Source organism: Paraburkholderia sp. BR14320, from assembly GCF_040948665.1.
Lineage (GTDB): Bacteria > Pseudomonadota > Gammaproteobacteria > Burkholderiales > Burkholderiaceae > Paraburkholderia > Paraburkholderia youngii.
Window position 1 is genome coordinate 170,995 of sequence record NZ_JBFPKG010000004.1, and the last position, 107,071, is coordinate 278,065.

Consider the following 107,071-nt stretch of genomic DNA (forward strand, 5'->3'; position numbering starts at 1 on the left):
GATGCGCGCAAGCTGGCGGAACCTCGTCGGCCGCAACGTTGCGTCGCGGCTGCTACTGCCACATCAACGCAAGCGGGGCGCGGCCGTCGATGCGCGCACGACCAGTTTGGGCTCGGACGAAATCCGCATCGGCACGTGCACCGGCACATCCCCTACGGCGCGTCCGGCTTGTCCGTACGACGTCTCGATCAGTTCGCGCAGCAGTTCCACTGCAAGTCCTGCGACCTCGACCGTCGGTACCGCCACCGTCGTCAGCGCGGGACGCGACTCGCGCGCGAGCTGGATGTCGGTGATGCCGATCACCGACAGATCGTGCGGCACGCGCAGGCCGAGGTCCGCCGCCGCGTGCATTGCGCCGAGCGCGGGCAGGTCGTTGGTCACGAAGATCGCGCTTAGTTGCGGATCGGCTTCGAGCAGCGCGCGCGCCGCAATGTAGCCGCCGTGGATCGTGTCGAGGCCGTGCCGCACGCGGTTCTTCGTCACGCCGGCTGCGCGCAATGCGTCGACGAAACCTTCGTAGCGCGTCGCGTGAATACCCGAGGCCTTGCTGCCGACGATCGCACCAATGCGCCGATGCCCGAGTTCGAGCAGGTGCTCGGCGGCTAGTTTGCCGGCCAGCCGGAAATCGACCGCGACGCACGGCAACCCGGGCGGCTCGCTGGGCCGCTCCCACATGCACAGCACGACCGGCGTGCCGCGCGCTTCGGTCTTGTGCAGATCGGCGAAATCGAGGTTCGCGTTGGTCACGAGCACACCTTCGGACAAGGTGCCGGCGATCTGGTCGAGATACGCGCGGCCAGTCAGCGGATCCTCGTTCGTATTGCAGATGATCACGAAGTGGCCGCTCGCGCGCGCGGCGCGTTCGACCGCGAGCGCGAACTCCGGATAGAACGGATTCGCGATGCTCGACACCATCAGCGCAAGCGTCGGCGCGCGGCCTTCGGCAAGCGCGCGCGCGGCAAGATGCGGGCGATAGCCGAGCGTCGCGACTGCATCGAGCACGCGTTGCCGAGTCGTTTCGCCGACGCGGCCGCGATTGCGCAGCACGTTGGACACCGTGGCTGGCGTAACGCCGGCATGACGCGCGACTTCGCTGAGTGTAGGCATGGTAAGGTCAGTATTTGGGATGGCTGTCCGGCATTTGCATCGCGCCGCGAGGCGCGGCAACATCTGCCCTCGAACCAAGTACAAAACGATATCGGAGACAGACCCAACGATCGCCTTGCGATCGATTTTTCGGTCGCGCTGATTAAGCGCTTAATCTCCGACTTCGCGCCGATTAAATCACGGAGTCGATGCAATGGCGAGCATTTCGTTACGAGGCGTGCAGAAGGCGTATGGCGACGGTGCGCCAGTGATTCGCAACGTCGATCTGGACATCGGCGAAAACGAGTTCTGCGTGTTTCTCGGCCCGTCGGGCTGTGGCAAGTCCACGCTGCTGCGCATGATCGCGGGCCTCGAGGATGTAACCGACGGCGACCTGTCGATCGGCGGGAAGATCGTCAACGACGTGCCGGCCGCGCAACGCGGCGTCGCGATGGTGTTCCAGAGCTATGCGCTGTTTCCGCACATGAGCGTGTTCGAGAACATGGCGTTCGGCCTGAAACTCGCGAAGACCCCGAAGGATGAAATCGAGCGCAAGGTGCGTGAAGCCGCGCGCATCCTGCAACTCGAGGCACTGCTCGAGCGCAAGCCGAAGGCGCTGTCGGGCGGGCAGCGGCAGCGCGTCGCGATCGGCCGCGCGATCGTGCGCGAGCCCGGCGTGTTTCTGTTCGACGAACCGCTGTCCAATCTCGATGCAACCTTGCGCGGACAAACGCGCGTCGAGATCGCACGCCTGCATAAGCAGTTCGCGAAGGCGAGCGTGGTCTACGTGACGCACGATCAGATCGAAGCGATGACGCTCGCCGACAAGATCGTGCTGCTGCATTCGGGCAAAGACACCGAGCGCTACGGCAGCATCGCGCAGATCGGCGCGCCGCTCGAGTTGTATCACCGCCCGAAAAGCCGCTTCGTGGCCGGCTTTATCGGCTCCCCGCGAATGAATTTCCTGTCGGGCAGGGTGGCCTCGCTCGATGCGCAAGGCGTGCTCGTCACGCTCGATCACACCGGCGAGAACGTGCGCGTGCCGGTCAGCAGCGCGGGCTTGCAGTCAGCGCAGCCGGTCACGCTCGGCGCGCGTCCCGAGCATCTGGAGTTCGTCGATGCATCGGCCGCGTCGCAAGACGGCGTGCTCGCGCGCACCGTATCGCTCGTCGAGCAGCTTGGCGAACACAGCTACGTGCACCTCGATCAACCCGGCGGGGCCGTGCTGATCGCCAAGGCGCCGGGCAACACGCGCCTCGCTCCGGGCGATCGCGCGAACCTGCGGATGCCGCGTACCGCCTGTCATCTGTTTACCGAGGACGGCTTCGCGGCCGCGTCGCTCGAATCCGTCGAACACTACGCTTGAAGAACATTGGGGACACAGGGATGCGTTTAGGAGTCTGTTATTACCCGGAGCACTGGCCCGAGTCGATGTGGAAAGACGACGCGCGCCGGATGAAAGCGCTCGGCATCGAGCAGGTGCGAATTGCCGAATTCGCGTGGAGCCGGATCGAGCCGGCGCCCGGCGAATACGATTGGGGCTGGCTCGATCGCGCCGTCGACGTGCTCGGCGCGGCTGGCCTGAAGGTCGTCATGTGTACGCCGACGGCGACGCCGCCGAAGTGGCTGATCGATCGTCATCCGGATATCCTGCCGGTCGGCGCCGATGGACGCCCACGCGCGTTTGGCTCGCGGCGTCATTACGACTTCTCGTCACCCGTGTATTTCGACGCGTCGCGCCGTATCTGCACGGCGGTGGCCGAGCGCTACGGCAAGCATCCGGCGGTCGCTTTCTGGCAGACCGATAACGAATTCGGCTGTCATTACACGGTGGTCAGCTATTCGCCGGCCGCGGTCACGCGCTTTCGCGAGTGGCTGAAGGCGCGTTATCGCACGATCCAGGCGTTGAACGAAGCATGGGGCACGGTGTTCTGGAGCATGGAGTACCGCAGCTTCGAGGAAATCGACGCACCGGTCGGCACCGTGACCGAGGCGCATCCTTCGCATCGGCTCGACTACCGGCGCTTCGCATCCGACGAAGTGGCGCGCTACAACCGCATGCAGGTCGAGATCATTCGCTCGCATTCGCCGGGGCGGCCGGTCGCGCACAACTTCATGCAGCTTTTCACCGAGTTCGATCACTACAAGGTCGCGGCCGATCTCGACGTCGCGACGTGGGACAGCTATCCGCTCGGCGCGCTTGAAGAGCAGTGGTTCGCGCCGGAGATCAAGGCGCGCTGGTTGCGCACCGGTCATCCGGATTTCGCGTCGTTCAATCACGACGTGTATCGCGGCATGTCGAAGCTGCCGCAGTGGGTGATGGAGCAGCAGCCGGGACCGGTGAACTGGGCGCAGTGGAATCCGGCGCCGCTGCCGGGCATGGTGCGGCTGTGGAGCTGGGAAGCTTTCGCGCACGGCGCGGGCTGCGTGTCGTATTTCCGCTGGCGGCAGGCGCCGTTCGCGCAGGAGCAGATGCATGCGGGGCTCAATACGCCCGATAACCGGCTCGACGTCGGCGGCAATGAAGCCTCGCAGGTGGCGTCGGAAATCCAGACGGTGCTCGCCGCGACTGCCGATGCGAATGCGTCGATCCGCTCGAAAGTCGCGCTTGTCTACGACTACGAAGCGAAGTGGCTGTTCGAGATTCATCCGCAGGGCGCGGATTTTCACTATCCGCGCTTCGCATTCGAGTACTACTCGGCTCTGCGCGCGCTCGGGCTCGACGTCGATGTCGTGCCGGCCGATGCATCGTTCGATGGCTATAGCCTCGTCGTCGTGCCGCCGCTGCCGGTCGTGCCCGACGATTTCGCCGAACGTCTCGCACGCTCGGGCGCGCAAGTCGTGCTCGGCCCACGCACCGGCTCGAAGACGCGCGACCTGCGGATTCCATCGAATCTGCCGCCGGGCGCATTGACGTCGGTGTTGCCGCTGCGCGTATGGCGCGTCGAATCGATGCGGCCGAACGTGACCGAAGCGGTGATGCTGGACCAGCAGGGCAGTACGGCCGATGGCTTCGCGCGACACTGGCGCGATTTCATCGACAGCGATGCATCATCCTCATTCGACGTGCGCACGCGTTTCGCGGACGGTCATCCCGCGTACGTGCGAAGCGGCGCGTTCCACTACCTCGCGAGCCTGTTCGACGACGCGTTGACCGTGCGCCTGTTCGCGCGGATCGCGCAGGAAGCGGGCCTCGAAACGCAGGCGCTCGGCGACAGCGTGCGCTTCAGCCGTCGCGGCGCACTGACCTATGTGTTCAACTACGGCGATCGAACCCACACGCTCGACGATATTTCCGACGACGCATTCGTGATCGGCTCCCGGGAGGTGGCGCCGCAAGGGGTAGCGGTCTACCGCTCGTAATTGAAGTCTGGCCCAGGCAATTCCACGCAGTCATTCGAAACAGAAGCGACAACGACGTAAAAACCATGGAATGAAGGAGACAGTCAGGATGAAACTGAAACCACGCAAGATTCTGGTGGCGCTCGCGCTGGCCGCGGTTGCCGCGGGGACCACGGTCGTCAGCACCGCTCAGGCGAGCACGCTCGCGATGAACATCGCGTTCAAGGGCGCGAGCCAGCGCGCGGTGTGGCAGCAGGTGGTCGACGAGTTCAAGAAGGCGCATCCCGGGATCGACGTGAAGGTGTCGTTCATCGACGAAGAGGCTTACAAGGTCCAGTTGCCGGGTTGGCTTTCGACTGTCGCGCCCGATATCGTCAACTGGCACGACGGCGAGCGTATGGCGTATTACGCGCAGCGCGGCCTGTTCGAGGATCTGACCGGCGACTGGCAGAAGAACGGCTGGAACGACATGTATGCGTCGACGAAGGAAGCATCGTCGTACAAGGGCAAGCAGTATGCCGCGCCGACCGTGTACTACTCGTGGGGGATGTTCTATCGCAAGGACCTGTTCGACAAGGCCGGCATCAAGGGCGAGCCGAAAACTTGGGACGAGTTTCTCGACGCCGCGAAAAAGCTGAAGGCTGCCGGCATTACGCCGATCGCAGTGGCGGGCCGCGATGCGTGGACGCTGGCCGGCTGGTTCGATTACCTCGATCTGCGTCTGAACGGCAATGCGTTTCATCAGAAGCTGATGGCCGGCGAGATTCCGTACACCGATCCGCGCGTGAAGAAGGTCTATACGACGTGGAAGCAGCTGATCGACGACGGCTACTTCATCAACAATTCACTCTCCTACGATCTCGATTCGGTGCAGCCGTTCCTGTTCCAGGGCAAGGCCGCCATGATGCTGATGGGGACGTTCATTGCGGCGGGTTTCCCGGACAACGTGAAGCCGCAAATGGGCTACTTCCAGTTCCCGATCATCGACTCCAAGGTGCCGACCGCCGAGGATGGACCGGTCGAATCGTTGCATATTCCGTCGAAAGCGAAGAATAAGGCCGATGCGCACACGTTCCTTGCATTCGTCGAGACGCCCGAAATCGGCGCGCAACTCGCAAAGGGACTCGGCTCGTTGTCGGCGAACAGCAAGTCGCCGGAGCCGGAAGATCCGATTTCGAAGATCGGCTTCCAGATCCTGTCGAATACGAAGGGCGGTATTGCGCAGTTCTACGATCGTGACATGACAAAGGAAATGGCCGACGAAGGGATGAAGGGGATGCAGCAGTTCGTCTCCGATCCGTCGAAACTCGACGACATCCTCGCGCAGCTCGAGCAGACGCGTCAGCGTATCTACAAGAAGTGAGCGGCGGCGGCCGCAAGGCCGCTGTCCGATGCATCGCGTTGTATCAGCGGATCGGGAGATTGATCGTGTCGCATTCCGTCAGCCGTCATAGCGTCGACGGTTCTGTTGAACCCGGTGGGCCGAGCTTGCCGGCACCGGGCGGTGCGCTGGGCGGCGCACCAGTCGCGTCGCGCCGGCGCGGCCCGACGCCGACCGCGCGGCGGCAGCGGCGCGCCGCATTCCTGTTTCTCGCGCCGGCCTGCTTCATGGTGGCCGTGTACGTGGTGTGGCCGATTCTCTCGACGATCCGCCTGAGCTTCTTCAACTGGGACGGGATGACCGAGCCGACCTTCATCGGCCTCGCGAACTATATCGAGCTGGTCCATACGCCGACGTTCTATACGGCGCTGAGGAACAACCTGATCTGGCTCGTGCTGTTCCTGCTCGCACCGCCAATGGGGCTCGCCGTCGCGCTGTATCTGAACCAGGCGGTGGCCGGCATCCGGATCGTCAAGTCGCTATTTTTCGCGCCGTTCGTGTTGTCGGGCGTCGTGGTCGGACTGATCTTTTCATGGTTCTACGATCCGACCTTCGGCCTGCTCGCGATGATGCTCGGCCACGGCGTACCGGTGCTCGGCGATCCGCGCTATGCGACGTTCGGCATCGTGTTCGCCGCACTGTGGCCGCAAACCGCGTACTGCATGATTCTTTATCTGACCGGCTTGACCACGTTGAACGCCGAGCAGATCGAAGCCGCGCGAATGGAAGGCGCGCAGGGCTGGTCGATGCTGTGGCACGTGATCCTGCCGCAGTTGCGGCCCACCACGTTCATGGCGATCGTCGTGACGATCATCGGCGCGCTGCGCAGCTTCGATCTGATTTCGGTGATGACGGGCGGCGGTCCGTTCGAAAGCTCGACGGTGCTCGCCTATTTCATGTACGACCAGGCAATCAAGTATTACCGCATCGGCTATTCGGCGGCGATCGCGGTGGTGCTGTTCGGCATCATGCTCGTGTACATCGTCTATCACCTGCGGCGGATGCTGCGCGCCGAGCAATAAGGAGCCGCTGATGTTTCCGATTCCGATCGACAAATGGAAGCCGGCCACGCGCCGTGCATACAAACTGACGTTACCGATTGCACTCGTGATCTGGCTGCTACCGATGATCGCGGTGCTGATCACGTCCGTGCGTTCGACCGAAGAACTGAGCGAGGGCAACTACTGGGGATGGCCGAAGCACTTCGCGATGTTCGACAACTATCGCGAGGCGTTGACGACGTCGCCGATGCTGCATTACTTCTGGAACAGCGTGCTGATCACGGTGCCTTCGGTCGTGGGCTCGATCGCACTCGCGGCGATGGCGGGCTTTGCGTTGGCGATCTATCGCTTTCGCGGTAATTCGACGTTGTTTGCGACCTTCGTCGCGGGCAACTTCGTGCCGATCCAGGTGTTGATGATCCCGGTGCGCGATCTGTCGTTGCAACTCGGACTGTTCAATACCGTAAGCGCGCTGATTCTGTTTCATGTGTCGTTCCAGACTGGCTTTTGCGCGCTGTTTCTGCGTAACTTCATCAAGCAGCTGCCGTTCGAACTGGTCGAGGCGGCGCGTATCGAAGGGGCGAACGAGTGGACCGTGTTCTTCAGGATCGTGCTGCCGCTGATTCGACCCGCGCTCGCTGCGTTGGCGATCCTCGTGTTCACGTTCGTGTGGAACGACTATTTCTGGGCCCTGTGTCTGACGCAAGGCGATGACGCCGCGCCGATTACGGTCGGTGTAGCCGCGCTGAAAGGGCAGTGGACGACCGCGTGGAATCTCGTTTCGGCAGGATCGATTCTGGCGGCGCTGCCATCGGTGATGATGTTCTCTGCGATGCAGAAGCATTTTGTCGCGGGCTTGACGTTTGGCGCGACGAAGGGATGAAGATGTTGGCGCGTGGCGATGCTGCGTAGAGAAGGGTTGCCCGCGTAAGCGGGCTTTTTTTCGGCGTCTATCGAGGGGCCGCTTGTCTTCGCTCGCCTGGCTCGCGAGGTCCGCGGCCCGAGCCATCCACGGATGAGCAAACGCGACGACGCTCGCGCCTGCCGCATGCGCATCTTTCGTCGCCGATGCGTTCGCCGCAAAGCATGCATCCATTTCACCGCTGCGAAACAGTGTCCAGACTTGCGGCACGTGAATGATGTCCACTGACGCGGAACGTTCTACCGCATATTGCGCGAAGAGTTTCCGATTGGATTCGAGCGCGGATTCGGCCGCGCACAATACCGCAATCTTTCCGCCGCCTTGCGCGGCTTCAGCGGCCGTGGCGGCCAGCGCGGCATTGGCCCGGATAAGAGGCACAGGCGCATCCTCCGTCTCGCTGGGAAAACCAGGCCGCGACCGCCGATTCACCCGCTCGCCGCCCATCGGATAAGATACGGCCCGCCATGCATTTTTAGAACGGAAGGAGTGGTTTCAATGATCGAACCGAGCAACGTTTTCAAGGAAAATCTCGCCAGAATGCCGGCAATCGACGGCATCGCGCGCATCGATCTGGTCAACGGCAGCGGTGCCGTGGTCGCCAGCATCGAGAACAAACCGGGCAAGCAGGGCTCGCTCGCGGTGTACAACTACCTGCGCGGCGCGTTCGGCGCGCTCGACGCGAAGGCGGCCGAACACGGCCTCGCGCTGTTCGCCGAGCATACGGCCGACGCGCGCAACCGTCCGGGCGCCCATCCGAACGTCGATCACCTGCTGGCGATTGCCGCCGGCGGCGAGGCATTGCGCATCGACGTTGTTCCGGCAGCTTAAGGCCGCTCGAGTCTTTTCCGCGTCCACAAGTTAGACGTTTTCCTACCGCTACCGCAAATTCCGACGCCCCGGCGATGGGATTTGCGGCCCGCCAGCGCTGATTGCTCGGTAAAACCCTCGTTTTTCTCGAAGCCCCCGGATTAGCTTCAGATTCGGCTTCTGTTCGGCGAATTGAAACGCCGGGGGCCGGCGCACACTGAGTTCGTCCCGTCGCGTATATCGCGCTTTTCCGTCAGGAGCCCCGGATGTCTTCCCGTCACAACAAACCCCGCCGGTTCGACGCCGACCTGCCGGAACTCACCACCTCGGAATGGGATCAACCGGCGCAGCGTCCTGACGACATCGCAATGCGCGAATTGCAACGCGGCTCCGAAGCCATTCTGCGTCTCGCCACCCAGGCACACGCGGCCGTCGCCCGAAGCGACGAAGCGGGCGCGCAAGCCGCACGCCAATCGCTCGAAACGCAGCTGACGTTCACCACCGCCCTGATCGATGAATTGCTGTTCGGTGCGCCCGAGCGCTCCACGCTGCATTGACCGCGAACGCGGCAGCAAACCGTACTAACCCGTAGTCCCGACTTTCCGAAAGCTGACATGAGCGCGTTGACCGTCTTTCTTTGCATCTGGGCCATGGTCGCGTTTTGCGCGGTCCTGTTCATCCGCGGCGCGAGTCCGCGCGTCGAGCGTCAGGTAGGAGAGCCGCGCGCCCGTCGGTCACGCTATTCGATCGCCGAGTAACCCGCACGTCCAACGACGCGGAATCAACGGGGTAACATGAGGAGCGCCGGCGCCACTGCCGGCCGGCACCGACGATGTTCCTCAGGAGGTTCTCGTATGGACACACATTCGATTCTCGGCATGCTGCATGCCGAAGAGGCTTTGCTGGTCTCCATCGTGCGGTCGCTGCCTGACGACATCAAGCGCAGAATCGCCAACGACTTTCACGAGCAGGCGCAACTCGCCGAAAGCTCGCATCTGAATCCCACCACGAACCGCGAAACGAGCGATGCATTCAAGGCCCATGTCCGGCGTCTGTCGAACATGCTTGCGTCGTTGTCTTGACCCGGCCGACCTCCGCACGACCGGGCCGAATATTCCGGCTCGTTCTCTCGCCGCATCGCAGGCTCATTTGGGGGCAGCTTAAGGCTGGCCTAAGAAAGCGACCCTAGGCTGCCCCGAGCCTCATGCAGCGTCTTACGCAGTGCCAGCAGACGCTGATTCAACGAAACCACCTCGTCGTGCGTGCCTTTTGCGCATGCGACGGTCGACAGTCGTTCCTGAACATGCCTCTATCTGTAGCTCGTCTTTTGCCGGGGCGCGCCAGCAAAATCATTGTCGTATGTGCAATGAGCTCGGTATGCGCTGCCTATCTCGTCAATCATGAACGCGCCGGGCGCAACGACGAACCGGATGTGTCGCTTCTGAGCAAGGACTCGACGGCGGCCGTTGCCCGCGCGCCGAGATCGGCGTCGGCATCCGCACCGGCGCTGCCGGCTGCGCAAGCCCCTACATTCACCGTGAGGGAAGCGCCGGTCGAGCGCACCTTCGCGGCGGCCGCGCAGAACCTTGGCATCGATGCGGGCACCACAGCGATTCTGTCAAACGCGTTTCGCGACGAGATCGATCTGTCGCGCGATCTGCAAGCCGGCGACCGCGTGAGCGCCATATTCGAAACCAGTAGCGACAGCGGCAAAGACGCAGCGCACGAACCGTTAGCGGTGCGCATCGTACGAGGCTCGACCGCGCACGACCTGTTCCTTCACAAGAATCCGCAAGGTCAACCGCATTACTACTCGAAAGACGGCGTCAGCACGGGGCCTACGTTCGAGCGCTATCCGCTCGACTTCACGCGCGTGTCGTCGGCTTTCTCGTTGCGCCGCTTCGATCCGGTAGTGCATCGTTGGCAAAGTCATGACGGTGTCGACCTTGCTGCGCCGGCCGGCACACCCGTGCGTGCGACCGCGCGCGGCGTGATCCGCTTTATCGGCCGTCAGACCGGTTATGGCAACGTGGTCGTGATTCAGAACCCCGCATCGTTTTCGACGACGTTCGCGCATCTGTCGCACTTCGCGGAAGGACTGCGCGCCGGCAGCCGCGTGATGCGCGATCAGGTGATCGGCTATGTCGGCAAGACCGGTTGGACGACCGGGCCGCATCTGCACTTCGAGGTTCACGTCAACGATGTGCCGCAGGATCCGCTCAAGGTCGATCTGCCGCAGAAGAAGTCGCTTGCCGCCGATGAATTGCGGCAATTCGAACTGCGGGTCGCGCAATTGACCGCGCTGCTGTAAGCCATTTGTCGTCTCAACTTTGCGACACGTCGGTCCGCATGACCCAGGCACTCGTTCGGCGCATCGCGCGCCGGCGATTCCGCCCGGTACGTGTCGCAAACCTCGGCGTGTCAATCCGCATTCGGGTATTCCCCCGCGCGTCGAACGATGTGTCCGAACCAGCACGAACTCGTCGGAGCATTCACGCAGCGTCTCATTTCCGATGCATCGCGTGCGATCAGGCCTGCTTCGAAGTGCATCGGCACGCATCCGTCCATACGTGGCAACGCTTCGTCCCAGCATGGCATAGCCGTTGCAATAAGTCCGGCACAAGAACTACACATGTTGCAGCCGGAATTTCACGCAGTGAATAAATGCCGACGGCAGCAAACGTCTTCGCGATTCGCGCTCGGGGAGCTTGGCGCAACACGCGAAGTACGGCGGGGCCACCACCAAACGGATGTCGACAAACAACGACGACGCGAGCGGACGATACGGCAGTATCTATCGTCCGCTCGCGATCGTGACGGCGTGAAGCGATGACCCCGCCATTTTTTCCGTGCTTGCGGGCGCAGCCGAATTCGCGGCGGCCCCGGGCTAAGGGGCGCTTGCGCGCAGACCGGCGGACTGCGAAGATCATGCTAACGCTCATCTACACGGTATGCAGCCGCTGCATCAGGGGATGCCATGCTAGCGTCGAGCCCGTTTCCGGCATTGCTGCACCACGCGAGCCTGTGGCTGCAAGGCTACGCGCTCGCGCTGGTCATGATGGGACTCGGCGCGTTGCTCGAGCGCCGCTGGCCAGCCGCATTGCTGCAATCGCGCGCGGGGCAGCGTCTGAACATGGCGTATGCGGGCGTGTATCTGGCGTTGGTGGAAGCCACGAAGCCGCTGACCGCGGCCGCAAGCGTCGCGATCGTGAATGCGCTCGGCGGCGGCATGGTGGTGCTGGTGTCGCGCGGGTGGGGCGCGCTCGCTTCGTTCGTGATCGTACTGCTGACGATCGATTGCCTCGAATACGCGTTTCATCGCTTGCAGCACACGTGGCCCATCCTGTGGAAGCTGCATTCGCTGCACCATAGCGCGATGGATTTCAACGTGACGATCACGTTGCGGCATCACTGGATCGAAGTGTTCATCAAGGGCTGCCTGCTCTATCCGCTCGTCGGCGTATTGTTCAAGGTCGAGCCGTGGATCGTCGGTGCGACGTCGATCGTGTTCATGTTCGGCAACTACTTCGCGCATCTGAACTTGCGCGTGGACCTCGGCCGCTACGTCGCGTGGGTCAACAATCCGCAATATCACCGCTTGCATCACTCGATTCGCGCCGAGCATCTCAACCACAACTTCGCGCAGCTATTGCCGATGTGGGATCACGTGTTCGGCACGCGCTGGGTGCCCGCGAAACACGAGTGGCCCGCCACCGGTCTCGACGATGGCACGCAGCCGAGCTCTCTGCTCGGCGCGTTCGGCTGGCCATTGGGTCAGCATGCGGGGCGCGATGCGTTACCCGTTCGCAAGCCGCTTGCCGTGCTCGACAAGAAAGCGAAATAGCGCTGGCTAAGCGGGTTGCGCGCCGCGCACCGCCTTGCCGCCCAGCAGCGACACGATTAGCGTGGCCATCACCAGCACACCCAACGCCGCGCGCAAGCCGAGCACGCCGGCGCCGAAACCGATCAGCGGCGGCCCGACCAGAAAGCCCGCATAGCCGAAGGTGGCCGCCATCGACACACCGATCGCCGGCGTCGCGCTCGAACGGCCCGCCGCGCTGAAAATCACCGGAACGATATTCGCGAGACCGATGCCGACCATCGCGAAGCCGACGCACGCGGTCAGCACCGTCGGCAGGCTCAGCACAAGCGCGAGTCCGGCGAACGCGATCAGACCGCCAAGCGCGACGACCTTGCTCGAGCCGAAGCGTCGCACCGACGCATCGCCTGCGATGCGGCAGGCCGCCATCGAAAACGCGAACGCGGAGTAGCCGATCGCGGCAATGCTCGCTTCCTGGTTCAACGTGGAGCGCAGGTACACCGCGCTCCAGTCGGCCACCGCACCTTCCACGAGCATGCACATGAACGCGAGCAGCGCCAGTTTCATCACGGCGCTGTCGGGCCATGCGAAGCCGCTCGACGCGGCGGCCGCGCGCGGACCGATATCGCGCAACGCAAACCATGCAGCAAAAATGATCAGGGCCGCGATGAACAGATCGGGAACGAGCAGCCCGCCCATGACGCCGACGCCGCCTTTCTGCAGCATCGCGCCGCTCGCCGCGCCAAGCAGGCCGCCCGCGCTCCACGCGGCATGAAACGACGACATGATCGGCGCGCGCCAGCGTGTTTCGATCGCGCTCGCATGTCCGTTCATCGACACGTCGAGCGCGCCGTTCGACGCGCCGAGCGCAAACAGCACCACGCCCAACGTCAGCATGCCGGGCGCGATCGCGGGCAACGGCAGCGCGATCGCGAATGCCGCGCCGAGCAGCGCGGTGGCGCGGCCGCTGCCGACGCGCGGCGCGAGTTGTCCCGCGAGCGGCATCGCGACGATGGCGCCGAGCGCGAAGCAGAACAGCGCAATGCCGAGCGAGGTGTCGCTGAGCGCGAGGCTTTCCTTGATGCGCGGCACCTCGACCGCCCATGCGCCGATGCCGAAACCGTTGGCGAGAAAGACGGCGAGCGTCGCGATGCGTTCCCTGACGAGTGAGTTCATGGGCGTGCCACCATCACGTTATCGCAGACGGCCTCGAGGCGCGCGATACGCGCGCCCGGTACGTCCGCTTCGACGAACAGATGATCGACCGACGAGGCAGGCGCTACCGCGAACGGCGCCGCCGTGATCAGCTTTTCCGAGGTCAGCGCGATGGCGATCTGGCCGCTCGCTTTGACCATTGCGCGTTTTAGTTCTGCATCCTCTGCGTCGAATGCGGCGACGCCTTCGTCGGGATCGAACGCGCAGGCGCCGAGAAAACACAGGTCCGCGCGGATCTGCTGGACCTGCAGCAGCGCGGTCGCGCCGAGTGAGCCCGCCGCGCCCCCGGCGATGCGGCCGCCGATCAATATCACGTCGATCCCCGGCCGGTTCAGCAGCCGCGCGCAGGCCTCGGGCGAATTCGTGACGACGGTCAGGCCGGCGTTGTCGGGCAGCGACGCCGCGATCGCGACGTTCGTCGAGCCCGCGTCGAGCAGCACGATCTGCTTCGGACGAACGATCGATACGGCCGCCGCGGCAAGGCGTGCCTTGCGATCGACGGCCTCGTGCATCCGGAGCGCCGCGGGTTTGTCGGCGGGCGACATCAGCAGCGCACCGCCATACACCCGCTTGCAGTAGCCCTGATCCGCGAGATCGCGCAGATGGCGGCGCACCGTGTGCTCGGAGATCTGCAGCTCAGCGGCAAGCTCAGCCGCGAGCACGCGACCATGCGTGCGCAACCGCTCCAGAATCAGCGCTTCGCGCTGCTCGGGCAGTAGCCCGTTGATCGCTTCTTCCCGGGTTCGCTGCATAGGTCTCGTCTCCGTTTCGGCGCAAACCGATCATAAACGAGCAAAATGTAGCGCAAACGCTCGTGAAGTGCAAGCGGGGGCGAGCGCGGCTTGCCGTGGTCTCAGGCGACTCCGGTCAATTCCGGTCGCGAGTCGCGGCCGAAAACCAGCCGGTCGAGCAGCCACACCGCGGCGAGCGTTGCGCCCATCAGCGGGAACACGACGCCGAGCAGCACGAGGCCGGTTTTCCAGCCCCGCATCGGCGGCGCGGCGCGCTCGCGCGACGGCGCGCCGAGCGAGCGTTGCGGCCGGCGTTTCCACCACATCACGCAGCCGGTCACCGCGAGCGCGGCAAGGCCGAGCGAAATGGCCGCGCACAGTAGCTGATTCGCGACGCCGAAGTAGCGACCCATATGCAACGACGTGCCGTACGACACGGCCTTCGCGATCGCGCCGTAATCGCTGTAGCGGATGTCCTTCAGGATCGCGCCGCTGTATTGATCGACGTACAGCGTGCGTTCGTCTCGCGGATTCGCGGGGAACCAGGAAAGCGTGTAGACGCCGGTTGCGGAGTTCGGCAGCACGATGCTGTAGCCGTCCGTGATGCCGAGCGATGCGGCGAGCGCGACGGAATGGCCGAGCGACAGAGGCTGTGCCGCGTCGCTGGCCGACGAAGAGGGCACGCTGGAGTTGCCTGCGGCCCACGGCGTGAGCGGCAACGGCAGGTCATCCATCACCATGCCGGGCATCGAGTCCATGTCGGTATGCGTGGCATGCTCGCTCATACCTCTCGCGTGGTCGGCGTGATCCGGCTGCGCTCCCGGCACGATGGAGCGCAATGGCAGACCGCCCCACGCACCCGGCGGCGCGCCCAGCTTCGTCGCGGTCGCAAACGCCTTGAACTGCTTGCCCCACGAGCCGGTCCACGGCAGACCGGTCAACACGAACGCCAGCGCGCCCAGCGCGAGCCAGATGCCCATCACCGCGTGAAGACTTTTCCATAGCGGACGTCCCTTCAGCGCGAGCCGCGGCAGCAGCACAGCGCGCGCGGTCGTTCTGCCGCGCGGCCACCATAGCGCGATGCCGGTGCCGATCATCACGAGCGTCCAGCATGCGGCCAGTTCCATCAGTAGCTCGCCGGGCTTGCCGAGCAGCAGCTTGCGATGAATCATGCGATCCACCTGCATCAAGCGACGCTCGACGCTCAGCGTGCCCAGCACCTCGCCGTTGTACGGATTCAGGTAGACGCTCTGCTGCGTGCCGTCCGCGAGCCGAAACACGAATTCGGCGCTGCGTTGCGGATCGCGTGTGATCGCTGCGGTCGTCGCGACCGAACTGGGCGGCATCGCCGCGCGCGCTCGCGCGAGCAGCACGTTGTCGGGCAGTCTCGGCACCGCTTGCGGTGCGACGACCATCTGCTGCCGATACAGCAGCGGCTCGATCTGTGGCTGGAAGCAATACACGGTGCCGGTGATGGCGAGCACGAGCAGAAACGGCATCACGAAGAGGCCCGCGTAAAAATGCCAGCGCCACAGTGTTCTATAGCCTGGATGAGCGGGGCCGCTGGTGGCGGCAGCGGTCGTACCGTTCTGCGCACGTCCGGGTTCGGCGGTTGGAGTCGTGGACATGAAATCCTCGTCGGGCAATGGGGCGATGGGTTACTCAGAGACGCAGCTTCGCTTCGACATAGAGCGTGCGGCCCGGATACGGGTGGTAGACGAAGTAGCGCGCGTCGAACAGGTTGTCGACGCCGATGCCGAGTTCGCTGAGCTTCGTCGGCTTGAACGTGAACTTCGCGTCGGCGACCGTGTAAGTGCTGGTGCCGCCGAACACGTTGGGGTTCGTGTCGGTATTCGTCAGCGTGTTGTACTGACGGCCCGAGTAGCGCGCGGCGAGCGTCAGCGCCGCTCGCGCGTCGAAGTGATACGTCGCGGCGAGATTCGCGCGCCACAGCGGAATGCGGTAAAAGTACTTGCCGACCGAGGCCGGATTCTGAGCGTTCTCGAGGATCTTCGACTGCGTGTACGCGACGCTCGCGAGCAGATCGAGTGCGCGCACGAATACGTCCTCGCCCGAATAGCTCGTTTCGACGCCGCGCGAGCGAACCTTGCCGATGTTCTGGAAGTTCGTCACGTTCGGGATCACGGTGGTGTCGGTCTGACTGAAGATCGTGTTCTTTACGTCGTCCTGAAACAGCGACAAGCGGAACACGCCATTCCAGTGCGCCCATTCGGCGCTCAATTCTGTCGAGAGATCGTCTTCAGGCTGCAGATGCGGATTGTTGTTGACGATCGCAGAGCCATTGAATTGCCCCTGGAACAGTTCGCTCGCGGTCGGAAAGCGATAGGCGCGCCCGATCGACGCGCGCAAAGTCAGATCGTCGCTGACATCGAACGATAGCGACGCCTTCGGCGAAAAGTGATGCTGGCTGGCGTCGCTGTACGGAATCGTCGTGCCGGGCAGCGACTGTGCGCCGTCGTAGGCTTGCCAGTCTTCATAGCGCACGCCGTAGACGAGCTTCCAGCGCGGCAGAAAGCGCCATGCGTCCTGCGCGTAAAGAGCTTGCGTCTGCGTCTTGCCGGTGAACGCGTTGGCGAACGAGGCCGCGTCGCCGTCGCGCCAAGCCAGCGTGTGGTAGGTCTGGTTGTCGACGAAGTAGTTGTCGTAGTGGTAGCCGAAGCTCAGTGCGTGATTGGCTAGCCCCGGCTGGTTCGTCGCGGGCGTGTAGGTGCCGCGCAGGTCCAGCGTCTTCCAGCCGGTGCCGTCGCCGAACTGCACAGTGCCGGGCCCATTGCCCGGGCCGCCGGCATTCGCGGTCCGTGCGACGCTATTGCCGATGTCGTAATACGACGCGATCGCCTCGCCGTTCCAACCGGTCGCGTTGCGCGTTTTCAGCGACACGCCGTAGAGCCAGTTCTCGCTGTGCCCGAGACTCGGTGCAAACGCGGCCGCCGGAATCGTGTAGTGGTAGCCGTTGATCGACACGTTGCCGCTGTAGACCGGGTTGCCGTCCGGGTCGCGCAGGAAGGTCGAGGTTTCGCTGTTGTACGTCTGGTGCCAGTAGCCGAGCGTGAAGCCGCCCTGCAGCGTCGGCGTGAAGTCGTACTGCATCTTCAGCTTGAACTGGTCCTGCACCGTGTGCTCGATGCCTTCGCCGTTCACGCCGAGCACGGCCGTCGGCGTATTGGTCTGGTTGTCGTAGAAATGGGCGCCGGTGACGGGCGTGTCGCCGGCCTTCGCGGGCGTGGTCGATTGCGCGAGCGTCGCGAATTGCAGCGGCTGACTCGTGTTCTCGAGATGATTGACGCCGAGCAGGTATGAGAACTTGCCGATCCGATCGCCGAGCGACGCGCTCGCTTCGCTGCCGTTGAAACTCTGGTTCACGCCGAACAGGCTGAAGTGCTGCGTGAATGCCTTGACGTCGGCGCTGGCCTCGAACTGCTTCGGCATGCGCGTGCTGATCAGCACGGTCGCGCCTAAAGAGTTGCCGGGGTACAGCGCGGAAAACGGCCCGTAGATTACGTCGACCTGCTGGATCTGGTCGGGATACACCATCGACCAGCGCGGCGGAAACGAATAGCTATTGCCGAGCAGGTTGCTGAGCAGCAAACCGTCCGCATAGACGAGGCCGCGCGCGCTCTGCGTATTGCTGGTGCCGCGCACCGCGATGATCGAATTCAGATCGCCGATGAAGCGCTTGCGTACCGCGAGGTTCGGCATGTACTTGAGCACGTCCTCGGTGTTGACGACGTTCCAGTTCGCGAACTGATCGCGCGTGACGGTTTCGACGGTGGCGGGCAGGTTCGGGTCGACGGCGCGTGGTGTAGCGCTTGCACTTGCGCTCGCATTGACGCTGACGGCGGGCAACGTCGCATCGGCGTCGGCGGCATGCGCGGGTGTTGCGACCAAAGCAGGCACGAAAGCAGGCACGAGCGCGGGCCAATGAACGGAACGACGAACCGCGCGATGAGCGGAACAGACAGCGTCACGACGGACGCAAAAAGACAGCCTTCGCAGCGCGAAGTTGAACATGAACGTTTCCTCGATGCATTGAACAGGCAATCGCAGGCTTCGTCGACGTGAACGACGAAGGCGCGATCAGAACCGGCAGCGATCAGGAAACGACAGGTGGCGCGCGCGGACGTCCCGACGGGAACGCGCCCAGCGGCGTGAAGCGGATGGACAGCGTGGGCGGCGCGGTGCCGGCCAGCGGTAGCGCTGCCGGCGGCTCGGCGGCAGCGAGCGTCGGCGTCGCGACGTGATGTTCGAGCAGATGACAGTAGCCGCACGCGCCGAATGCATCGTCGTGGCTTAGATGCACGGTGGCGGGACTGGTTTGAGCGACGACGCTCGCATTGCTGATATCGCTCGCGCCGCTCGGATGAAGCGCCGAACACAGCGCGGCAATCGGCTCGTGAGTGCGGCCCGATTCGAGCAACTGACTGATGAGCGGCGCGAACACGACGAGCCACATGGCGACGAGGCCAAGCCATGCGGTCAGGTGGTTGCGGGAGCGTCGAGTCATGAGCGTCGAGGAAAAGACGGGGGCGATTCTAGCATCACCGCGCGACCCTTTCATTCGTAATGTCAGGTATAGCGGGGGATTAGACCGGCTCGCTATTCGGTTCGCTCGGCCGCCTGTCGGCCGCTAAATCGACATATCAGCGATTGGTGGCGCTGCGCCCGCTCGACGCGAACGCGCATTATCAACTCGGCAACGTGCTTTACGGGCTCGGTTATCGTGCCGAAGCGGAGGCGGCGTTTCGGCAGGCGGTCACGATTCACCCCGACCACGCCGAGGCGCACTACAACCATGGCATCGTGCTGCGCGACCTCGGTGCTGCTGTGGCAGGAAGACGGCCTCGGCGACATGCTGCAATTCAGCCGCTATGTTCCGCTGTTGAAGGCGCTGGGGGCCGCGCATATCGCGTTTGCGTGTGCGCCGGCGTTGCATCGGCTGATCGCGAAGGTGGATGGCGTCGATGCGGTGCTCGACCACCACGGAGCGCTCACGCGCGTCGCGACCTACGATTGCTGGACCAGTCCGCTGAGCGTGCCGCTGCATCTACGCACGACGCTGGATACGCTTCCGCGCCCCACGCGACTGAGCGCGGAACCCGCGCTCATCGAACACTGGCGCTCCACGCTCGACGCGCTGCCGCCCGCCCACCGGGTCGGTCTGGTCTGGAAGGGCAACGCGAAGCATCATAACGACGCAAATCGCTCGCTGCCGTCGCTCGCTGCCGTCGCTCGCCACGCTCGCGCCGCTGTGGAGCGTGCCGGGCCTGAACTTCGTGAGCTTGCAGAAGGGGCAGGGGGAGGACGAAGCGCGCACCCCGCCGCTCGCGCAGCCGCTGCTCGATCTCGGCGCGCGCGTGACGGACTTCGCGGACAGCGCGGCGGTCGTCGCGCAACTCGATCTGGTGATCTGCGTCGATACGTCGATCGCGCATCTGGCCGCATCGCTCGGCAAACCGTGCTGGGTGATGTTGCCCGAAAGAGATGTGGACTGGCGCTGGATGCATGAGCGCGACGATTCGCCGTGGTATCCGCACACGCTGCGTCTATTCCGGCGCGCGCCAGGGGAAGACTGGGCTAGCTCGGTCGAGCGCGTGCGGCAGGCGTGCGTCGAGCGATTCGGCGGCGCGCTATGACGCCTCGGTGAGCTGCATGTGATACAGGCCCCACGGCGACAATTCGAAGCGGTCCTTCAGCGGCCTGGCCGCGAGTTCGGGAATCTGATCCGCGTCGTAGATCGCCCATAACGGCCCCACGCCACCGAGCGCGAGCGGCTTGCCGTCCATTTGCGTCGCGACGATGAAGTGATACTCGCGCACCTTGTCGAGCGTCGTCTGCACCGCGTAGCCGTCGACCGCGTGCATGACGATTTGCGTGCTGCCTGCATCCGGCGCGCCGATATGCGCGAGCACGTCGGTCAGCAGCGGGCCGCTGAACGTATGCAGGTGCGCATCGTATTCGATCGTCGGATGGATCGTCACGGACTTCATGCTCGCGAGCAAGGGCAGATCGACCCCATACGCTTGCGAAAACTTCACCTGGTGCTTCGCCAGCAGTTGATCGAAAGCCGGATTGAGCGCGCCGCGATTGCTGTTCCTGATCGCACCGGAGATCGTCAGGAGAACTGGAGACGGCGCGCATTCGGCATGCTCACGCTTTGCGCCGAATGCGGGCGCGACCGCCGCGCCCAACACCGTGGCGCTGGTCAGGAACTGGCGTTTGTTCATTACGTTTTCTCCGGCTGTCGATGAGGCTTCGCGTGGTGATGAGCGCGCTCTTCTATTGTCGGAGAATTGCCGCCGAAGATGATACGGCGATGCTTCATTTGCGCGTCATTCGCTATGCTATTTCCGCATGCGATTCACCGCGGAACTGGCACGCTTTTCGCGGACGCTGCGTGACGCGGGACTACGGCACGCTGCCGGCGCCGTTCGACTGGCGCGCGTTTTCCGACAGCCTGCGAGATCGATGGAAACGCTCAGGTCGCGTCGATACTGACCGTGCGCGTCACATCGACGACCGACAGCCGGATCGCGTCGATCAAAGCGCGCGCGGCCGGCGACGGCGTACCCGCCGCGCGCATCGTCAGGCCGATCTCGCGCCGCGTGTTGTGCAGCGGTACGTCGAGCGCCACCAGTTGGCCGGATTGAATCTCGTGATGCAGCTGCTGCGCCGACAACGCCGCCGCCATGTCGGTGCCGAGCAGCAGCCCGCGAATCACCGCGAGGTCGGCGGTCTCGACGGTCGGCAGAGGCGGCTTTACCTTCATCCGCTTGAATTGCGTTTCGAACAGCGCACGCGCCGGCGCGTTGCTGCGCGGCAGAATCCATTGCGCGTCGCGCAGACCCATGATGGTCAGATTGTGCGCTTGAGTCAGCGGATGACCGCGGCGCACCAGCACCACCATGTTTTCCGACATCAGCCGCTCGTTTTTCAGGCCGCTCGTCGCGTCGTTCTCGCGCAGTGCGCCGAGAATGAAGTCGATGTCGCCGGCGCGCAGACCGGCCACCAGCGTCTCGTACGCGCTCTCGTCGGTGACCACGCGCACGCCCGGATTCTCCGAGGTCATTCGCGCGATCGCCTTCGGCAGGATCAGCGTGCGTCCGAGCGGCAACGCGCCGACCGTCACCGAGCCCTGAATCTTGCCGTGCAATGCGGCGATATCGTCGGGGATGTGTCGCAGTTCGTTCAATGCGCGGCGTACGTGCAGCAGGAACGTTTCGCCTTCGGCCGTCAGCAGGATGCCGCGCGGGCTGCGATGGAACAGGCTCAGTCCCGAGCCGCTTTCGAGTACGCGGATCGCGGCGCTCACCGCGGGCTGGCTGATGCCGAAGGTTTTTGCCGCGCTCGGCATATGCCGATGCCGCGCGAGCGCGGCGAACAGTTGCAGGCGCCGCGTGTTGAGCAGGTACGCGGGCAATGCGCCCTCCGATACGGACCGGCGGCGCGTCTGTCGCGCGGCGCACCATTGCGCGAGCTCTTCGAGTTCAGCGAAGATCCGCTCGCAGCGATGCAGCACCGCGCGGCCGACCGGCGTGGGCAGCATGCCCGAAGGACCGCGATCGAACAGCGGCACGCCGAGCGCCGACTCGAGCTCCTGCACGGAGCGCGTGACCGCCGACTGCGCGCGAAACAGCGCAGCCGCCGCACGCGTTGCGCTACCCATGTCAGCGACGAGCCGGAAGGCGCGCAATTGCGCGAGATTGAGCAGGTCCTTGCTGCTGACCGACAGCGGCGCTTTGGCGGCCGCCTGGCTGGTTTCGGCGGAAAGTGCGTCGTTGCTCATGCCGCGCCCGCGATCAGATGCAACGATGGCAGCGACAGATTCAGACTCTCCTTCGAGATGTGCGTGTGCTCCTTCATCAACGCATCGACGCGCGCGCCTTCGCGTTGCTTCAGCGCGTCGACGATCGCGTGATGCTGGCGATGCGCGTACATCAGCATCATGAACTGACGCTCGCGTGCGGCTTCGTCGAACGCGATCGTGAACGGCGACACGAACGGCACTTTGTCGTTCAGGCTGAGCGCGGCCGTGATCGCCTGGTTCTGCGCCGCTTCGACGATCAGCGCATGAAAGCGGCCGTTCATCTGTGCGTAGCGCACGTCGTCTCCTGGCTTCAGGTGCTTTTGCTCGAAGATTTCGTCGCCTTCGCGCAGGCATTCGTCGAGCGCGGCGGCGAGCGCCGCGCTCATGCCGTTTTCGGCCACCGAGCGCGCGGCGAGTCCTTCGAGCACGCCGCGCACGTCGATCGCATCGAGGACGTCACGCACGCTGAAGCGGCGCACCACATAGCCGCGCGAGCCCGAACGATCGAGCAGGCCTTCGGACGACAGCACGCTCAACGCATAACGCAGCGGCGTGCGCGACACGCCGAGCCATTGCGCGAGCTGTGCTTCGACGAGCCGCTGCCCGGGCGACAATTCGCCCGACAGGATCTTCTCGCGTAGGGTCTGCACAATCGCTTGCTGGGTCGTCTCGTTCATCGTTTCGTCGGTCGTCGGAAGCACCGCAGTATAGCCACGCGCGCAGCACCGCTCCAAGCGTTGAAAAAGTGCGTTGCGAGTTGTTTTCGAGGTCATCTGTTTTATTTATCGCGTGCCGAGGCGCGAGGAGGCCGCGAAAGGCTCGCCACACGGGCTTGGGATACCGAGGGAGCCCCTGCGCGGCGTGGGTCGCGGCGGGGTTCATCGGCTCGCCGGGCGCCAGAATACCGGGTTTTTACCCATCATCCCAGTGCAGCCTGAGGTATACCCGTGCTTCACGTATCGAGGCACAATTTCTATCTTTGTATCCCAAGACGGTCGCGGTGACTAGCGCGGTACGCCAGGCGACCTATCCGATTGGCAGCAGCACGAAGTGACGGAAGAGAACGAATATGGCAAGGATCATTGGTGGTATCGGCACGTCCCATGTACCCACGATCGGGTTGGCGTACGACAAGGGCAAGCAGAATGAACCGGCATGGGCGCCGATGTTCAAGGGTTATGAACCGGTGGCGCAGTGGCTGGCCGAGCAGAAGCCCGACGTGATGGTGATGTTCTACAACGACCACGCGAACAGCTTCTTCTTCGATTGCTATCCGACTTTCGCGCTGGGTGTGTCGCCCAACCACGAATTCGCCGATGAAGGCGCGGGCAAGCGTCCGCTGCCGGACATCGCCGGCCACCCGGATCTGGCGATCCATATCGTCGAGCAACTGGTCGCCGACGAGTTCGATCTGACCGTCTTCCAGGAGCGGCCGCTCGATCACGGCGTCAATTCGCCGCTGTCGCTGATGCTGCCGCATCAGGGCGGCTGGCCGCTGTCACTGGTGCCGCTCGAAGTCAACGTGCTGCAGTATCCGCTGCCCACCGCGAATCGCTGCTACCGGCTCGGCCAGGCGCTGCGTCGTGCGATCGAATCGTTCGAACAGGATCTTAAGGTCGTGGTGGTCGGCACGGGCGGGCTGTCGCACCAGGTGCATGGCGAGCGCAGCGGCTTCAACAACACCGAATGGGACATGGAGTTCCTCGACCTGATCGTCAACGATCCGGAGCGTCTTGCCAGGATGAAGCACGTCGACTACGTGCGCCTGGGCGGCGCGGAAAGCGTCGAGACGATCATGTGGCTCGCGATGCGCGGCGCGCTCGGCCAGAAGGTCCGCGAGTTGCATCGCAGCTACTACCTTGCGACCAGCACCGCGATGGCCGTGACGATCTACGAAGGAGAGGTGGCGTAATGAATCCGCAACTGGTTGGCGTCGAAGAATTGACCGGCACGTATCCGTTCGATATCCGCCAGAGCATGAAGGCGATGCGCCTGAACCGCTTTTTCTGGCAGATGCGCGAAGCGTCGGCGCGGGCGCTGTGGCTCGAAAATCGCACCGCCGCTTACGATGCGGCCGGCCTGACGCCGGAAGAGCGCGCGCTGGTCGACAACACCGACTGGATCGGTCTGATCCGTTATGGGGTGTCTTTCTTCGTGCTCGAGAAGTTCGCGCGCGTGGTGAAGATCACCAATCTCGGCGTGTACGCAAGCATGCGCGGTGAGACGCTCGAAGAGTTTCTGAAGACCCGCCAGGTACCCGACGCCGTTTAAAGGCCAGGCATCGAAGGCGCGCAACGAAGAAGCAAGCCGGGTTCGTTCGAACCCGGCTTTTTTCATCTCGATGCCGCGTTGCAACGATCCCGACTGCAATTTGGCGTTTGCTTAAGTTGCGGGCCGCAACTATATTGATTGCGCAGCGCAACGGATATGCGAGCGTCATCATGGATCTGATCGAAGCCCCCGCCAAGCCTCGCGATACGACGATTCTCGAACTGCGGGAGTTTTCCCGCCGCCTGGTTCGCGAGCTTGGTTTCATGCGCACGACGCTCGCCGATAGCGATCTGGCGCCCTCGGCTGTGCATGCGGTGATCGAGATCGGCATGTCGCCGGGCATCAGCGCCAAGGATCTGGCGACCATCCTGCGGCTCGACAAATCGAATACGAGCCGGCAGATCGCAAAGCTCGAAGCGAGCGGACTGGTCGAGCGTACGGTCTGCGCCGACGATGCCCGTTCTTCCGAGTTGTACCTGACGGCCGAAGGTCAGAAGCTGCGCAAGAAGATCGACCGGTTCGCGACCGATCGCGTGTCCGGCGCGCTGCGGCGCATGGTTCCCGCCGACCAGCAGGCGCTGGTCCGTTCTCTCGCGCTTTATGCAGACGCTCTTGCGCATGGTGAGGTCAGCAAGCTTCCTGCAACGGAAGCGGGGTCCGCAGGCATCGTGGAAGGCTACCAACCCGGCTGCATCGGCGATATCGCGAGTCTGCACGGGCGCTATTACGCGCAGCACTGGGGTTTCGGCGCCTTCTTCGAGAAGAAGGTCGCGACGGAACTGGCGGAGTTCGCGGGCGCATTGCCGGCCGAAGGGAAAGGGCTTTGGCTTTACGTCGAAAACGGCCGCACGCTCGCGTCTGTCGTGATCGATGGGGATAACGACACCGGTGTCGCGCATTTGCGCTGGTTCATCGTCGACGATTCGTTGCGCGGCTCCGGGATCGGACGGCAATTGCTGGCGCATGCGATGCGTTTCGTCGACGAGCGCTTTGACGAAACCTATCTATGGACTTTCCAGGGGCTCGACGCGGCGCGTCATCTGTACGAGTCATTCGGTTTTCGGCTGAGCGAAGAATCGGAAGGGGAGCAATGGGGAACACGCGTCGTCGAGCAGCGTTTCGACCGGCCTTCCGCAAAGAAGGGCGGTAGCGGCATCGCGTGATCGGCGCAGCGGCGAGCTCGAATCCTTCGGTCAATGCGCGACGACCGATGCCGCGATCCGGTCGGCCAGGTCGGCGAGAATGCGGCTCAACGCGGCCGCCTGCGCGAACGCATCGTGTCCGTCGATCGCGGAGTCGAGCGTCACCTGCTGCCGCAGTGGCACCTGATCCGAATGCCCATTCAACAGGGTCCATTCCGCCTGCAAGGTCAGCGTGCCGCTCGCGTTGGCCGCCGCGTTCAGCACCGTGACGACCAGCCTGCGCGTACCGGGTGGCGCGGGCGCGTCCGGCACGACGAACGACCCGGCGGGCAGCCGCGTGAGCAAGTCCTGGGCAAGCGTTTTGCGCATCATCTGAGCGAGCGGTGCGCCCCACCGGTCGCTGTCGTCGATCGTCAGGCGGTTTTGCGAAGCCAGCGTGACGACTTCCAGCCGATCGAGCACCGCCGGAATGTGCACGGCGGTCAGCTGAATCGGTTGCATCGGCGCCGTGGCTGGCGGCGCGTCGGCGGGCATCGGGTTCAACGTCACATAGCGCGTCGGTATGCTGTGCCCGCATCCGGTGAGCGTCATCGCCGCGACGCAGACGACAAACGCCGCCGTCCAGACGCGCGTCGTGAGCGATGCCTCGCCGGCGCGTCCGATGCGAAGCGTGGACCTCGTCATCATTGAGTCTCCTGCTGCCTGCCATGGATCAGCGCCTCGGGATGGCGGTCCAGATAGTCGGCCAGTGCCCGAATCGAGCGCGCGGTGTCGGTCAGCTCCTGCATCGCGGCAGGCAGATCATTCTGGCTCGACGCATCGCCGCCTAACGTACGGTTCGCCGCGGCAACGGTGCGATCGGCCGCGCTCGCCGTGTCGCGCAGTTGCGCGACGAGCGGACCGATTTGCGGCGAGACCTGCTGCAACGTGTGATCGATCTGCGCGACGGAGTGGTCGATGTGCGTCAGGCTGTCCTTGATTTGCGGCGAGGAACTGAGCGCGTTGATATGCGCGGCGATACTGCGCACCTGTTCGCCGGTTTGCCGGATCGGAAGATCGTCGATTTTCTGGATCACCTCGTTGGCCTTGGCCATCGTCGTGTCGAGATTCGCGGCGGCGACACTCGGAATGACGGGCAGGTCGCCCTCGCTGGCGAGCGTCGCGACCGGCGCGCCTTGCACGAAGTCGAGGGTGATCTTGTCCGCGCCGACGACCGGCGGATCTTGCGACAAGCGCGCGCGCAAGCCCGTGGCGACGAGGCGGGCGAGCATGCCGTCGACGAGCGGGCGCCAGTCGCCGTTGGCCGGCGGCGGCGCCCCGACGATGCCGAGCTGCGACGGATTCAGCGCGATCTGCACCGGGGTGCTTAGCGCGCCCGTGCGTGCGTCGTAGTTCAGCCGTACGCTGGTGACGGTGCCTACATCGAAACCGCGCAATTGCACATCCGCACCGCTTTTCAGGTCGCCGACCGCACCGTCGAAGCGCACCAGATAAGTGACGACCGGGCCGTGCCCCGGTGCGAGCGCGGGGCGGCGATCGACTCCGTCGAAACGCGAAGCCGGTTTGCCGGGTCCGGGCTCCATCACGATCTCGGGGCCGGACAACATGCCTTTGAGCGACGCTGGGTCGTTGAGGTCCACGTGGGCTCCGCGCAGAAAAAACTTCGTCTCGCTGCGCAGATACTTTTTCTCGGCGCGATCTATCTTGAGCTCGGCTTGCACGTGCTGGCCATCGGGCGCGAGCGTGATCTCCGAGACCGCGCCGACCTTCACGCCGCGCAGCGTGACGATCGTATCGTCGGGCTTCATGCCGTACGCGTTGTCGAAGATGACCGTGACCGTCTCGCCCTGATGCGTCAGCGCGCGAACGCCGAGCCATCCGGCCATCGCGAAGGCGGCGATCGGCACCGCCCAGATCCAGCCGGGCCATGGGCTGCGCCGCACCTGAGCTTGCGAACGACGGGGACGCGTGCCGCTCATCGCTTGCTCCGCGGGTGGACGTCCCACATCAGGCGCGGGTCGAATGCGCGCGAAGCGGCCATCGTCAGGAACACGACCAGCGCGAACGCGGTGGCGCCGATGGCCGGTCTCGCCGACGCGATGCCGTCGAACTGGATCAGCGGCACGAACGCGGCGATCGTGAACACGTCGACGAACGACCATCGTCCGAGTTCGTCGATCAGGCGATACAGATGCGCCTTGACCCGCAGATGCCGACGCGAACGGCGCCGCACGGAGACGATGAACCAGCCCATGCCGACGATCTTCGCCACCGGAATGACGATGCTCGTGCAGATGATCAGGATGCCGAGCGGCCACAGGCCCACGTGGAACAGCTCGTAGACGCCGTCGATGACCCTGGTTGACTGGATCTGTCCGAGTTGCATCGAACTGGTCATCGGAAAGACGTTGGCCGGGATCGTCAGTACGAGCGCGGCGAGCGACAGCGCAGCCGCGCGCACGACGGCGTCGGTTTTGCGAGCGCGCAATTTGAGTCCGCAGCGAGGACAGGGACGGCCCTCCTGCGACATCGGCACGACCAGATCGCAAACCGTGCAGGAGAGCGGCGCTTCGTGTTCAGGCAGCTCGTTGTCCGTGGCGATCGCGCGCCACACGGTTCTGCGGTCGAGCGATGCGCGCGTGAGCATCGACAGCAGCGCTGCGGCGATGAAACAGTAGCCGCCCGGGGCGATCGTGCCGGTCAGATTCTGCGTCACGCGCGCGTAGCCGACGAAGCAGCCGACCAGATAGACGTCGGGCATGGCCCAGATATCGAGCGAGGTGGTCCAGCGAAACAGCGCGCCGATTGCCCTGGTACGCCAGCCGAGCCGTAGCGCGACGAGAACGGCCACGAGGCCGCCAAAGCGGACGAAGGGCAGCACGATGCCGAAGGTGCCGAGCAGCACCGCGAGAATGAACCAGCCGTCGTTCCACATCTGCACGATGCCCGACGACAGCACTGACGAGTGCTCGACGCCGAGCATGTGCACGTACATCAGCGGCGCGAGATTGGCCGGAAACAGCAGTACGAAGGTTGCGCTCGCGCAGGCGAGCGCAGCGGCCTGGCTTCGGCCGTTACGCCGCTCGAGCGGAAAGTGGCAGGCGCGGCAACGCGCGTAGGTATCTGCGGCGAGCGGCGGGATGTCTTCGAGCGCGCCGCATTCGGGGCAGCCGATCGTCATGCGACGTTCTCCATCGGCTGTCCGTGTTCAGGCGGGCAGTGCGTTGCGAATGAGGTTTCGCCGATCATCCCTCGACCCCCGGCGCCAGTTGGCGCGTGAATGCACGGCAGGCGCGCTGGCACGCGCCAGCTCCATTTCCTCCACTAGCATTGCGCGTGCCCGGTTTGGCGTCCGCCTACGCTGAGGGAGCGGCGTCGGCGATGATCAGCAATCTCGAAGGCAGGGCGTCCGGATGGCCCGGCTTGAACCAGTTCATCTCGGGAATGCGCGAATCGGTCAGGTAGATCGTGCCGTCCGGCCCCTCGGCGAACGTATCCGGCCAGCGCAGGCCGCGCTCGTGCAGCAGCGTCGTCAAGCTCGTGCCGTCCCATACCTTCACCGCGTGTTCTTCCACCGCGGTGATCAGCAAACGTCCCGCGCGGTCGATATGCAGCCCGTCGGCGGAGAGCGCGGTATCACGAAGCGCTTCGGTGGGCACGCGATAAAGCGTTTTGCCCTTCAAGGCCTGCCAGTACAGATACAGTCCATCGCGAGTCAGCGCGATGCCGTCGGCCGAGAATTCGACGCCGCGTCCATCGGGACGCCGCAATGGTGCGCCGCCTGCATGCACGGTGACGCTCGGGTCCATCTGCGTCGAAGGATGCCCGTCGAGCACGCGGCGCGCTTGACCGGTGCCGAGATCGACCACCACGATCGCGCCGCGTGTTCCCGAGTCCGTGATATAGGCGAACCGGCCGTCGGGACTGATGCGCAGGTCATTCAGATAACTGCCCTGCGGCGCGATCTCGAGCGTGAACGCAATGCAGCCGACGACGCTATCGGTCGCAAGATCGATGCGGACCAGTTTGGGGGCGCCCGGCACGACGAAGGACTGGGCCGGCGCGCCCGGGTCGAGTACCCACAGGTTGTTTTGCGAATCGCACAGCATGGCCTGCACGCAGACCCAGCGATCCTGCGGGTTCAACTCGTCACGCCTGGCGTTGCGCCAGCCGTTCCAGCGATCGTCGGGGTAAGGACGAACGTCGCCATCGGGCGTGAGTACGCCGACGGAGATCGGCGCGTCTTCTGTCCAGCGCGGGAAGTTGACGAAAATGCGTCCGTCCGCAGCGACGGCTACGCCGGTCACCTGATGCGCGAACGATGCGATCTCGCGCAGATGCAGCCGCGAGCCGTCTTCACCGGCGCTCGATGCAGGCGCGGCGGTCAGCGGAACCCGATCCGCGGCGGGTGGCGTGACGGAGTCTTTCATGGGCTGCCTCCGGGGCAGAGTGGAAATGTCCGTACTCAGCAAAGCGAATGCCGCGTGCAACGATAAAGTAGATCGTAATCCGCGAATCTTTCGGAAGGTATTCAACTTGAATTTGCTGATCGTCCTTTATGCATATTGTTTGAATTTCGCGCGAGCAGAGAACGGCATGTCGCGCAATAGGGAAAGCCGAGTTGTCGCACAGTGCCCGGTGCGGGCCGGCGCGCTAAGAGGCCGTGTAGGTGCCACGTCATTCATGGCAAAAATAATTGCTTCGCGGCGGCGTGCGGAGTCGCCGTAGCAGGCGGTCCATTTCGGCAACTTTGACTCTCAGGGTTTCTCCTGCCTCGCATTGGGACCCACCGTGTCAGTCGTGCGCTACACCGCTCATTTGCAAAGAAAAAATAATGCCGGCGTCAAAGGAATGTGCTAGAAAATAACAATTGCACGCGCAGAGAAATAGCCACGCCTGCAAGTAAAAAATTCGGCTTTCAATACACTCTTAATCGGCCGCGAGGTGGATCATGAGAACAAGTGCGCTTTGGGGGCTCGGGGTGACGACGGTCGCTTCGGTGCTAACGCTGCTGTGTTATCCAGCGTGGGCCGACGGACCCGAAGCGGCCTATGCGTCCGGCGACGAAGTGCCGGCCGGCTCGCTTAGTCCGAACGAGTACAAGGTCAATGCGGACGGCATGAAAGAAGATCCGAACGCGAAGATGTCGGACGTGGCCCGCGCATACCGCAACGGCTATATCAATCGCGGCAAGCAGGATCAGGCCGATTACCAGGCAATGATCGACTCGCACAATCACGGTCAGCGGCAACCCGCGAAGACCGACGTCGCGCGGGTCGACGTGCCGCCGCTGCCGCCGGGCGTCCCCGAAGACGACAACTCGAAGTACACGAGCATTCCGCCGCAGCCTCAAAAGCCGCAGCCGGTGCAGTACGCGCAGCGTCAGATGCCGCAAGCGCCGCCGCCGCAACAGCAATATCAGCAGATGTACCAGCAGCCGCAATACGCGCCGCCGCCAATGCAATACCAGCAGGCGCCGGCCTACGCGCAGATGCAACCGGTCTACGACAACCAGCCGGTGTACGTGCGTCAGGACTATCCGCAGCCACCCGTGCAGTACGTGCCGGTTTATCCGCAAGCGCAATACGAAGAAATGCCGCAGGTCGTGGAAACGGTGATTCAACCGGTCGCGCCTGTCGCTTATCAGGTTTATCATCCGCCGGTCTATTGGGCGCAGCCGCGCGTTTATGCGTATCGCGCGCCGCCGGTGTATGGTTACCGTATGTGGCGTTGAGGGATTGCGACGAACTCTCGCGCATCGATTGAAAGTACTCAGCCCGGCGCATTCGTGCCGGGCTGAGTACTTTCTTTTGTTCGATTTGCGCTAATGGCCGCTCGCTCCTCTCGTGCGCACGTTCAGATGGTTAATCACCTGCCGGACTCCGCGCACCGATCTCGCGACACTGCCCGCGCGTTGCACCTGGGCGCGCTGCGGCACCCAACCGGTCAGCGTGACGACACCACGGCGCGCCTGCACGTGAATCGCCGTTGAATGCAGGTTCGGTGTGCGTGCGAGAGCGCGCCGCACGTCGCGCGCGAGCTCGCTATCGGGTCTGTTGCGAGCCGGCGACGCCGCGATGGACTGGCTTTGCGCGGAAGCATCGTTCGGCATGCCGCCACTAGTCTGTGCATTCGCACAGGTCGCAGTGCCGAGCGCAATCGTTACCGCGGCAATTGCGCCCACTATGCTGTTCACGCTGACTTTACTCACATGCCCTCCTGTACCGGGAATTGGCCGTAGATGGGTTCCGGCTAATGCGGTCGTGGTGACGACCGTGCAGTACTCGAGATTCGCCAGCGATATCGCATGGACGTCGCCGGCACTGTGTCGATATGCTTGAGGCAGACTTTACCGTATTGGCGCCGTCAATAGCCTGTATGATGGCGGGCTCGCGCCCGGACCGGAACGCCGCGCGGGCGGCTTGCGCGGATCGCGCGCCGTCTGCCGCGCCCATCGGGCCGCAACGCATCCATTCACGATGACCCAGAGGAAGACCGCCATGACGGCTGCAACGCAATTCGACCAGGTTTCTGTTGTCAAACGAGCCAATGTGTACTTCGACGGCAAGTGCGTGTCGCACACCGTGCTGTTCGCCGACGGCACGCGCAAGACGCTCGGCGTGATCCTGCCCGGCACGCTGAACTTCGGCACCGACGCGCCGGAGCTGATGGAAGTGCAGGCGGGCAAATGCCGTATCCGTCTCGACGGCAGCGACGAGTGGAAGACCTATGGCGCGGGCGAATCGTTTTCGGTACCGGGCAAGAGCCGCTTCGATATCGATGTGGTCGAAACGCTCGACTACGTTTGCAGCTATCTGTAAGCGGTTTTAAGTTGAGTGCGATGGCTTGGCCAATGGGCCTGAGCCATCCTTGCTCAAATGTGTTGAAGCGACAACACGCAAGCATTCGCGAGTGCATGCGTGAGCCAGGTGCTCAGAACGGGTCGTCCCTTACGCTTCGCTTCGACGATGAATACCGCCGCCAGCACCACCGCGCCCAACAGCATCGACACGACCGCACGATCGACGTAACCGTGCATCAGCGTGAACAACGCAATCGACCCCACCGCGGCAACCCGCCACGACAAACGAAAAACGCCGTTAATTGGCCGTATGGGCAGCCATTGTCCGACGATCGTCTCAAGCAACGGCATCAGAATCACGATAAAGAACAGCTGAACCAGGATCGGCTTATCGGCGAGCGGGATTTTATGCGGCGCCGGGGGTCCCCACAGCGCGTATTGAGCGAATATCAGCGCGATCTGCCCGAAAAACATGATTGCGGCGCCGCCGATTATCAGCCCCCATCGGGGCACCTCGTTCCAGCTTCTTTTTGTTAAAACCGTCAGCGCGAGCAATGTGGGCTCCGTTCGCAATTGGCAGGATCTCAGGCCGTCTCTTTTGCCAGAATCTCCTCGATCACCTGCACGAATTGCTCGACCGGCTGGCCGCCCGTCACCAGATAGCGGCGGTTGAAAATGATCGATGGCACCGATTGAATGCCCATTTCCTGATTGTTCTTTTCCGCTTCGCGAACTTCGCTGGGATACGCGTCGCTCGTCAGCACTTCGCGCGCTTCACTGGCGGCCAGTCCGACCGACTGTGCCGCCTCGACCAGCACGTCATGATTGCTCGGATTCTTGCCGTCGGCGTGATACGCGCGCAATAGCGCGAGCTTCAGCGGCAACTGTTGGCCCTTCAGGCCGGCCCAATGGAGCAGGCGGTGCGCGTCGAACGTGTTGTAGGTGCGGGTGCGCGGACCGAAATCGAAGCCGACGCTCGCGCCGCGTTCGCGGATCATCGCTTGCGTTTCGGCGATCTGCGCGGCCGTGCGGCCGTATTTCTTGCCGAGATACTCGACGATGTCTTCGCCGTCCGGTCCCATCTGCGGATTCAGTTCGAACGGATGCACGACGATGCGCGCATCGATCTTGTCCTGCAGCCGCGCGAGCGCGAGCTGCAGCGACGACAGGCCGATCGCGCACCACGGGCAGGCGATGTCGGAAACAAAATCGATGGTGAGCTGCTGTTTCATGGTTGTCCCTGGCGAAATGAAGTGCGACGCGACCGGCAAATGCGGCCGCAACGATACCGACAGCGTAGCGTGAATCGTCCGCCCGTGCAGTGCTGCCGAATTTGACCGCAAGACCCGGAGTGTTTTCCCGCCGCCACGCTCGTACACTAAGCTCATCGACTATCTATTTTCATGGCGCGGGCAAAGAGCCCGGCTGCCCACTCATCGACGATGAACGCAATCGCTCCTACCCAAACCATCGACCAACGCGTCGACGCCCTCGACTGGCCGCGCATCGAACACGATCTGGATCAATACGGCTGCGCCGCCGTGCCGCAACTGTTGACGCCGCGCGAATGCGACGCGCTGAGCGCGCTCTATCCACGCGATGCGCTGTATCGCAGCCGCATCGTAATGGCGCGCCACGGCTTCGGCCGCGGCGAATACAAGTACTTCGCGTATCCGCTGCCGCCGCTCGTCGACGGCTTGCGCGGCGCGCTGTATCCGCACCTCGTGCCGGTCGCGAACCGCTGGAACAGGGCGATGGGCATCGACGTGCGCTATCCGCCGAAGCACGCGGAATTCATTCGACGCTGCCATGACGCCGGCCAGGTGCGGCCGACGCCACTGATCCTTCAATACGGCGAAGGCGATTACAACTGCCTGCATCAGGATCTGTACGGCGAACACGTATTCCCGCTGCAGGTCGCGGTGCTGCTGTCGGAGCCGGGGCGCGACTTCACCGGCGGCGAGTTCGTGATGACCGAACAGCGTCCGCGCATGCAATCGCGCGCCGAAGTCGTGCCGCTCGCGAAGGGCGACGCGGTCGTGTTCACCGTGAACAGCCGGCCGGTGCAGGGCACGCGTGGACCGTATCGCGTGAATCTGCGGCATGGCGTGAGCCGTCTGCGTTCGGGGCATCGGCATACGGTCGGCATCATCTTTCATGATGCGTTGTGAGGTCCGCGGTCGGTACCATGGCGCAACCCTGCGTGCCGTGAGACGATAACGGCCACGATTCCAGCGATCCGCCGCCATTGTCGTCAGACCCGCCGCCTCGTCCCATGGAAAACCTGCTCAAGAAACTCGATCTCACTTCGCTGCGTCTGTTCGTCGCGGTTTGCCAGGAGCGCAATATCGCGCGCGCGGCGGAGCGCGAGTTCATCGCGTCGTCGGCGGTGAGCCGGCGCATCGCCGAGATCGAGGCGATGATCGGCCTGCCGGTGATTCAGCGGCAGTCGCGCGGCATTACCGTGACGCCGGTCGGCGAAACCGTGCTGCGCTACGCGCTCGCGATCATCGGCAATATCGAGCAGATGAGCGCGGAGTTGTCGCGCTTTTCGACGGGCGTCAAAGGGCGCGTGCGGGTGGTCGCGAATCTGTCGTCGATCGTGCAGTTTCTGCCTGAAGACGTGGCCGCGTTCGGCCGCGCGTTCCCGGATGTATCGATCGAGCTTGAAGAAGAAAACAGCGCGGACGTGCTGCGTATCGTCGACGAACACGGCGCGGACTTCGGCATCTGCAATCCGGTCGCGGGAAGCGAGGCGTTCGAGCAGGTGCCGTACCGGCAGGACCGGCTCGCGGTGCTGGTGCCGGGCGGGCATCGGCTCGCCAGCGCGGCACGGGTGAGCTTCGACGATCTGTTGCACGACAGCTTCGTCGGCCTGCGCAGCGAAAGCGCGCTCACGCGTCTGCTCGCGCAGCAGGCGGCGAGCGCGGGCCGGCAACTCGACGTGCGGATGCGCGTGAGCAGTCTCGATGCACTGTGCCGGATGGTGCATGCGGGGCTGGGCATCGCGATCGTGCCCGAGCCAGTCGGCCTGCTCTATGTGAACACGCTCGACGTGCGGCTGCTGCCGCTTGCCGATGCGTGGGCGGAGCGCCATCTGATCATCATCTTCAAGGCGCGCGAGCAGTTGAGCGCGAGCGCGGCCGCGCTGGTGTCGTTCCTCGGCAATCAGCCTTAGACAGTCCGTCACACGCACGCCGCGACGCGGCTCCGAAATCGAGCATTCGCGAAACGAGACGGCAGAGTTGCCGCACCGGCACTTCGGCATCGGCCTTGCGCGCCGTATAGTGGGCGCAAGGAGAACGCAGTGATGAGCGATACGATTCGTTTGGACGGCCGCGTGCTGTACCTGTCGCAAGACCCGGCCGTGATCGAGGCGCAACTGGCCGGCGAAAACTTCACGCGCGAGACGGCGGGGCCGTTGCGCGACAACGTGTCGACCGACGAGATCACGCCGGTCACCGTGATGCTCACCTACGACGAGCGCCTCGGCCAGTATCCGTACGTCGGCTTCAAGGCGGGCGAATGTCTGCCGATCGGCCGCAATGCGGTGAAGGACGGCGGCTTTCGCGTGACCGTGGCGGGCAAGCGCTACGGCAAGGGCTCATCGCGAGAATCGAGCCCGCTCGCGGAGTTGTCGGCGGGCATCCGGCTGATCGTTGCGGAGAGCTTCGAGCGCATCTATCAGCAGAACTGCGACAACATCGGCATTCTGACCACGACGGATTTTTCCGTGCTCGATTGTCTGCTCGCGGGTGAAGCGGTGCCGATCGACGAGTTCCTGAAAGGCCGCGACGCACTCACCCAGCAGATCATCCGCAGCGGCGGGTTGCTCGCGTATAGCAAGTTCGCGGACTGGCCCGCGCCGCGAGAGCGCACGAGCGTTGCCCCGAACGACGCGCCGGGCGCCGAGCCGAAAACGCTGGTCGAGAAAATCATCGACCGTCATCTGCATCCCGGCACCGCGAGCGCGCAGCGCGGCGACGGCGTGTTCATCGCCGCCGACTGGCGCTTCAGCCACGACTATTTCACCGGCATGTGCGCGCATCTGATGCATCGCGCGTTCGGCAAGCCTGCGCCGCTGCATGCGCCCGATCACATCATCGCTTTCCAGGACCATCTGGTGCTCGCGCCGCAAAGCATCCCGCACGTGCGCGACGGTCTGCTGCTGGGCGTCGCGAACCTGATGGAAGGCCATACATCGTTTTCGCGCGACTACCCGGTGCGCTCGCACGGCGCGCTCGATGGCGTGCCCGGCTCCGAGGGCATCTGTCATGCGTTGATGGCCGAGCAATACGCGCTGCCGGGGCAGGTTGCGTGCGGCACCGATTCGCATACGCCGCATTCGGGCGCGCTCGGCTGCCTCGCGTTCGGTGCGGGCGCGACCGAAATCGCCAATAGCTGGGTCACGGGCTACGTGCGCTGCAAAGTGCCGGAGACGCTGCGCATCGAGATCGACGGCCAGTTGCGCGGCGGCGTGACCGCGAAAGACGTCGTGCTGCATCTGCTGCGGATAGAAGCGATCCGCTCGGGCGGCGCGATCGGCCTAGTGTTCGAATACGGCGGCGCGGCGGTCCGCGCGATGTCGATCGACGAACGCGCGACGCTGACCAACATGGTCGCGGAGCTCGGCGGTTTCACCGGCATCGTCGAGCCGGACGAGCGTACGGTCGCGTTCCTGAAGGAGCGGCGCGGCGTCGATTTCGTGCTGGAAGGCTGGATGAAAAGCGATGCGGGCGCGACCTATCGCGACACGATTCATATCGATGCGAACGCGATCGAACCGATGCTCGCGCGGCCGGGCGATCCCGGCAACGGCGTGGCGGCGCCGCGGCTCGAACAGGACGTCGCGATCGATATCGCGTACGGCGGGTCGTGCACCGCGGGCAAGCGCGAGGACTTCGATTTCTATCATGAGGTGCTGCGCTGGGGCGTCGAGCACGGCTTGCGCGTGCCCGAGCGCACGCGTCTGTATCTGCAATTCGGCACGATGGCGGTGCGCGCGTATTGCGAGGAGCAGGGCTATCTGCCGGTGTTCGAGCGCGCGGGCGTGACGCTCGTGATGCCTGGCTGCGGCTCGTGTGCGAACTGCGGACCGGGACAATCGGCCAACCCGGACGAGGTGACGATCAGCGCGATCAACCGCAATTTCCCCGGCCGTTCGGGGCCGGGCGACGTGTGGCTCGCGAGCCCGTACACGGTCGCGGCGAGCGCGCTGGCCGGGAAAATCACCACGTTCGAACAATTGCAGCGCGCGCACGGCTAGAATGCTGGCCGAACTCAGGCCGGGGCAACGTGGCGCGTGCGACGCGCGACCAAACGCAAGGCCGGCATCGGACTGGCCGCGGCGAGCGATCAGCGCCGCCGTAAAAGCAGTCGCAACAGAAGGAGACAGACAACATGGCATCCCCCGATCACGCGGAGTCCGTCGCGCGCAGCGGCGGCAACGCGGCGCATTCCACCGACGCGGCCGGCAGCGCCCGCAGCACTGCCGCTCAGGCGGCGGGCCATGCAGCGCTCGACGCCGGCAGCATTTCGGCACGCCTCGACCGCTTGCCCGCCACGCGCTCCATCTGGAAGCTCGTGGTGCTGCTGAGCCTCGGCTTCTTCTTCGAACTCTACGATCTGCTGTATTCCGGCTATGTCGCGCCGGGCCTCGTGAAAAGCGGTCTGCTGACCGCGACCACGCGCGGCCTGTTCGGCTCGACCGGCGTCGCGAGTTTCATCGCCGCGCTGTTCAGCGGCCTGTTTATCGGCACGATTGCATGCGGTTTCCTCGCGGATCGCTTCGGGCGGCGCGCGGTATTCACGTGGTCGCTGCTTTGGTATACCGCGGCGAACGTGGTGATGGCGTTCCAGGAGACCGCGACGGGCCTCAATTTCTGGCGCTTCATCGCAGGTGTCGGCATCGGCGTCGAGCTGGTGACGATCGGCACTTACATCTCTGAGCTGGTGCCCAAGCAGATTCGCGGCCGCGCGTTCGCGTGCGAGCAGGCGGTCGGTTTCACGGCGGTGCCGGTGGTCGCGTTTCTGTCGTTTCTGCTGGTGCCGCGAACGCCGTTCGGTCTGGACGGCTGGCGTTGGGTCGTGCTGATCGGCGCGCACGGCGCGCTATTCGTCTGGTGGATTCGCCGCGCGCTGCCGGAAAGCCCGCGTTGGCTCGCGCAGCAAGGACGTCTCGCCGAAGCCGACCGTGTGATGACCGCGCTCGAGGCGAAGGTACGCCACGAATACGGCCGCGAGTTGCCACCGCCGGCGCCGCCGGTGGCGGTCGCACCGCGCGGCAGCTTCCGCGACATGTGGGTGCCGCCGTATCGCAGCCGCACGCTGATGATGACGATCTTCAATGTCTTCCAGACGGTCGGTTTCTATGGCTTCGCGAACTGGGTGCCGACGCTGCTGATCAAGCAGCGTAGTACGGGGTATCGTACTTATCCATAGGTAATCGCGTTTATCCAAAGTATCCCAGCGAAAGCCGCGCCAGATAAGGATTTCGGCCATTTTGCAAATCACGATTTTTGTTTAGCACGCCTATCTGCGGTGCTCTGCTTTCGGAACAAGAGGGTAGGATAGAGGGTAGATTTTCAAAGTACATATTTTCCAACGTGCTTTTACCCCCGGACCCTTGCCATGATTTCAGACTCAGATTTCAAGCGCCAAGCGAAGCAGCTTGCACCGAATTCTCACCTTCTCATCGAGGGCTGCTCCGGCCTGCGTATTGAAGCGGGTAACAACCCCGCTATACGATCGTGGGTCTATCGCTATAACTCGCCCGTAGATAATCGTAAGCGCCAGATCAAGTTTGGCGAGTGGCCCGCGATGCCGATTGCCGAAGCAATCGGCGTGTGGGCCAAGCTGCGCAACGAGCGCAAGTCCGGCAGCGATGTTGCCGTTGAGAAGCGTGCCGCGAAGCCTAAAAATGTGGCCCCGCGTAGCAGTGGGGAATATACCGTCAGACGCGTATGCGACGAGTATCTTGCCGAGTGCATCGAGCCGCACCGCAAATCAAAGGAAGCGAACGAGATTGCCCGCATGTTCGACACGATGCTGGGGCCGATGGCGAACATGAGAGCCTGCGATATCACGCGGGAGCAGGCAGCGAAACTTATCGCGGATCACGGCAAGCGCGCGCCGGTCGTAGCGGGGAAGCTGCGGACCGCCCTTAGTGGCGCATGGGCGCATGCGCTTGATGAAGGACGCCTAAAGAGCGGCGTCGAAGGTGCGCAGCCCCCGAATAACTGGTGGGCGGTGGTCATGCGCCGCAAGCTGAAAAGCAACGGCAAGAAAATTCAAGGCAAGCGCGTGGAACCCGAACGCTGCCTTTCGAGCGCGAAGGGCAGAGGCACCAACGAAATCGGCCAGGTGATTAACTGGCTGCCGAATTTGAGTCAGGTGCAGCAGGACCTGCTGACGCTGTATCTCTGGACTGTTACGCGCGGCGCGGAAACCGTAGGCATGCGGGTGAGCGAGATCAAAAGAGAGGAAGACGGCATCCTGTGGTGGGAGGTGCCGAAGCAAAGAACCAAGAACCTTAACCGGAGTCGTGCGAGCGATCTGCGTGTACCGCTGTTCGGCCGCGCAGAAGAAATCGTTCTGCGGCGCATGGAAACCGCAGTAGACGGTTTCCTGTTTCCATCGTCAAGGGTCAAGGGGCAGCACATTCAGCAGAAGGCGATACAAAGCGATGTGCACTACTTCATGCCGTATTCGAAGAAACGCCCGGAGTCGAAGCGCCCGCGCTGGCCGGTAACGCACTGGGCTCCCCATGATCTGCGGCGGTCGAGCAACACGCTGCTCACCGAGATTGGTTGTCCGCCGCATATCTCGGACGCGATCATGGGGCACCTGCCGCCCGGCGTTCGCAAGCGCTACGACAAGGCTGAATTCAACGCCCAGCGTGTTGAGTGGCTACAAAAGCTGGACGTCGAACTTGAAAGACTCGCGGCGCTGGCAGCGCAGTCGGTGTTCTCCGCTTCCAAAATCTCGCGAGCGGTGTTCAGGGACTCTCAGTCGTTGCAGCTTGCTGCGCGCGGTCTGGGCGGTTAACTATTGATGCAAACAGTCGTCAGCGAAAAACCCGGCTACGCACACGCCAGCTGCTGCCTCATTTCCGAGTATTGACGATCCGACAGCTCCGATGGTCCAAAGTCCACAGCGCCATACCTTTTTCATATGGCTCGTAACCGGCGGGGGTCTTCCGCTGCGGAGGGCTTGGGCCCACGCCTGGTGATTCGCGCGCTGGACTGCCGCCATCTGCGGAACCTGTTCAATCTCTAAGCGAGTCGCATTAGCAATTCCTCCTCTTTCCCGAAGGTAGGCCAGAAATTGCTGTTTCTCCTCTACCGGGACAGTCGAATTATTAATCGCATTATTTATAGCCTGTTCCGCGCCGATTTTTGTAAGCAGTGGTTCTATAGATTTCGCCTTGTCCGCGACACCCGCAAGCTGAGCGCCGAGTTCATCGCTGAGTCGGATTGTCGCATAAGTATTAGCCGGATCATCGTCGCTCGGCGGTGGCACCGGCGGCCGCGTCTCACCAGGACGTGTAATATCCGACCTAGGGGGACGGTGTTCAGGAGCCGAGCTTTGCGCTAACGTATTGTCGGTCCGGATAGCCGTTTGCACCGCGTCTACAACCTCGCTGGCCTTCGCTTGATCGGCACTTGTGAAAACAGGCGCCTGCGCATTTGCTGTCACTTGCGTCATGGAAACGACCAAACAGAACCCTGCTGTCAAAACGGCGTTACTTTTTGTCATCTTCTCCTCCCATTCTTGACGCGGTGCCCGAAGGGGCCTGTTGCGCGACGCCTTAATGCGGCCAAATTCCGCTCCAGACGGATTGGAAGGGGAGAGAGCAATTCACGTCTTCGTCGCAGTTAAATAACGGAACCACGTAATTCTGACGGCGAGTAGTGGCACCCGGCTTGGAAGTGCACCCACAATCCAGCGAGAGATTGACCGAAGTATTGTCATCAATTACCCACTCCGGCGGAATAGCCTGTGCCGACAGCATCTGAAAGAGCCGCGGTTTATCCGGCCGGTTCAAGTCGCCTACGATGCCAAAGAGTTGAAGTGACGGGAGTTTTTTGCCGTTGTTAATTAAGGTCGCATATACGTGACCGGAAACATAACATTGAGGCTTGATTTGCAGGAAGCTTACTTTGAGGCGACGTGAACCCTTGTCCTCCACAACTTCAAGCGAAGGCCGATTGATAACGATCTTGACGAGGTCCAACTCTTTGTCCCACGCGGCCGAATTATTTGAAAACTTCGGGTACGGCGGATCGCCGTCATATCCCGGGCATCGCTCAGATACACTTTGGGCACGTGGCTGACAGGCAAGAAACATCAGTCCAACAATGAACAATGCTGTACGGAGCCATGGAAGCGCTTTCACTTTGACCTCCATCGTTTGCATTGCCACGCCAATAAAAGCTTTCGGAGAACTTACGATAACGTCCGGTAGGGCGAGCAATGCACTAATACTAGGTCCGGTCGTCCTGTGTGTTCGGACAGATTCCATGTTCGAAGTGCACGCTACTGAAAGCAGGTTATGAATAGTCATTTGTGGCAGCGAATAATAGGACATCAGAGCGACCGATTTCGCCCGGCGACAACGGATGTCGCCGCCATTTCGTTCGCCTGATGCTCGGAGATCGCCTGTCCGATCAAGCACAGATTTCTACACCTTCGCCTTCCTGTTGCGACCACTTCCCCCGCCACTCGGCGGGGGCAACAGGCTAGCCACCGGGCGCTCCCTTGCCCATTCCTCCACTTCCGAAATCAGCCACGCGACACGATGCGCGGAAATCAACCGCGGCTGCGGAAACTTCTTTTCCCGAACCAGCTTTTGCACGGACGGCTCGCTCAGCGAGACAAACCGCGCGACCGCTTCACGATCCAAATACACCGGCTTCACGTCCTGTTTCATGGTTGCTCTCCTGTCACTTCGCCTGAATGGGTGGTCGCTGCCGTATGCTCGCTACTGCCCGGCAATTAAAAAGAAACAAGAATCTTCACGGGCGCCCTCGCGGGCATCTGCGCGACGCTTACGTTTTCGGGCTTGCCTGGCTGTCGGCTGCTGATTTCGACATAGCCGCCTTCACGGCCCACCGGCGTCACGGCGAAAACCTCATGCTGCTGGATTCCGGCGAGCAGCAGCACATCGCCAACCCGCACATCCTTCGCTTCCTTCGTTATCGCCTTCATAGCTGTGTCCCCTCGTTTCCCCAGGTAAAAAAGAGTCCTGATTATGCAGCAGCGGTCATCACCTCGCCGTTGACCCATGAAGTAAGCCAGCGCTTCAGTTCGCTCGGGCCACCATTGCGGTAGACGACATTCCCGCTCGCCCGCTTTACCGCGTCCTGATGGCTGTGCGAAATGAACTTCGTCATCAGGACCGTCAGGTCAGCATGCCGGGCCTTTTCTTCGAGGTGCGCGGGTGCGCCATTGCTCGATGGCTTGATGAAATCCAGATGCAACATTCCCGCAAGGGCGTGCTCGACATCATTCGCCTGCTGGTTCAGCAGCCCGACCACCAGCACGCGCGGCTTGCGCTCGCGCGGGGCGGCGTGTAGCCGCGTCACGCCCTCGGGTACGGCGGCGGCGAGGGGAACGGGAATGGGCGCACTGCGTATCCCTTCGTCAATGCGTTGCATGATCGCTTCCTGTATATGCTCACCAATGGCGCTGACGACCTGCTGGCCGATCTTCGCGCCGATGGTCCTGATGAGTGTTTCGAAGCTCAGGGAAAGCGGATCGAACGCGGTTCGCTTCGCTTTGGCTGCGGCTTCGGCCTCGGCCTGTTGCGCCTGTTCCCGTGCTGCTTCGGCTTCCCGCTCGGCCTTTGCCGCGCGTTCTTCCGTATCGATCTGCTGCCACAGATCGGTGATCCAGACGACGTCGGCCATCGTGCGAATCTCGCGCTGGCGATCAGCGGGCATCGCATAGACGGTGGCCTTGCGGATGCTTTCGAGCGGTGACATATCGGGAAAGTCGTTTCGCAATCGTTTGCTCTCGCGGGCAATCAATAGCTGTTCATCGCGGTCCCAGCGAACGAGCGTCTTGCGTGTCTGCTTTTTTGCCTCGGCCACTTCTGCCTGGGGTAGCTCGCCACTCGGGTCTGCCTCGCCGGATACTGGTGCTTCTTTAGCCTCGGCAGCGGGTGCTGCTGGTTGCGCGGCGCGCGCTGCCTCCAGTTCCTTCCAGATCGGCACAATGGTTTTGTCGAAGTCCTTCTCCTGCTTTATCGCCCGGTGCCGCTCGGACGGCAGCACGTCCGACTGTCCACGTAGTACCGCCTGGACAGGGGTCAGGGCAGGGTCATTTCGGTGTAGTTCGAACGATGCGCGTGCGACTTTCTCAATCTCCTCGGGCGTCCATTTGATGCGCCGAATGGGCTCGGAGGCGGCACCGTTGATACGATGGTTCGGTGTGCTTTGCGTAGTCGCGTAGTCGGCCTGTAGCATGGTCACTCATCCTTTCAGAATGCGCCCGGATGGCGCGGGAAAGATTCAAACAAACGGTTACGGCAACAAATTCGATACGACGACATCGATGGCTTGCTCTAGCTGGGCGCTTGTCCCTTCCGCCTGCGCAATTTCGCGCAGTAGTGGCAGGCCCGCTTCAATCGCCGTCATCACTTCTGCGCGGCTCGCGCGGCGACCCTGCGTGTACCACAGGACTTCGGATGGCTCGCCCATGTTGAATAGCACGCCGTCATCCACGCGACGGACCCCGTAGTCCTTCGTGATCCAGATTGCGCAGACGCCTGGGTTGTGCTTCACGAACACGCCCGCCGGATCGGCTCGTTCCTCCGGCAGCTTCGCGTCGCGCCGTACCGCTTTGGGCAGCACGAGAAACGGGCATGTGGTGGCCGCGAAGGTTGCGCAATCCAGATGCGAAGGCGGCTCTGCCGATGCGCGGTTGATCGTGCACATCGGGCCGCTCACGAACGCGAGGTATTTGCCGAGCGGCTGGCCGCATATCCAGCAGCGGTTGAACCGCACAGCGGTAGTCATCTTGTCCGGATCGGCCAGGCGGAAATCGGGTTTGCCGTCGATCCATGCGACGAAGAACGGGACGGGGAATCCTTTGCCATCCACCGGCAGATTCGCCATGTGAGCGGGCAGGGGCGGCAGACCATCGCGCAGCGAGTTGGGTGCGCCCGTCATGGCCGGAATCCTTTCATCGTGTCTTTCGCAGCATGCGGGTCGATACTGATCCCCGCGTCGGTCGCCCGCATGCCGGGAAACTTGCGCTCATACGCCTGCGAAAGCCACTCGGCCTCATCGGCGATCTGGGCGTTGAACTCATCGACCGTAAACACGCGTTTCTGCATCAGCAGCGCGGCGAGCGCGCTGACTTCGGCGCGCATGACCATCGACAATTCCCGGTGATCGCGTACCGCCTCGCTTTCCGGGTCGCCCGTCACGCGAGTACCGAGCTGCCAGCCAGCGAACACGCTGCGCCACTTTGCAAGCCGGTTGAGCGTGCGGTGCAAGCGGTTTGAGATTGCTTCGTTCGGCATCTGCTGTTCATGCTCATCGTGATTGATCATGTCCGTCTATTCCCTTACCAGTTCGCCGGGTTGATCGCTTCGGCTTCGCCCCATACACACATGCCGCACATGCTTGCGGCATACACGACCTTGCCGTTTGCATTGACGCCGAGGACGGTAGGCGAGCCGCCGCAGTTCATGCAGCGCGATTGATAGTCCGGCTCGTACCGGTCAATCGGCGTGACTTCTTCAGGCGCGAACGTTTCGCGCGCCTGCCTGCTGTTCTTGCTCAAGGTCTTGCTCCTGAATAAAAAGGATCGCGTCAGCGGCGGTAACGGGGGGAACCGCCTAATGAGGACCTTCATTCGACGCGATCGTGTAAACGGGTTTATTGAAACGGGTCCTGCGCGCCCTTGTCGGACGGCGGCTTGCGCTTCGAGCGGCGACGGGCCTGCTCGACGATCTGCGCGCCAGGCGAGCTATCGACGCCATCGACGCCCGGCAGCGTCTGCTGATCGGGGTCGCCCTTCACGTCATCGAGCCCGCCCATATGCGCAGCGGCGTCGGTGACAACAATCAGGCATGCCTGACCGCGACACTGCGCCAGATCGAGCCGCGCCGGGTCACGCTCCGCGATTGAAAAGACCGCTTCGACGTGATCGCCAAAGACGATTTTCTTCAGGCTCGCGCTGACGCTCACGCGCTGTTCGCTCGCGATGGCGCGCACCGCCTCGCGCACGGAGTCGGCTACCTTCTTGCGCAGCCGCTCGATGACGCCGTTCTGTTCGCTCTCGTTAAGCTGCGGCCAGATATCCGGCAGCAGGCGGACCTCGGCCAGCAGCGCGGCAAGCAGGTTGCCTGCAACACCATCGCTCGCCATCGCGATCACTTCATCTTTCTTCGACATTGCGCTCGTCCTCCTTGTTGAGCTTCGCAACGATCGCGGCGGCGAGGGCGTTGCTCGGCAGGTCCAACTCGCCAAACAGCAGGCGGTGTGCGTCGAGCACCGCCACCGCGCAGTCGGGCATTTCACTGCCTGCGAGGTATCCGGCAGCAAGCATCAGGCGGTCGCTCAAGGCGATGTCGGGCGTATTCATGACTTCTCCAGTGCCTGCCGCCGCGAGTGATAGAGCGTCGTCAGTTCGTCGCGATGCTCGGGGTCGGCTACCGCGCGGATCAGGTCCGCTGCCTCATCGAGTTCTTCAACGCCCTCTGAGCCCTGCAAGCGGTCGGCCACTGCCGCATAGGTGTACGCGCCGGTTTCCGGCTCAGCTTCGGCCGTGGCGCGCTCTTTCTCCGACTTCAGCTTCAGCGCGTAGGCTTCGCGTGCGCGCACCTTGTCTGCCTCGCTGGCGAGGCGCGTAACGGGTTCAATCGCCATCGTCAGTTCGTGCGCAGTGGTCGCGGCTTCGATATTGCGGATGATCGCGTCGATAGACGGGGCTGCCGCAGGCTTGGCGTTGCGCTGGCTGGCGAGCTTCGCGCGCACGGAGTCGGTGCGGCTGCCTGCCCTGGCTGCGGGCTTCCTGATTTCCTCGGCGCGACCCATGTCGCGCATAGCCAACGGCGCATCGAGTTCTTCGGCCGTGTAGACGCCGAGCAGTACGTCAGGCGTATAGCGCCGCGCCCACTTGCGAACGGCGACGTAGCAGATTTGCTGCTGCGGATCGGTTGCCCATTGCGTCGAGAAGCGCGGGTAGCACTGGCTAAGCATGACGGTAATTTCACGCGGCGCAGCTTCGCCGCGCAGCGTCGCGCGGATGATGACGCCAAGCCCGTCTTCATCGTTCCTCGTATAGGTGGCGCTGTAGTATTTGCCGCCTTTCTCCGAGCGTTCCTCCTTGACCTTGCCGAGCACTTTCGACCAGTCGCCAATGAATTCATAGTCCGGGCGGCCCTCGATGGGCGCAAGGTTGCAGACCACCGCGTTGATCAGTTGCGCCTCGTAGCCGAGCTGGCCGCTCTGCGAAAGGTGCGTTTTCTGCGCGACCGAAAACGGGTTCATGCCTCCCCACTGGCAGGACTGCATCACGATGGCGAAGCAGTCGCCCTTCTTGCCGCGAAGATGCTGCGGGATCGATACGCTACCCGACGCCATGATGGCGGCCATGCGGTCCATCGCGTCGAACGATTCCGTGTCGAACAGTACCGAGGCGGGGGATACGGACGCCGGTACACCGCTGACGCCGCTGTCATTCCATTGCGCGATACTGCTCATGATTTGATCCTCGAGTTTTCGTCAGCGAACAGCGCGCCCTGAACCGGGCCGCTTTTAAGCCGGATAACGAGCCGGGCGCGCTTCGACTTGCCGACGCGTCGCTCGCCATTGCGATACACCAGCCCCTTGGCTTCGAGTGGCTTGATGCGCGGCGTGACGGTCTGAAGGCTCAGGTGCGCCGCCTCCGCGATTTCTTCCGTGGTCCCGCCTCTGGACTCGCCAAAACGATGCAACGCCTCCAGAACCAGCGCTTCGGCATGCGAAACGTTGACTGAGCGAAACGCATCCTTTGACGTCGATGGATCAGCCTGGCGATAGACACTCATGGTGAGCACTCCTTTTAGGCGCCGTCAGCTTTCGCGCGCACATGGCGGCAGTCGATGTATTGATGCGCTTCGACGGTGTACGCCTTCTTTTCGATCAGCTTGCGGCGGTACGCGCTGCCGTCCGCAAGACGACCAATCGCCGCCTCGCCCATCGTCCACAGAATGTGATTCTTCGCGGCTTCGCTCGCGGCGCTGTATTCCTTGACGCGCGCATCGGCGTCCATCTTGATGGCGTGCCAATGTTCGATGTCTGCGCCGAACTGGATTTCGCGTCCATCCGTTGCGGGGTAGAGCTTTTTCAGCAGTCCTGCGGTGCTCGCGTGCCGGAAATCCGGCTCGGGGGCGTGGCCGCTTTCGACGCACTGCCAGAATGCGTGCTCGCCTTCGATCAGCATTTCATCGAGGCTGGCATCGCGCCGGATCACGTACACGACCAGCCGGTTGCCGCCGACGCAGGCGGCCAGATGCCATTCGTCGAAACCGGTCACGATCATGTAGTGCCTGCATTGCAGCAGGTAATGCTCGGGGACTTCATCGGTGCCGGGTTCGCCCCAGTCGCCCAGCCGGTACGCCATGCCATCGACGTTCTTGCACTCCAGGCCGCAGCGCCGCCCCTCGATGACGCGATCAACGTTCGCGATCATCCACGGATAGGCCGCATTCCTGAGAATCTGGTTGCGGCGCCGAACCTTGACGCCGTAGCGGCGCGCATACTCGTCCGCGATGGGCGCCTCCATGATGTTGCCGAACCTCACGCGCTCGACTTCATCGAGGTCTTCCGCTTCGACCTGTCCGGTCTTCTGGAGGAATACATCGAGCGCCGTCTTCCAGGGGTCCAGCCCGACCGTTGCAGCGGCATCGCTGCCGCCAATTCCCGACCTGCGTTCTGCCAACCACGACTCGCGATCACGGTTCATCGTCATTGTCCTTTGCCTGAAACCCGGGAAAACACTTTTAATTGTCGGAGTTATTAATGCTGCGTTAATTCAATATAAATAACTCAGATAATTCGATTCAGCGATTGACGTACGCGTACGAGCGCTTAACCACCGGACTGACATAGCCGCTGCCGATCCTGACCTTCGGGCGCGCATATTTCCACTGCTCGAACCATTTGCGGCGCTGAGCTTTGGACAAATGACGCAAGTAGGGGCGATGGACCCAGAGGTTCATAGTGGCAAATAAGCGGGGATGAGTAGGCATTGAATGCGACCGCAAAGAAAAAAGCAAGCGATACTTTCCGAAGGGCAGAAAGAAGCGTAGCGTTATAACTCCCCAGTGCAACTCTCACCCACCGGGTTATCCACCATGCAAGTCCAGCCTATCATCACCGCTATGGGCGGTCGTCAGGCCGTTATGGTCATGACTGGAATCAATTCGCCTGCATTCTCGCAGATGAAAAGTCGCGAGCGGATTCCTGACCATCATCTTCGATTGTTTATTGCGATTGAACCGCATCTGAACTGGGAAACTCTGCTTGAATCCGATTATCCACGCTTTTCTACGTTTTTCGCCAGTGTAATGACTCGCCGCAAGCGGAGAACTAAACGACCGGTCGATTAATACCCGATTAAATCGTTTTCAGTTGCCGGAATGAAATCCGAAGTGCGGTGCCGCGCCGGGTGTTAAAGCCGTTCAGAAATAAATCCGACAATTGCGCACTGCACTTATCCACCCACAATTGTGCGGTTAATTGCATGAGGATTGCCATGAAAGCGAGAACGGCACCGGCGACGCGGTCATTCGGCCAGCGGGCGCGATCATGACGCGGCCCGCATTCCTGTTCTATCCCGGCGACTGGCTAAGGAACAAAAACCTGGCCCGCTGCACGCTCGAAGAAAAAGCCGTGTGGCTCCACGTCATGTGCCTGATGCACGACTCCGAGGAATATGGCGTCCTGCGCTGGACGCTGAAGGAACTCGCGACCGCCGTGCACTGCAAGGTCTCCCATCTGAAAGCGCTGCTCGACAAGGGCGTGATGAAAGGCGCGGCAGCCGCAGGCGAAGTCTGTCGCGCGTACGTCTACACGCCGCGCTCCGGCCGTAGGAACGGGCCGCCCGTCACGCTCGTCGCGGAACAGCCCGGCCCGATCTGGTACTCGTCGCGCATGGTGAGGGATGCGTATGTGCGACGGACCTCCGGTGCAGCCACCCGTTTCGGTGCGGGCAAATCCGACACCCCTCCCGACACCTTGCCGGATGACTTTGAATCACCCGAGGCTTCACCAACCCGTCGGCATGGTGAACGGCAGGATGATTCACCAACCCGGCGGCATGGTGAACGGCAAGGTGAGGGTCAAGGTGACGGCCTTGCAGTTGCAGTTGCATTTGCAGTAAACCAAAACCTTAAAACCAACCCCCATAGCGGCGGCAGCGGTACACCTCGCGTGCGCGCGTGCGAGACGCCGCAGCCGCCGCCGCAGGCAAACGAGACGAAAAATCCCGCCAACCCACCGACAGCGCCGCCGCCCCATGTCGTCGATGGATGCCTGACGCCTGTCGGCGTGTCGGTCGCGCTCGTGGGCTGGGAGCGCGAGCGCGGCAAGCCGCCGCGCGGCGTGACCGCAAGCAGCCCGCACGTGATCGACCTCGCCGCGATGCGGGTCAGCGCGGACGAACTGCGGCGCGCGTATGACCTCGCGGTTGCAGACCGGCAGGCGAGCGGCGACGCCTCGCCGATCAGCGCCGGTTTCCTGCGCGTGTTCATCGACAAGGTGCGCGCCCCGCCCAGGCCGAAGGCTGACGACTGGCACAGGACCGACGCGGGGATCGACCGCAAGGCGAATGAACTGGGCGTGCGGCCACGGCCCGGCGAGACGTATGCCGCGCTGAAGGACCGCGTTTTCGAAGCGGTGCGCCGCCGTGATCAACCGGGAGCGGCAGCATGAGCGGCGTCATGCAAAGCGGCAGCAACGGCCAGTGCGCGATCTACGGTTGCCCACTGGCCGGGTCGCTCGGCCGCGGTGACGAGTGGGTCTGCTACTGCCACTACGGCGCGGCTGCCGATGACCTTCAGGCGATCACGCAAGTGCTGCGGCAGAACCGGGCTATCGGCGAATCGACCGTCGATATCCGGCTTTTTTACGGAACCGATCACTGGCCGTCTGCCTATCGCGGCATCCAGCGTCGGCTGCTCGACGCGGGGTTACCCGACATGCTGCCGGGCGAGGCGGACAGGGCGCCAGATCGGCCCGGCGGCCCGGTCGTGAAGCAGTGGCTCGCGCGGCTCGAAGGCTACCTGCTGCATGCGTGCGATGCGGTCAGGTCGGCGCGCAACTCGCGCCATGCGCCCCGCCTCGTGCCGACCGCGCCGGTCATCGGGCCGACGCACATCGCCGGATCGCTGCCGTACACGGACACCCAACCCGCTTTACGTGAGGAATGAACATGGAGACTGCATTGACCAAGGCCGAGCTGATCGACCTGCTTCGGATGAGCGGCGACATTCCCGACGATGCGCTGGTGTGCGCCTGCGATGCGGAGACGGGCCGCATGGCTCGCGTGATCGACTTCACGTACGACGCGCGGACCAACGCACTGCGGATTCAGACGGACGAGTAGGCCATGCCGATCACGCCTGAAAAGCGCAAGCGCTATCCGCCGGACTGGCCGCAGATTCGTGCGGCGATCCTGGCCCGCGCGGGCAACCGCTGCGAGCAATGCGGCGTGCTCAACGGCGTGATCGGATACCGCGACGCGCACGGCGCTTTCTGTCCGCTGGCGCGTCATGGTTTTCGCGTCAGCTACATCCAATCGCTGCACCCGGAAGTCCGCGTGTTCCAGGTCGTGCTCACGGTCGCGCATCTCGATCACGTACCGGAGAACTGCAAGCCGAAGAACCTGAAGGCGCTTTGCCAGCGGTGCCATTTGCGGCATGACGCCGTACAGCATGCACGCAGCGCGTGGCTCACGCGCCGTGCGCAGAAAAACAACCTCGAACTGTTCGGAGAACCGGCGTGATCAAGGTCTACAACCGCTACAACGGCCGCGTGCTTTGCCATGTTGCCGATACGCATGACCCGATCAAGGCGGCCGAAGCCGTCGCGTGGAGATTCAACGAGATCGAGCGGCTGCACAGTGGTTGCTCGGCATCGATGAACATGCGTCTGAGTGCTACTCGCTGGTCGCTGGGGCCGTTCCTGGCGGTGGTGGCGAAATGACCGTCCTGAGCGCGATCCGCTTCGTGGTGCCCGGCGAGCCCGTTCCCAAGGGCAGGGCGCGCGCGCGGCTGCAACGGCTGCGCAGCGGGAAGGAATTCATCCAGCAGTACACGCCCGCGGACACGCGCAACTACGAGCGCAGCGTGGCCTTCGAGGCGAAGGTGGCGATGGCCGGGCGCGCGCCGTTGACGGGTGGGCTTGTCCTGCTCGTTCACGCATGGTTCGGCATTCCGAAGTCGTGGCCCAAGTGGAAGCAGCGCGACGCGCGCGCCGGGCTGATCGTGCCGACCGGGCGGCCCGACTGGGACAACGTTGGAAAAATCTGCTCGGACGCCATGAACGGCGTCGTCTACGCGGACGACAGCGCCATCGTTGATGCCTGCGTGCGCAAGCGCTTTTCGCTCGATCCCTGCGTCGTCATCGAAGTGCGAATGCTCAATCCGCTGCGCAGCGCTGAGCCCGAACTACTTGAACCTATGGAGAGTGCTGAATGACATACGCCGCCGTGTTTGCGCAGCGCGTTCTTCAAATCCGGCGGGCGCATGCCAGCGCCCGGCCGAAAGATGAAAACCCCGCCTGGAAGAACTCGCACCACGATTGCGGCGTGCTGCTTGACGCCATCGACATGCTGGTCGCGGAACAGGCGGCGCTTGCGAGCATGCTGCGTCAGATCGAATGCCAGGCGCAGGCGCTGGCTACCCGCATTGACGCACTCGTCGCGCTTCTCGATGCGAGGGCAGCATGAACGGCCTGTTCGCCTCCGTGCCGTGCGCGCTTTACATCGCGTTCAAGATGCCCGCCTATGAAGCGTCGCCCGAATCGACGTGCCTGAAAATCCTGCGCTCGCACATCAAGGAACATGACGTTTGGGGCCATTTCCGTTTCGCGCCGAAGGTCTGCTGCTTCGACCAGCTCACGAATCTGGAGATCCACGCGCAGTGCGCGCAGATCGTCAGGAGCGTGAGCAAACATCTGCCTGCATCCGAAGCGGCGACGATCCGCGCGCGCTACGGGCTGACGGAATTCGAGGACGTAGACGGGCGTCGCCGCTATGCCTTCAGCGAGGATCGCGCGGACGCGATCAAGTCGCTTAGTCGGTACTTCCGCACGGTCTACGACGCGCTCTCCGAGGCTGAATGCGATCTGCTGGTCGCTCGCGTATTCGCGGATGAGAGGAGTACGACGCCCATTACGCTGCGCAGTATCGCGGCGGCCTGCGGGCGCTCGCACGTCCACTACCACAACTACTACCACGCGATCGACGACCGGATTTACCAGTTCGAGGTCCGGGCGCTCGACATCCTGACGGATGTCTTTGCGAACCGCGGCGCAAGCAATGGCGTGCCGGTCGTCGATGCTGCGGACGAAAATTATCAACAGGGTTAAAGAGCGTGACGGTTTACCGAAAGCCTGCGGAGACGTGCGGAGTACCGTTGATGGGCGAACGCGCGTCGGCGCGGTGCCGCAGGCGAGTAGGTTTGTTTTCAGGCGCCGCCGTTGATGAGGAACTTCGTACGGTCCTGCGCGCCAGCGATCCAGGCAGGTGCCCGGCCGCGCCCGCTCCACGTCGCGCCGGATGCACGGTCGCGGTACTTCGGTGGGACGCCGCCGCGTTGGACGATCCGGCGCTTGCGTTTCGGATTCGGCTCGGCGGGTGCGGCTGGTCGCTTTCTCGCGCCGCGTGTCACTGGTGCGGCGCCCTTCAGCAGATCGGGCGTCTGATGATCGGCCAGCGCCAATTCGACCAGCGTCAGCCCGTACTCGGCCAGAACCTCCGCGACGTAGCCCGCAACGGTGGTCTTGAACTTCGCATGCTCGGCGGCGATCTTCGCGTTGAGCTGTTCGATTTGCGACTCCATCGTCCGTTTCTTCGACATCGTTTTTCCCTCGTCGTTGATCGGCGCAAAAGCGCCGCTTTTGTTAATGGGTGAACAACCATGAAACTGAAGCCGACCTACGTCCTGCATCCGGGCATCGTCACGAGTCGCCAAGGTGGGGTGTCGCATTTCATCAATGCGGCCCGTCTTGCAGAGTTGTACGGCGTGCCGATGGACGCCTGCGCCATCGCGCCCGAGCCGAGAGCGTTCGATCGTGCTGCAAGCTGGCGTACCGACCCGTACGCGGGACTGATCCACCTCTATCCGCGCCCCGATGGCGTCTATGTACTGCCGTCGGTATCGTCGCGGTGAAAGCGTTCCTTGGCACCGGTAATCAGAAACTCGTCGGCGTTCCCCTCGATCCAGCGCGGCGGCCTGCCTCGGCCGCTCCAGGTCGCCCCGCTCGCCGGATCGCGATAGAGCGGCGGGCGGGTAGGGGCTTTAGCTTTCGGGCCGAATGTGCGTTCTTCTTTCGCGTGCCGCTCGATATGCTGCGTCTTGACCAGACCGAGTTCATACGCAGTGAATCCGAACTCCGCAATCAGCGCTTTGGCCTCGGCAAGTTTCTCGTCGCGCATTGCATCGCGCATGGCGGCAAGCTGCGCATCAACCGCGTCGCGCATCTCGATTAACTGGCGAAGCGTCGGCGGACGCTGCAAGAACTCTGATGGCTTCATGGCTGACGGCTTCTTGGCGACGGGAAGTCCTTCCATGCGGCGACAACCGAGCAGTCAAATGATTTGGTGGACAGCGCAGGCGCGGCCGGGTCCTTCAGTCGCGCATGCCACGCAATCACTTCGGGATTGAAGCGGTGCCATTCCGAGGGCGGCATGATCTTCGTGCCGCTCCTTGGTTGGCACAGCACGATATTGAATCCTTCGAGCTTGCTGATGGCTTCGCGCAAGGTAGAACGGCCTATGCCCAACGCCAGGGCGAGCGCGTCCTGCGGCGGCAATTTGTCGCTGTACTCACCAGAAATGATGCGCTCCATGATCCGGTTCATGATGCCTGTCAGGTGTTTCGTCATCGCTCGTCGTCTCTCTCTGTCTCGTTATTTTTTTCCGCCCGCGTTTTACCCTATATGCGCCTCGATATCGTCAGCCACGGCGCGCAACATGCCCGGCAGCGTGGGCATGACCTGCGGCGGTAGGTCCACGGATAATCCGTGCCCATGCGGGCCGTCGAATACGATCAGTACGACGCCTGTGGCGCCGATCGATTCGCGTACAAGGGTGCACGCATCTTCATACGCGCCGGGGCCATTCGTTCTCATGTCCTTATTTTTCTTTGATCGCATCGACGGCTGCCAGAAGGTGTGGCACGTACTCGGCCGGGAATGTGTCGTTCATCTCTTCAAGAATTTTGACCGTAAGGTAAGGCAGCAGACGCGAGCGGCCGTTCGCGTCGTGTTCGTCCAGCGGAGGGCGGGGAAGTTCCAGGATTGTCATTCGGTGCTCCTTGGAAATGTACCGCGCGGTCCAATTGTAGGACCGAACCTTTAAAGTTGAATTAATCTGACGAAACCTGTTACTCGTAATGCTGCGCAATTGGCCCGCTGCCACGCGCAGATCGTCAAGCGTTGCAATCGCGCCAGTCGCCTTGCGCCTTCTGTTTAGCGAGATGATTGCGTCGGCCAGTGGTCGTGGCTTTTTTGGCGGTCATAAGGTCTCCTGATCGGTTAGCGCATTCTGTTACGAGGGGCCAGACATGCCGGTTTGCGCGTTTGCGCATTCTGGCAATTTCAGTGGTGCTGGGCCGCCCCGCCTTCCCATATCGCCACGAAGTCGGGCGAGCCATTGACGGCGCGCGAATATAGCCAGCGCGGATTTTCATGCAGCATCGGCTTGCGTTGCCACAGTGCCGACTTCGCGTGTACCTGCGTGTTGCCGATCAGCACGTAGCGCTTGCAGTGCTTCAGCACGTCCAGTTCATCGACGCCGAGAGCGTTTCCGCCTGCGGCGTGCTCGCGCTCGTCGTACTTGCGCGTCACCCAGCTCGCGATCACGACATCGGGCCGATACTTGCGCACGGCTTCATAGGCGGCCAGCTTCTCGACGTGCGCGCCATAGCGCACGGTCGGCTGGGCGTGCACGCGGTAGTACGCCGCGATAGCAGGGTGCTCCTGCATCCAGCTGTCGGTGGCCGGGATACCCAGCGCCGCCGCGATGACGCCATTGCCCGCTCCGATCTCGATGGCGCTCTGCCCGCTGATGACGTCCCGCAGCCAGTCAACCAGTTCGGTCGTTGGCAGGCAGTACAGGCCATTACGCACCGCAAACACGGCGCGCTCGTTCAGGGAGGTGACTGCGTAGAACCCGGCAGGCATCACCTTCACATGACCATCCTCGCCCAGCGCTTCGGGCGCGATATCGCGCACGCCAGCGAGGCTTATCTGATGCACCCCAATCAACATCGTCTCCTTTGAAACCGGCACCGGTGCGCGCGCCACCTTTCAAACCGGCAACTCGAACCAGGTATTCGTAATGACCGACCCGTTTCCTTGCGGCAACTTTTACGTTCGCGAGGTGCGAATCTTCATACTTCCGAAGGTATGTTTGAAGTGTTTTTTACAAATACTTACGACTGATAAATGTCTGATTTATCGTCCAATCTTCAGGCAATTAACGTCATCATCGTGCAAAAGCACGACCGTTAGCGGTCACGCACTGCACGACCCTTTGTAACTTGACAGCCGTTAACAAAGCGTCTATCAATATGGCAAATTTGGAAAAGTACGCTCCGATCCGGCCCGCACGCAGTGTGGGCTTTTCTTTTTGGCCGCCAGCTAAGGAAGAATCTTTCACATATGGCAACTGTTGCCGCATCTTCGGCGGAAGTTCGACGGTGGCCCGCCGATCAGGTCGAGCGTTGGCCGCTTGAAAGGATCATTCCCGATGCGCGAAATTCGCGGACGCACTCAGATGCGCAGATCGCGCAGATCGCCGCATCGATGCGCGAGTGGGGCTGGACGAATCCACTGCTGGTGGACGAAGCCGGGACGCTTATCGCCGGTCACGGCCGGGTTCTCGCGGCGCGGCAGCTTCAGCTGTCAGAAGCGCCGGTTATGGTCGCGCGTGGCTGGACCGAGGCGCAAAAGCGGGCATATCTGATCGCGGACAACAAGCTGGCGCTCAACGCGGGCTGGGACGAGGATTTGCTGGCGTTGGAGCTGGCCGGGCTCGCCAGCATGGACTTCGATCTGTCATTGCTCGGATTCAGCGATGAGGAAATGCGCGGCCTGCTCGACGGGCTGGAGGAAGACCTCTCGGGCAAGGGCGACGCCGACGCAGAAAGCGCGGGGAGCCTGGCCGACCGCTTCGTCGTTCCGCCGTTCACTGTGCTTAATGCGCGCGGCGGCTGGTGGCAGGATCGCAAGCGCGCGTGGCTCGCGCTCGGCATCCGCTCCGAGATTGGGCGCGGTAATGGCGCGGTGCCCGGTGGCTCGAAGCGGGTTGCGCGCTACGTCGATGGCGTGCGCGAAACCGGCCTTGTCACGGATAGCGATACGAGCGTCTTCGATCCCGTGCTTTGCGAGATTGCCTACCGCTGGTTCTCGCCGTCCGATGGCGTCGTGCTCGATCCCTTCGCGGGCGGCAGCGTGCGCGGCATCGTCGCGGGCAGGTTGGGGCGGCGCTATGTCGGCGTCGATCTGAACGCCGCGCAGATCGCAGCGAACCGCGAGCAGGCAACGCGCATCCTCGGCCCTGATGACGCGATGCCGGAATGGATCGAAGGCGACTCACGCGAGATTGGCTCGCTGTGCAGCGGCGTGCGGGCGGACCTGATTCTGACGTGCCCGCCGTATGCCGAACTCGAGAAGTACAGCGACGACCCGCGCGACCTGTCGAACGCGAGCAGCTACGCCGCGTTCCGCAAGGCGTATCACGCAATCATTGGCAGCGCCTGCGAGCGGCTGAAGGATGACCGCTTCGCGTGCGTGGTGGTGGGCGAGGTCCGCGACAAGGCGGGCAATTACTACGATTTCGTAGGTGACACCGTTCAGGCGTTCCGTGATGCGGGGCTGGCGTATTACAACGAGGCGATACTGGTTACCGCAGTGGGCTCGCTGCCGCTGCGCACGGCCGCTCAGTTCAAGGCGAGCCGCAAGCTGGGCAAGACGCACCAGAACGTGCTGGTGTTCTTGAAGGGCAACGCGAAGCGCGCGGTGGAATCGTGCGGCCCCGTCGAGGTCGATGAATCGATGTTCGAAGGTTAAATATTACCTTACTAAATAACACGAGCTTATGCGTATTTTTCACGCATGCAAGTTTATCTGACACTGTTACTCTTTCCCTGGATAGACTAGGCTTTTTCCCACCCACGCTTCGCAGGAGATAGTTCTCCAGCGGACAACAAGTTATGCAACATGAAAATGAAGTAAGCGCGAAGGCTTCCGATAAATGGCAGGGGCGGCAATGAACGATCCGTTTTTTTTCGCGATAGTTGCATTAATTGTTGCATTACTTGTCCTGTGGCTCGGACTCTACCTTGTAAGGCGCGTGAGCCGCCGCAAGCGGTTCTTTCGTCTAATTGGGAAGGATTTCCCGCGAAGCAACGTGTACGTCAGGGGGTGGGGCGGCCTCGCTGTCGACATGAAGAATGAGAGATTCGCTGTGAGCAAAAATAATTGCCTTGAATGGTTTGATGCCTCTCAGATACTCGAGGTCAAGGTCGAGCACACAAAGTCATCGCAGCTTGAAATTCCGTATATTACGATAGACCTCTTAATCAGATCAGAGCACCTGCCAGCCTTGCGTATACAAGCTATGGAAGTAGACGATTCTCTAAACATCGCATCGTTGATGAAGATTTTGGCAGAAAAGAAGGAATTAGCCAATGAAACAAAAGCTGCCGAAATCGAGGGGGCTACTCAGATTGCTGATTTAATTAATGCGGTAACCCGACTGACAGCCGCGGTCACCTCTCTTACGAACATTATGAGCAACTCGACGATAACGCTGTCATCACATTCCGCCGCTCTTGACGGCCAATCTGATCCCGGCTCGCAAAGCTCAGTTGTTATCACGACGCAGACGACGAGTGGGCAGGGCTCCGCATCCGCGCCCAGTCAGCCCTAACGTTAGCGCGTGTTCGTCAGCAAATTTGCTCGCCCGCAAATCACTGACGTCCGCAGCTAGAAAGTTCTTTTTGTCAACGATTTAGTCGAAGCGAACGGGTGCTTCTGGCCGAACTGACCAGACGATCCGACATCGTCTGTCCGGTCAAGTCCATTCACAGCTAGAAGCTGATTAGTTTTCGCGTCTTCGGCTCAGGCTCCGGCAGCGGAATGAGCTGCGTCTTCAGCAGGAACAGTTCCCAGAACGCCGGGTGCATCGGCCGCTCGCCGCGCTCCCATTTCACCCAGCTACCGTTGGCCGCGTGAATGAGTGCGGCGGCTTCCGCAATCGTCAGATTGGTCCGTCTGCGGGCCTCGCGGACTTCTTCGGGAGTGGGTGATTCGGCTTTCATCGGCTGGGTTTTCTGGCTGGTCTTGGGATGCGCCATTATATCCCATTGGGGATACCCAAAAGGGCGCCGGGGCTTGATGGAAACGGGTGCGTCTGGAAAACCTACCCCCCTACCTTGATGGAAAAAAACGCGTCTGAAAAACGTACCCCCTACCTCGGTCAGACCGGAATGGGGTAACGCGTTCGCACAGACGCGGCAGCGATCCCACGGAAGAAGTGTCGAGCCGGGAGCCCCGACGCCTGCTGCGCGTCGCCGCACCGCATTTCGTTGCGGGGGCGGTCTGGGCGCGGCGCGGCCACGCATGGCATTGCGTCAGCGCCGCGCCAATCCTGCGATGGATGCGCGGGATGACGCCGCAGGCGACGCTCGATGTGCTGCTTCGCAAGGGATACAGGTGGGAGTGGATCAGGGAATAGCGGGGCGGCGGTGGCCGGTGTCGGCCCGGTTGTTTTCCGGCGCGCGGCGGTGATCGTGACCGGGGCTGGGAATTTCGTGCGTGCCGGGGGCGATTAAACGTCTGCTTACATCGTTTTAAGCGTCCTGTTACTCCGTTCCATGTAGGCACGCACTACGCAAATGTAGGCACGTACTTAACCGATGAAGTGCGTGCTTCATTCGCGCGGTTTGTAACAGGCACATACTCCACCGGGCGTGTAACAGGCACTTACTGCACGCGGCGGGTGCCCCGCATGTGCGGGTTACTGCGTGGGGGTTTGTACCAAGCCCGCAGGCCGTAATGTAATCGCCCGCCCGCTGGGTCGCAATTGGCGACTACCCTTTAAACGGGATTTAAGGGGGCTGTCAGCGGTTGGCAGGAAAAGTAAGTAGGGATGGGCGACTCTAGATGGCGGCCTGCTGTGAGGGCTTTAACCGAGGCGCGCGGCCCGCGGCCCAGCGGCCGGGGCGGCGCTGGGATCGAGGCGCGCGGCCTGCGGCCCAGCGGCCGTGGCGGCGCTGGGGATCGAGGCGCGGCCTGCGGCCCAGCGGCCGGGGCGGCGCTGGGATCGAGGCGCGCGGCCTGCGGCCCAGCGGCCGTGGCGGCGCTGGGGATCGAGGCGCGGCCTGCGAGCGGCAAAAAAAAGCCCGCGCGATGGCGGGCTTACAGGCAAGGGGGACGGGCGGCGCATGGCGGCGCTTATCTGCGATGGCGCGCGCCGCTCGCAAGTTCGCAGCGTATACGCGCCTCTAGCTCGTCGAGGGCCGCGCGCGCGGCGTTACGCATACTGGCACGCGGGCTTTGCGTGTCCGCACGCATGATGCGGCGCGCGCGGAAATAGCGCCGCAGGTCGGCGCGACTGGCGTTGATTGGGGTTTTCATGATGACCGGCGAAAAAAAAGCGCCGCAGGGCGGCGCATAGGGGAGGACGCGCGCCGCGCGGGATCGCGCGGCGCGTGGGGGCTTACGCACGCTTGCCATTGGCGGACTTGCCGTTGCCATTGGCCAGGGCCGCAGGGATGAGGCGTTCCGCGCGCGCCATCGATACCGAATAGCCTTTGGCGCGGATTGCGTTCACCAGCTTTTGGACGCGCCCCTGTTCGCAGGCTTCGCGCAGGCCGCGCATGATGTCCACCAGCACGGCGTCATCGGCTGCGGCGCGATCATACGAGGCGCGCGGTTCTTTCGGCGCTGCGGGCGGCGCTGCGGGCGTGGCGGCCTGCTTCGCTGCGGGCTTCGCTGCTGCTGCCGCGTTGATGGCGGCCTGGTGCGCGGCGCGCGCGGTGTCGGCCGCTTGCTTGGCTGCTACCGGGGCGGTCTTCTTTGCTGCGGCCGGAGCGGGCTTCGCTGCTGCGGTCTTATTTGCTGCTACCGGAGCGGGCTTCGCTGCGGTCTTCTTTGCTGCTACCGGAGCGGTCTTCTTTGCGGCTGCCGGGGCGGTCTTCTTTGCTGCTGCTGCGTTCTTGATTGCGGACATGATGTTTCCTTTTGAAAAGTAAGAGAGAGAACTTCGTTTTACCCGCTGGGGGGTTCCCGCTGGGGATGTCCGAACGTTAAAGATGGACCGCGCGGGTTGCAAGATTTTTTTTCAATTCAAAACCCTGACGTGGTGAACCCCGACTGCCGCGCGGCCTGCGGGCGGCCCTGTATAGGCGCGGCGCTGCGCATCGATCAGGAAGGGCGCGCGGGCTCCTGTATAGGGCGGCGCTGCGGGATCGATCAGGAGGGGCGCGCGGGCTCCTGTATAGGGGCGGCGCTGGGGATCGCAGGGCGGCCCAGCGGCCCGCCTATGGCGCGCGGCCTGCGCATCGATCGGGAGCGGCCCTGCGGCCCTGCTGCGGCCCTGCTGCGGCCCTCATAAGGGCGCGGCCCAGTGGCGCGCGCCTGGGGCGGCCTGCGGCGCGCGGCCCAGCGGCGCGCCCCGTCTGAAGTAGGCGCTGCATACAGGCCATGTAGTAGGCGCTTCATTCGGTCGGTCTGATTTATGCACCCCCTACATTGGCTATGTAGAAGGTACTTACTACAGCCCAAAACCGCGCGGGGCATTGCGCGCGCGCGTTTTCTGCCCAGCCACGAAAGACAAAAGCTGTTTGCCTTTGCCCGATTCGAGAACAGACTCACCGCCCAACGACCATGCAGAAGAAACCTCTTGCTGTTGCCAGCGCGTCGAACGGTAAGAATGTTCTCCGCGACTTCATTCCCGACCCGCGTCCGCTCTCGCTGCTCGGCCGCCCTGCGCTCGTGCGGCACCGCGCGCTCGGGCGACGGACTCACCCGGTCGCCGCGATGATCGTCGGCACCTACGCGGTGGATGAGCGCTACGTGATCGTTCAGGCGTTTCCCATCGGCGGCCCGCCGGTGCAGTTCGCTGACGTACAACTGCTGGACGACGATCCCGGCGACACGAACGATGCGGTCGCCTGGCTGGTGACCTGATGCTTTCGGTGCGCGTCAGTACGAACCTGCTGCGGTTCAGGTTCAACGCGCAGACGCAAAAACAGATTCCCTTCGCCGCGTCCATCGCGATCAATGCCACCGCCAAGCTGGTGCAGGCTGGCGAGCGCGAGAACATGAAAGCGAAGCTCGACAATCCAACGCCTTTCACGCTCAACTCGCTCAGCATCCAGCGCTCGTCCAAAAAGTCGTTGAGCGCGACGGTGTTCGTGAAGGATCGCGCTGCCTGGTATCTGGAACCATACGAGGCGGGCGGCGTGAACCGGTTGAACCCATACCCTGACGGCGGCACCACGCTCCTGAAGCCTGCCGCTCAGAGGGTCAACCAGTACGGCAACTTGCCACGCGGCACGACGCAAAGCCTGAAGGCGAGGCGCAACACCTTCGTTGGAGAGGTCTTCGGCGTGCGTGGCATCTGGAAACGCTTTCCGTACCTGAAGGCATCAACCCGCAGGCTGTCGAAGAAGAACGCCGCACTGCTCGGACGCAAGACCCGCAAGCAGCGGCCGCCGCAACTGCTGATCCAGTTTGCCGACGCGCACCCGGCAACGCAGCAGTTGAACTACCGTGCGCTCGCCAAACAGATCGTCAACCGGAACTTCACCCGCGAATTCAGGCGCGCAATGGCACAGGCCATCGCGACCGCGAAACCGTAGGTGCATCGATGGAGTGCGTCATGATTAATCTGCTCGTCACCATACTGGTCGCCGCGATTGTGCTGGGCCTGGTTTTCTACGTCATCACCCTGTTGCCGCTGCCTGCCCCTTTCGGTCTTATCGCTCGCGTCGCATTCCTGATTATCGTCATCCTCGTGTTCGCCTACATGCTCGTGCCGGTACTCGCGCACGGGCCGCACGTATAGCGCGCCGCACATGGCAACCCAAATTAAGACCGCGAACCGGCAGGGTATTGCGATCAAGGATTTTGCGCGCCGTGAAGGCGTGTCCGACACGCTCGTGCATCAGGCGATCAAGAACGGACGACTGAAGGCTTACCCCGACCGCTCGCTCGACCCGGCGCTCGTCGGCACGCCTTGGCGCATGCGTAACGCGACGGCGACGGGCGAGGGCAGCGCGGCCACGGCGACGGATCGCAAGGGCGGCCTCGCTTACTCGGAGGCGTTGCGCGTCAAGGAAAACTATCTGGCGATGTTGCGTCGCCTCGAATACGAGGAAAAGTCCGGCGCCGTGATCGAACTCACGGTGGCTGAAGCCGTGCTATTCGAGCGCGCCCGAAGCCAGCGCGACTCATGGCTGAACTGGCCGACGCGTATTGGGCCGTTGCTCGCGGCTGACCTGAACGTCGAAATCGATCTCGTCACCAATGCGCTCACCGCCTATGTCCACCAGCACATCGCCGAACTCGGGGAGCCGGAAGCTGACTTTAACCGGTCCCAAGGTTGAGCGGCTTCGCGCAGCGGACAGCCGCGGATGGACGCCGCCGCCGCGCATCAGCGTGCCCGAGTGGGCCGACCGCTACCGGAAGCTCGCAGCCGAGGCGGGGAGCACTTCCGGCAAGTGGAGCACGGCCAAGGTAGAGGTCGCGCGCGGCCCGATGCTGGCGGTAACGGAACCCGGCGTGCATGTGATTACCGGGATGATGAGCACGCAGTTACTGAAGACGGAATTCCTGCTGAACGTCTTCGGCTACTTCGCGCACCTCGATCCCTGCCCGCTGCTGCTGCTGCAACCGAAGGACGACGCCGCCGAGCAGTTCTCGAAAGAACGGTTCAGCCCGCTTATCCGCGTAACGCCTGTTCTGCGCGAAATCATCGGCACGACGAAAACGCGCAACGCAGAGGAAACGCTGCTGTACAAGGCGTTCCCCGGTGGCTTTCTCGCGATTGCGGGCGCAGGCAGCCCGGATAACCTCGCGCGCCGTCCGGTGCGCGTGATTCTGGCCGACGAAATCGACAAGTACCCCGTCACCCGCGAGGGCGATCCGATTGCGCTGGCCGAAGAACGCACGACGACATTCGATACCAACTGGCTGTCGATCCGCGTGTGCTCGCCCACCATCGAGGGCGAGAGCCGCATCGAGGCGAGCTATGCGGAATCGGACCAGCGACGCGCATCGCTTGCGTGCATGCACTGCGGCCACCGGATGTTTCCCGCGTTCTTCACGCACGTCGAATGGGACAAGGAAGGCGAGCGGCACCTGACGAAGACCGCGCGCCTGTACTGCGAGGCGTGCGGCGTGGGCTGGTCGGAGGGCGACCGGCTGCGCTCGCTACAGACCGCGCGCTGGCATCAGACGCGGCCCTTTGAATGCTGCGGCAACCGACACGCGCCGCTCGATCTGTATGAGCGCGCATGGCGCACTGGCGGCGATCATGACGCCGCCGTGGATGCCGTATGGGACTGGTGGGAATCGGACCGCCATGCGGTCTATCGCGCGAAGTGTCCCGACTGCGGCAAGTGGGGCGTCGATAACCGGCACGCCGGATTCCAGGCGTCGAAGCTGTACAGCCCGTGGCAGAAGGACAAGCCCGCCGACATCGCCGAGAAGTATCTGCATGCGAAGGACGATTTCGACCGCTTGCAGGCGTGGTGGAACACGCAGATGGGGCTGCCGTACAAGCCGCACGTGGGCAAGGAAGTCAGCCTCGAAGCGCTCGCATCGCGCGCCGAGCACTGGGACTACGTTCCTGATGGTGTCGCCGTCATCACCGCAGGGCTCGACGTGCAGGCAGACCGCATTGAATGCGAGGTCGTCGGCTGGGGGCGCAACGAGGAAAGCTGGTCCCTCGCGTACGAGATTTTTGAGGGCGACCCCGACTCGACGGAACTGTGGGAGCGCGTCGATGCGTACCTGCTACAACTGTGGTTCCGCGAGGACGGTCGGCACTTCCCGATCATGTCGGCCTGCATCGATTCGGGCGGCCTGAGTACGCAGTCGGTCTACACGTTCTGCAAGGCGCGGCTCGGCCGCAAGGTCTTCGCCATCAAAGGCGAATCGGCGCGCGCCGGGGCGCGTAACCCGGTGTGGCCGGTGAAGCGCCCCACGCGCCGCAAGCAGCAGGCATTCCGGCCCGTGATCATCGGCGTGAACGCCGCCAAGGACCGCATCCGCTCGAGTTTGCACGTTCAGGAGCCCGGCGCGAATTACATGCACTTCCCAACCGGGCGCGATCTGGCCTGGTACGCACAACTGACCGCCGAGCACATCGAGATAAAGAAGATGGGCGGCCAGACCTACCGCGAGTGGGTCTGCCCGCGCCAGGCGCGTAACGAGGCGACGGACTGCCGCGTCTATGCGTACGCGGCGCTGTGCGGGCTGCTGCACTTCGGGCTGAAGCTGAATAAGCGCGCCGACGATCTGGCGCGGCTGCCGCCGCTGGACGGCGAGACGGAAGCACCCGCAGCGCGGACGATGCCGCCCGCGCCTCCCTCGCTGCTTGCACCACCGCCGCCGACGCTGGCGGGGGGCATGAAATCAATCGTTAGCCGTCTTGCCTGAAGGGCACCGGAGAAACGTCATGGCGTACTTCAACCAAGCACGCACTGTGCTGGGCAACTGGTCGCAGGAAGACTTGCAGGCCGCGCTGCTGTCCGCGCAGCAGGCGCTCGTTGCACTTCAGAGCGGCCAGCGCGTGGTTACCGCCTCGTATGGGCAGGGCGATGGCGCGCAGTCCGTGACCTACACGCAGGTTTCGCGCGGCTCGCTTGAGCAGTGGATTCTCTATCTGCAAGGGATGACCGATCCGGTCAACTTCGCGCATCCGCGCCGCGCCCGCCTGGCGATCTTCTGATGAACTCACTGCTGGTTGACCAGTCGGGCAAGCCGCTGCCGCTTCCCGTCAGTCAGCGCGCGCGCGCCGACGCCGATTGGGGCGGCCCCGGCATCACGTACCCGATGTCGTCGAGCCTGTTCCCGTATCAGGCGGCGAACTGGCAAACGCAGGAAATGGGCGACTGGCTGCCGTGGATTCGCTCGCCTGATTCGGAAATCAACTTTTACCGCGACCGCATGGTCGCCCGTTCGCGCGATCTTGCGCGCAATGATGGGTGGGCCAGCGGTGGCATCACGCGGATTCTCGACAACACCGTTGGCGCGCATCTGCGGCTATCGGCCAACCCCGACTACCGCGCGCTCGCGATGCTGTCCAAGGCGAAGTTCGACGCCACCTTTGCGGACGAATTCCGCCGCGCCGTCGAAGCGCTGTGGCGCAGCTATTCGGATGACCTGAACCACTACAACGATGTGTCGCGGCAGTTGACCACTTCGCAGCAGCTTCGCCTCGGGCTGCGACACAAGCTGATCGACGGCGACAACCTGTTTGTCGCGTACTGGATGCCCGAGCGCATCGGTCGCGGTGCGGCTCGGTACGCGACCGCGTTCCTGCTGGTTGACACCGACCGCCTTTCCAACCCGTACGAAATGCCTGACTCGCAGTATCTGCGCGGTGGCGTCGAGATCGACGACGACGGCGTACCGCTTGCGTATCACATCCGCAAGGCGCACCAGAACGACTGGTACAACGCCGCGGAGTCGATGATATGGGAGCGCGTCGAGCGCGAGGATGAGGACGGCTGGCGGCGGGTGATTCACGACTTCGAGCGGGACCGCGCGGGGCAGAACCGGGGCGTCGGTGTTTTCACGCCGGTACTGAACCACGCGAAGATGCTGGCCCGCTACTACGGCGTCGAATTGCAGGCCGCAGCGGTCGCCTCGATCTTCGGCCTGCATGTCGTCAGCCCGTACGACCCGCAGATGATCGAACAGGCGATGGACACGGACGGGGCCGAGCTGGGCTTTTACCAGAACATGCGCGCCGACTGGGCGCGCGACCGGCCCGCGATGCTCAACGGCGTACGCATCCCGACGCTGGCACCGGGCGAAAGCATCAACACGATTTCCGGCACGCATCCGCACACGGGATTTATCGACTTCGCGCATGAAATGCTGCGCTCGATTGCGTCGTGCCTCGGCGTGTCGTGTGAGCAGATTACGCAGGACTGGTCCAAGACCAACTATTCGAGCGCGCGCGCCGCGCTGCTGGAAAGCTGGAAAACGCTCACGCGCCGCGCGACCGAATACAAGACCGGCACAGCGACGCCGTACTACGCGTGCTGGCTGCATGAGGTCATGGAAAGCGGCGAACTCGATGATGTGCTGCCGCGCGGCGCGCCGGATTTCATCGACGCGGCGACCGCCTATTCGCGCTGCGAATGGCTCGGCGTCGGGCGCGGTTGGGTCGATCCGGTCAAGGAAAAGCAGGGTGCCATCCTCGGCCTCGATGGCGGCTTTTCGACGCTCAAACGCGAGTGCGCGGAGCAGGGGCTCGACTGGGAAGAAGTGCTCGCCCAGCGCTCTATCGAGGTCAAGATGTTCCACGAAAACGGGCTGCCGCTCCCCGACTGGTCCGGCGGCGGGCTGGCGGCAGGCGACGGGCCTGGCGGCGGCAACGGCGAATCGCCGCAGATGCCCCGGCCGCGCAACGAGCAGAGCAATGGCTAATTCCCTCCCGTTTCTTGCACAGCGCATGTTCAACACGCCGCTGGCGATTGCGCCGGATAAGGTCGAAGTCATCGTCGCGGCGCTCGCCGAACGCTTCGGCATTTCCACGATGTTTCGCGTGAACGGGCAGGCTTTGGCGCCGGGCGAACTCGACTGGTATTCCGAGGAACGGCAGGACGAGCGGCCCTATAGCGTGGTCGAAGGCGTCGCCATCGTGCCGATCCTCGGAACGCTGGTGCAGAAGTCGGGCTACCTGCACCCCTTTAGCGGCCTGACGGGCTATGACGGCATCCGGGCCAACCTGTCGCTCGCGCTCGATGACGATTCGGTGCGCGGCATCCTGCTCGATATCGACAGCAATGGCGGAGAAGTCTCGGGCCTGTTCGATCTGGTCGATGCGATCTATCACGCGCGCGGCCGCAAGCCCATTGTCGCGTCGCTCTCGGAGGTCGCCTACAGCGCGGCGTACGCACTTGCGAGCGCGGCCGACTTCATTGCCGTTCCCCGTACAGGCGGAACCGGCTCGGTCGGCGTCGTCTGCGCGCATGTGGATTTTTCAAAGGCGCTCAGCAACGAGGGCGTTGCGGTCACGCTGATTCATTACGGCGCGCGCAAGGTAGACGGCAACGAGTTCAATCCGCTCAGCAAAGAGGCGCGCACGCGCATCCAGGCGTCGGTAGACGAAATGGGCGAACTCTTTGTCAACACCGTCGCGCGCAACCGAAACATGACGCCCGCTGCGGTGCGCGATACCGAAGCTGGTCTTTTCTGCGGTGCCGCTGGCGTCGAAGTGGGTTTCGCCGATGCCGTCATGGCACCGGACGAAGCGTTCCGATCCCTGCTCGATGAGTTGTCCTGAGCCTTGGGCCTGCGCTCAACCTTGATGGAGACGTTGCACATGAAACTTTTATCTACCCGCCTCGCGGCGAGCGCGATGTCGTTCGCCCATCTTTCATCGGTCGGTCGCGGCAAGCAGGCCAAGGCCGACGACAAGGACTATCGCGACGAGGAAGAAGACGACGACAAGCAGGCCAGCGCGCGAGCCGAGGACGACGAGAACGACTCCGGCGATGAAGACGCGAAAGCCGAAGATCCCGCTGCCGAGGATGACGACGACGAAGACGAGAAGAAGGCACCCGAGGGCAAGAAGGCCAAGCGCGCCAAAGCGGAAGACGACAGCGGCGATGACGACGAAAAGAAGGACGAGGACGACAGCGAAGAATTGCACGGCAAAAGCGCCATCGCGTGCGCGCGGCTGCGCGAACAGGCACGCTGCGCCGCGATCATGGGCTGCCGTGCTGCCGGTCGCAATGTCCCGCTCGCCGCGCAGCTTGCGCTGACCACGCGCATGACGCGCCAGGAAGCCATCGCCGTGCTTGAGGCGGCTCCTGCCGCTGCCATCGATACCAGCGCAGGCCGCGCAGCACGCAACCCGCGGCTCGGTGCCGGTGGCGAGAAATCCGGCGGTGACCGGGCGACGGCGATTGCGGCGAGCTGGGACCGCGCGTTTGAAAAGGTCGGCGCGGTGCGCCGCAAGTAACCCTTCCTTTGGAGGACTCACATCATGGCTTACGTTTCTCGCGCCCCGCTCAACGAGCAATGGCACGCAGGGGGGTTTCTTGTCTCGCAGCCGCGCGGCAATCGCCACATCGACCGGGGGCTGATTACGGGGGCCGTCAAGGTCTTTCCCGGAACCATTATGGGCCAGGTAACGGCGACCGGTAGCTGGGTGGTCTGCACGGCTGCGGCAGCGGATGGCTCGCAGAATGCAGCCGGTATCTGCTTCGGGCTCGTGGACGCCACGCTTAACGACCAACGCGGCGCGCTGGTCGTTCGCGACTGCGAGGTGAATACCGCAGAGCTGGTCTGGGACGCCTCGATGACGCCCGCATTGCAGACCACCGCCCTCGGGTTGCTTCAGAAGCAGGGAATCATCGCACGCTAGTAGATCAATAAACCCACGTCACACGCAGGCCGCCTTCGGGCGGCCTTTTCTTTTTGGGAGCCGACAGCATGGCCTCGCTCGATATCTTCAATCAGGACCCGTTCACGACGATCACGCTGACGGCTGCGGTAGACAAGTATCCGTATCAGCCGCTCGCCCTCGGGGAAATGAACATTTTTGACGATGACCCGATCCGCACGACGGCGCTGGTCGTCGAGCAGCGGCAGGGGCAACTCATCGTCGTGCCTTTCAGCGAGCGCGGCGAGGCAGGCCAGCAGCGCGTGACTGAAAAGCGCGCCGCTCGCTACTTCGACGTTCCGCGCCTGCGGCACGCCGATACGATCTACGCGAACGAACTGCAAAACATCCGCCAGTTCGGTACGGAAACCGAGCTGATGCAGGTGCAGTCGGAAGTCGCCCGCCGCCTCGCGGGGCCGACCGGGCTGCTGAAGAACATCGAATACACGTGGGAGTTCCAGCGGCTCGCCGCTGTACAAGGGCTCTTTACGGACCACGATGGAACGATCAAATACAACTGGTTCCAGGAATTCGGCATCACGCAGGCGGCCGAGTACGCGTTCAATCTCTCGGCGGGCACCGCGAATACCCTTCGGCCGCTGTGCAACCAGATTACGCGCGCGATGGCCCGCAAGGCGCAGGGAGCGTTCACGCCCTCGACAAAAGTCATCGGCCTCGCTGGCGATGCGTTTTACGACGCCTTCGTCAATCACCCGGACGTAATCCGTACGTTCGTCAACTGGTCCGACGCCTCGGAGATTCGCGGCGGTAACTCGGGCGGTGCGTTCTCCCTCTTTGAGTTCGGCGGTATCCGCTGGCTGAACTATCGCGGCTCGGATGACAACACCACCATCAAGATTCCCGATGACAAGGTGAAGTTCTTCCCGCTGAATGCGCCGGGCATTTTCCGCCGCGCGCTGGCTCCCGGTGAATCGTTCCAGTGGGTCAACACGCCGGGCAAGCCGATCTATGTCGTGCCAATCATGGACCGCGACCGCAACGAGTGGTGGAAGATGGAAGTCAGCAGCTACCCGCTGCACATCTGTACCCGCCCGGAAGTGCTGCTCAGCGGTCGCGCGGAGGCGTAAGCATGGCGACCGTTACGACCATTCACGGCGACATGGATGAAGCCGATCTCGTCAGGACAGAGGGCGACTTTGAGGACGACAACGAGCGTTCTCACTGGATCGAGTATCGCCTGCCCGGTTCTGACGAAATCGTACACCGCAGCGCCCATGTGATTCTCAAGCAACCCCTCACCGCCGACGCGCTCGCTGCGCTGCTCGGCGGCTAATCCTTTGCGAGTCCATCATGGCTGCTAACGCCCAGGCGATGTGTACCAGCTTCAAGCAGGACTTGCTCAACGGCCTGCATGCGTTTGGCCCGTCCGTGGTCCGGGCGGCCAATACGCCCGATACGTTCAAGGCGGCGCTCTACGTTACCGGCAGCTCGATTGGCGCGGCGACGACCGCGTACGGATCGACCGGCGAAGTCGCCGGGGCGAACTACGCGGCGGGCGGCGTGCCGGTGACATTCAACACGCCACCGACGACCAGCGGCACGAGCGCCTTTGTCACACCCTCGGCCAATATCGTCTATTCGAACGTCACCCTTACCACGGCATTCGACTGCATGCTGCTGTACAACAGCACGGCAGCGGGCAAGAACGCTGTGGCGTCCTACACGTTCGGCGCGCAGACGATCACTGCCGGGACGCTTACGCTGACGATGCCGGTCAACGCCCCCGGTACGGCGCTGCTGCAACTCTCGTAAGGGGCGCAGCATCATGGCGTTGAAGATAGCGGATCGCGTCAAGGAAGCGACGACGACGACCGGCACGGGGCCGCTCGCACTGGCCGGAGCGGTGCAGGGCTTCCGCCCGTTCTCGTCGGTCTGCTCCGTGGGCGATATCGTCTACTACGCGCTACAGGTGCTCGACGCGAGCGGCAATCCGACTGACTGGGAAACCGGCGTCGGCACCTACTCGGCGGCATCGACCCTGACGCGCACGACGATCCTTGCATCGAGCAACGCGGGTAGCGCTATCAATCTCGGCGCTGGCCCGGCACAGGTATGGCTTGATCTGGTCGCCTCAAGCATCGTTCCGGTACTGCCTAACGGCGCTGCGACCATCGGCGGCGGCACCGTAACCAACAACCTGGCATTCAAGGGGGCCGCCAACGTCATATTTCTGGACGCCAGCGCAAACGAATTTGGCTATATCGGTGCATGGGGTACGGCAGGGCAGCCTGCGTCTGGTATCGGCTTTGTTGACCATACCAACACGTACTGGAACTTTCAGGTAGGCGACAGCGGCAACTCTGTTATGCGTGGTGGCCTACAGTTGGGTGGGGCACTGAACACGCAGGGGGTCGTAAACTACGGCGAGGTGCAGATGCGGAGCGCCAGCGGAAACGCGACTAGCGCACTCCGTTTCTACCCGCCAACGGCGACCGACGGTTTCTCCCCGTACTTACAGGCGTTTGGCGATGGCGGCAGTCTGCGTCAGATCAACCTGTACAGCGGCATCGCCGGTGATCAGAATCTCCTACTGTTTGATGCCAAAAACCGATATACCCACTATTACCAGACCAACGGCCCCTTTGTGCAGGTTCTGCACAACGTCAACGCGAGCGGAACAGCGGGTGCAGTCAATGACGGCGGCGAATACCAGATGGCTCTCGACGGCCGCAACCAAAGCGTCGCGATTGCTCTTGTTGAACTAGTCGGGCAGTACACTCAGTGTCAGATAACGGTCACTGACACTTCTGGTGGCCACGGTTTCATATTCCGCAATAACGGCGTCGGGTATGCGCCTGGTGGATGGCAGACTGGGAGCGATATCGCAGTCAAGAGTAACGTCCGCAGGCTTGCCGATCCCCTGACTAAAATGCGTCAGATGGGTGGCTATGAGTGGGAGCGTACGGATGGTCATGCGCCTGGATGTGGCTTGATGGCGCAGGATGTCGAGCGCGCGATGGGGACTCAGTACGTGCATAAGGTAAGGCCGGACAAGAACAAGGAAGAGACTGTCAAAACAATTGATGTAGCAGGCATTGCGGCAGCCCTGCACCACGAGGCGATTTTGGCCCTGCTCGACCGTATCGAAACGCTTGAGGGCCAGCTAGCCGATGGCCTCACCGGGGCGCGCGTGGTCGCGCCCAAAAAGAAGAAGGGTGCGTGATATGCCATGCCTCGCAGGGACCGCCCGCATGAAAAGCGTGGCCGTGCGATAGGCAGCGACCATCATGGCACTCGGCTTTGGCGCGATCTCCGACCGGGCGATTGCCGAGGGGCGGATTCCCGCAAACCTCGCGGATGCGCTGACGGGCAACACGGCAACGGGCGCAGCAGGGAACGTATCGGCAAGCGTATCGCTGGGCGCCGCGCTGACGCCAAGCGCCAGCACGGGCACAATCGGCAGCGTCGCAGCGGTTTGCGCGCTTGCCGCATCAGGCGTTTCGGCCACCGGCAGCATCGGCGGTCTTGCCGGAGAGAGTCCATCGGTGCTGCTGTCGGGCTGCGCCTCGTCCGGCCTGTGCGGGACCATAGCGCCCGCAGTAGTTCCGGCCGCGCTTGCTGGCGTAGGTTCGGCGGCGACGATCGGGAAGGCAACTCCCACGCAAGGGCTCACGGGCCGCAGGGCCACCGGTTCAACCGGGTTAATCAGCGGCGGCTCTCCACTGGCAGGCAATGAGGGCGCGGCCCTCGCAGGCCATGTCGCGGCAGCGCGCCAGAAAGCAGTTTCCGGCGTGAAGTCGGCGGGGCTGCACGGCGCGATAGGCAGCGTAACGAGCCTGGCCCTGTCGGGCAATAGCGCTCAGGCCACGAGCGGCAGCGTCGGCGTACCGGTTGTTGCGCCGCATCTGCTCGGCGCGGTTTCAGTCGGGCGTGCGGGTTCCCTCATCGCGGGGCAGATGCTTGGCGGCTGCATCGGGGCTGGTGCGACCGGCGCGCTTGCAGCGGCGCGGACCCTCGCGGTGCGCCGCAATCTCGCACTGGCCCGTTCCGGCACGATCACGGCAACGCAGGTGCTCACCGGCAACAGCGCAGCGGGCAGCGCCGGGGTCATCGCGCCAATTCGCGGGCTGGGTGGGTGCGTTAGCGCAGGCCATACCGGCAGCATCGCGGCTGTCGTCACGCCGTCGCAAGGCTTGACCGGCAGCGCCGCTAGTGCGAGCGCAGGCACTGTCACGGCTTCGCCCGGTTCCGCTGTCGCCGGGCTTGCGCTCTCCGGCGTGACCGGCGCCGTCGCGGCGCTAGGCTGGCCGGTGGCGATCAAAGGCGCGGTTTCGGCTGTGATTCCGGGTGCGCCCGCAGCGGTCATCACGGTTGCACTGTCAGGCGTTGCTGCGGGCAGCGCGGCCGGTAGCGTAACGATGGCGCAGGTGCTGGCCGGTAACGCGAGCGCGGCGCGCGCGAATGACCTGATTGCGTCGGGAGCATTCATCCGCGCGCTGCTCGGCAACGCGATCAGCGGCTCGGTCGGCGATGCCGCGCCAATGGTCGTGCCGCCCGGTGTTGCGATCACGGGCCGTCGCCCGCAGTTCTGGGACCGGCTGGTGATCGGGCCGCAGCAAACGATTTTTGGCGAGCCGGTTACCTATATGCCGCAGTCGGGCGGCTCGTATGCGATCAGGGGCGTTTTCACCGATGCCTATCTGCGCGTGAAAATGTTTGATGACGGCTCGACGGGCGTTACGGAGGTCAGCGCAATCCTCGGCGTGCGGCTCTGCCAGTTTGAGTCGCTGGGGCTGGCAGCGCCGTTGCAGAACGACATGATTTTCGTACCGCGTGTCAATGCCACGTACGTAGTGCGCGAAGCGCCGCGTATCGACGGACGGGGCGCAGCGAAGTTGATGCTTAGCGCGCTCACGCCTGCGGCCCAGGGCGATCCGACGATGTGGGACTCGCTAGTGATCGGGCCGCAGATCGCGATCTTTGGCGAGCCGGTTACCTACAGGCCGCAAGCGGGCGAGCCGTTCGAGATTACGGCTGTCTTTACCGATGCGTTCCTGCGCGAAGTTGAGTTCGAAGATTCGACGGTCGGCGTAACTGAGGTCAGCGCGATCCTCGGCGTGCAGCTTTCGCAGTTTCCCTCGCCACCGCTTCAGAACGATACGGTGGTGGTTCCCAGCGTTAATTCAACCTACGTTGTTCGCGAGGCGCCGCGCGCCGATAGCCGGGGTGCCGCGAAGCTGATGCTCAGCCTGATTTCCCAACCCTGACGGTTCAATCGATGACTACCTGCACCGAACTGCGAGACGCGTTCGTGGCGGCGCTCGTCAATGCCACGGACGCAGGCGCCTCGGTTTATTCGCCGTACGACTGGCCGACTGCGCCGACTGCCTATCCGTGGGTACTGGTGGACTGGCGTACGGAGTCAAAGCATTCGCTGGGCCGCAATGCGCCGCTGTTCAACGTCACGACGAATATCCAGATCATCGCTCGCACCAAGGCACCCGCGCAGACCGGAGACGCCGGATCGCGCGTCGCGCGCGCGGCGGCCGAACGCCTGAAGCAGCAGATCGAACAGAACATTATCGGCAACCCCGCAGTGCAGGCGAACGCGGATGGCAGCCAGCGTATTCAGCAGTTCAAGGCGGTGCACACCGAATTGAATACCAGCTCCGAAGGCGAAATGCCGATGGCGGAACTGGTCATGACGTTCGAAGTGGAATTTGTACAGGCGGTGGATGACTTCTATCCGCTGCTGGGTACGCCGTTGCAGGGCATCGATGTAACGGTTCAGCAACCCCCCGGCACTGTCGAACCGGAGTTTTCCGTGAACTTTCCATCATAGGAGCGACCATGCGCGTCAAACCTGCACCGGGTCTTTGCGTGAGGGACCCGCTCACCAAACAACTCCTGCCGCCCGAGGGCATCGACGTGCCAGATGACAGCATCTTCTGGACGAAGATGCTCAACGACCGCGACGTAGTGCAAGTCTTTAGCCCCGCGCCTGATACCGCTGCCGCTGCCGGGGAATGTGAAGGGGCAGTAGACGAGGGCGAAGACCAAGGGGAACGCAATGACTAACGTACCGTTCAAGGTCATTCCGGCTGGCCTGCGCCTGCCTGGCTCGTTCTTCGAGCTGGATAACACGCAGGCGAATACGGCGCAGGCCAACCAGCGCGCGCTTCTCATCGGGCAGATTACGGCGGAAGGGATCGCGAAGCCTGATGTGCCGATTATCTCCGGCGGGGTTGGCGACGCGACCATTCAGGGCGGGGAAGGCTCGATGCTCGCGGTCATGACGGCAGCGTACCGGCTTAACGACAGCTTCGGCGAGGTCTGGTATCTGCCGCTCGCGGATGGAGTCAGCTCGACCCCGGCAGTCGGCACGATCACCTTCAATACGCCGCCGAGCGCCAACGGCACGATCTCGCTGTATATCGGCGGTCAGCTTGCGAGCGTGCCGGTCAAGGCCGGGCAGACGCCGTCCGACATCGCCTCGGCAGTCACCGCGGCGGTCAATGCGATTCCGTCAATGCAGGTAACCGCTTCAGTCGCGACGGCCACGGTGACGCTGACGGCCGTCAACAACGGGCTGTGCGGCAATGAGATTGATATTCGACTGAACCATCTGGGTACGGCAGGGGGCGAGGCGACGCCTGCGGATCTGACTTACACGATCACGCCGATGGCGAACGGGGCGACCAACCCTACGCTGACGACCGCGCTCGGCAACCTCGGCAACATGACGTTTGACTTCATCGTATCGCCCTATACCGATACGGCCTCGATGCAGGCGCTGGAGTTGTTTCTCAACGACCAGACCGGCCGGTGGAGCTTTAACGAACAACTGTACGGCCATGCTTTCATGGCGTACGCAGCGACCTTCGGCGGACTCACAACGCTCGGGCAGTCGCGCAATAACCAGCACGAATCGATTCTCGGCTTCTACGACAGCCCGACGCCTAGCTGGGCCTGGGCATCGGCGCTCGCCGCGCAGGCCGCCGTCAGCGTGCGCGCCGATCCCGGCATTCCGTTGCAGGGGCTGCCGCTGCTTGGCGTGTTCGCCCCGCCCTTGCAGTCGCAGTTCATCAACAGCGTGCGCGAAACGCTGCTGTATGACGGCATTTCGACATTTACGGTTGCGCAGGACGGCACCGTCATGACGGAAAACATCGTCACCACGTATCAGAAGAACACGCAGGGCGTGGCGGACGACAGCTATCTGGAAGTTGAAACGATGTACCAGTTGATGCTGGAAATCCGCACGCTGCAAGCCACGCTCTCGTCCAAGTTCGGGCGCTGCAAGCTGGCGGACAGCGGCTCGAAACCCGCCGCGAATTCCGGCCTCGTGACGCCCGCGACTATCGAAGCCGAGGTCGTTGCGCTGTATCAGGAACGGCAGGATGCGGGCTACGTGCAGAACGCCGATGCGTTCGCCGAGAACGTGGTCGTTTCGAAGAACACCACCAATCCGAATCGCGTGGATATCTTGTGGCCCGGTACGCCGGTCAACCAGATGCGCACGTTCGCTGTACTGGTGCAGTTCCGCCTTCAATAAGAACCTTTAAAGGAAACCGGATGAGAACCCTTCTGCTGCTCGGCGCGCTGCTGCTGCCGGTAATGGCGAATGCCGCCGCGTATCACCACCACCATCACCATCATCACCACGGCCACGCCCATCGCAGCTAACGCGTAACAGTTCCGCCGTCACAGGAAAGCCGCCTTCGGGCGGCTTTTTTTATTTCTGGAGAAAACATCATGTCGAGCAATCTGATTGCCGGTACTGCTCATGTCACGGTGGATGGCGTAACCCACCAGATCGAGGGTGCCGCGAAATACTCGCCGTCTACCGTCAAGCGTGAATCGCTGCTCGGCATGGATGGTTTCCACGGGTGGAAGGAAACGCCGGTGACGGGATCGATCTCGATGTCGATCCGCGATGCGGGCGATCTGACCGTGTACGACTTCAACCGGATGCGCAACTCGACGATTGTCCTTGCGCTCGCGAATGGCAAGGTGGTCTTTGGCCGCAACATGGGAACGACCGAGACGCAGGAAGTCGATACGGAAGACGCCAAGTTTGACGTGAAGTGGGAAGGCCCGCAGGTGTCCGAACAAACCGTTACCGTGAGCTAAGCGCGATGGCCGATTCGACAAAAGCCCCGATACCCGACGAACTGACGATTACGCTCAAGCGGCCGGTCACGATGAGCGGCAAGGACGGCGGCGACAGCACCGTGTACGCGGAACTCGAGTTGCACGAGCCGAACGTTGACCAGCTCTCGCAGTTCGTCAAGCGCACGCAGAAGGAAACCGCCATCGACGCGATGAAGTTTCTCATTGCCCTTGTCTCGGGCGTGCCGCAGCCGGTGTTGAACCGGATCGGCGTGAGCGACTTCTATCAGGCGATGCAGTACATGACGCGTTGGGTCTCGCCGCCCGCTGCGGATGACCCGGAGGGAAACGCGGCGGGCTCCCAGGAAACTGGGAGCTGATCGTGAAGCTGATGGAAAAGTATTGGCGCTGGCAGCCCAGTGAAGTGAAGGCGCTGAAGTGGAGCGAGGTGCGCGAATACTACCGGTATGCCGAACTGATCAACAAGGCGGCCCGCCGTGGATGACACGTTCAAGATCGTAATCAGCGCGGTCGATAACGCCAGCAAGACGATCACCGCCATCAACAAATCGCTCGCGGGCATCAGCAAGCCCGCTGCGATGACGGTCAAGTCCATGCGCAGCCTCGGCGAAGTTGGACGGCACAGCCTGGCGATGCTGTCGAAGGGGTTGCGCGAAGTATCGAACGCTGGGGGGACGACCTCGAAAGTCCTGCAATGGCTGACGGTGCCCGGTGCGGCAACGGGCGTCGTGGCGCTGGCGAATCAGTTCGGCAATTTCGCGTTCGGGCTGAACATGACGTCGAAGATGCTCGACGTCAACCAGCAGAGCCTGACCAAATGGCACTACGCGGCCAAGATGGCGGGGGTATCGGCCGAAGCGTTCGACAACGCCTGGGCACAGGGACAGATGGCGGTGCGCGCGGCCGCCTACGGCATGGACCCCGAGACGCTTGGGCGGCTTCAGAACGCGGGCATTGCGGTCGAAACGGACCCGATCAGCGGCAAGGTGACGAATTACCAGAAGGTGCTGGAACAGGTGCTTGCGAAGGCGAGCCAGATGGACGCGTACGGTCGGCGCAATTTTCTCGGCATGCTGCACATGGATGCGCTGCTGCCGCTGGTCACGCAGAACACCTACGGGATGGACCGCGAGGGGGCCGCGCGCAAGGGTCTGTTGCAGTCCGATGAGGACATCGAGAAGGGCGCGCAGTTTCACCGCAACGTTGAAGCCCTGAAGGGCTCGATGGAAGGGCTCGCCAATACCATCGGCTCACACCTCATTCCGGTCGTCGAGCCGCTGGTCAACGGGTTTTCGAACTGGCTTGACGATCATCGCGTGGATATAGCAACGGAACTCGCGACGGCAGTCGGCCAGATCGCCGAATGGCTCAAGAGTATCGACTGGGCCAAGTTCAGGAGTGACGTTACCGAAGCCTGGAACGCTGTGGGTGGCCTGAAGGGCGTCCTTGCTGGCCTGCTGCTGTTTTCATTCGCCGGGCCGATCTCGGACGTTCTACGACTCGGCCTCGCGCTCGCGCAGCTTGGCGCGTTCGCCGTGCTCAACCCTATCGGGCTGGTCATTACGGCGATTGCGACGCTGGCGTTCGGCACCTATGAACTGGTCACGCATTGGGATACGGTCAAGGAATGGTGGCATCACCTGTGGGAGACGATGGCCGACGATACCCAAAGCAACACGCGCAAGATCAACGACGCGAAGAAGTCGCTAACGAAGAACGAAAACTACAACGTCCTCGATGTCTTTACCGACAAGATGGGGCTGGCGATGGACCATATGACCGGGGCCAACGCCGCGACAAGCGGGCTGTCGAAACACGTCGTTGCGACTCTGATCAAGGACGGGTTGAGCCCCAGCAGCGCGATGGGCGTCGCCGCCAATCTGTTCCAGGAAAGCAGCTATAACCCGGCAGCGGTGAATGGAAGCCACTACGGCATCGGCCAGTGGGACACGGCCCGCCAGGCGCTCTACAAGAAGTGGTACGGCCGGGATATCCACGGATCGAGCCTCGAAGAACAGTTGGCCTTTGCTGTGCGCGAAACTCAGGAGGGCGACCCGCTGACGCAGAAAGCCGGTCGTGCGATGGCCCAGACGAACGATCCGGGAACGGCGGCGGCGATCTATGCGGAAAACGCTGAGCGGCCCGGCAACATCGAGCAGGAAAAGATCAGGCGCGCCGCGCAAGCCGCAGCGATTGCGAAAGTGCTTGGCCCGAACTTCGGCGCGACTCTCGCCGTTGCACCAGCAACCACCTCTGAGGCTGCTGCGGGCACTCCCGCGCCGACTGGGGCAGCCGATGCGCAGGGCGCGCGCGTGGCCGCGATGCAGCAGGCCGCGCCTACGCTGACCGTCAACGTGCACAACGCGACGCCGGGTACGCGGGTTGAAGCGACCGCGAACGGGCAGCCGATCCCGGCGCGCATCGCGGTATCGACCGACATCCTTTATGGAGCAACGCCGTGAGCAACTCGGTTGTGCGGGTGGGTACGAACCTGCTCAGTGTCGCGGGTAGTATTGGCGGCGTTGCACAGGGCGCGGCCAATCTCGCAGGCGATGTCTCGACGTTGCTGGGTGGGACGCCCGAAGGCTGGACGCCGCGTCTGCTGAAGGCGTCCTACGGCGGGCTCCCCTTCGCGGTAGAGGCGACGCGTACCGTCGCGGGCCGCCGCTACGCGGTACACGAATATCCGTTTCGCGAGGGTGCGTGGCTGGAAGACATGGGTCGCCTGCCGAACCGCTGGGAAGTGAACGGCTATCTGGTGGAAGACAGCCTGATCTATCAGGGCGGCCCGGTCATCGCGCAGCGCGATCGCCTGTTCGCGCTGTGCGTCGCGCGAGGCGCGAACAGGATGGTTCACCCGACTTTCGGCGGGTTTGATAACGTCGTCTGCCTGTCCGTCGAGTTTTCCGAAGCGCTGGAAGCGGGCCGTGTGATCGAGGTCAAGTTCGTATTCATGCTTGCCGGGCTGCGCATCAATCCGGCCAGCAGCACATCGACGGCCGATGATGTTTTCACCAAGGCTTTGCCGGTCGGTATCGCTGCGGACCTCGATTTCGCCAGGAACGCCGCAACGCTGGTCATCGGGGGCGCGGCCACGATCCAGCAGTACGTTGCGACGGCGGTCGGCTGGTATCAGATCGCGGTCACAGCAATCGGGGATGTCAAATCGGTGATCGGCGCGGTCTCGGCTCTGTATGGCAACTTCGGCCGGTTCTTCGGGGGCGCGAACTACGGATACACGGGCGGGGCGAATCCGACAGCACGGCCCGAGGCAACCGCGAATGATCTGCTGGTGGCGGCGAGCATGGCGCGCGCCGCTGTGGTTAGCGCGGGCGATGCGCTGGAGGTGGCCGCTGCGAATCCTTCGGACGCCGCAGCGCTGAGCGCGGCCGCGCAGACGCTGACGGGCGCGCTGGCAGAGACGGCCAGCGATCCGGCCGATGCGGTGCGGCTCGTTTCGTCGCTCTGCCGGTTCCGGCCGCCGCCAATCAGAGCCCAAGGTCCGTTCGGCGCTTGCATGCAGGGGGCACAGGACGCGATGGCGGCGCTGCTGCGACGGTGTGCGCTGGCGCAGCTCGCGGCTACGCTCACGACCTATCAGCCCGCCTCGCAGAACGACGCTAACACCGTGCTTTCGGACGCAGCGGCGCTGTTCGATGACGAAATCACCATTGCGGGCGATGCGGGCGACGACAACAGCTATGCCGCGCTGCGTGCGCTGCGCGAGGCGGTCTGCACCGATCTGGCGGCGCGCGGCGCGGACCTGTCGGTGATCGCCACGTTCCAGTTCCGCAGGTCGCTCCCTTCGCTGGCGCTGGCACTGCGCATCTATCGCGACGCGTCGCGCGAGCCGGAGCTAACGCAGCAGATCAACCCGCGCCATCCGGCGTTCTGCCCGCCGTCATTTCAGGCGCTGGCAAGCTGATGTCTACGCCACCCACCGGGTTCCGTAATCCCGATGACCTCACGCTGGTCGTTTCAACGACACGGCGCGGCAGCGCGGGCGGCGGCATGTCCGCCCAGGGCGTCGGCGTATCCGTTGCCAATACCGGCCCCGCCTTCTGGCGGGACAACACGGGGGCGCGGCAGTCAGCGAACCTCGCACGCGGCAGCGCGGGCTCGCAGAGCTATACGACGACCAATTCGCGCAGCATCGCCGGATGGACAAGCGTACGCGTATCGCGCGGCATTGAGCGTTGTCCGGGCGACTTCGAAGTCGAGTTCACCGAGCCGATGCCGGGCAGGAATTCTCTCGTCGCCAGCCCCGGCGACGAATGTCAGGTCTATCTCGGCACTGACCTTGTGCTGAGCGGCTTCGTTGACCGCTACATGCCGAGCTATACCGCGACCCAGCATACGGTACGCATCACGGGGCGCGGCAAGTGCCAGGACCTCGTTGACTGTTCGGCCAAATGGTCGGGCGGCACGATGAAGGACTTTCCGATCCTCGCGATTGCGCAGCAGCTGTGCGCGGTCTACGACATTCCGGTGAGGCTGGCCGAGGGCTCGTCGCCTGGCGACATCATTCCCGCGATCAGCATTATGGTCGGCGAGCCCATCTACGGCGTGCTCGAACGGCTGTGCAGGCATGAGCAGTTGCTGTTGTACGAACAGGCCGATGGAAGCCTGCTGCTGTCGAAGGTGGGAACGGAATTGGCGGCATGCGGATTTACTGAGGGCGTAAATGTGCTCGCCGCGAGCGCGGTGTATGCGATGGACGGCCGCTTTTCAGACTATGACGCGGTGCTGATGAGCATCGACAGCCTGAAGGATCAGGGCGATGGCGGCAACCTGCTGTCGCGCGAAAGCGATCCCGGTGTGCAGCGCTTTCGCTATCGCGCGATTGTGTCGGAGAGCCCGCACGGGACCATTGATATCGCGCAGAGGCGTCTGCATTGGGAAATGGTCCGGCGCATTGGCCGCTCGTTTCAGGTCCGCGTCACGACCGATTCATGGCGCGATTCGGCGGGCAAGCTGTGGACGCCGAATACGCTGGTGCCGCTCGATCTGCCGGGGCTGAACTTGAGCCCGCAGACGTGGACGATTGCCGATGTGACCTACCGGCGCGATCTGCGCAAAGGCACGACTGCGGAACTGCTACTCATGCCTCCGCAGGCGTTCAATCCCGAGCCGCTCCTGCTGTATCCGCAGGCGCCCGACCAGAACCAGTCGTTCTTCCCCGGCGGCGGCTTGGGGGGCACGCCATGAACGAGATCGCGGAGCGGGTTTTCCGGCGCGTGCAGATGATGTTCTGGCGCGCTCGCGTGCTGAGCGTGGATGACTCGGCAACGGTGCAGCAAATGCAGGTCAAGCTGAATGACCTTGAAACGGCGGATCGCGTGCGGCTCGCGGAATTTGGCCTGACCTCGAACCCTCCTGCGGGCTCCGATGTGCTGCTGCTGCACGTCGCGGGGGATCGTACCGCAGGCGTGGTGTTCGCAAGCAACCACCAGCCCTCGCGTCCGAAGGGGCTCGCGCCGGGCGAGACGATGCTCTATTGCCAGGACGGTAAGAGCGTCTACCTGACCGCTGCGGGCGGCATTGTGATCGACGCGAAAGGGCAGGACGTTACGGTCAACGATGCGGGGAACGTCACCTGCAATTGCTCGGGTGTGTACAAGGTCGTCGCGCCCGGCGGTGTTCAGTTCGATACGCCGCTGGTCAGCTCGACGGGCGATATACAGGACAACTCCGGCAGTAACACGAAAACGATGGAGTCGATGCGCAAGACCTATGACGGTCACAACCACAACGTCACGAACGTTCAGGGCGGCAGCAGCACCGTTGTGACGAATCCGCCGAACCAGCCGGAATAAATCATGGACGCAACTATCTCCTGGGATGCCGTCAACGATCACGGCGACTGGACGATGAACGGGCCGGTGCTCGCTACCGGCAACGATCTTCAGACGGCAATCGTCATCAGCATTTTTTCAGACCGGCTGGCAGAGCCCGGCGATGTCATTCCTGATGGCTCGAATGATCCACGCGGCTGGTGGGCCGACTCGGATGTGCGGATTGGGTCGCGCATCTGGCTTCTGAGGCGTGCGAAGCAGACGCACCAGACGTTGCAGCGCGCCTTTGAATACCTCTGCGAAGCATTGCAATGGATGCTCGATGACGGCGTCGTCGGGCAGTTCGTTATCAACGTGCAGTGGGTCCGCGCGTCCGTACTCGGCGCGGAGATTGCCGCCATCAAGCAAGACGGTACGACGCTCGCGACGGGCCGTTACGCGTGGACATGGGATGCGATCAAATGAAACACCTCGCCGCTACACGCAAGCCGCCTTCGGGCGGTTTTTTTTTGCCTGTCGTCAGCAGCCAACGCGGGTTGAATTGACATGCCATTCGCCCGCCCAACGCTGACCGAACTGCGCAATCAGGTCGCCGTTGACATTTCGACCGGCCTGCCTGGCTCCGACCCACTGCTGCGGTTTTCAAGTCTTCAGGTTCTCGGCGCGGCGCTCGCGGGCCTCGCACAGCTTGAATACGGATACACGGACTGGATCGCGAAACAGTCGAACCCGGCGACCGCGACCGATGAATTTCTCGAAGCGTGGGCCGCGCTGAAAAACGTCCACCGGTTACCGGCGACGCAGGCCGGGCTGGCGGTGCCAGGGCAGGTGACCTTTCCCGGCACGCAGGAAGGCGTCGAGCTGCCGAGCGGTACGCCGCTGGTACGCGCAGGCGACGGCGTCGCTTATACGACGACCTCTGCCGCGACGGTAACGAACGGCTCTGTGACGGTCAACGCCGCTGCCAATGCCGATCCATCAGGAGCGTCCGGCGCATTCGGCAATTGCGCTGTTGGCACGGTCATGACGCTGGGTACGGCCATTCCGGGGATCACAGCGAGCGGTACGGTCACGACCGCGTTTACGGGCGGCGCAGACGTTGAGCCCGACGAAGAACTGCGCGCGCGCATGTTGAACGCCTATCAGAACGTGCCGCAGGGCGGCGCGCAGTCGGATTACGTCACATGGGCGATGCAGGTCAATGGCGTAACGCGCGCGTGGTGCAACGGCAGCGGCTTCGGCGCCGGTACGGTGGTCGTCTATCCGATGCTCGATATCACGCAGGCCGCGAACGGCGGCTTCCCCCAGGGCATCAACGGCGTGGCATCGCAGGAGACGCGCGGCACGCCGGTAGCGACCGGTGATCAGCTTGCGGTCGCCAACTGGATTTATCCGCTGCGCCCGGTTACCGCGCTCGTCTATGTGGTCGCGCCGACGAAGGATGTCATCAATTTCACCATCAGCGGTATCTCGACGCTGCCCGCGGCGACCAAGCAACAGATTGCAGACGCTATCTCGGGCGTTTTCGTCGCCTATGGCTCGCCGCTCGGCGAGCCCGGCAGCGGCCAGAACGGAGTCGTGGATCTCTCGTATATCGAGACGGCCATCGCCGCCATTCCGGGGACCGCCGGATTCGTCATCACCTCGCCTGTCGCCAACATCGTCGGGACCATCGGGCAGTTGCCGGTGCTCGGCACGATTACCTATACGTAGCCATGAGCGCACCCAACTATCAGGCGGCCGATTTTCTGTCGGCGCTTCAGGCGTTGATGCCTCGCGGCCTTGCGTGGCCGCGCGATCCATCGGCGGTCATGACGAGGGTCATGGGATGCCTTACACCGACTTTCGCGCGGCATGCGCAGCGCAACAACGCGCTGCTGGTCGATGCGTTTCCTGCGACGGCCGTTGAACTGCTACCGGAATGGGAATCCGCACTCGGCTTGCCGGACCCATGCGCCGGGCCTGCGCCGAATCTCCAGAGTCGCCAGCGTCAGGTAGTCGCGCGCTTCGCAGGCGCGGGCGGTCAGTCCATCGCTTACTACATCAGCTACGCGGCGACGCTCGGCTATGCGATCACCGTTACGGAATTCACGCCGTTTCGCGTCGGCCAGCAGGCGATGGGCGCTCCGCTCGGGACGCAGGACTGGGCATTTACCTGGCAGGTCAACGCGCCGCTGCTCACGCTGGTTTATTTCCGTGCCGGGGAGTCATCCGCCGACGAACCGCTCGAAACGTTCGGCAACGCCGTTCTCTCCTGTGAGCTGGAGGCGATCAAGCCCGCTCACACGATCCTCAATATGGCCTATCACTAGGACACGTCATGTTCCAGATCGACGAGCCCAGCGCCGTTCCGTCGCTACCGGCTCCGGCCGCTGCCGGGACGCAGGGCTATTTCTCCAACGGTAATCCGGGCACCGGGCTACCCGCGACCGTGGTTGATGCCGACTTCCTCAACATGATGATGATGGAGTTGACAAATGTCGTGACGGCGGCGGGGCTGACACCATCCAAAACGACGTATAACCAGGTCGTTCAGGCGATCCGAATCCTGGTCGGGACCGGCTCGGCGAACTACGGCTCCGACAGCGGAACGATCAACGCTTATGCGGCGACTTTCCCTGCGCCGGTTCTGTCCGTGACTGATGGCCTTGTGCTCGCGTTCAATGCCGCGCACGCGAATACGGGCGCATCGACCTTCACGCCGAATAGCGGCACCGTAGCGCCCAAACCGATCTGGGGCGGCAACCTTGCCGCGCTATCGGGCGGTGAGATTGTCGTCGGCTATACGCGCCTCGAATGGAATGCCGTCTACGGTGCGTGGATTCTGCTCGATAGCGCGGGCGGCGCGCAGCAGCTTGGCGGCGGCTCCTATATACCGGATGCGCCCGCACTGGATCGCAGCAGCAAAGTCGCCAGCACGCGCTGGACGCTTCGCAACGTATTCCGCGTCGGGGAAGTAAAGATGTACCACGGCTCTGTCGCGAGTATCGCGTCGGTCTGGGGGCCGGGCTGGCAGCTTGCCGATGGCACCAACGGCACCGCGAACCTGAAAGATCAGTTCATCGTGGGCGCGGGGGCGTCTTACGCGCCGAACGCGCAGGGCGGCCTGAACACCAACGTTCTTACCGTCGCGCAACTGCCGCCGCACAGCCATGCCATCAATATTAGCGACCCCGGCCACGCGCACAGTATTGCCGATGGCGGGCATTCGCATGGTGTCTCGCAGAGTCCGCACGCGCATGGCGTCAGCGATCCGGGCCACGCACACGGATGGAGTGACGGCACCAGCCAGGTCTATTCCTACGGGCCAGGCGGTTCCGGTCTGAGTGGCGGCACTACGTGGAACCGCGGCACCACCATGCAGCCTGCCACAACCGGCATCGGCATTCAGGCGCAAAACGCCAACCTGAGTATCAACGCGGCTACGACCGGTCTGGGCATCTATGCGGCGGGCACCGGCATTACCGCCACCTCCAATAACACCGGCTCGGGGGCCGCCGTTGAAAACCGGCCGCCGTACTACGCGCTGTGTTTCATCGAATACACGGGAATCGGAGCGTAACTCATGTTCCAGACCGACCAACCCTCTGCCGTATTGACGTTGCCCACCCCGGCGGCTGCCGGTACGCAGGGGTATTTCACCAACGGTAATCCGGTCTCGGGCGTCGCGCCGACCATTCTCGACGCGGATTTCATGAACATGATCATGATGGAGTTGATCAATGTCGTGACTGCCGCTGGCCTGACGCCGTCGAAGACCAACAACAGCCAGTTACTCGCCGCCATCAAGGCTATTGGCTCGACCGGCCAGCTAACCAACCCCGGGTTTCTGCGAACCCCGTTTGGCTTCGTCATGCAATGGGGGACGATTACCACGTCAGCATCGGCAGACCTGGCGGTGATCTATCCGACACCGATGCCGAACGCCACGTTCTCCGTTTTCACGTCCGCTCAAATGACCAGCGCGGGCGCGATGACGGGCTGGAATTCCCCGACAGTAAACGGATTCAACATCAACGGGTGGAACCCGAATGGTGGAAACCGGGCTGCCGTCCTTGCGAGCTGGTTAGCAATCGGGAAGTAAGGGCCGATTACCTGGAGTGAACAATGATTCAGCGATACGCGGCATATAACGATGCGGGCACCATCTTTACGTTCTGGAACAGCGTGGATGCGCCGCCGCCTGACCCGATGCCTGACGGCGTGCATGCGCTTGCGATCACGGAGGACGAGTATATGGCCGCCCTGACCAGCAGGGCAGTGCCTTACACCGTGCTCGAAGGCGTGCTGGTCGCGCCGACGCTGGAAGCCATCGATGCGTTCAACGCGCGGGAGGCGTGGGCGGTGCTTCAGGACGCCGCAATGGCTGCGCTGCGGAAATCGGACATTACCGTGCTGCGCTGCTATGAGCAGCAGATTCAGGTTCCGGCCGAATGGAGAACATATCGCGCCGCGCTACGCCTCATCGTCAGCGCGCCGAGCGGCGACGCGGCAGCGGGACTGCCCACCATGCCCGCCTATCCGACGGATTCCCCAGCGGCGATCCCGAAAGCTACTCCCAAAAGAACCCGTTGAAATGAGGCTCAGCTTGCAGACCCTGGCAGTCCGCCAGCAGCATGCGCAGGATAACGCGCGGCTGCGTGAGGCATTGCGCCTGATAGGGGATATCGCGTCGGGTAGTCCGTCTGCGCTTTCGCTGCAAGACATCGCGAGGCTTGCCCATGAAGCGCTCGCAGTACCGGCAGAGGCGCAGGAAGAAACGGGGTCGCTGACATGAACGCAAACTGCGCAGCGCAATTGCTCGCACTGTTGTCTTGCGCCGCATTGACAGCGTGTGGGGGCGGCAGCGACAGCGCGCAAGGCGTGTCGGTCCCGCTGCAATCCGCGATGCTCGCGCGGATCGACGGCGGCGCATCGGCGGCGTTCTCTGTGAGCGGAACCATCGACGGCTCACCGGCTTCCGGCTCGGCGTCAATCGTTGACGCGCCCCCCGTCATCACGACGCTTGGCGGCGCGCGCGTCGCGGAATCGGTTGAAACGGTGACGACAACCACGAACGGCGTGGCCACGACCGACACCGTGGAAGTGTTCACCAATCCGACGACCGGCGCCGAAGTCACCGAAACACGCGCAGACGGTTCGACGGTCAGCTATCCGCCGTACACCGACCCGCCCGAGGTCGTGCCCGGCGATGGCGGCGTTCTCGCGGATGGAACCATCATGACCGGCAACACGCCGACCGGGACGCAGGAACTATCGTATGAGGTCGGCGATGACACGTCCGACGCCGTGGTTGTGACCATCGAAAAGAAGGACCGCGACAACCACGGTCAACAGGTACGCGACGAAAAGCGCATGTACAAGGTCGATAAGAACGGGCAGTCATCGTTGGTATCCCGCTCTGTCGATGGCGAAGATGATGGGCACGCCGACGAGTTGAACGAAGACGCTGACTAGGTCAGTAGTCGTCCGCGTCGTCCACGTCGCGTATCGGCGGCCGCGCTGGCTGGTCGCCGTGCATGATCTTCGGCAGATCGGGAAAGTACACATCGCAGCGAACGTTCGCAGACGTCTCATTCCTGCGCGGGCAGTCGGTTATCTCCGATCCGAGGTCGGTCATCGGGAAGTCTTCGCCCAGCGTAGCAACCAGTTTCGTCAGTCGATAACGCCCCCGGCGCTCGCAACGTGTGCATGCCACTTCAAGATGCGTCGCGCGTGCCGCCACTTGCCCGAGGGTGACGGAGCCCTTGTTCATGGTGTCAGTTCTCAACGGTTCGTAAACCAGAAGCGTAGCAGACACGTTGCGCACGCTGGGGGACTATGATTTCCACCGGGAATCTGCCTTGCTTCAGGCAGGTTGATCGCCTCCGGAGGTCGTCATGTGCTACCAGAAACCCGTCGAGCTACTGGAAAACCTGCTCGAAGCCGTCCCGCTGGAACCGAACAAACGCGGACATACCGCGATGGATGACTTCGATCATTTCTGTGCCTATACCGGGTGCTCAGAGGAATTGATCGGGCCGCTGGCCTTTGCGTGGGTGAAGCTCGCCTATATCGATGCAAAAACGACCGCGTCGGCAGCGTGAGCGAGATTCGTCAGATAGAAGCGGCTGACCTCATGCTCGCGACGCTTTGGCCGCGACCTTTCTCGCGCGAGGGTTGGGTCTTCGAACTGAAGTATGACGGGTTCCGCTGCCTCGTCAGGAAGCGCGCGGAAGTCGTGGACCTTATCACGCGGCAGGGCAACCGCCTGAATCCATCCTTCCCGGACATCGTCGCGGCGGTGGCCGCGGTGCGCGGCGACTTCGTGTGCGATGCCGAGCTAACGGTCGATGATGGGGATGGGCGCCCGTCATTCGAGCGCTTGCAGACGCGAGCCCGCACGTCCGTTCCTATGCGCGTGCGCGCCGCGATGCGCGAGCATCCCGCGCGTCTCTACGTGTTCGACATGCTGGCCGATGGCCAGGCCGACATAAGGCAGCGACCGCTTAGCGAGCGCAGGGAAAGGCTGCGGGACAGCTTCGAGAACACCGCGTCGCTCGTCTGTGTGAACGGCATCGTTGGGGCCGGGGAGTGGGTCTTCGAGCAGGTGGCGGACCTCGACCTCGAAGGAATGGTTGCGAAGCGGCTCGACGCGCCATATCAGCGCGGTCGCACGAAGGACTGGCTGAAGATAAAGTTCACAGGCTATAGCAGGCCGGACGCGCTCGGCTTTGGTCGAGCGCGGCAGATAGGCCGCGAGAACCTGTAACGAAGTATTTGACAAACGCGCAATTGTGCTAAATTGGTACTGCGCGTTAACCGCCCGGCGCGAACCGGGCGGCTTTTCCGCGGATCACTGACGCATGACGATGTGAATGATATGGATGACGGCTAGACAGCCGTAGAGAACCGCTTCGACGTACTTCACGGCGACCTCCATCGCGTGTGGTACACAACACGGCCCGCTCCCACGGGCCGTTCCTTTTCGGTCTTCCGCTAATCGCCGAATCCCGAAAGCAATCCTAGACCCTTTAAAATTTTTTTTCACGGACTACGTTGCGAAAATCGCTCCGTAACCGCCTCTCTACACTCCTCTCTTGGAAACAAATCCGGCCGAGCCACAGCTTTTTCGCCCGGCTATGCGAGCATCCACCTTGCTGGGCGGCCCTTGCTAGAGCATGCGCGGCGCGATGCGCGCACGCATGGCTTTCAGCACCTCGCCGCGCATAATCTCAACTTACACTTCCGTGACCTTGTCGAAATACAACTGGTCCATCGCTTTGAACTTACTTTGCATCAGAATTTGCGACGTTGGCAACTCTCTAAACCCTTTTAAATTTTTTTTCCCGCACTCCGGTGCGAGTGACTTTTGCCAAAAAAAAGTTCTTCGCGGTTTTCCGGGGAACCCCGCTCGCGGTAAGATATCCGCCACACTTATATTCCAACTACACTGATCCGCAAACGCGCGGGGGACCACAATGAAAAAAACACTTCTGGCCTCGATGGTCGGCCTGTCCGTTCTCACGGGCTGCGCCAATGGCTTTTCCGACTATTACCACGGCATGTCGCGTGAGCAGATCGACGAAAAAGTCGGCGCGCGAGCTGCCGTCGAGCCCAAAACCATCCATGCCACCGATGTGAAGGCCGAAAGTGAGCGCCTCGCCGAGAACGGCTACTGGCTTGCGGGCGAATCGTCGTTTCAGGGGCGGGAGACACGCTTTGCGGAGTCAAGCGCGCTAACGCAGGCACGCAAGCTGGGCGCTGAAATCGTTGTGCTGGCGTCAGGCGACGCGGGCTCCGAGTCGGTTGCCGTCCCGATCGTGACGCCGACCACCTCGACGACTTATTCCTCGTTTAGCGGAAACGCTTCCAATGGGTATGGCACGACCCATGTGAATGGATTCGGTAGCAGCACGAGCTACGGGACCTCGACGAACTTTATTCCCATGACTGTCCATCGCGCGAACTATTACGCCGGGTATTGGGTAAAGCAGAAGCCTGCGGTGCTCGGTGTCACGCTGCTGCCGCTCAACGGGGATCAGCATCGGACCATCGGCACGAACTCCGGACTGCTCGTTCGGGTTGTCGTCATCGGATCACCAGCCTACAAGGCCGACATTTTCCAGGGCGACTATCTGATGGCGATCAATGGCGAACCGACTTCCGACGTACAGGACGCCCTCAGAATCCTGAGAGCGCATGCCGGGCAGAGCGTAAAGCTGTCCCTGCTTCGAAACGGTACGACGATCTCCAAGGACGTACAGCTCGCGAACGGCAGCAACTGACAAACTCGCGGTGTAAGCCCTCCTGAGCAAGTGACGCAACCAAAGACCTAACGGGCTGCCATCGAAAAGCCCCGCCAACGAGTGCGTTGCGGGGCTTTATTTATGTTGGCCGGACGTCAGACTATCTCTCAGCTAGCCTCGTTTGGTTCGTATTCTACGCGCCAGCGATGATATCGAATCTGTCGGGCGGTACGACCAGATTCAGCGTGCGCCCGCTGTCCCAATTCACGCAGACCTGAGCCCAGCCTTCGAACTCCGTAACGCTCCTGACGGTGCCCTCGGAGCCCGGAGGAATCGGACAGGGATCGTTGCCCATTTCCACCAGCCGTATGCGATCCCCTTTCTTGACTTTAGTCATTGGTTATCTCCCGTTGATTAGTGGTGGCAAGTTTTTGGAACCTGCCTATCGAAACAGGCGATGAGATACTGTGCGTACGCCACGAGGATGATGCTGCCATCGAACAGGAATGACTTCGCACCTGTCGCGCGCGCCGCGTTGTAGTCCGAGCGCAGGCGGGCGCGCTTCGCTTTGTCCCATGAACATGGTTTGTCTTTCATTGCATCTGTACCTCTCCAACTTTGCGCTGGAACAATTCCCAAAAGGCGGGGTGCATTGCGCGGTCGCCCGCTTCCCATTGCTGCCATGTCCGGCAGGTTGTATGCAGCAGTTCACCGGCTGCGGTCTGCGTCAGGTTCGCGGCCAGGCGCGCGGCGCGAATTTCCCCCGGCGTGGGTGACGGCGCGGTAGGCAGCGCATCGCGTTTCCGGTCAGCGGGCCGTGCGGGGGACTGGGCGCGCGCCGCGCGCTTTTCCGTCGCAGGGTCTTTGCCGTCCTTACGTGCCTGACGAAGCTGGTCCCATTCGCGCATCGCGTCGGCGAGCGGCATCGCGGGCCACTCACCGATCTTTATCTGGCGCTTGCGGCCCTCGGCGTCGTTGTACCGGTAAATCCATGCGTGCTTGCTGGCACTTGCCCACAGCCGCAGGCCGGGGCAGTTGTCGATGGACTGGTATTCCCCCGGCTTGAGCAGCTTCGCGGTGTGTGGATCAAAAGTCATAGCGGGAGCCCCGAGGGATGGACGAACCAGACATAGTAGGCGAGCATCAGGAGCATGACCCCGGATACGGTCGAGAGGATGCCAAGGATCACGCCGTTTCTCGCGACTGAAACGACGAAAAAGATGACGAGAAGAAACGCTAGGACCTTGCTCATGGTGTCGCACCGTACATTTTATCCTCGCCCACCGGTGCATCCAGTCTCAAAGGGGCACTAGGGGGCTGACGGGTGTGGGTCCAGGGCTCGCATACGCCAGTCAGGTACGGCTTCGCGACGATATAGATGTCATTAGCCTCGGTGACGACTCTCACGACCTCAACCCAGCCTCTCGGTGTAGCGACGCGCCCGCTGTCAATCTGCTCGACCATGACGCTGGCGTAGCGGTCCCCAAACGGGCGACCGCAGTAAGCCTGCCGCATGAGTTGGCGGTTGTAGTCGATGTCCGTTTTCGCGCGGTCTTTGCCGAACGCCAGATACGCATACGCGGCAGACTCTGGGGACTCGCAAACGATTGCGTTATTGGTGTTGAAGTGGCACGCGGCCTCTGCGGCACCCGGCACCAGCGGGACCATTGAGAGCGCGGCGACGACTGCTGTACTGATGAGTTTCATGTGATTCGCCTTTGGTTAATGTTCCGAGGGCAGCAGAAGGACCCAACGCAGCCCGTCATGCTCGCCATAGAAGTTGATCGAATCGAGCGGAAAGTCCGTGTACTCGATTTCCTGCTGCGCGAATACGTTGCCGTTGCCATCATCGAGCGTAAGAACGCCCGCGCTGTCTTTCACGACGAACTTGACCGATGCGAAGTTATCCTTCGCCTCGCGTCCGATCAGGTGAGTGCAGATCGCGTCAATCAGCCAGTACGCGTCGCACGCCTCGCGTACGAAATGCGCGCCGTCCGTGAGGATCACCTTCGCAAACATGGTGCGGTAATAACTCGTGGTGCCCGTGAAATAGGGCAGTTCGTTCAGGATTGCCTGTTTGTCTAACATGATGGTTATTTGAGTCAGTAGGAGTGCTTAGAACTTCAGACGACAGAATCAGGTGCAGTGATTGACTGCTTTCAGTCGTTGAATACGGTGAGGCTGATGCAACCGAAAAGCTGCCGATACATGAAGCGCTGCGCGTCAGCGTGGGCAAGCCTGAATGGTTGCCCATTGCCCATGTCCGTTCCCAGTACCTCGGGCACGTATCCGGGACGCCAACCGAGTTCGGATGCCTCGGCGGTGTAGCTGTACAGATCGTGATGCTCAAGTTGCTCTGCCCTGATAACAGGGATGTCGGCGACAGGCTGCTGCGTGTTCAAGGTCTTCATTTGCGGGTCTCCAGGCAGTAAGTAATCACGCTCAATGCGCGCATATATATGCTACCCGGAAAGGGCCAAACGTCGCGGTCAGGGAGTTCCCGGACTGTGCGGGGCGCTAATATATATAAGCCCAGCGGAGCGGAAAGCGGCGCGCGCGGCGCTGTAGGAGCGCGCCAGGCGGCCCAGGCGGGCCGCGCCTATAGGGAAGGCCGGGAAAGCGGCCCGGCGGCGCTGCGGGGCTGGGGCGCGCGGGGCGGATTGGCAAAAGGCGGATTTTTCTAAAAAGGTAGGCGAAAAGGTAGAAATTTCATCCAAGCCCCGCCAGATAAGGCGCTAATACTGCTGATCAAGCAGGGCATCACGACCACGACGAGCCTGATGTATTCGAGCGTGATCGCGTTGGCTGCGCCGATCGGTCCGATCATCGGGCTGTTTATCGGCGATCGCTTCGAGCGCAAGACGGTGATCGTCGTGATGGCCGGCGTCAATATCGTGTGCGGGTTGTGGTTCAGTCAGGCATCGGGTGCGGTGCTGCTGGTGAGCTTGGGGGTGTGCCTGACACTGGCCGGCAACATCATTTCGTATAGTTATCACGCGTACCAGACCGAACTGTTTCCGACCAGCATCCGCGCTCGCGCGGTCGGCTTCGTCTACTCGTGGAGCCGCTTTTCAGCGATTTTCACGGCCTTTCTGATTGCGGCCGTGTTGCGCTACTTCGGCACGACTGGCGTGTTCGTGTTCATCGCCGGTGCGATGTTCATCGTGATGCTGGCGATCGGTTTGATGGGGCCGCGTACAAAAGGGCTTGAGCTGGAAAAAATCTCGAGATAGAAGGGCGATGGTATTTGTACATCATCGACCCGGAGGTCGGTTAAGAATGGAGGCGAGCCGACAGACAGTTGATTAGCACGATCCGGCCGGCACTCTGAAAAAATCAGCCGACATGGTATGTAGTGAAACGGAAGTACCAGACCTTTCACTTTGGAAGATCTATAAAAAGAACGTGTAGAAGCAATCGGAGTTCCATGAGCGAATCCGGCTCTTTTCCGCTCCGATAAATCTCCCATCCCAATACGTCTATTGCCTGCGGGTAGCGGTCTGCCAGAACGATGTCGCACGCTTGTCTAAAGGAGACCGCGACGCAGGTAAAACAGTGAGGAGATGGAAGACCATGAAGAACAACAGCAATGCTGAGAAGTCGATCGCGTTGGTGGTAGGCAGCCTCGTTTGAGTATCGTCCGCATTGGCCCGGACGCTTCCGAAAAGCGGCGTCGTCGAAGCGACCTACACGGCGGCAGGTTCAGATGTGAGGGACATCAGCGTTACCGGCGACGACGCTGTCTACCTGTTCGAATCGACGCTATTGCTAGCTAACAATCCTGTTTCGCCGTAATGCAGAACGTCATCGCGCGCTGTGCAGAGGTCGGCTTGAGCGGGGCGACTGCTACCGGTTACTGCGTATACGCGGACAAGGACGGCGATAAGTTCATTGAGTCATTTACATATCAGGTTGGCGAGACAAAAGGAAAGAGTACGCTTGGGTCCGGTACTGGGAAATATTCTCACCTCCTTGCTGACGGCTGGAATGAGCGGCGGTGCGACGAAAGAAGTGGAGGATTGAAAATGAGCGACCAGGGTAGTAAGGACGCGGACTCCCACCAATGTTCCCATGATCACCACACGAATCCGGACGCTTCTGCGCCTGAAGGCCATGCCGGGCACGAGCACGATAATGTCCATGCGACTCCCACCACGGCCGCGCCATTGAAGGATCCGGTGTGCGGCATGACGATTACAGGAGCATCGCAATTCCATAGCGAACACGATGGAGTCCAGTACTTCTTTTGCAGTGAGTCGTGCCGGAGGAAGTTTCAGGCTGAGCCTCAGAAGTACGTTGCGCCCGCACCCGTGAAAGTGGCAGCCGCCCCAGAAGGCACCATTTACACGTGCCCGATGCACCCCGAAATTCGCCAGGACCACCCGGGCAATTGCCCAAAATGCGGCATGGCTCTGGAGCCCGTCATTCCAGGGTTGGACGAGCAAGAGAATCCTGAGTTCGTTGACTTCCGCCATCGCTTCTGGTGGACGCTGCCACTGACGGCTGTGGTGTTCTTTTTGGCCATGTTTGGGCATCTCTTCGGCTGGATGAAAGCGTCTACCCAGAGTTGGGTGGAATGGGTTCTCTCCACTCCCGTTGTCCTCTGGGCTGGCCTGCCGTTCTTTCAGCGCTGCGTGCAGTCATTCATCAATCGCAGCCCCAACATGTGGACGTTGATTGGGCTGGGCACTGGCGCTGCCTATCTCTACAGCGTCATCGCGACGGTTGCGCCTGATGTCTTTCCGGCGACCTTCACGGCCCACGGGCGAATAGGGGTGTACTTCGAAGCTGCGGCGGTCATCATCTCGTTGACGCTGGTCGGACAGCTACTGGAATTGAGAGCGCGCTCGCAGACTTCGGCTGCTATCAAATCGCTGCTCGGCCTTGCACCGAAGACCGCCCGGCGTATCAACCAGGACGGCAGCGAGGAAGATGTGCCACTCGTCCACGTACATGTTGGCGACCTGCTTCGAGTCCGGCCTGGCGAAAAGGTGCCGGTCGACGGCGTTGTGACCGAAGGTTCGAGCGCGCTGGATGAGTCGATGATTACCGGCGAGCCGATTCCAGTGACCAGGCGTGTTGGCGACCACGTGATCGGCGCCACGATGAACACCTCGGGGAGCCTCGTCATCAAATCGGAGAAAGTCGGCTCTCAAACGGTTTTGTCCCAAATCGTTCAGATGGTTGCTCAGGCACAACGCTCAAAGGCACCGATGCAGAGGATGGCCGACAAGGTAGCGGGAGTCTTTGTTCTGGCGGTGATTGGTATTTCACTACTCACCTTCTTCGTCTGGGGCTTCTTCGGCCCTCAGCCGAGCTGGGTGTATGGTCTTGTCAACGCGGTGGCCGTCCTCATCATTGCTTGTCCGTGCGCTCTTGGCCTTGCAACCCCAATGTCCATCATGGTGGCGAGTGGCAAAGGTGCATCGAACGGTGTGCTGTTTCGTGATGCTGCGGCGATCGAGCATCTGCGCAAAGTCGATACGCTAATCGTTGACAAGACTGGCACCCTGACAGAGGGGCGACCGACGTTCGAGCGCGGTATCGGGACAAACGGTTTCGCGGAAGACGAAGTGCTCCGGTTGGCGGCAAGCCTGGACCAGGGCAGCGAGCATCCTCTTGCGGCAACTATCGTCGAGGCGGCTCGTCGGCGAGGTCTTGCACTCGAGAAGGCGGAGCAGTTCGAGTCCGGAAGCGGCATTGGGGTGCGAGGCATTGTTGGAGGCAGGAAACTCGCACTCGGCAACACGGCATTAATGCAAGCGGAGGGGATTGCGACGGCCGCTCTGGCCAGCGATGGTGACGCGTTACGCGCCGAGGGCGCCAGCGTGATGTACCTGGCCGTTGACGGAGAGCTCGCAGGGATTCTCGCGTTATCGGATCCAGTGAAGGCGACTACGCCGGAAGCGGTTGCCAGGCTCAAGGAAGAAGGCATCCACGTCGTGATGGCTACAGGCGACGGCGTTGCGACGGCGAAGGCCGTGGCCGCCAAACTGGGCATCGAGGAATTCCATGGGGAGGTAAAGCCGGCCGATAAGCTGGCTTTGGTGTCGAAACTCCAACAGGACGGCAAGGTCGTCGCGATGGCCGGCGACGGAATCAATGATGCGCCGGCACTCGCCAAGGCCGATGTGGGCATTGCGATGGGAACAGGTACGGATGTCGCCATGAGCAGCGCTCAGGTTACCCTGGTGAAGGGCGATTTGCGCGGCATTGCCCGCGCCAGAAGATTGTCCGAGGCAACCATCCGGAACATGAAGCAAAACCTCGGCTTTGCGTTCGTCTACAACGCGTTGGGCGTTCCCCTGGCCGCGGGGGTGCTGTACGCCCCGACGGGCATGCTGCTGTCGCCCATGGTTGCCGCACTAGCGATGAGCCTCAGCTCCGCATCGGTGGTCGCAAACGCATTGCGCCTCAGGAAGGTGGAGATTTGATGCTTCATCCGCCTAAGACAAAGCTTGTTGCGCCGCAACACCGTAAAGTCCGGACGGCGATGCCGCCGATTGTTGACAGGGGCTAAAGACGAAAGGGCTGGAACTCGAGCAAATATCGACATGGCGCCGCCCGGCTTTTGAGCCGGGCCGCCGCCATGTGCCGCGTTGGCTTACGCGATCGATGGAATGCGCAGTCAGACCGTCGGTCTACTGCAAGGTGCGGTCCAGGGCCGCTTCAGGTCCCGACCGGACGGATCGACAGCGCGTTCTTGACCGAAGTTACGCCGGGTACCCCTTTTGCCACCTCGGTTGCCCGATCGCTCTGTGCCTGAAGCGGTACGCTGCCCTGAAGCGTCACAGCACCGTCGCGGGCGCGAACCGTAATATTGGACGTCGAGATGCTCCTATCTCTCACCAGCGCATTTCGAACCTGACGTTGTAGCGCCCGGTTCGCTGCTTTCATCGACTTGTAATGCGAGCGGGCCTCGGGCGTCGTGGTCGGGGCAGACTCAGGCGCGTTAGCGTTGCTCGCCTGCGCAAAGGCGTGAATCGAACCCGAAATCAGAAGGGCGGTACTGACCAGTCTGACGGCGTGGATTGCTTTCATGCATCTTCTCCTGTCGTTGCAGATCGTTGGGCTACAGACTCAGATATATCGCACCGCGGCCCCGCAATGTTTCCGGGGCGGATCAACTGGCACTATAGGACAATAAAGGGTTAGGTCAAGAAACAATGCAAATCCGGCCAATTGCGCGGACAAGCGACGATTTAGAATACTTCAAATTATGCTGGCGCTCTAATTCCGCTGATAGGATTGCAAATCAAAACTAGGGATTAGTTTTTTTCCGCCTTTAATCATGGATTGCCAATGCCTGATTGACATATTTGGCCATCGACGATGCTGAGACGCCGTCCATGGTGAAGTAGGCAATTCGTCCATGGTCGCAGCCCCGTGCTCGCGGCCGCGATCAGAACAACTGTTGCTGCCCCGACATCAGCGTCGTGAAATCGTCGCGCAGCAACGGCAGAATCGCGTCGGCGACCGGCTGTAATTGCCGTGTCACATAGTGCTCGTAGTCGATCGCCGAGCGCAGCGTTTCGAGCGGCTCGGGGCCGGCCACCGTAATCACGTAGCTGATCCAGCCGCCGTTCTGATATTGCAGCGGACGTCCCTGCTGGCGATTGAACTCATCGGCGACGCGTGCCGCGCGCACATGCGGCGGCACGTTGCGCTCGTAGGCGTCGATCGGTCTGCGCAGCTGCTTGCGATAAACGAGCTGATCGTCGAGCCGGCCCGCGAGCGTATCGCGCACGTAGTCGCGCACGTAATCCTGATACGGCTGCTGCTTGAAGATGCGCCGATACAGTTCCTGCTGAAACTGCTGCGCAAGCGGCGTCCAATCGGTGCGCACGGTTTCGAGACCTTTGTAGACCACGTCCTCGCGCCCGTCAGCCAGTACCGTAAGGCCTGCGTAGCGTTTCTTGCTACCTTCCTCGGCACCGCGCACCGTCGGCATGAAAAAGCGCCGGTAGTGCCGCTCGAATTGCAGTTCCAACGCACTGTCGATACCGAAGCGCGCCTGCAGCTTCTGCCGCCACGCTGCATTGATATGTTCGACCAGCGCGCGGCCGATGCGCGCGGCCTCTTCCTCGTCGTGCGCGTGCCTGAGCCAGACGAAGGTCGAGTCGGTGTCGCCGTAGATCACTTCGTAGCCTTGCGCCTCGATCAGCTCGCGCGTCGTGTGCATGATCTCGTGGCCGCGCATCGTGATCGACGACGCCAGCCGCGGATCGAAGAAGCGGCAGCCGGTCGAGCCGAGCACGCCATAGAACGCGTTCATGATGATCTTCAGCGCCTGCGACAGCGGCTTGTTGTGCTCGCGCTTGGCGGCTTCGCGTGCCTGCCAGACCTGCGCGACGATCGACGGCAAGCAGTGACGGGTGCGTGAGAAGCGCGCGCCGAGAAAGCCCGGCACCGAGTGCGCGTCGTCGGGATGCAGCATGCCTTCGACGAGGCCGAGCGGGTCGATCAGAAACGTGCGAATGATCGACGGGTACAGGCTCTTGTAGTCGAGCACGAGCACCGAATCGTAGAGGCCGGGCCGCGAATCCATCACGAAGCCGCCGGGGCTTGCCGCGCCGGCCACGTCGCCGAGATTCGGCGCGACATAGCCTTGCCGATGCATGCGCGGCATGTACAGATGCGTGAATGCCGCGACCGAGCCGCCGCTGCGATCGGCGGGCAGGCCGGTCACGGTCGCGCGTTCGAGCAGGAACGGCAGCAGCTCGGTCTTCGCGAAGATGCGCGTGACGAGCTCGCAGTCCTTCAGGTTGTAGCGCGCGAGCGCGGGCTTGTCTTCGTCGAAGCGGCGTTGGATTTCGTCCATGCGCTGATACGGATTGTCGATCGCCTTGCCTTCGCCCAGCACCGAACGCGACACGTATTCGAGGCTGAACGACGGAAAGCTCCACGTCGCCGAACGCAATGCCTCGATGCCGTCGATGACCCAACGGCCCGCCACGCCCGCGAAAAAGTGATTGCGCGTGACACCGTGTTCGCGCCACTCCATCACCGCGCCGCCGCGGCCGATGCGCAGCGGCACGCGATACTGCTCGGCATGCTGTTGCAGCACCTTCAGATCGAACTGCACCAGGTTCCAGCCGATGATCGCATCGGGATCGTGCCGCTCCATCCACTCGATCAGTTTTTCGAGCAGTTGCGCGCGCGTTTCGCAGTATTCGAGCTTGAAGTCGAGCGCGTCGGCAGCGTTGCCGTTCGGCGGCCCGAGCATATACACCTGCCGCTCGCCGCAGCCTTCGAGCGCGATCGAATAAAGCTCGGCATGCGCGCTCGTTTCGATGTCGAGCGATACGAGCTTCAACGGCGGACGATATCCGTTGGCCGGTTTGAGCTCGCCATCGAGCGAGGGGCCATGGTTCTGCGGCACGCCGCTGAACCACACCGGCGCGGTGATGAAGCGCTCCATCATGTAGCGCTCGGGGGGCTGGATATCGGCTTCGTAGACATCGACGCCGCCTTCTCGGAGGCGCTTCTCGAAGCCCTTCAATTGCCGGTATTGCGCACAGTAAAGCCCGCTGACCGGCCGATGCTGGAAGTCGTGCAATTCGAGCGGACGCAGATCGAGCGGCCCGTCGCGGCGCAGGATCGTTTCGGCGCGTTCGCGATGTTCGGCCGGAATGAAGGCTACCGACGGCTGAGGGCGCAGACGGATGTGGCGCGGCCCGCTGTCCGTCGCCAGCCAGAACTCGATTTCCGTGCCGGCGGGGGTGTCCCGCCAATGCCGGGTCAAAATGAAACCCTGCTCGAACTCAGTCAAACTTCCACCTTTTAAGCGGCGCAATTGCCTTGCGCGATTTTACCGCCGCGGGCAGTGACTTTGAGCGGGCAAAGAAAAGGGCGCTTCGCATTGAAGCGCCCCAACCAGCACGGCTTTGTTTGTTCGAAGCCGGTTCAGTTCGCTCCCGGTCGCTCAGGCTTCGAGCGCCAGCGTCGCGAACGTGGCGAGCCAGTGCTCGCCCATGTAGTCGCCGGCCACATGCGGCAGCGCGCAGCGCAGATGCCGCTCGGCCGCGTCGAACAGCACGGTGCGACGCACGTCGCCTGCGGGCAGTGCACGCGCGAGCGCACGCTGGCACCACGCGCGGCTCAGATTGAGGCCGTCCAGATGCGCAATCTTGCCGTCGCTGCGATCGGTAACGGTGACGGGCTCGAACAGCGTCGCCGGCTTTTTCGCGCCGAGGTCCGGCAGGAAGCGTCCGAACCAGTCGGCGAACTGCGCGGACGGCAACACGCGCCGCATCAGCTCCGCTTCCATCAGCGACGGCGACAGGAACTCATCGCCGGCCGGCTCCCACGCCTGACACGCGACGTCGTCCAGATACCAGCGCTCGGCGGTGCTGACGATCAGCGCCTCGAGCGATTCGCGCGAGGTATGCCGCGCGAAATCGAGTGTCAGTGCCAGTGCGAACGCCATGTTGAAGTGCGTGCCGACGCGCAGCGGATAGGTCGCTTTAGGCAGGAACTCCTCGAAACGTTCGACGAAGGTCTCGGTGAGCGGCGCGAACGTCTTCGACCAGCGCGCGGCTTCGGAGATTTTCATCGACTGCAGCTGCGCGCTGAGCGCGAGCAGCCACGCCCAGCCATACGGCCGCTCGAAGCCGCGGTTGTGCGGCAGGTCCAGATACGCGAGTTCGCCGGCGACCTTCGCCTCGGTGAAATGCTCGTCGACCACCGCGACGATGCGCGCGGCCTCGGGCAGATCCGGGAAGCGTTCGAGCAGATGCAGGATCAACCAGTAGCCGTGCACACACGAATGCCAGTCGTAGCTACCGTAGAAGATCGGATGCAAGGCGCGCGGCCCCAGCACGTCTTGCGGTCCTGCGAGCGAGTGCGTGAGCTTGTTCGGGTATTCGCGCGTGAGATGAGCGAGCGCGACATTGGCGAATTTCGACGCGAATTCGCGGGTGAGCTGGGTGGTCATCGACGGCTCCTCGGAAGCGGGATACGAACAGGTACAACAGTATGGTGTTGGCGATCAGCAATAGTAAAGCGGTCGGCTATTGCGCCTCGATCACGCCGATCGCACCGAGTATCGCCGGGTTGCAGTTGAACTGATGCACGATCGGCGGCGCGTGCCCGAAGCGCTCAGCCCGTGTTGATTCCCTCCGACGTCAACTGCCGCAACTGCTCCAGCAGCTTGACCGCCGGACTCGGCAGGATGCCCTGGCGCCGCCGGAACGCGGTCAACGTGCGCCGCCCGACCACACCCGGCACGCCGAGCGTATCGAACACGCCGGCTTTGCTTTCGGTCACGTACATCGTCGACGCCATCCAGCTCAGAAAGCCCGAACGCGGGACCAGGCTCTTCAGCGCCGTGACCGAGCGCGTTTCGACGACGACGTTCGGCAGACCCAGCCCGCGCTCGGCAAACACGCTCTGCATGTGCTCGAACGGCCCGGTGCCGCGCGGCGGAATCGCCCAGCGCTCGCCCAGCGTGTCGGCGAGCGTGAGGTCGGGCTTGCCGCGCAGCGGATGATCGAGCGCGGCGACCACGTAGCTCGCATCTTCCCAGCGGCAATCGGCGATCGCGGTGATCTCGTCGGTGTCGGGCACGGCCATGCTGAGCGCGAGATCGATCTGACGTTTGACGAGCGCATCGGCGAGCCGGTCCCACACCCCCTCGATGATCTCAACGCGCAGGTTCGGCCACTTCGTCAACACGCCGCTGACCGCGAGCGGCAACAACAGGCTCGCGATGCTGCCCACCGCGCCGACGCGGATCGTGCCGCGTGCGAGGCCGCGCATTGCGTCGATTTCCTCGCGCGCCTGTTCGGCTTCGCGTTGCAACAGGATGGCGTGCGGCAGCAGTGCTTCGCCGACCGCGGTCAGATGCATGCCGCGCGAGTGCCGCTCGAACAGTGGCGCGCCGACCTGTTCCTCGAGACGGCGGATGGTCCGGCTCAGCGCCGGCTGTGTGATGTGCAGCGCTTCGGCGGCGCGTCCGAGGCTGCCGCTCTCGACGATCACTGCGAACGCCTGCAGTTGTTGAAGGTTGTAAGTCATGCCGAAAGGTAATGCCTTTTAGCGAATTAGGCAATTTTCGGTTACCCCAGTGGCCGTGATAATGGCCTGTCGATTTTTCGCGCTCATCACACAGGAGACCTCGCATGACAGGCAGCGCGCCGCAGCACAAGCCAGCACACACAAAAGAGCAGGGCAGCCAATGGACCGTACGCGACGCGGTCATCGACTTCGCGCGCCGCGTCGGCATGACGTCGATCTTCGCGAACCCCGGCTCGACCGAGCTGCCGATGTTCCGCGATTTCCCCGCTGATTTCCGCTATGTGCTCGGTCTTCAGGAAGCTGTCGTGGTCGGCATGGCCGACGGCTACGCGCAGGCCACCGGCAACGCGGCGCTCGTGAACCTGCATTCGGCGGCGGGCGTCGGCAACGCGATGGGCAATATCTTCACCGCGTTTCGCAACCGCACGCCGCTCGTCGTCACCGCGGGTCAGCAGGCCCGCTCGATCCTGCCGTTCGATCCGTTCCTCGCCGCGACCCAGGCGACCGAATTGCCGAAGCCCTACGTGAAATGGAGCATAGAGCCGGCCCGCGCGCAGGACGTGCCGCTCGCGATCGCGCGCGCGTACGCGATCGCGATGCAGGAGCCGCGCGGCCCGGTGTTCGTATCGATCCCCGCCGACGACTGGGATCAGCCGGCCGAGCGGGTGGCCGATCGCGAGGTCGCGCACATCATGCGTCCCGATCCGGCGATGCTGGAGCGCATCGGCGCGGTGCTCGATGCGTGCGAGCGGCCCGCATTCGTGGTCGGCGGCGCGGTCGATCGCGCGGGTGCGGCGGCGGAAGTCGTCCGGCTCGCGGAGCGGCATGCCGCGCGCGTCTACGTCGCACCGATGACCGGGCGTTGCAGCTTCCCCGAAACGCATCGGCTGTTCGCGGGCTTTTTGCCGGCGATGCGCGAGCGCATCGTCGAGATGCTCGGCGCGCACGACGCGATCTTCGTGATCGGCGCGCCCGCCTTCACGTATCACGTCGAAGGCAGCGGTCCGCATGTGCCGCCGGGCTCGCGGCTGTGCCAGTTGATCGACGATCCGGGCGTCGCGGCATGGACGCCGCAAGGCATCGCCGCGGTCGGCAACATGCGGCTCGGTGTGCAGGACCTGCTTGCGCGCGCCGCGCCCAGAGCGCGCGAGTTGCCCGCGCCGCGCGCCGTGGCGCCGCGTGCGCTGCCGCCGGCGCCAGGCGAGCGGATGTCGGTCGCATTCGCGTTGCAAACACTCGCCGAAGTGCGCGATCCCGATGGCATCGTCGTCGAGGAAGCGCCGAGCTCGCGCCCCGTCATGCAGACCTATCTGCCGATCGCGCGCCCCGGCACTTTCATGACGATGGACAGCGGCGGCCTCGGCTACGGCATGCCTGCGGCGGTCGGCGTCGCGCTTGCGCGGCCGGGCGAGCGCGTGATCGCGCTGATCGGCGACGGTTCGAGCATGTACTCGATCCAGGCGATCTGGAGCGCGGTGCAGATGCAGTTGTCGATCACGTACGTGATCCTGAACAACACGCGCTACGCGGCGCTGCAGGATTTCGCGCCGGTGTTCGGCTTCGCGCCGAACGAGACCGTGCAGGGCACGGATCTGCCGGGGCTCGACTTCGTGACGATCGCGGCGGGCATGGGATGCCCTGGCGTGCGCGTCAGCGAGGCGGCTGAGCTTGCTGGCGTGTTGCGTCGCGCGTTGACCGACGCTGACGGGAAAAGCGGTCCCACGCTCGTCGAGGCGATCGTCGCGTAACGGCATTTCCGATTCACGAAACGAAGAGAGTCCTACGATGAAAAACGTATCGATGCTGGTCGGCGGCGAGCAGTTACAGGCGCGCAACGGCGCGACCTTCGAGCGCCGCAATCCGCTCGACGGCGAAGTCGCGTCGCGCGCGCCGGCCGCAACCGTCGAAGATGCCGTCGCCGCCGTCGATGCGGCCGCTGCCGCCTTTCCGGTGTGGTCCGCGCTCGGGCCGAGCGAGCGCCGCGCGCTGCTGACGAAGGCCGCGCACGCGCTCGAAGCGAAGGCCGACGCGTTCGCCGCCGCAATGGCCGCCGAGACCGGCGCATCGGGCATCTGGGCCGGCTTCAACGTGCATCTCGCGGCGGCCGGGCTGATCGAAGCGGCTGCGCTGACTACGCAGATCGCGGGCGAACTGATTCCGTCCGACGTCCCGGGCAGTCTCGCGATGGGCGTGCGCCAGCCCGCGGGCGTCGTGCTCGGCATCGCGCCGTGGAACGCGCCGGTGATTCTGGCGGTGCGCGCGATCGCGCTGCCGCTCGCATGCGGCAACACGGTCGTGCTGAAGGGCTCGGAGATATGCCCGGCGACACATGGCCTGATCATCGAGGCGATGCAGCAGGCGGGTCTGCCGCGCGGCACCGTGAACTTCGTGACCAATGCGCCCGCCGACGCCGCACGCATCGTCGACGCGATGATCGAACACCCAGCCGTGCGGCGCGTGAACTTCACGGGCTCGACGCGCGTGGGCCGCCTGATCGCCGAAACCTGCGCGCGCAATCTGAAGCCCTCGGTGCTCGAACTCGGCGGCAAGGCGCCGCTCGTCGTGCTCGACGACGCCGATATCGGCGCTGCCGTCGATGCGGCCGTGTTCGGCGCGTTCGCCAATTCCGGGCAAATCTGCATGTCGACCGAGCGGATCATCGTCGACGACAGCATCGCCGATGCGTTTGTCGAACGGCTCGCCGCGCGTGCGCGCGCGTTGCCGCTCGGCGATCCGCGCGAGAGGCCGGTCGTGCTCGGCTCGGTCGTCGACATGAGCACCGTCGAGCGCTGCAATGCGCTGATCGACGACGCGCTCGCCAAAGGCGCGACGCTCGTGTGCGGCGGCAAGAGCGAAACCACGTTGATGCCCGCGACGCTGCTCGATCGCGTGACGCCGGACATGCGCATCTATCACGACGAATCGTTCGGCCCGGTCAAGCCGATCGTGCGCGTGCGCGGCGAAGAAGCCGCGATAGCGTGCGCGAACGACAACGAGTACGGCCTGTCGGCGGCGGTGTTCAGCCGTGACACGGCGCGCGCGCTGAACGTCGCCAAGCGCATCGAGTCGGGCATTTGTCACGTGAATGGTCCGACCGTGCACGACGAAGCGCAGATGCCGTTCGGCGGCGTGAAGGCGAGTGGCTTCGGCCGCTTCGGCGGCAAGGCGGGGATCGCGGAGTTCACCGATCTGCGCTGGGTCACGCTGCAAACGACGCCGCGTCACTATCCGTTCTAACGGACGACACCGAAAAATCGAACAACGCGCGCGCAGCGCAAACAACGGAGACATGTCGATGAATTACGTTCCTCCCGCTTCGGCCGCGCCCTCGGCCTCGACCGCGCGCGACGATGCGGCGCTCGCCGGCATTGCGCGCGGCGGCAACACGGTCGACATCGGTCATGCGCTCGACGACGGCCCCTATACGTTGCTGCAGAAAATCGCGGTGGTGCTCGCGGCGCTGTCGATCGTCGTCGATGGTTTCGACAGCCAGCTGATCGGCTTCGCGATTCCGATGCTGATCAAGGAGTGGGGCAACACGCGCAATGCGTTTGCGCCGGTGGTCGCGGCGGGGCTGATCGGCATGGGGATCGGCTCCGCGTTCGCGGGGCTGTTCGCCGATCGCTTCGGACGCCGCTGGGCCGTGATCGGCAGCGTGTTCGTGTTCGGTCTCGCGACCTGCGCGATCAGTCTGGCGCCGAACGTCGCGGCGATTGCGGCGCTACGCTTT

General features: G+C 63.0%; 123 protein-coding genes and 3 pseudogenes (1 of these 126 cut by a window edge). 77 read left to right on the top strand and 49 right to left on the bottom strand.

Going from position 1 to position 107,071, the window contains the following annotated elements; translation table 11 throughout:
• Nucleotides 1-2, top strand: partial view of an MFS transporter gene (locus AB3X89_RS06250; protein WP_368582364.1) — a 2-nt sliver only. The gene continues 1,207 nt to the left of window position 1, outside the view; only 2 of the gene's 1,209 nt are visible here; its start codon lies beyond the left edge, outside the window; the stop codon is cut by the window's left edge — 2 of its three bases fall inside, at nucleotides 1-2.
• 61 nt (nucleotides 3-63) lie between these two features.
• On the opposite strand, the gene AB3X89_RS06255 is transcribed toward AB3X89_RS06250, so the two are convergent.
• On the bottom strand, nucleotides 64-1,107 hold the full coding sequence (locus tag AB3X89_RS06255; protein ID WP_368582365.1) for a LacI family DNA-binding transcriptional regulator: 1,044 nt from the start codon (nucleotides 1,105-1,107) through the stop codon (nucleotides 64-66).
• Nucleotides 1,108-1,300: 193 nt separating this feature from the next.
• Between AB3X89_RS06255 and AB3X89_RS06260 the strand changes: the two genes are divergently transcribed.
• The 11 genes from AB3X89_RS06260 (at nucleotide 1,301) to AB3X89_RS06310 (ending at nucleotide 12,383) form a co-directional block, all read left to right on the top strand.
• On the top strand, nucleotides 1,301-2,452 hold the full coding sequence (locus AB3X89_RS06260; protein WP_368582366.1) for an ABC transporter ATP-binding protein: 1,152 nt from the start codon (nucleotides 1,301-1,303) through the stop codon (nucleotides 2,450-2,452).
• Nucleotides 2,453-2,472: 20 nt separating this feature from the next.
• Entirely contained in the window at nucleotides 2,473-4,449 is a 1,977-nt protein-coding gene (locus AB3X89_RS06265) for a beta-galactosidase (RefSeq protein WP_368582367.1), read from the top strand.
• Between the two features lie 88 nt (nucleotides 4,450-4,537).
• A complete protein-coding gene (locus AB3X89_RS06270) occupies nucleotides 4,538-5,791 on the top strand; it encodes an ABC transporter substrate-binding protein (protein WP_368582368.1) in 1,254 nt (417 codons plus the stop codon).
• A gap of 65 nt (nucleotides 5,792-5,856) precedes the next feature.
• Nucleotides 5,857-6,831, top strand: coding sequence for a carbohydrate ABC transporter permease (locus tag AB3X89_RS06275; protein WP_368582369.1), 975 nt, complete (start codon nucleotides 5,857-5,859; stop codon nucleotides 6,829-6,831).
• Nucleotides 6,832-6,841: 10 nt separating this feature from the next.
• Entirely contained in the window at nucleotides 6,842-7,693 is an 852-nt protein-coding gene (locus AB3X89_RS06280; protein ID WP_368582370.1) for a carbohydrate ABC transporter permease, read from the top strand.
• Nucleotides 7,694-8,227: 534 nt separating this feature from the next.
• A complete protein-coding gene (locus AB3X89_RS06285) occupies nucleotides 8,228-8,560 on the top strand; it encodes a DUF2322 family protein (protein WP_368582371.1) in 333 nt (110 codons plus the stop codon).
• Nucleotides 8,561-8,805: 245 nt separating this feature from the next.
• Nucleotides 8,806-9,096 carry a hypothetical protein gene (locus AB3X89_RS06290; RefSeq protein ID WP_368582372.1) on the top strand — a complete coding sequence of 97 codons (291 nt, stop codon included), beginning with the start codon at nucleotides 8,806-8,808 and terminating at the stop codon, nucleotides 9,094-9,096.
• A 57-nt stretch (nucleotides 9,097-9,153) separates the two neighbouring features.
• Complete coding sequence (locus tag AB3X89_RS06295; protein WP_368582373.1) at nucleotides 9,154-9,297, top strand: hypothetical protein; 144 nt, start codon at nucleotides 9,154-9,156, stop codon at nucleotides 9,295-9,297.
• Between the two features lie 96 nt (nucleotides 9,298-9,393).
• On the top strand, nucleotides 9,394-9,621 hold the full coding sequence (locus AB3X89_RS06300) for a hypothetical protein (RefSeq protein WP_013092139.1): 228 nt from the start codon (nucleotides 9,394-9,396) through the stop codon (nucleotides 9,619-9,621).
• A 284-nt stretch (nucleotides 9,622-9,905) separates the two neighbouring features.
• Complete coding sequence (locus AB3X89_RS06305; protein WP_368582374.1) at nucleotides 9,906-10,850, top strand: peptidoglycan DD-metalloendopeptidase family protein; 945 nt, start codon at nucleotides 9,906-9,908, stop codon at nucleotides 10,848-10,850.
• 666 nt (nucleotides 10,851-11,516) lie between these two features.
• A complete protein-coding gene (locus tag AB3X89_RS06310) occupies nucleotides 11,517-12,383 on the top strand; it encodes a sterol desaturase family protein (RefSeq protein WP_368582375.1) in 867 nt (288 codons plus the stop codon).
• Nucleotides 12,384-12,389: 6 nt separating this feature from the next.
• Here AB3X89_RS06310 and AB3X89_RS06315 read toward each other — a convergent pair whose 3' ends face one another.
• The 4 genes from AB3X89_RS06315 to AB3X89_RS06330 form a co-directional block, all read right to left on the bottom strand.
• Nucleotides 12,390-13,535 carry an MFS transporter gene (locus AB3X89_RS06315; RefSeq protein ID WP_368582376.1) on the bottom strand — a complete coding sequence of 382 codons (1,146 nt, stop codon included), beginning with the start codon at nucleotides 13,533-13,535 and terminating at the stop codon, nucleotides 12,390-12,392.
• Nucleotides 13,532-14,326, bottom strand: coding sequence for a DeoR/GlpR family DNA-binding transcription regulator (locus AB3X89_RS06320; RefSeq protein WP_368582377.1), 795 nt, complete (start codon nucleotides 14,324-14,326; stop codon nucleotides 13,532-13,534). Before AB3X89_RS06320 ends, AB3X89_RS06315 begins: the two co-directional genes overlap by 4 nt.
• Nucleotides 14,327-14,427: 101 nt before the next feature.
• Nucleotides 14,428-15,933, bottom strand: coding sequence for a PepSY-associated TM helix domain-containing protein (locus AB3X89_RS06325; RefSeq protein ID WP_368582378.1), 1,506 nt, complete (start codon nucleotides 15,931-15,933; stop codon nucleotides 14,428-14,430).
• A 34-nt stretch (nucleotides 15,934-15,967) separates the two neighbouring features.
• Nucleotides 15,968-18,235, bottom strand: coding sequence for a TonB-dependent receptor (locus tag AB3X89_RS06330; RefSeq protein ID WP_368582379.1), 2,268 nt, complete (start codon nucleotides 18,233-18,235; stop codon nucleotides 15,968-15,970).
• 12 nt (nucleotides 18,236-18,247) lie between these two features.
• Between AB3X89_RS06330 and AB3X89_RS06335 the strand changes: the two genes are divergently transcribed.
• Nucleotides 18,248-18,388, top strand: a complete 141-nt coding sequence (locus AB3X89_RS06335; RefSeq protein ID WP_368582380.1) for a hypothetical protein — start codon at nucleotides 18,248-18,250, stop codon at nucleotides 18,386-18,388.
• A gap of 31 nt (nucleotides 18,389-18,419) precedes the next feature.
• Here AB3X89_RS06335 and AB3X89_RS06340 read toward each other — a convergent pair whose 3' ends face one another.
• The gene (locus tag AB3X89_RS06340) at nucleotides 18,420-18,830 is read right to left on the bottom strand and encodes a DUF2946 domain-containing protein (protein ID WP_368582381.1); all 411 of its coding nucleotides are present in this window, start codon (nucleotides 18,828-18,830) and stop codon (nucleotides 18,420-18,422) included.
• A 107-nt stretch (nucleotides 18,831-18,937) separates the two neighbouring features.
• Here AB3X89_RS06340 and AB3X89_RS06345 point away from each other — a divergent pair.
• Nucleotides 18,938-19,959: pseudogene (locus AB3X89_RS06345) on the top strand (tetratricopeptide repeat protein); the annotation flags it as partial.
• On the opposite strand, the gene AB3X89_RS06350 reads toward AB3X89_RS06345, so the two are convergent.
• From AB3X89_RS06350 to AB3X89_RS06360, 3 genes are all read right to left on the bottom strand, one after another.
• A complete protein-coding gene (locus tag AB3X89_RS06350; RefSeq protein WP_368582382.1) occupies nucleotides 19,954-20,550 on the bottom strand; it encodes a molybdopterin-dependent oxidoreductase in 597 nt (198 codons plus the stop codon). The pseudogene AB3X89_RS06345 and the gene AB3X89_RS06350 overlap by 6 nt on opposite strands.
• Nucleotides 20,551-20,801: 251 nt before the next feature.
• Entirely contained in the window at nucleotides 20,802-22,109 is a 1,308-nt protein-coding gene (locus AB3X89_RS06355) for a LysR family transcriptional regulator (protein ID WP_368582383.1), read from the bottom strand.
• The gene (locus tag AB3X89_RS06360) at nucleotides 22,106-22,807 is read right to left on the bottom strand and encodes a GntR family transcriptional regulator (protein ID WP_368582384.1); all 702 of its coding nucleotides are present in this window, start codon (nucleotides 22,805-22,807) and stop codon (nucleotides 22,106-22,108) included. Before AB3X89_RS06360 ends, AB3X89_RS06355 begins: the two co-directional genes overlap by 4 nt.
• A 392-nt stretch (nucleotides 22,808-23,199) precedes the next feature.
• On the opposite strand from AB3X89_RS06360, the gene AB3X89_RS06365 reads away from it, so the two are divergent.
• The 3 genes from AB3X89_RS06365 (at nucleotide 23,200) to AB3X89_RS06375 (ending at nucleotide 25,564) form a co-directional block, all read left to right on the top strand.
• Nucleotides 23,200-24,042, top strand: a complete 843-nt coding sequence (locus AB3X89_RS06365; RefSeq protein WP_013092128.1) for a gallate dioxygenase — start codon at nucleotides 23,200-23,202, stop codon at nucleotides 24,040-24,042.
• Complete coding sequence (locus AB3X89_RS06370; RefSeq protein WP_176106500.1) at nucleotides 24,042-24,401, top strand: protocatechuate 3,4-dioxygenase; 360 nt, start codon at nucleotides 24,042-24,044, stop codon at nucleotides 24,399-24,401. The genes AB3X89_RS06365 and AB3X89_RS06370 overlap by 1 nt, the downstream gene beginning before the upstream one ends.
• 170 nt (nucleotides 24,402-24,571) lie before the next feature.
• Nucleotides 24,572-25,564 carry a GNAT family N-acetyltransferase gene (locus AB3X89_RS06375; RefSeq protein ID WP_368582385.1) on the top strand — a complete coding sequence of 331 codons (993 nt, stop codon included), beginning with the start codon at nucleotides 24,572-24,574 and terminating at the stop codon, nucleotides 25,562-25,564.
• A 30-nt stretch (nucleotides 25,565-25,594) separates the two neighbouring features.
• Here AB3X89_RS06375 and AB3X89_RS06380 read toward each other — a convergent pair whose 3' ends face one another.
• The 4 genes from AB3X89_RS06380 to AB3X89_RS06395 form a co-directional block, all read right to left on the bottom strand.
• Nucleotides 25,595-26,230: a membrane integrity-associated transporter subunit PqiC gene (locus tag AB3X89_RS06380; RefSeq protein ID WP_368582386.1), complete on the bottom strand. Its 636-nt coding sequence runs from the start codon at nucleotides 26,228-26,230 to the stop codon at nucleotides 25,595-25,597.
• Nucleotides 26,227-27,522, bottom strand: a complete 1,296-nt coding sequence (locus tag AB3X89_RS06385) for an MlaD family protein (protein WP_368582387.1) — start codon at nucleotides 27,520-27,522, stop codon at nucleotides 26,227-26,229. The genes AB3X89_RS06380 and AB3X89_RS06385 overlap by 4 nt, the downstream gene beginning before the upstream one ends.
• Nucleotides 27,519-28,724 (bottom strand): paraquat-inducible protein A, encoded by a 1,206-nt coding sequence (locus AB3X89_RS06390; RefSeq protein ID WP_368582388.1) that lies wholly within the window; start codon nucleotides 28,722-28,724, stop codon nucleotides 27,519-27,521. The genes AB3X89_RS06385 and AB3X89_RS06390 overlap by 4 nt, the downstream gene beginning before the upstream one ends.
• Before the next feature lie 175 nt (nucleotides 28,725-28,899).
• Complete coding sequence (locus AB3X89_RS06395; RefSeq protein ID WP_368582389.1) at nucleotides 28,900-29,973, bottom strand: L-dopachrome tautomerase-related protein; 1,074 nt, start codon at nucleotides 29,971-29,973, stop codon at nucleotides 28,900-28,902.
• Nucleotides 29,974-30,494: 521 nt separating this feature from the next.
• Here AB3X89_RS06395 and AB3X89_RS06400 point away from each other — a divergent pair.
• Nucleotides 30,495-31,277 (top strand): hypothetical protein, encoded by a 783-nt coding sequence (locus tag AB3X89_RS06400; protein WP_368582390.1) that lies wholly within the window; start codon nucleotides 30,495-30,497, stop codon nucleotides 31,275-31,277.
• Nucleotides 31,278-31,367: 90 nt separating this feature from the next.
• On the opposite strand, the gene AB3X89_RS06405 is transcribed toward AB3X89_RS06400, so the two are convergent.
• Nucleotides 31,368-31,754 carry a BON domain-containing protein gene (locus tag AB3X89_RS06405; protein WP_368582391.1) on the bottom strand — a complete coding sequence of 129 codons (387 nt, stop codon included), beginning with the start codon at nucleotides 31,752-31,754 and terminating at the stop codon, nucleotides 31,368-31,370.
• 289 nt (nucleotides 31,755-32,043) lie between these two features.
• Between AB3X89_RS06405 and AB3X89_RS06410 the strand changes: the two genes are divergently transcribed.
• Nucleotides 32,044-32,364, top strand: coding sequence for a pyrimidine/purine nucleoside phosphorylase (locus tag AB3X89_RS06410; RefSeq protein WP_008917257.1), 321 nt, complete (start codon nucleotides 32,044-32,046; stop codon nucleotides 32,362-32,364).
• Nucleotides 32,365-32,417: 53 nt separating this feature from the next.
• Here the strand turns inward: AB3X89_RS06410 and AB3X89_RS06415 are convergent, their stop codons facing one another.
• Both AB3X89_RS06415 and AB3X89_RS06420 read right to left on the bottom strand, forming a co-directional pair.
• Nucleotides 32,418-32,900, bottom strand: a complete 483-nt coding sequence (locus tag AB3X89_RS06415; protein WP_368582392.1) for a CPBP family glutamic-type intramembrane protease — start codon at nucleotides 32,898-32,900, stop codon at nucleotides 32,418-32,420.
• A gap of 29 nt (nucleotides 32,901-32,929) precedes the next feature.
• Nucleotides 32,930-33,577: a DsbA family oxidoreductase gene (locus tag AB3X89_RS06420; protein WP_368582393.1), complete on the bottom strand. Its 648-nt coding sequence runs from the start codon at nucleotides 33,575-33,577 to the stop codon at nucleotides 32,930-32,932.
• Nucleotides 33,578-33,787: 210 nt separating this feature from the next.
• Between AB3X89_RS06420 and AB3X89_RS06425 the strand changes: the two genes are divergently transcribed.
• From AB3X89_RS06425 to AB3X89_RS06445, 5 genes and pseudogenes are all read left to right on the top strand, one after another.
• The gene (locus AB3X89_RS06425; RefSeq protein ID WP_013092117.1) at nucleotides 33,788-34,516 is read left to right on the top strand and encodes a 2OG-Fe(II) oxygenase; all 729 of its coding nucleotides are present in this window, start codon (nucleotides 33,788-33,790) and stop codon (nucleotides 34,514-34,516) included.
• A 104-nt stretch (nucleotides 34,517-34,620) separates the two neighbouring features.
• Complete coding sequence (locus tag AB3X89_RS06430) at nucleotides 34,621-35,523, top strand: LysR family transcriptional regulator (RefSeq protein WP_368582394.1); 903 nt, start codon at nucleotides 34,621-34,623, stop codon at nucleotides 35,521-35,523.
• Nucleotides 35,524-35,655: 132 nt separating this feature from the next.
• Nucleotides 35,656-37,611 (top strand): aconitase family protein, encoded by a 1,956-nt coding sequence (locus AB3X89_RS06435; RefSeq protein WP_368582395.1) that lies wholly within the window; start codon nucleotides 35,656-35,658, stop codon nucleotides 37,609-37,611.
• Between the two features lie 134 nt (nucleotides 37,612-37,745).
• Nucleotides 37,746-38,756 (top strand): annotated as a pseudogene (locus tag AB3X89_RS06440) (MFS transporter); the annotation flags it as partial.
• 219 nt (nucleotides 38,757-38,975) lie between these two features.
• Nucleotides 38,976-40,391, top strand: a complete 1,416-nt coding sequence (locus AB3X89_RS06445) for a tyrosine-type recombinase/integrase (protein ID WP_368582396.1) — start codon at nucleotides 38,976-38,978, stop codon at nucleotides 40,389-40,391.
• Here the strand turns inward: AB3X89_RS06445 and AB3X89_RS06450 are convergent, their stop codons facing one another.
• The 13 genes from AB3X89_RS06450 to AB3X89_RS06510 all read right to left on the bottom strand — a co-directional run bounded on the left by AB3X89_RS06450 (nucleotide 40,392) and on the right by AB3X89_RS06510 (nucleotide 48,305).
• Complete coding sequence (locus AB3X89_RS06450; RefSeq protein ID WP_368582397.1) at nucleotides 40,392-41,102, bottom strand: hypothetical protein; 711 nt, start codon at nucleotides 41,100-41,102, stop codon at nucleotides 40,392-40,394.
• A gap of 52 nt (nucleotides 41,103-41,154) precedes the next feature.
• Nucleotides 41,155-41,763: a hypothetical protein gene (locus AB3X89_RS06455; RefSeq protein WP_368582398.1), complete on the bottom strand. Its 609-nt coding sequence runs from the start codon at nucleotides 41,761-41,763 to the stop codon at nucleotides 41,155-41,157.
• A gap of 264 nt (nucleotides 41,764-42,027) precedes the next feature.
• Complete coding sequence (locus tag AB3X89_RS06460; RefSeq protein WP_368582399.1) at nucleotides 42,028-42,276, bottom strand: helix-turn-helix transcriptional regulator; 249 nt, start codon at nucleotides 42,274-42,276, stop codon at nucleotides 42,028-42,030.
• A gap of 65 nt (nucleotides 42,277-42,341) precedes the next feature.
• The gene (locus AB3X89_RS06465) at nucleotides 42,342-42,554 is read right to left on the bottom strand and encodes a hypothetical protein (protein ID WP_368582400.1); all 213 of its coding nucleotides are present in this window, start codon (nucleotides 42,552-42,554) and stop codon (nucleotides 42,342-42,344) included.
• A gap of 41 nt (nucleotides 42,555-42,595) precedes the next feature.
• Nucleotides 42,596-43,813 (bottom strand): hypothetical protein, encoded by a 1,218-nt coding sequence (locus tag AB3X89_RS06470; protein ID WP_368582401.1) that lies wholly within the window; start codon nucleotides 43,811-43,813, stop codon nucleotides 42,596-42,598.
• A 57-nt stretch (nucleotides 43,814-43,870) separates the two neighbouring features.
• Nucleotides 43,871-44,518, bottom strand: a complete 648-nt coding sequence (locus AB3X89_RS06475; protein ID WP_368582402.1) for a hypothetical protein — start codon at nucleotides 44,516-44,518, stop codon at nucleotides 43,871-43,873.
• Nucleotides 44,515-44,904, bottom strand: a complete 390-nt coding sequence (locus tag AB3X89_RS06480) for a hypothetical protein (protein ID WP_368582403.1) — start codon at nucleotides 44,902-44,904, stop codon at nucleotides 44,515-44,517. The genes AB3X89_RS06475 and AB3X89_RS06480 overlap by 4 nt, the downstream gene beginning before the upstream one ends.
• A 14-nt stretch (nucleotides 44,905-44,918) precedes the next feature.
• Nucleotides 44,919-45,137 carry a hypothetical protein gene (locus AB3X89_RS06485; protein WP_368582404.1) on the bottom strand — a complete coding sequence of 73 codons (219 nt, stop codon included), beginning with the start codon at nucleotides 45,135-45,137 and terminating at the stop codon, nucleotides 44,919-44,921.
• A 95-nt stretch (nucleotides 45,138-45,232) separates the two neighbouring features.
• Entirely contained in the window at nucleotides 45,233-45,751 is a 519-nt protein-coding gene (locus AB3X89_RS06490) for a hypothetical protein (protein ID WP_368582405.1), read from the bottom strand.
• Nucleotides 45,735-45,941: a hypothetical protein gene (locus tag AB3X89_RS06495; RefSeq protein ID WP_368582406.1), complete on the bottom strand. Its 207-nt coding sequence runs from the start codon at nucleotides 45,939-45,941 to the stop codon at nucleotides 45,735-45,737. The genes AB3X89_RS06490 and AB3X89_RS06495 overlap by 17 nt, the downstream gene beginning before the upstream one ends.
• Entirely contained in the window at nucleotides 45,938-47,062 is a 1,125-nt protein-coding gene (locus AB3X89_RS06500; RefSeq protein ID WP_368582407.1) for a RecT family recombinase, read from the bottom strand. The genes AB3X89_RS06495 and AB3X89_RS06500 overlap by 4 nt, the downstream gene beginning before the upstream one ends.
• The gene (locus AB3X89_RS06505) at nucleotides 47,059-47,388 is read right to left on the bottom strand and encodes a MarR family transcriptional regulator (protein ID WP_368582408.1); all 330 of its coding nucleotides are present in this window, start codon (nucleotides 47,386-47,388) and stop codon (nucleotides 47,059-47,061) included. The genes AB3X89_RS06500 and AB3X89_RS06505 overlap by 4 nt, the downstream gene beginning before the upstream one ends.
• Before the next feature lie 14 nt (nucleotides 47,389-47,402).
• Entirely contained in the window at nucleotides 47,403-48,305 is a 903-nt protein-coding gene (locus AB3X89_RS06510; RefSeq protein WP_368582409.1) for a YqaJ viral recombinase family protein, read from the bottom strand.
• A gap of 391 nt (nucleotides 48,306-48,696) precedes the next feature.
• Here AB3X89_RS06510 and AB3X89_RS06515 point away from each other — a divergent pair, with 391 nt between their 5' ends.
• The 9 genes from AB3X89_RS06515 to AB3X89_RS06555 all read left to right on the top strand — a co-directional run bounded on the left by AB3X89_RS06515 (nucleotide 48,697) and on the right by AB3X89_RS06555 (nucleotide 52,933).
• Nucleotides 48,697-48,951 carry a hypothetical protein gene (locus tag AB3X89_RS06515; protein WP_368582410.1) on the top strand — a complete coding sequence of 85 codons (255 nt, stop codon included), beginning with the start codon at nucleotides 48,697-48,699 and terminating at the stop codon, nucleotides 48,949-48,951.
• 130 nt (nucleotides 48,952-49,081) lie between these two features.
• Complete coding sequence (locus AB3X89_RS06520; protein ID WP_368582411.1) at nucleotides 49,082-50,275, top strand: hypothetical protein; 1,194 nt, start codon at nucleotides 49,082-49,084, stop codon at nucleotides 50,273-50,275.
• Complete coding sequence (locus AB3X89_RS06525) at nucleotides 50,272-50,772, top strand: hypothetical protein (protein ID WP_368582412.1); 501 nt, start codon at nucleotides 50,272-50,274, stop codon at nucleotides 50,770-50,772. Before AB3X89_RS06520 ends, AB3X89_RS06525 begins: the two co-directional genes overlap by 4 nt.
• A 2-nt stretch (nucleotides 50,773-50,774) precedes the next feature.
• Entirely contained in the window at nucleotides 50,775-50,948 is a 174-nt protein-coding gene (locus AB3X89_RS06530) for a hypothetical protein (protein WP_368582413.1), read from the top strand.
• A 3-nt stretch (nucleotides 50,949-50,951) separates the two neighbouring features.
• A complete protein-coding gene (locus AB3X89_RS06535; protein ID WP_368582414.1) occupies nucleotides 50,952-51,347 on the top strand; it encodes a hypothetical protein in 396 nt (131 codons plus the stop codon).
• Nucleotides 51,344-51,547, top strand: a complete 204-nt coding sequence (locus tag AB3X89_RS06540) for a hypothetical protein (RefSeq protein WP_368582415.1) — start codon at nucleotides 51,344-51,346, stop codon at nucleotides 51,545-51,547. The genes AB3X89_RS06535 and AB3X89_RS06540 overlap by 4 nt, the downstream gene beginning before the upstream one ends.
• Nucleotides 51,469-52,041, top strand: coding sequence for a RusA family crossover junction endodeoxyribonuclease (locus AB3X89_RS06545; RefSeq protein ID WP_368582416.1), 573 nt, complete (start codon nucleotides 51,469-51,471; stop codon nucleotides 52,039-52,041). The genes AB3X89_RS06540 and AB3X89_RS06545 overlap by 79 nt, the downstream gene beginning before the upstream one ends.
• A complete protein-coding gene (locus AB3X89_RS06550; protein WP_368582417.1) occupies nucleotides 52,038-52,292 on the top strand; it encodes a hypothetical protein in 255 nt (84 codons plus the stop codon). The genes AB3X89_RS06545 and AB3X89_RS06550 overlap by 4 nt, the downstream gene beginning before the upstream one ends.
• Nucleotides 52,289-52,933 carry a hypothetical protein gene (locus AB3X89_RS06555; protein WP_368582418.1) on the top strand — a complete coding sequence of 215 codons (645 nt, stop codon included), beginning with the start codon at nucleotides 52,289-52,291 and terminating at the stop codon, nucleotides 52,931-52,933. Before AB3X89_RS06550 ends, AB3X89_RS06555 begins: the two co-directional genes overlap by 4 nt.
• 98 nt (nucleotides 52,934-53,031) lie before the next feature.
• Here AB3X89_RS06555 and AB3X89_RS06560 read toward each other — a convergent pair whose 3' ends face one another.
• Nucleotides 53,032-53,424, bottom strand: a complete 393-nt coding sequence (locus AB3X89_RS06560; protein ID WP_368582419.1) for an H-NS histone family protein — start codon at nucleotides 53,422-53,424, stop codon at nucleotides 53,032-53,034.
• A gap of 60 nt (nucleotides 53,425-53,484) precedes the next feature.
• Here AB3X89_RS06560 and AB3X89_RS06565 point away from each other — a divergent pair, with 60 nt between their 5' ends.
• Nucleotides 53,485-53,736: a hypothetical protein gene (locus AB3X89_RS06565; RefSeq protein ID WP_368582420.1), complete on the top strand. Its 252-nt coding sequence runs from the start codon at nucleotides 53,485-53,487 to the stop codon at nucleotides 53,734-53,736.
• Here AB3X89_RS06565 and AB3X89_RS06570 read toward each other — a convergent pair.
• The 5 genes from AB3X89_RS06570 to AB3X89_RS06590 all read right to left on the bottom strand — a co-directional run bounded on the left by AB3X89_RS06570 (nucleotide 53,706) and on the right by AB3X89_RS06590 (nucleotide 55,873).
• Entirely contained in the window at nucleotides 53,706-54,047 is a 342-nt protein-coding gene (locus AB3X89_RS06570; RefSeq protein ID WP_368582485.1) for an H-NS family nucleoid-associated regulatory protein, read from the bottom strand. The genes AB3X89_RS06565 and AB3X89_RS06570 overlap by 31 nt on opposite strands.
• Before the next feature lie 50 nt (nucleotides 54,048-54,097).
• The gene (locus AB3X89_RS06575; RefSeq protein ID WP_368582421.1) at nucleotides 54,098-54,451 is read right to left on the bottom strand and encodes a FadR/GntR family transcriptional regulator; all 354 of its coding nucleotides are present in this window, start codon (nucleotides 54,449-54,451) and stop codon (nucleotides 54,098-54,100) included.
• Between the two features lie 45 nt (nucleotides 54,452-54,496).
• Nucleotides 54,497-54,697: a hypothetical protein gene (locus AB3X89_RS06580; RefSeq protein ID WP_368582422.1), complete on the bottom strand. Its 201-nt coding sequence runs from the start codon at nucleotides 54,695-54,697 to the stop codon at nucleotides 54,497-54,499.
• A gap of 4 nt (nucleotides 54,698-54,701) precedes the next feature.
• Nucleotides 54,702-54,872, bottom strand: coding sequence for a hypothetical protein (locus AB3X89_RS06585; RefSeq protein WP_368582423.1), 171 nt, complete (start codon nucleotides 54,870-54,872; stop codon nucleotides 54,702-54,704).
• A gap of 293 nt (nucleotides 54,873-55,165) precedes the next feature.
• The gene (locus AB3X89_RS06590; protein WP_368582424.1) at nucleotides 55,166-55,873 is read right to left on the bottom strand and encodes a hypothetical protein; all 708 of its coding nucleotides are present in this window, start codon (nucleotides 55,871-55,873) and stop codon (nucleotides 55,166-55,168) included.
• Nucleotides 55,874-56,230: 357 nt separating this feature from the next.
• On the opposite strand from AB3X89_RS06590, the gene AB3X89_RS06595 reads away from it, so the two are divergent.
• Together AB3X89_RS06595 and AB3X89_RS06600 are read left to right on the top strand one after the other, a co-directional pair.
• A complete protein-coding gene (locus tag AB3X89_RS06595; RefSeq protein WP_368582425.1) occupies nucleotides 56,231-57,640 on the top strand; it encodes a ParB N-terminal domain-containing protein in 1,410 nt (469 codons plus the stop codon).
• Between the two features lie 199 nt (nucleotides 57,641-57,839).
• Nucleotides 57,840-58,502 carry a hypothetical protein gene (locus AB3X89_RS06600; protein ID WP_368582426.1) on the top strand — a complete coding sequence of 221 codons (663 nt, stop codon included), beginning with the start codon at nucleotides 57,840-57,842 and terminating at the stop codon, nucleotides 58,500-58,502.
• 160 nt (nucleotides 58,503-58,662) lie between these two features.
• Here the strand turns inward: AB3X89_RS06600 and AB3X89_RS06605 are convergent, their stop codons facing one another.
• Nucleotides 58,663-58,929 carry an XRE family transcriptional regulator gene (locus AB3X89_RS06605; RefSeq protein ID WP_368582427.1) on the bottom strand — a complete coding sequence of 89 codons (267 nt, stop codon included), beginning with the start codon at nucleotides 58,927-58,929 and terminating at the stop codon, nucleotides 58,663-58,665.
• 1,364 nt (nucleotides 58,930-60,293) lie between these two features.
• Nucleotides 60,294-60,806: a hypothetical protein gene (locus AB3X89_RS06610; RefSeq protein ID WP_368582428.1), complete on the bottom strand. Its 513-nt coding sequence runs from the start codon at nucleotides 60,804-60,806 to the stop codon at nucleotides 60,294-60,296.
• 656 nt (nucleotides 60,807-61,462) lie between these two features.
• Here AB3X89_RS06610 and AB3X89_RS06615 point away from each other — a divergent pair.
• From AB3X89_RS06615 to AB3X89_RS06775, 33 genes are all read left to right on the top strand, one after another.
• Nucleotides 61,463-61,765, top strand: coding sequence for a hypothetical protein (locus AB3X89_RS06615; protein WP_368582429.1), 303 nt, complete (start codon nucleotides 61,463-61,465; stop codon nucleotides 61,763-61,765).
• Nucleotides 61,765-62,439, top strand: a complete 675-nt coding sequence (locus AB3X89_RS06620) for a hypothetical protein (protein ID WP_368582430.1) — start codon at nucleotides 61,765-61,767, stop codon at nucleotides 62,437-62,439. Before AB3X89_RS06615 ends, AB3X89_RS06620 begins: the two co-directional genes overlap by 1 nt.
• A gap of 20 nt (nucleotides 62,440-62,459) precedes the next feature.
• On the top strand, nucleotides 62,460-62,645 hold the full coding sequence (locus tag AB3X89_RS06625) for a hypothetical protein (RefSeq protein ID WP_368582431.1): 186 nt from the start codon (nucleotides 62,460-62,462) through the stop codon (nucleotides 62,643-62,645).
• A gap of 10 nt (nucleotides 62,646-62,655) precedes the next feature.
• Nucleotides 62,656-63,186: a hypothetical protein gene (locus tag AB3X89_RS06630; RefSeq protein WP_368582432.1), complete on the top strand. Its 531-nt coding sequence runs from the start codon at nucleotides 62,656-62,658 to the stop codon at nucleotides 63,184-63,186.
• 52 nt (nucleotides 63,187-63,238) lie between these two features.
• Nucleotides 63,239-65,242: a phage terminase large subunit family protein gene (locus AB3X89_RS06635; protein WP_368582433.1), complete on the top strand. Its 2,004-nt coding sequence runs from the start codon at nucleotides 63,239-63,241 to the stop codon at nucleotides 65,240-65,242.
• A 19-nt stretch (nucleotides 65,243-65,261) separates the two neighbouring features.
• A complete protein-coding gene (gpW, locus tag AB3X89_RS06640) occupies nucleotides 65,262-65,534 on the top strand; it encodes a gpW family head-tail joining protein (RefSeq protein ID WP_368582434.1) in 273 nt (90 codons plus the stop codon).
• The gene (locus tag AB3X89_RS06645) at nucleotides 65,534-67,243 is read left to right on the top strand and encodes a phage portal protein (RefSeq protein WP_368582435.1); all 1,710 of its coding nucleotides are present in this window, start codon (nucleotides 65,534-65,536) and stop codon (nucleotides 67,241-67,243) included. Before gpW ends, AB3X89_RS06645 begins: the two co-directional genes overlap by 1 nt.
• Nucleotides 67,236-68,102, top strand: coding sequence for a S49 family peptidase (locus tag AB3X89_RS06650; RefSeq protein ID WP_368582436.1), 867 nt, complete (start codon nucleotides 67,236-67,238; stop codon nucleotides 68,100-68,102). Before AB3X89_RS06645 ends, AB3X89_RS06650 begins: the two co-directional genes overlap by 8 nt.
• A gap of 75 nt (nucleotides 68,103-68,177) precedes the next feature.
• Nucleotides 68,178-68,783: a hypothetical protein gene (locus tag AB3X89_RS06655; protein WP_368582437.1), complete on the top strand. Its 606-nt coding sequence runs from the start codon at nucleotides 68,178-68,180 to the stop codon at nucleotides 68,781-68,783.
• 24 nt (nucleotides 68,784-68,807) lie between these two features.
• Nucleotides 68,808-69,188, top strand: coding sequence for a head decoration protein (locus tag AB3X89_RS06660; RefSeq protein WP_368582438.1), 381 nt, complete (start codon nucleotides 68,808-68,810; stop codon nucleotides 69,186-69,188).
• 68 nt (nucleotides 69,189-69,256) lie between these two features.
• Nucleotides 69,257-70,294, top strand: coding sequence for a major capsid protein (locus AB3X89_RS06665; RefSeq protein ID WP_368582439.1), 1,038 nt, complete (start codon nucleotides 69,257-69,259; stop codon nucleotides 70,292-70,294).
• A gap of 2 nt (nucleotides 70,295-70,296) precedes the next feature.
• A complete protein-coding gene (locus tag AB3X89_RS06670) occupies nucleotides 70,297-70,500 on the top strand; it encodes a hypothetical protein (protein ID WP_368582440.1) in 204 nt (67 codons plus the stop codon).
• Between the two features lie 17 nt (nucleotides 70,501-70,517).
• Nucleotides 70,518-70,979 carry a hypothetical protein gene (locus tag AB3X89_RS06675; RefSeq protein ID WP_368582441.1) on the top strand — a complete coding sequence of 154 codons (462 nt, stop codon included), beginning with the start codon at nucleotides 70,518-70,520 and terminating at the stop codon, nucleotides 70,977-70,979.
• A 13-nt stretch (nucleotides 70,980-70,992) separates the two neighbouring features.
• Nucleotides 70,993-72,390, top strand: coding sequence for a tail fiber domain-containing protein (locus tag AB3X89_RS06680; RefSeq protein ID WP_368582442.1), 1,398 nt, complete (start codon nucleotides 70,993-70,995; stop codon nucleotides 72,388-72,390).
• Between the two features lie 64 nt (nucleotides 72,391-72,454).
• The gene (locus AB3X89_RS06685; protein WP_368582443.1) at nucleotides 72,455-74,434 is read left to right on the top strand and encodes a hypothetical protein; all 1,980 of its coding nucleotides are present in this window, start codon (nucleotides 72,455-72,457) and stop codon (nucleotides 74,432-74,434) included.
• A 44-nt stretch (nucleotides 74,435-74,478) separates the two neighbouring features.
• Nucleotides 74,479-75,009, top strand: a complete 531-nt coding sequence (locus tag AB3X89_RS06690; RefSeq protein ID WP_368582444.1) for an ABC transporter permease — start codon at nucleotides 74,479-74,481, stop codon at nucleotides 75,007-75,009.
• 8 nt (nucleotides 75,010-75,017) lie between these two features.
• Nucleotides 75,018-75,245 carry a DUF2635 domain-containing protein gene (locus AB3X89_RS06695; RefSeq protein WP_368582445.1) on the top strand — a complete coding sequence of 76 codons (228 nt, stop codon included), beginning with the start codon at nucleotides 75,018-75,020 and terminating at the stop codon, nucleotides 75,243-75,245.
• Nucleotides 75,238-76,722, top strand: a complete 1,485-nt coding sequence (locus AB3X89_RS06700; protein WP_368582446.1) for a phage tail sheath subtilisin-like domain-containing protein — start codon at nucleotides 75,238-75,240, stop codon at nucleotides 76,720-76,722. The genes AB3X89_RS06695 and AB3X89_RS06700 overlap by 8 nt, the downstream gene beginning before the upstream one ends.
• A 200-nt stretch (nucleotides 76,723-76,922) precedes the next feature.
• Nucleotides 76,923-77,300, top strand: a complete 378-nt coding sequence (locus AB3X89_RS06705) for a phage tail tube protein (protein ID WP_368582447.1) — start codon at nucleotides 76,923-76,925, stop codon at nucleotides 77,298-77,300.
• A gap of 5 nt (nucleotides 77,301-77,305) precedes the next feature.
• Nucleotides 77,306-77,659, top strand: coding sequence for a phage tail assembly protein (locus tag AB3X89_RS06710; protein WP_368582448.1), 354 nt, complete (start codon nucleotides 77,306-77,308; stop codon nucleotides 77,657-77,659).
• Between the two features lie 2 nt (nucleotides 77,660-77,661).
• Nucleotides 77,662-77,784, top strand: coding sequence for a hypothetical protein (locus AB3X89_RS06715; protein ID WP_368582449.1), 123 nt, complete (start codon nucleotides 77,662-77,664; stop codon nucleotides 77,782-77,784).
• The gene (locus tag AB3X89_RS06720; protein ID WP_368582450.1) at nucleotides 77,777-79,762 is read left to right on the top strand and encodes a phage tail tip lysozyme; all 1,986 of its coding nucleotides are present in this window, start codon (nucleotides 77,777-77,779) and stop codon (nucleotides 79,760-79,762) included. The genes AB3X89_RS06715 and AB3X89_RS06720 overlap by 8 nt, the downstream gene beginning before the upstream one ends.
• Nucleotides 79,759-81,225 carry a DNA circularization protein gene (locus AB3X89_RS06725; protein WP_368582451.1) on the top strand — a complete coding sequence of 489 codons (1,467 nt, stop codon included), beginning with the start codon at nucleotides 79,759-79,761 and terminating at the stop codon, nucleotides 81,223-81,225. Before AB3X89_RS06720 ends, AB3X89_RS06725 begins: the two co-directional genes overlap by 4 nt.
• Complete coding sequence (locus AB3X89_RS06730; RefSeq protein ID WP_368582452.1) at nucleotides 81,225-82,508, top strand: phage baseplate assembly protein; 1,284 nt, start codon at nucleotides 81,225-81,227, stop codon at nucleotides 82,506-82,508. Before AB3X89_RS06725 ends, AB3X89_RS06730 begins: the two co-directional genes overlap by 1 nt.
• Nucleotides 82,505-83,116: a phage baseplate assembly protein V gene (locus AB3X89_RS06735; RefSeq protein ID WP_368582453.1), complete on the top strand. Its 612-nt coding sequence runs from the start codon at nucleotides 82,505-82,507 to the stop codon at nucleotides 83,114-83,116. Before AB3X89_RS06730 ends, AB3X89_RS06735 begins: the two co-directional genes overlap by 4 nt.
• Nucleotides 83,117-83,119: 3 nt before the next feature.
• On the top strand, nucleotides 83,120-83,560 hold the full coding sequence (locus tag AB3X89_RS06740) for a phage GP46 family protein (protein WP_368582454.1): 441 nt from the start codon (nucleotides 83,120-83,122) through the stop codon (nucleotides 83,558-83,560).
• A gap of 81 nt (nucleotides 83,561-83,641) precedes the next feature.
• Nucleotides 83,642-84,808: a baseplate J/gp47 family protein gene (locus tag AB3X89_RS06745; protein ID WP_368582455.1), complete on the top strand. Its 1,167-nt coding sequence runs from the start codon at nucleotides 83,642-83,644 to the stop codon at nucleotides 84,806-84,808.
• A gap of 2 nt (nucleotides 84,809-84,810) precedes the next feature.
• Entirely contained in the window at nucleotides 84,811-85,407 is a 597-nt protein-coding gene (locus AB3X89_RS06750) for a YmfQ family protein (RefSeq protein WP_368582456.1), read from the top strand.
• A gap of 8 nt (nucleotides 85,408-85,415) precedes the next feature.
• A complete protein-coding gene (locus AB3X89_RS06755; protein ID WP_368582457.1) occupies nucleotides 85,416-86,657 on the top strand; it encodes a hypothetical protein in 1,242 nt (413 codons plus the stop codon).
• A 3-nt stretch (nucleotides 86,658-86,660) separates the two neighbouring features.
• Nucleotides 86,661-87,179 carry a hypothetical protein gene (locus tag AB3X89_RS06760; RefSeq protein ID WP_368582458.1) on the top strand — a complete coding sequence of 173 codons (519 nt, stop codon included), beginning with the start codon at nucleotides 86,661-86,663 and terminating at the stop codon, nucleotides 87,177-87,179.
• A 23-nt stretch (nucleotides 87,180-87,202) separates the two neighbouring features.
• Complete coding sequence (locus AB3X89_RS06765; RefSeq protein WP_368582459.1) at nucleotides 87,203-87,670, top strand: hypothetical protein; 468 nt, start codon at nucleotides 87,203-87,205, stop codon at nucleotides 87,668-87,670.
• 13 nt (nucleotides 87,671-87,683) lie between these two features.
• Nucleotides 87,684-87,872, top strand: coding sequence for a hypothetical protein (locus AB3X89_RS06770; protein WP_368582460.1), 189 nt, complete (start codon nucleotides 87,684-87,686; stop codon nucleotides 87,870-87,872).
• Nucleotides 87,873-87,982: 110 nt separating this feature from the next.
• Nucleotides 87,983-88,552, top strand: coding sequence for a hypothetical protein (locus AB3X89_RS06775; protein ID WP_368582461.1), 570 nt, complete (start codon nucleotides 87,983-87,985; stop codon nucleotides 88,550-88,552).
• 1 nt (nucleotide 88,553) lies between these two features.
• On the opposite strand, the gene AB3X89_RS06780 is transcribed toward AB3X89_RS06775, so the two are convergent.
• Nucleotides 88,554-88,850, bottom strand: coding sequence for a hypothetical protein (locus AB3X89_RS06780; RefSeq protein ID WP_368582462.1), 297 nt, complete (start codon nucleotides 88,848-88,850; stop codon nucleotides 88,554-88,556).
• Nucleotides 88,851-88,974: 124 nt separating this feature from the next.
• On the opposite strand from AB3X89_RS06780, the gene AB3X89_RS06785 reads away from it, so the two are divergent.
• From AB3X89_RS06785 to AB3X89_RS06795, 3 genes are all read left to right on the top strand, one after another.
• Nucleotides 88,975-89,181, top strand: a complete 207-nt coding sequence (locus AB3X89_RS06785) for a hypothetical protein (RefSeq protein WP_368582463.1) — start codon at nucleotides 88,975-88,977, stop codon at nucleotides 89,179-89,181.
• A gap of 32 nt (nucleotides 89,182-89,213) precedes the next feature.
• A complete protein-coding gene (locus tag AB3X89_RS06790) occupies nucleotides 89,214-89,846 on the top strand; it encodes a DNA ligase (RefSeq protein WP_368582464.1) in 633 nt (210 codons plus the stop codon).
• A 709-nt stretch (nucleotides 89,847-90,555) separates the two neighbouring features.
• On the top strand, nucleotides 90,556-91,362 hold the full coding sequence (locus tag AB3X89_RS06795) for a PDZ domain-containing protein (RefSeq protein ID WP_368582465.1): 807 nt from the start codon (nucleotides 90,556-90,558) through the stop codon (nucleotides 91,360-91,362).
• A gap of 154 nt (nucleotides 91,363-91,516) precedes the next feature.
• Here AB3X89_RS06795 and AB3X89_RS06800 read toward each other — a convergent pair whose 3' ends face one another.
• The 7 genes from AB3X89_RS06800 to AB3X89_RS06830 form a co-directional block, all read right to left on the bottom strand.
• A complete protein-coding gene (locus tag AB3X89_RS06800) occupies nucleotides 91,517-91,720 on the bottom strand; it encodes a DUF4314 domain-containing protein (protein ID WP_368582466.1) in 204 nt (67 codons plus the stop codon).
• A 17-nt stretch (nucleotides 91,721-91,737) separates the two neighbouring features.
• The gene (locus AB3X89_RS06805; RefSeq protein ID WP_368582467.1) at nucleotides 91,738-91,920 is read right to left on the bottom strand and encodes a hypothetical protein; all 183 of its coding nucleotides are present in this window, start codon (nucleotides 91,918-91,920) and stop codon (nucleotides 91,738-91,740) included.
• On the bottom strand, nucleotides 91,917-92,420 hold the full coding sequence (locus AB3X89_RS06810; RefSeq protein ID WP_368582468.1) for an integrase arm-type DNA-binding domain-containing protein: 504 nt from the start codon (nucleotides 92,418-92,420) through the stop codon (nucleotides 91,917-91,919). The genes AB3X89_RS06805 and AB3X89_RS06810 overlap by 4 nt, the downstream gene beginning before the upstream one ends.
• A complete protein-coding gene (locus tag AB3X89_RS06815) occupies nucleotides 92,417-92,575 on the bottom strand; it encodes a hypothetical protein (protein ID WP_368582469.1) in 159 nt (52 codons plus the stop codon). The genes AB3X89_RS06810 and AB3X89_RS06815 overlap by 4 nt, the downstream gene beginning before the upstream one ends.
• On the bottom strand, nucleotides 92,572-93,030 hold the full coding sequence (locus tag AB3X89_RS06820) for a hypothetical protein (RefSeq protein WP_368582470.1): 459 nt from the start codon (nucleotides 93,028-93,030) through the stop codon (nucleotides 92,572-92,574). Before AB3X89_RS06820 ends, AB3X89_RS06815 begins: the two co-directional genes overlap by 4 nt.
• 15 nt (nucleotides 93,031-93,045) lie before the next feature.
• Complete coding sequence (locus AB3X89_RS06825) at nucleotides 93,046-93,411, bottom strand: DUF6876 family protein (RefSeq protein ID WP_368582471.1); 366 nt, start codon at nucleotides 93,409-93,411, stop codon at nucleotides 93,046-93,048.
• Nucleotides 93,412-93,482: 71 nt separating this feature from the next.
• Nucleotides 93,483-93,734, bottom strand: coding sequence for a hypothetical protein (locus AB3X89_RS06830; protein WP_368582472.1), 252 nt, complete (start codon nucleotides 93,732-93,734; stop codon nucleotides 93,483-93,485).
• A gap of 330 nt (nucleotides 93,735-94,064) precedes the next feature.
• Here AB3X89_RS06830 and AB3X89_RS06835 point away from each other — a divergent pair.
• Nucleotides 94,065-94,556: pseudogene (locus AB3X89_RS06835) on the top strand (MFS transporter); the annotation flags it as partial.
• 792 nt (nucleotides 94,557-95,348) lie between these two features.
• Complete coding sequence (locus AB3X89_RS06840) at nucleotides 95,349-97,757, top strand: heavy metal translocating P-type ATPase (RefSeq protein ID WP_368582473.1); 2,409 nt, start codon at nucleotides 95,349-95,351, stop codon at nucleotides 97,755-97,757.
• A 235-nt stretch (nucleotides 97,758-97,992) separates the two neighbouring features.
• Here AB3X89_RS06840 and AB3X89_RS06845 read toward each other — a convergent pair whose 3' ends face one another.
• From AB3X89_RS06845 to AB3X89_RS06860, 4 genes are all read right to left on the bottom strand, one after another.
• Nucleotides 97,993-98,364 carry a BON domain-containing protein gene (locus tag AB3X89_RS06845; RefSeq protein WP_368582474.1) on the bottom strand — a complete coding sequence of 124 codons (372 nt, stop codon included), beginning with the start codon at nucleotides 98,362-98,364 and terminating at the stop codon, nucleotides 97,993-97,995.
• Nucleotides 98,365-98,725: 361 nt separating this feature from the next.
• Nucleotides 98,726-101,095, bottom strand: a complete 2,370-nt coding sequence (locus AB3X89_RS06850) for a DNA polymerase II (RefSeq protein ID WP_368582475.1) — start codon at nucleotides 101,093-101,095, stop codon at nucleotides 98,726-98,728.
• 153 nt (nucleotides 101,096-101,248) lie between these two features.
• On the bottom strand, nucleotides 101,249-102,259 hold the full coding sequence (locus AB3X89_RS06855) for a DUF2891 domain-containing protein (protein WP_368582476.1): 1,011 nt from the start codon (nucleotides 102,257-102,259) through the stop codon (nucleotides 101,249-101,251).
• Between the two features lie 164 nt (nucleotides 102,260-102,423).
• Nucleotides 102,424-103,341, bottom strand: a complete 918-nt coding sequence (locus tag AB3X89_RS06860) for a LysR family transcriptional regulator (protein ID WP_368582477.1) — start codon at nucleotides 103,339-103,341, stop codon at nucleotides 102,424-102,426.
• Nucleotides 103,342-103,445: 104 nt separating this feature from the next.
• On the opposite strand from AB3X89_RS06860, the gene mdlC reads away from it, so the two are divergent.
• The 3 genes from mdlC to AB3X89_RS06875 form a co-directional block, all read left to right on the top strand.
• On the top strand, nucleotides 103,446-105,089 hold the full coding sequence (gene mdlC, locus AB3X89_RS06865; protein ID WP_368582478.1) for a benzoylformate decarboxylase: 1,644 nt from the start codon (nucleotides 103,446-103,448) through the stop codon (nucleotides 105,087-105,089).
• Between the two features lie 37 nt (nucleotides 105,090-105,126).
• Nucleotides 105,127-106,578 (top strand): aldehyde dehydrogenase, encoded by a 1,452-nt coding sequence (locus AB3X89_RS06870; RefSeq protein ID WP_368582479.1) that lies wholly within the window; start codon nucleotides 105,127-105,129, stop codon nucleotides 106,576-106,578.
• Nucleotides 106,579-106,636: 58 nt separating this feature from the next.
• On the top strand, nucleotides 106,637-107,071 hold a 435-nt coding region (locus AB3X89_RS06875; RefSeq protein WP_368582480.1), incomplete at its 3' end, for an MFS transporter.

Excerpts from the sequence above, each read along its gene's own strand:
- AB3X89_RS06670 (WP_368582440.1), top strand. The coding sequence starts at position 70,297 with ATGGCGACCGTTACGACCATTCACGGCGACATGGATGAAGCCGATCTC.
- AB3X89_RS06505 (WP_368582408.1), bottom strand. The coding sequence starts at position 47,388 with ATGAGTGTCTATCGCCAGGCTGATCCATCGACGTCAAAGGATGCGTTT.
- AB3X89_RS06555 (WP_368582418.1), top strand. The coding sequence starts at position 52,289 with ATGAACGGCCTGTTCGCCTCCGTGCCGTGCGCGCTTTACATCGCGTTC.
- AB3X89_RS06845 (WP_368582474.1), bottom strand. The coding sequence starts at position 98,364 with ATGAAAGCAATCCACGCCGTCAGACTGGTCAGTACCGCCCTTCTGATT.
- AB3X89_RS06730 (WP_368582452.1), top strand. The coding sequence starts at position 81,225 with ATGTCTACGCCACCCACCGGGTTCCGTAATCCCGATGACCTCACGCTG.
- AB3X89_RS06785 (WP_368582463.1), top strand. The coding sequence starts at position 88,975 with ATGTGCTACCAGAAACCCGTCGAGCTACTGGAAAACCTGCTCGAAGCC.
- AB3X89_RS06460 (WP_368582399.1), bottom strand. The coding sequence starts at position 42,276 with ATGAAACAGGACGTGAAGCCGGTGTATTTGGATCGTGAAGCGGTCGCG.
- AB3X89_RS06610 (WP_368582428.1), bottom strand. The coding sequence starts at position 60,806 with ATGTCCGCAATCAAGAACGCAGCAGCAGCAAAGAAGACCGCCCCGGCA.
- AB3X89_RS06630 (WP_368582432.1), top strand. The coding sequence starts at position 62,656 with ATGGCAACCCAAATTAAGACCGCGAACCGGCAGGGTATTGCGATCAAG.
- AB3X89_RS06390 (WP_368582388.1), bottom strand. The coding sequence starts at position 28,724 with ATGACGATCGGCTGCCCCGAATGCGGCGCGCTCGAAGACATCCCGCCG.
- AB3X89_RS06660 (WP_368582438.1), top strand. The coding sequence starts at position 68,808 with ATGGCTTACGTTTCTCGCGCCCCGCTCAACGAGCAATGGCACGCAGGG.
- AB3X89_RS06580 (WP_368582422.1), bottom strand. The coding sequence starts at position 54,697 with ATGAGAACGAATGGCCCCGGCGCGTATGAAGATGCGTGCACCCTTGTA.
- gpW (WP_368582434.1), top strand. The coding sequence starts at position 65,262 with ATGGCGTACTTCAACCAAGCACGCACTGTGCTGGGCAACTGGTCGCAG.
- AB3X89_RS06650 (WP_368582436.1), top strand. The coding sequence starts at position 67,236 with ATGGCTAATTCCCTCCCGTTTCTTGCACAGCGCATGTTCAACACGCCG.
- AB3X89_RS06795 (WP_368582465.1), top strand. The coding sequence starts at position 90,556 with ATGAAAAAAACACTTCTGGCCTCGATGGTCGGCCTGTCCGTTCTCACG.
- AB3X89_RS06270 (WP_368582368.1), top strand. The coding sequence starts at position 4,538 with ATGAAACTGAAACCACGCAAGATTCTGGTGGCGCTCGCGCTGGCCGCG.
- AB3X89_RS06500 (WP_368582407.1), bottom strand. The coding sequence starts at position 47,062 with ATGAGCAGTATCGCGCAATGGAATGACAGCGGCGTCAGCGGTGTACCG.
- AB3X89_RS06565 (WP_368582420.1), top strand. The coding sequence starts at position 53,485 with ATGAAACTGAAGCCGACCTACGTCCTGCATCCGGGCATCGTCACGAGT.
- AB3X89_RS06360 (WP_368582384.1), bottom strand. The coding sequence starts at position 22,807 with ATGAACGAGACGACCCAGCAAGCGATTGTGCAGACCCTACGCGAGAAG.
- AB3X89_RS06775 (WP_368582461.1), top strand. The coding sequence starts at position 87,983 with ATGCTCGCGCGGATCGACGGCGGCGCATCGGCGGCGTTCTCTGTGAGC.
- AB3X89_RS06325 (WP_368582378.1), bottom strand. The coding sequence starts at position 15,933 with ATGTCCACGACTCCAACCGCCGAACCCGGACGTGCGCAGAACGGTACG.
- AB3X89_RS06855 (WP_368582476.1), bottom strand. The coding sequence starts at position 102,259 with ATGACCACCCAGCTCACCCGCGAATTCGCGTCGAAATTCGCCAATGTC.
- AB3X89_RS06550 (WP_368582417.1), top strand. The coding sequence starts at position 52,038 with ATGACATACGCCGCCGTGTTTGCGCAGCGCGTTCTTCAAATCCGGCGG.
- AB3X89_RS06410 (WP_008917257.1), top strand. The coding sequence starts at position 32,044 with ATGACGGCTGCAACGCAATTCGACCAGGTTTCTGTTGTCAAACGAGCC.
- AB3X89_RS06615 (WP_368582429.1), top strand. The coding sequence starts at position 61,463 with ATGCAGAAGAAACCTCTTGCTGTTGCCAGCGCGTCGAACGGTAAGAAT.
- AB3X89_RS06745 (WP_368582455.1), top strand. The coding sequence starts at position 83,642 with ATGCCATTCGCCCGCCCAACGCTGACCGAACTGCGCAATCAGGTCGCC.
- AB3X89_RS06285 (WP_368582371.1), top strand. The coding sequence starts at position 8,228 with ATGATCGAACCGAGCAACGTTTTCAAGGAAAATCTCGCCAGAATGCCG.
- AB3X89_RS06340 (WP_368582381.1), bottom strand. The coding sequence starts at position 18,830 with ATGACTCGACGCTCCCGCAACCACCTGACCGCATGGCTTGGCCTCGTC.
- AB3X89_RS06510 (WP_368582409.1), bottom strand. The coding sequence starts at position 48,305 with ATGAACCGTGATCGCGAGTCGTGGTTGGCAGAACGCAGGTCGGGAATT.
- AB3X89_RS06370 (WP_176106500.1), top strand. The coding sequence starts at position 24,042 with ATGAATCCGCAACTGGTTGGCGTCGAAGAATTGACCGGCACGTATCCG.
- AB3X89_RS06755 (WP_368582457.1), top strand. The coding sequence starts at position 85,416 with ATGTTCCAGATCGACGAGCCCAGCGCCGTTCCGTCGCTACCGGCTCCG.
- AB3X89_RS06810 (WP_368582468.1), bottom strand. The coding sequence starts at position 92,420 with ATGACTTTTGATCCACACACCGCGAAGCTGCTCAAGCCGGGGGAATAC.
- AB3X89_RS06355 (WP_368582383.1), bottom strand. The coding sequence starts at position 22,109 with ATGAGCAACGACGCACTTTCCGCCGAAACCAGCCAGGCGGCCGCCAAA.
- AB3X89_RS06605 (WP_368582427.1), bottom strand. The coding sequence starts at position 58,929 with ATGGCGCATCCCAAGACCAGCCAGAAAACCCAGCCGATGAAAGCCGAA.
- AB3X89_RS06800 (WP_368582466.1), bottom strand. The coding sequence starts at position 91,720 with ATGACTAAAGTCAAGAAAGGGGATCGCATACGGCTGGTGGAAATGGGC.
- AB3X89_RS06645 (WP_368582435.1), top strand. The coding sequence starts at position 65,534 with ATGAACTCACTGCTGGTTGACCAGTCGGGCAAGCCGCTGCCGCTTCCC.
- AB3X89_RS06470 (WP_368582401.1), bottom strand. The coding sequence starts at position 43,813 with ATGCTACAGGCCGACTACGCGACTACGCAAAGCACACCGAACCATCGT.
- AB3X89_RS06575 (WP_368582421.1), bottom strand. The coding sequence starts at position 54,451 with ATGACGAAACACCTGACAGGCATCATGAACCGGATCATGGAGCGCATC.
- AB3X89_RS06710 (WP_368582448.1), top strand. The coding sequence starts at position 77,306 with ATGGCCGATTCGACAAAAGCCCCGATACCCGACGAACTGACGATTACG.
- AB3X89_RS06560 (WP_368582419.1), bottom strand. The coding sequence starts at position 53,424 with ATGTCGAAGAAACGGACGATGGAGTCGCAAATCGAACAGCTCAACGCG.
- AB3X89_RS06700 (WP_368582446.1), top strand. The coding sequence starts at position 75,238 with ATGACTAACGTACCGTTCAAGGTCATTCCGGCTGGCCTGCGCCTGCCT.
- AB3X89_RS06685 (WP_368582443.1), top strand. The coding sequence starts at position 72,455 with ATGGCACTCGGCTTTGGCGCGATCTCCGACCGGGCGATTGCCGAGGGG.
- AB3X89_RS06735 (WP_368582453.1), top strand. The coding sequence starts at position 82,505 with ATGAACGAGATCGCGGAGCGGGTTTTCCGGCGCGTGCAGATGATGTTC.
- AB3X89_RS06805 (WP_368582467.1), bottom strand. The coding sequence starts at position 91,920 with ATGAAAGACAAACCATGTTCATGGGACAAAGCGAAGCGCGCCCGCCTG.
- AB3X89_RS06480 (WP_368582403.1), bottom strand. The coding sequence starts at position 44,904 with ATGATCAATCACGATGAGCATGAACAGCAGATGCCGAACGAAGCAATC.
- AB3X89_RS06280 (WP_368582370.1), top strand. The coding sequence starts at position 6,842 with ATGTTTCCGATTCCGATCGACAAATGGAAGCCGGCCACGCGCCGTGCA.
- AB3X89_RS06655 (WP_368582437.1), top strand. The coding sequence starts at position 68,178 with ATGTCGTTCGCCCATCTTTCATCGGTCGGTCGCGGCAAGCAGGCCAAG.
- AB3X89_RS06375 (WP_368582385.1), top strand. The coding sequence starts at position 24,572 with ATGGATCTGATCGAAGCCCCCGCCAAGCCTCGCGATACGACGATTCTC.
- AB3X89_RS06260 (WP_368582366.1), top strand. The coding sequence starts at position 1,301 with ATGGCGAGCATTTCGTTACGAGGCGTGCAGAAGGCGTATGGCGACGGT.
- AB3X89_RS06870 (WP_368582479.1), top strand. The coding sequence starts at position 105,127 with ATGAAAAACGTATCGATGCTGGTCGGCGGCGAGCAGTTACAGGCGCGC.
- AB3X89_RS06490 (WP_368582405.1), bottom strand. The coding sequence starts at position 45,751 with ATGTCGAAGAAAGATGAAGTGATCGCGATGGCGAGCGATGGTGTTGCA.
- AB3X89_RS06530 (WP_368582413.1), top strand. The coding sequence starts at position 50,775 with ATGGAGACTGCATTGACCAAGGCCGAGCTGATCGACCTGCTTCGGATG.
- AB3X89_RS06400 (WP_368582390.1), top strand. The coding sequence starts at position 30,495 with ATGAGAACAAGTGCGCTTTGGGGGCTCGGGGTGACGACGGTCGCTTCG.
- AB3X89_RS06420 (WP_368582393.1), bottom strand. The coding sequence starts at position 33,577 with ATGAAACAGCAGCTCACCATCGATTTTGTTTCCGACATCGCCTGCCCG.
- AB3X89_RS06620 (WP_368582430.1), top strand. The coding sequence starts at position 61,765 with ATGCTTTCGGTGCGCGTCAGTACGAACCTGCTGCGGTTCAGGTTCAAC.
- AB3X89_RS06495 (WP_368582406.1), bottom strand. The coding sequence starts at position 45,941 with ATGAATACGCCCGACATCGCCTTGAGCGACCGCCTGATGCTTGCTGCC.
- AB3X89_RS06815 (WP_368582469.1), bottom strand. The coding sequence starts at position 92,575 with ATGAGCAAGGTCCTAGCGTTTCTTCTCGTCATCTTTTTCGTCGTTTCA.
- AB3X89_RS06450 (WP_368582397.1), bottom strand. The coding sequence starts at position 41,102 with ATGACAAAAAGTAACGCCGTTTTGACAGCAGGGTTCTGTTTGGTCGTT.
- AB3X89_RS06765 (WP_368582459.1), top strand. The coding sequence starts at position 87,203 with ATGATTCAGCGATACGCGGCATATAACGATGCGGGCACCATCTTTACG.
- AB3X89_RS06680 (WP_368582442.1), top strand. The coding sequence starts at position 70,993 with ATGGCGTTGAAGATAGCGGATCGCGTCAAGGAAGCGACGACGACGACC.
- AB3X89_RS06820 (WP_368582470.1), bottom strand. The coding sequence starts at position 93,030 with ATGAAACTCATCAGTACAGCAGTCGTCGCCGCGCTCTCAATGGTCCCG.
- AB3X89_RS06395 (WP_368582389.1), bottom strand. The coding sequence starts at position 29,973 with ATGAAAGACTCCGTCACGCCACCCGCCGCGGATCGGGTTCCGCTGACC.
- AB3X89_RS06740 (WP_368582454.1), top strand. The coding sequence starts at position 83,120 with ATGGACGCAACTATCTCCTGGGATGCCGTCAACGATCACGGCGACTGG.
- AB3X89_RS06385 (WP_368582387.1), bottom strand. The coding sequence starts at position 27,522 with ATGAGCGGCACGCGTCCCCGTCGTTCGCAAGCTCAGGTGCGGCGCAGC.
- AB3X89_RS06435 (WP_368582395.1), top strand. The coding sequence starts at position 35,656 with ATGAGCGATACGATTCGTTTGGACGGCCGCGTGCTGTACCTGTCGCAA.
- AB3X89_RS06320 (WP_368582377.1), bottom strand. The coding sequence starts at position 14,326 with ATGCAGCGAACCCGGGAAGAAGCGATCAACGGGCTACTGCCCGAGCAG.
- AB3X89_RS06860 (WP_368582477.1), bottom strand. The coding sequence starts at position 103,341 with ATGACTTACAACCTTCAACAACTGCAGGCGTTCGCAGTGATCGTCGAG.
- AB3X89_RS06675 (WP_368582441.1), top strand. The coding sequence starts at position 70,518 with ATGGCTGCTAACGCCCAGGCGATGTGTACCAGCTTCAAGCAGGACTTG.
- AB3X89_RS06290 (WP_368582372.1), top strand. The coding sequence starts at position 8,806 with ATGTCTTCCCGTCACAACAAACCCCGCCGGTTCGACGCCGACCTGCCG.
- mdlC (WP_368582478.1), top strand. The coding sequence starts at position 103,446 with ATGACAGGCAGCGCGCCGCAGCACAAGCCAGCACACACAAAAGAGCAG.
- AB3X89_RS06750 (WP_368582456.1), top strand. The coding sequence starts at position 84,811 with ATGAGCGCACCCAACTATCAGGCGGCCGATTTTCTGTCGGCGCTTCAG.
- AB3X89_RS06535 (WP_368582414.1), top strand. The coding sequence starts at position 50,952 with ATGCCGATCACGCCTGAAAAGCGCAAGCGCTATCCGCCGGACTGGCCG.
- AB3X89_RS06515 (WP_368582410.1), top strand. The coding sequence starts at position 48,697 with ATGCAAGTCCAGCCTATCATCACCGCTATGGGCGGTCGTCAGGCCGTT.
- AB3X89_RS06335 (WP_368582380.1), top strand. The coding sequence starts at position 18,248 with ATGAACGGAACGACGAACCGCGCGATGAGCGGAACAGACAGCGTCACG.
- AB3X89_RS06665 (WP_368582439.1), top strand. The coding sequence starts at position 69,257 with ATGGCCTCGCTCGATATCTTCAATCAGGACCCGTTCACGACGATCACG.
- AB3X89_RS06625 (WP_368582431.1), top strand. The coding sequence starts at position 62,460 with ATGATTAATCTGCTCGTCACCATACTGGTCGCCGCGATTGTGCTGGGC.
- AB3X89_RS06600 (WP_368582426.1), top strand. The coding sequence starts at position 57,840 with ATGAACGATCCGTTTTTTTTCGCGATAGTTGCATTAATTGTTGCATTA.
- AB3X89_RS06265 (WP_368582367.1), top strand. The coding sequence starts at position 2,473 with ATGCGTTTAGGAGTCTGTTATTACCCGGAGCACTGGCCCGAGTCGATG.
- AB3X89_RS06790 (WP_368582464.1), top strand. The coding sequence starts at position 89,214 with ATGCTCGCGACGCTTTGGCCGCGACCTTTCTCGCGCGAGGGTTGGGTC.
- AB3X89_RS06425 (WP_013092117.1), top strand. The coding sequence starts at position 33,788 with ATGAACGCAATCGCTCCTACCCAAACCATCGACCAACGCGTCGACGCC.
- AB3X89_RS06595 (WP_368582425.1), top strand. The coding sequence starts at position 56,231 with ATGGCAACTGTTGCCGCATCTTCGGCGGAAGTTCGACGGTGGCCCGCC.
- AB3X89_RS06430 (WP_368582394.1), top strand. The coding sequence starts at position 34,621 with ATGGAAAACCTGCTCAAGAAACTCGATCTCACTTCGCTGCGTCTGTTC.
- AB3X89_RS06295 (WP_368582373.1), top strand. The coding sequence starts at position 9,154 with ATGAGCGCGTTGACCGTCTTTCTTTGCATCTGGGCCATGGTCGCGTTT.
- AB3X89_RS06705 (WP_368582447.1), top strand. The coding sequence starts at position 76,923 with ATGTCGAGCAATCTGATTGCCGGTACTGCTCATGTCACGGTGGATGGC.
- AB3X89_RS06825 (WP_368582471.1), bottom strand. The coding sequence starts at position 93,411 with ATGTTAGACAAACAGGCAATCCTGAACGAACTGCCCTATTTCACGGGC.
- AB3X89_RS06830 (WP_368582472.1), bottom strand. The coding sequence starts at position 93,734 with ATGAAGACCTTGAACACGCAGCAGCCTGTCGCCGACATCCCTGTTATC.
- AB3X89_RS06570 (WP_368582485.1), bottom strand. The coding sequence starts at position 54,047 with ATGCGCGACGCGGTTGATGCGCAGCTTGCCGCCATGCGCGATGCAATG.
- AB3X89_RS06305 (WP_368582374.1), top strand. The coding sequence starts at position 9,906 with ATGAGCTCGGTATGCGCTGCCTATCTCGTCAATCATGAACGCGCCGGG.
- AB3X89_RS06695 (WP_368582445.1), top strand. The coding sequence starts at position 75,018 with ATGCGCGTCAAACCTGCACCGGGTCTTTGCGTGAGGGACCCGCTCACC.
- AB3X89_RS06760 (WP_368582458.1), top strand. The coding sequence starts at position 86,661 with ATGTTCCAGACCGACCAACCCTCTGCCGTATTGACGTTGCCCACCCCG.
- AB3X89_RS06315 (WP_368582376.1), bottom strand. The coding sequence starts at position 13,535 with ATGAACTCACTCGTCAGGGAACGCATCGCGACGCTCGCCGTCTTTCTC.
- AB3X89_RS06445 (WP_368582396.1), top strand. The coding sequence starts at position 38,976 with ATGATTTCAGACTCAGATTTCAAGCGCCAAGCGAAGCAGCTTGCACCG.
- AB3X89_RS06310 (WP_368582375.1), top strand. The coding sequence starts at position 11,517 with ATGCTAGCGTCGAGCCCGTTTCCGGCATTGCTGCACCACGCGAGCCTG.
- AB3X89_RS06585 (WP_368582423.1), bottom strand. The coding sequence starts at position 54,872 with ATGACAATCCTGGAACTTCCCCGCCCTCCGCTGGACGAACACGACGCG.
- AB3X89_RS06365 (WP_013092128.1), top strand. The coding sequence starts at position 23,200 with ATGGCAAGGATCATTGGTGGTATCGGCACGTCCCATGTACCCACGATC.
- AB3X89_RS06840 (WP_368582473.1), top strand. The coding sequence starts at position 95,349 with ATGAGCGACCAGGGTAGTAAGGACGCGGACTCCCACCAATGTTCCCAT.
- AB3X89_RS06780 (WP_368582462.1), bottom strand. The coding sequence starts at position 88,850 with ATGAACAAGGGCTCCGTCACCCTCGGGCAAGTGGCGGCACGCGCGACG.
- AB3X89_RS06465 (WP_368582400.1), bottom strand. The coding sequence starts at position 42,554 with ATGAAGGCGATAACGAAGGAAGCGAAGGATGTGCGGGTTGGCGATGTG.
- AB3X89_RS06350 (WP_368582382.1), bottom strand. The coding sequence starts at position 20,550 with ATGAACAAACGCCAGTTCCTGACCAGCGCCACGGTGTTGGGCGCGGCG.
- AB3X89_RS06300 (WP_013092139.1), top strand. The coding sequence starts at position 9,394 with ATGGACACACATTCGATTCTCGGCATGCTGCATGCCGAAGAGGCTTTG.
- AB3X89_RS06255 (WP_368582365.1), bottom strand. The coding sequence starts at position 1,107 with ATGCCTACACTCAGCGAAGTCGCGCGTCATGCCGGCGTTACGCCAGCC.
- AB3X89_RS06455 (WP_368582398.1), bottom strand. The coding sequence starts at position 41,763 with ATGCAAACGATGGAGGTCAAAGTGAAAGCGCTTCCATGGCTCCGTACA.
- AB3X89_RS06475 (WP_368582402.1), bottom strand. The coding sequence starts at position 44,518 with ATGACGGGCGCACCCAACTCGCTGCGCGATGGTCTGCCGCCCCTGCCC.
- AB3X89_RS06380 (WP_368582386.1), bottom strand. The coding sequence starts at position 26,230 with ATGATGACGAGGTCCACGCTTCGCATCGGACGCGCCGGCGAGGCATCG.
- AB3X89_RS06525 (WP_368582412.1), top strand. The coding sequence starts at position 50,272 with ATGAGCGGCGTCATGCAAAGCGGCAGCAACGGCCAGTGCGCGATCTAC.